The sequence below is a fragment of the Bradyrhizobium sp. 1 genome (assembly GCF_023073315.1).
Taxonomy (GTDB): Bacteria; Pseudomonadota; Alphaproteobacteria; order Rhizobiales; family Xanthobacteraceae; genus Bradyrhizobium.
The window spans coordinates 315944-429234 of record NZ_JADPJH010000022.1 but is presented as its reverse complement, the minus strand read 5'-3'; the positions used below and the strand labels follow the sequence as shown (position 1 = coordinate 429234).

Annotated in this window: 100 protein-coding genes and 3 pseudogenes (1 of these 103 cut by a window edge); 56 read left to right on the top strand and 47 right to left on the bottom strand. The window is 64.4% G+C overall.

Annotated elements, in window-relative coordinates; translation table 11 throughout:
* Nucleotides 1–387: the 5' end (the start) of an N-acetylmuramoyl-L-alanine amidase gene (locus IVB29_RS18710; RefSeq protein WP_247504841.1), read on the bottom strand. Its footprint begins 396 nt before the window's first position; the window shows 387 of its 783 coding nt (coding positions 1–387); its start codon is at nucleotides 385–387; the stop codon falls past the left edge of the window.
* Between the two features lie 512 nt (nucleotides 388–899).
* Between IVB29_RS18710 and rsmH the strand changes: the two genes are divergently transcribed.
* The 20 genes from rsmH (at nucleotide 900) to ligA (ending at nucleotide 27528) form a co-directional block, all read left to right on the top strand.
* Nucleotides 900–1889 (top strand): 16S rRNA (cytosine(1402)-N(4))-methyltransferase RsmH, encoded by a 990-nt coding sequence (gene rsmH, locus IVB29_RS18705; protein ID WP_247504840.1) that lies wholly within the window; start codon nucleotides 900–902, stop codon nucleotides 1887–1889.
* 3 nt (nucleotides 1890–1892) lie between these two features.
* Nucleotides 1893–2285 (top strand): hypothetical protein, encoded by a 393-nt coding sequence (locus IVB29_RS18700; RefSeq protein WP_247504839.1) that lies wholly within the window; start codon nucleotides 1893–1895, stop codon nucleotides 2283–2285.
* A complete protein-coding gene (locus IVB29_RS18695; protein ID WP_247504838.1) occupies nucleotides 2282–4036 on the top strand; it encodes a penicillin-binding protein 2 in 1755 nt (584 codons plus the stop codon). The genes IVB29_RS18700 and IVB29_RS18695 overlap by 4 nt, the downstream gene beginning before the upstream one ends.
* 85 nt (nucleotides 4037–4121) lie before the next feature.
* Nucleotides 4122–5579, top strand: a complete 1458-nt coding sequence (locus IVB29_RS18690; protein WP_247504837.1) for a UDP-N-acetylmuramoyl-L-alanyl-D-glutamate--2,6-diaminopimelate ligase — start codon at nucleotides 4122–4124, stop codon at nucleotides 5577–5579.
* The gene (gene murF / locus IVB29_RS18685; RefSeq protein ID WP_247504836.1) at nucleotides 5576–6955 is read left to right on the top strand and encodes a UDP-N-acetylmuramoyl-tripeptide--D-alanyl-D-alanine ligase; all 1380 of its coding nucleotides are present in this window, start codon (nucleotides 5576–5578) and stop codon (nucleotides 6953–6955) included. The genes IVB29_RS18690 and murF overlap by 4 nt, the downstream gene beginning before the upstream one ends.
* Nucleotides 6956–7050: 95 nt before the next feature.
* Nucleotides 7051–8154, top strand: coding sequence for a phospho-N-acetylmuramoyl-pentapeptide-transferase (mraY, locus tag IVB29_RS18680; protein WP_247504835.1), 1104 nt, complete (start codon nucleotides 7051–7053; stop codon nucleotides 8152–8154).
* Nucleotides 8154–9551: a UDP-N-acetylmuramoyl-L-alanine--D-glutamate ligase gene (gene murD / locus IVB29_RS18675; RefSeq protein ID WP_247504834.1), complete on the top strand. Its 1398-nt coding sequence runs from the start codon at nucleotides 8154–8156 to the stop codon at nucleotides 9549–9551. The genes mraY and murD overlap by 1 nt, the downstream gene beginning before the upstream one ends.
* 2 nt (nucleotides 9552–9553) lie before the next feature.
* Nucleotides 9554–9958 (top strand): hypothetical protein, encoded by a 405-nt coding sequence (locus IVB29_RS18670; protein ID WP_247504833.1) that lies wholly within the window; start codon nucleotides 9554–9556, stop codon nucleotides 9956–9958.
* A gap of 229 nt (nucleotides 9959–10187) precedes the next feature.
* The gene (gene ftsW / locus IVB29_RS18665) at nucleotides 10188–11339 is read left to right on the top strand and encodes a putative lipid II flippase FtsW (protein ID WP_247504832.1); all 1152 of its coding nucleotides are present in this window, start codon (nucleotides 10188–10190) and stop codon (nucleotides 11337–11339) included.
* A gap of 176 nt (nucleotides 11340–11515) precedes the next feature.
* On the top strand, nucleotides 11516–12616 hold the full coding sequence (murG, locus tag IVB29_RS18660) for an undecaprenyldiphospho-muramoylpentapeptide beta-N-acetylglucosaminyltransferase (RefSeq protein WP_247504831.1): 1101 nt from the start codon (nucleotides 11516–11518) through the stop codon (nucleotides 12614–12616).
* A gap of 121 nt (nucleotides 12617–12737) precedes the next feature.
* Nucleotides 12738–14141, top strand: coding sequence for a UDP-N-acetylmuramate--L-alanine ligase (gene murC / locus IVB29_RS18655; RefSeq protein ID WP_247504830.1), 1404 nt, complete (start codon nucleotides 12738–12740; stop codon nucleotides 14139–14141).
* 247 nt (nucleotides 14142–14388) lie between these two features.
* Nucleotides 14389–15309, top strand: coding sequence for a UDP-N-acetylmuramate dehydrogenase (gene murB / locus IVB29_RS18650; RefSeq protein ID WP_247504829.1), 921 nt, complete (start codon nucleotides 14389–14391; stop codon nucleotides 15307–15309).
* 22 nt (nucleotides 15310–15331) lie between these two features.
* The gene (locus tag IVB29_RS18645; protein WP_247504828.1) at nucleotides 15332–16318 is read left to right on the top strand and encodes a D-alanine--D-alanine ligase; all 987 of its coding nucleotides are present in this window, start codon (nucleotides 15332–15334) and stop codon (nucleotides 16316–16318) included.
* A gap of 347 nt (nucleotides 16319–16665) precedes the next feature.
* The gene (locus IVB29_RS18640) at nucleotides 16666–17700 is read left to right on the top strand and encodes a cell division protein FtsQ/DivIB (protein WP_247504827.1); all 1035 of its coding nucleotides are present in this window, start codon (nucleotides 16666–16668) and stop codon (nucleotides 17698–17700) included.
* Nucleotides 17697–19019, top strand: a complete 1323-nt coding sequence (gene ftsA, locus IVB29_RS18635) for a cell division protein FtsA (protein ID WP_247504826.1) — start codon at nucleotides 17697–17699, stop codon at nucleotides 19017–19019. Before IVB29_RS18640 ends, ftsA begins: the two co-directional genes overlap by 4 nt.
* A gap of 87 nt (nucleotides 19020–19106) precedes the next feature.
* Nucleotides 19107–20903 carry a cell division protein FtsZ gene (gene ftsZ, locus IVB29_RS18630; RefSeq protein WP_247504825.1) on the top strand — a complete coding sequence of 599 codons (1797 nt, stop codon included), beginning with the start codon at nucleotides 19107–19109 and terminating at the stop codon, nucleotides 20901–20903.
* Between the two features lie 359 nt (nucleotides 20904–21262).
* Entirely contained in the window at nucleotides 21263–22225 is a 963-nt protein-coding gene (gene lpxC, locus IVB29_RS18625; RefSeq protein WP_247504824.1) for a UDP-3-O-acyl-N-acetylglucosamine deacetylase, read from the top strand.
* A 237-nt stretch (nucleotides 22226–22462) separates the two neighbouring features.
* The gene (locus tag IVB29_RS18620; protein WP_247504823.1) at nucleotides 22463–23350 is read left to right on the top strand and encodes an outer membrane protein assembly factor BamD; all 888 of its coding nucleotides are present in this window, start codon (nucleotides 22463–22465) and stop codon (nucleotides 23348–23350) included.
* A 24-nt stretch (nucleotides 23351–23374) separates the two neighbouring features.
* Nucleotides 23375–25045, top strand: a complete 1671-nt coding sequence (gene recN, locus IVB29_RS18615) for a DNA repair protein RecN (protein WP_247504822.1) — start codon at nucleotides 23375–23377, stop codon at nucleotides 25043–25045.
* Between the two features lie 122 nt (nucleotides 25046–25167).
* Nucleotides 25168–27528 carry an NAD-dependent DNA ligase LigA gene (gene ligA, locus IVB29_RS18610; protein WP_247504821.1) on the top strand — a complete coding sequence of 787 codons (2361 nt, stop codon included), beginning with the start codon at nucleotides 25168–25170 and terminating at the stop codon, nucleotides 27526–27528.
* 51 nt (nucleotides 27529–27579) lie between these two features.
* Here ligA and IVB29_RS18605 read toward each other — a convergent pair whose 3' ends face one another.
* Together IVB29_RS18605 and IVB29_RS18600 are read right to left on the bottom strand one after the other, a co-directional pair.
* Nucleotides 27580–28857: a multidrug effflux MFS transporter gene (locus IVB29_RS18605; RefSeq protein ID WP_247504820.1), complete on the bottom strand. Its 1278-nt coding sequence runs from the start codon at nucleotides 28855–28857 to the stop codon at nucleotides 27580–27582.
* A 263-nt stretch (nucleotides 28858–29120) separates the two neighbouring features.
* Complete coding sequence (locus tag IVB29_RS18600) at nucleotides 29121–30950, bottom strand: aminopeptidase P family protein (protein WP_247504819.1); 1830 nt, start codon at nucleotides 30948–30950, stop codon at nucleotides 29121–29123.
* Nucleotides 30951–31135: 185 nt separating this feature from the next.
* Here IVB29_RS18600 and IVB29_RS18595 point away from each other — a divergent pair, with 185 nt between their 5' ends.
* Nucleotides 31136–31315, top strand: a complete 180-nt coding sequence (locus IVB29_RS18595) for a hypothetical protein (RefSeq protein ID WP_247504818.1) — start codon at nucleotides 31136–31138, stop codon at nucleotides 31313–31315.
* Nucleotides 31316–31454: 139 nt separating this feature from the next.
* Here the strand turns inward: IVB29_RS18595 and IVB29_RS18590 are convergent, their stop codons facing one another.
* Nucleotides 31455–32342 carry a 50S ribosomal protein L11 methyltransferase gene (locus IVB29_RS18590; RefSeq protein WP_247505137.1) on the bottom strand — a complete coding sequence of 296 codons (888 nt, stop codon included), beginning with the start codon at nucleotides 32340–32342 and terminating at the stop codon, nucleotides 31455–31457.
* Between the two features lie 153 nt (nucleotides 32343–32495).
* Between IVB29_RS18590 and IVB29_RS18585 the strand changes: the two genes are divergently transcribed.
* A complete protein-coding gene (locus IVB29_RS18585) occupies nucleotides 32496–32660 on the top strand; it encodes a Flp family type IVb pilin (RefSeq protein WP_247504817.1) in 165 nt (54 codons plus the stop codon).
* 295 nt (nucleotides 32661–32955) lie between these two features.
* Here IVB29_RS18585 and IVB29_RS18580 read toward each other — a convergent pair whose 3' ends face one another.
* Entirely contained in the window at nucleotides 32956–34566 is a 1611-nt protein-coding gene (locus IVB29_RS18580) for an NAD(P)/FAD-dependent oxidoreductase (RefSeq protein ID WP_247505136.1), read from the bottom strand.
* Nucleotides 34567–34742: 176 nt separating this feature from the next.
* Between IVB29_RS18580 and IVB29_RS18575 the strand changes: the two genes are divergently transcribed.
* A complete protein-coding gene (locus tag IVB29_RS18575; RefSeq protein WP_247504816.1) occupies nucleotides 34743–37022 on the top strand; it encodes a fused MFS/spermidine synthase in 2280 nt (759 codons plus the stop codon).
* Between the two features lie 164 nt (nucleotides 37023–37186).
* Here the strand turns inward: IVB29_RS18575 and IVB29_RS18570 are convergent, their stop codons facing one another.
* The gene (locus IVB29_RS18570; protein ID WP_247504815.1) at nucleotides 37187–38044 is read right to left on the bottom strand and encodes an alpha/beta hydrolase; all 858 of its coding nucleotides are present in this window, start codon (nucleotides 38042–38044) and stop codon (nucleotides 37187–37189) included.
* Nucleotides 38045–38292: 248 nt separating this feature from the next.
* Here IVB29_RS18570 and IVB29_RS18565 point away from each other — a divergent pair, with 248 nt between their 5' ends.
* Genes IVB29_RS18565 through IVB29_RS18555 form a run of 3 tightly spaced genes read left to right on the top strand, consistent with a single transcriptional unit; the run spans nucleotide 38293 to nucleotide 41669 of the window.
* Entirely contained in the window at nucleotides 38293–39252 is a 960-nt protein-coding gene (locus IVB29_RS18565) for a fatty acid desaturase (protein ID WP_247504814.1), read from the top strand.
* Between the two features lie 46 nt (nucleotides 39253–39298).
* Nucleotides 39299–40681 (top strand): MBOAT family O-acyltransferase, encoded by a 1383-nt coding sequence (locus tag IVB29_RS18560; protein WP_247504813.1) that lies wholly within the window; start codon nucleotides 39299–39301, stop codon nucleotides 40679–40681.
* Complete coding sequence (locus tag IVB29_RS18555) at nucleotides 40656–41669, top strand: hypothetical protein (RefSeq protein ID WP_247504812.1); 1014 nt, start codon at nucleotides 40656–40658, stop codon at nucleotides 41667–41669. Before IVB29_RS18560 ends, IVB29_RS18555 begins: the two co-directional genes overlap by 26 nt.
* Before the next feature lie 3 nt (nucleotides 41670–41672).
* Here IVB29_RS18555 and IVB29_RS18550 read toward each other — a convergent pair whose 3' ends face one another.
* On the bottom strand, nucleotides 41673–43370 hold the full coding sequence (locus IVB29_RS18550; RefSeq protein WP_247504811.1) for a fatty acyl-AMP ligase: 1698 nt from the start codon (nucleotides 43368–43370) through the stop codon (nucleotides 41673–41675).
* 25 nt (nucleotides 43371–43395) lie between these two features.
* Entirely contained in the window at nucleotides 43396–43650 is a 255-nt protein-coding gene (locus tag IVB29_RS18545; RefSeq protein ID WP_247504810.1) for an acyl carrier protein, read from the bottom strand.
* A 239-nt stretch (nucleotides 43651–43889) separates the two neighbouring features.
* Here IVB29_RS18545 and IVB29_RS18540 point away from each other — a divergent pair, with 239 nt between their 5' ends.
* Nucleotides 43890–45152: a hypothetical protein gene (locus IVB29_RS18540; protein WP_247504809.1), complete on the top strand. Its 1263-nt coding sequence runs from the start codon at nucleotides 43890–43892 to the stop codon at nucleotides 45150–45152.
* Between the two features lie 59 nt (nucleotides 45153–45211).
* Here IVB29_RS18540 and IVB29_RS18535 read toward each other — a convergent pair whose 3' ends face one another.
* Complete coding sequence (locus IVB29_RS18535) at nucleotides 45212–45997, bottom strand: L,D-transpeptidase (protein ID WP_247504808.1); 786 nt, start codon at nucleotides 45995–45997, stop codon at nucleotides 45212–45214.
* Between the two features lie 338 nt (nucleotides 45998–46335).
* On the opposite strand from IVB29_RS18535, the gene IVB29_RS18530 reads away from it, so the two are divergent.
* Nucleotides 46336–46659: a hypothetical protein gene (locus IVB29_RS18530; protein ID WP_247504807.1), complete on the top strand. Its 324-nt coding sequence runs from the start codon at nucleotides 46336–46338 to the stop codon at nucleotides 46657–46659.
* A gap of 51 nt (nucleotides 46660–46710) precedes the next feature.
* Here the strand turns inward: IVB29_RS18530 and IVB29_RS18525 are convergent, their stop codons facing one another.
* A complete protein-coding gene (locus IVB29_RS18525) occupies nucleotides 46711–47472 on the bottom strand; it encodes an ABC transporter permease (RefSeq protein ID WP_247504806.1) in 762 nt (253 codons plus the stop codon).
* Nucleotides 47469–48392, bottom strand: a complete 924-nt coding sequence (locus tag IVB29_RS18520; protein ID WP_247504805.1) for an ABC transporter ATP-binding protein — start codon at nucleotides 48390–48392, stop codon at nucleotides 47469–47471. Before IVB29_RS18520 ends, IVB29_RS18525 begins: the two co-directional genes overlap by 4 nt.
* Nucleotides 48393–48678: 286 nt before the next feature.
* Between IVB29_RS18520 and IVB29_RS18515 the strand changes: the two genes are divergently transcribed.
* Together IVB29_RS18515 and IVB29_RS18510 are read left to right on the top strand one after the other, a co-directional pair.
* Nucleotides 48679–49398, top strand: coding sequence for a hypothetical protein (locus tag IVB29_RS18515; RefSeq protein ID WP_247504804.1), 720 nt, complete (start codon nucleotides 48679–48681; stop codon nucleotides 49396–49398).
* Between the two features lie 446 nt (nucleotides 49399–49844).
* Nucleotides 49845–50897 carry a putative zinc-binding metallopeptidase gene (locus IVB29_RS18510; protein WP_247504803.1) on the top strand — a complete coding sequence of 351 codons (1053 nt, stop codon included), beginning with the start codon at nucleotides 49845–49847 and terminating at the stop codon, nucleotides 50895–50897.
* Here IVB29_RS18510 and IVB29_RS18505 read toward each other — a convergent pair.
* The 3 genes from IVB29_RS18505 to IVB29_RS18495 form a co-directional block, all read right to left on the bottom strand.
* Nucleotides 50860–51489 (bottom strand): TMEM175 family protein, encoded by a 630-nt coding sequence (locus tag IVB29_RS18505; RefSeq protein WP_247504802.1) that lies wholly within the window; start codon nucleotides 51487–51489, stop codon nucleotides 50860–50862. The two genes, IVB29_RS18510 and IVB29_RS18505, sit on opposite strands and share 38 nt — an antisense overlap.
* Before the next feature lie 84 nt (nucleotides 51490–51573).
* Complete coding sequence (locus tag IVB29_RS18500) at nucleotides 51574–52425, bottom strand: alpha/beta hydrolase (RefSeq protein ID WP_247504801.1); 852 nt, start codon at nucleotides 52423–52425, stop codon at nucleotides 51574–51576.
* Nucleotides 52426–52486: 61 nt separating this feature from the next.
* On the bottom strand, nucleotides 52487–53182 hold the full coding sequence (locus IVB29_RS18495; RefSeq protein WP_247504800.1) for an alpha/beta hydrolase: 696 nt from the start codon (nucleotides 53180–53182) through the stop codon (nucleotides 52487–52489).
* 138 nt (nucleotides 53183–53320) lie between these two features.
* On the opposite strand from IVB29_RS18495, the gene IVB29_RS18490 reads away from it, so the two are divergent.
* The gene (locus IVB29_RS18490) at nucleotides 53321–53923 is read left to right on the top strand and encodes an ABATE domain-containing protein (RefSeq protein ID WP_247505135.1); all 603 of its coding nucleotides are present in this window, start codon (nucleotides 53321–53323) and stop codon (nucleotides 53921–53923) included.
* A 15-nt stretch (nucleotides 53924–53938) separates the two neighbouring features.
* On the opposite strand, the gene IVB29_RS18485 is transcribed toward IVB29_RS18490, so the two are convergent.
* Together IVB29_RS18485 and IVB29_RS18480 are read right to left on the bottom strand one after the other, a co-directional pair.
* Nucleotides 53939–54190 carry a hypothetical protein gene (locus IVB29_RS18485; RefSeq protein ID WP_247504799.1) on the bottom strand — a complete coding sequence of 84 codons (252 nt, stop codon included), beginning with the start codon at nucleotides 54188–54190 and terminating at the stop codon, nucleotides 53939–53941.
* Nucleotides 54191–54416: 226 nt separating this feature from the next.
* Nucleotides 54417–55076, bottom strand: coding sequence for a TetR/AcrR family transcriptional regulator (locus IVB29_RS18480; protein WP_247505134.1), 660 nt, complete (start codon nucleotides 55074–55076; stop codon nucleotides 54417–54419).
* 163 nt (nucleotides 55077–55239) lie between these two features.
* Here IVB29_RS18480 and IVB29_RS18475 point away from each other — a divergent pair, with 163 nt between their 5' ends.
* The 4 genes from IVB29_RS18475 to IVB29_RS18460 all read left to right on the top strand — a co-directional run bounded on the left by IVB29_RS18475 (nucleotide 55240) and on the right by IVB29_RS18460 (nucleotide 58002).
* On the top strand, nucleotides 55240–56115 hold the full coding sequence (locus tag IVB29_RS18475) for a DUF3313 domain-containing protein (RefSeq protein WP_247504798.1): 876 nt from the start codon (nucleotides 55240–55242) through the stop codon (nucleotides 56113–56115).
* A 74-nt stretch (nucleotides 56116–56189) separates the two neighbouring features.
* Complete coding sequence (locus IVB29_RS18470) at nucleotides 56190–56444, top strand: hypothetical protein (RefSeq protein WP_247504797.1); 255 nt, start codon at nucleotides 56190–56192, stop codon at nucleotides 56442–56444.
* A gap of 35 nt (nucleotides 56445–56479) precedes the next feature.
* A complete protein-coding gene (locus IVB29_RS18465; protein ID WP_247504796.1) occupies nucleotides 56480–56881 on the top strand; it encodes a hypothetical protein in 402 nt (133 codons plus the stop codon).
* A gap of 176 nt (nucleotides 56882–57057) precedes the next feature.
* Entirely contained in the window at nucleotides 57058–58002 is a 945-nt protein-coding gene (locus IVB29_RS18460) for a LysM peptidoglycan-binding domain-containing protein (RefSeq protein ID WP_247504795.1), read from the top strand.
* A gap of 336 nt (nucleotides 58003–58338) precedes the next feature.
* Here IVB29_RS18460 and IVB29_RS18455 read toward each other — a convergent pair whose 3' ends face one another.
* The 5 genes from IVB29_RS18455 to IVB29_RS18435 form a co-directional block, all read right to left on the bottom strand.
* On the bottom strand, nucleotides 58339–58575 hold the full coding sequence (locus tag IVB29_RS18455; protein ID WP_247504794.1) for a hypothetical protein: 237 nt from the start codon (nucleotides 58573–58575) through the stop codon (nucleotides 58339–58341).
* Nucleotides 58576–58603: 28 nt separating this feature from the next.
* Entirely contained in the window at nucleotides 58604–58921 is a 318-nt protein-coding gene (locus IVB29_RS18450) for a hypothetical protein (protein ID WP_247504793.1), read from the bottom strand.
* A gap of 119 nt (nucleotides 58922–59040) precedes the next feature.
* The gene (locus tag IVB29_RS18445) at nucleotides 59041–59496 is read right to left on the bottom strand and encodes an Hsp20 family protein (protein WP_247504792.1); all 456 of its coding nucleotides are present in this window, start codon (nucleotides 59494–59496) and stop codon (nucleotides 59041–59043) included.
* A 245-nt stretch (nucleotides 59497–59741) separates the two neighbouring features.
* Nucleotides 59742–60815 carry a tartrate dehydrogenase gene (locus tag IVB29_RS18440; protein WP_247504791.1) on the bottom strand — a complete coding sequence of 358 codons (1074 nt, stop codon included), beginning with the start codon at nucleotides 60813–60815 and terminating at the stop codon, nucleotides 59742–59744.
* Between the two features lie 21 nt (nucleotides 60816–60836).
* Nucleotides 60837–62135: an MFS transporter gene (locus IVB29_RS18435; RefSeq protein WP_247504790.1), complete on the bottom strand. Its 1299-nt coding sequence runs from the start codon at nucleotides 62133–62135 to the stop codon at nucleotides 60837–60839.
* 132 nt (nucleotides 62136–62267) lie between these two features.
* Between IVB29_RS18435 and IVB29_RS18430 the strand changes: the two genes are divergently transcribed.
* Both IVB29_RS18430 and IVB29_RS18425 read left to right on the top strand, forming a co-directional pair.
* Nucleotides 62268–63185 carry a LysR family transcriptional regulator gene (locus tag IVB29_RS18430; protein WP_247504789.1) on the top strand — a complete coding sequence of 306 codons (918 nt, stop codon included), beginning with the start codon at nucleotides 62268–62270 and terminating at the stop codon, nucleotides 63183–63185.
* Between the two features lie 38 nt (nucleotides 63186–63223).
* Nucleotides 63224–64048, top strand: coding sequence for an aspartate dehydrogenase (locus tag IVB29_RS18425; protein WP_247504788.1), 825 nt, complete (start codon nucleotides 63224–63226; stop codon nucleotides 64046–64048).
* A gap of 3 nt (nucleotides 64049–64051) precedes the next feature.
* Here IVB29_RS18425 and IVB29_RS18420 read toward each other — a convergent pair whose 3' ends face one another.
* The 9 genes from IVB29_RS18420 to IVB29_RS18380 all read right to left on the bottom strand — a co-directional run bounded on the left by IVB29_RS18420 (nucleotide 64052) and on the right by IVB29_RS18380 (nucleotide 72361).
* Complete coding sequence (locus IVB29_RS18420; RefSeq protein WP_247504787.1) at nucleotides 64052–65356, bottom strand: sorbosone dehydrogenase family protein; 1305 nt, start codon at nucleotides 65354–65356, stop codon at nucleotides 64052–64054.
* Nucleotides 65357–65593: 237 nt separating this feature from the next.
* Nucleotides 65594–65803 (bottom strand): hypothetical protein, encoded by a 210-nt coding sequence (locus tag IVB29_RS18415; protein WP_247504786.1) that lies wholly within the window; start codon nucleotides 65801–65803, stop codon nucleotides 65594–65596.
* A gap of 82 nt (nucleotides 65804–65885) precedes the next feature.
* The gene (locus IVB29_RS18410; RefSeq protein ID WP_247504785.1) at nucleotides 65886–66512 is read right to left on the bottom strand and encodes an isoprenylcysteine carboxylmethyltransferase family protein; all 627 of its coding nucleotides are present in this window, start codon (nucleotides 66510–66512) and stop codon (nucleotides 65886–65888) included.
* 27 nt (nucleotides 66513–66539) lie between these two features.
* Entirely contained in the window at nucleotides 66540–67571 is a 1032-nt protein-coding gene (locus tag IVB29_RS18405) for an NAD-dependent epimerase/dehydratase family protein (protein WP_247504784.1), read from the bottom strand.
* A gap of 29 nt (nucleotides 67572–67600) precedes the next feature.
* A complete protein-coding gene (locus tag IVB29_RS18400) occupies nucleotides 67601–68137 on the bottom strand; it encodes an Mpo1-like protein (RefSeq protein ID WP_346731292.1) in 537 nt (178 codons plus the stop codon).
* 154 nt (nucleotides 68138–68291) lie between these two features.
* Nucleotides 68292–68948, bottom strand: a complete 657-nt coding sequence (locus IVB29_RS18395) for an OmpA family protein (protein WP_247504782.1) — start codon at nucleotides 68946–68948, stop codon at nucleotides 68292–68294.
* A complete protein-coding gene (locus IVB29_RS18390; protein ID WP_247504781.1) occupies nucleotides 68948–69364 on the bottom strand; it encodes a hypothetical protein in 417 nt (138 codons plus the stop codon). Before IVB29_RS18390 ends, IVB29_RS18395 begins: the two co-directional genes overlap by 1 nt.
* A gap of 88 nt (nucleotides 69365–69452) precedes the next feature.
* On the bottom strand, nucleotides 69453–69743 hold the full coding sequence (locus IVB29_RS18385) for a type II toxin-antitoxin system HicB family antitoxin (protein WP_247504780.1): 291 nt from the start codon (nucleotides 69741–69743) through the stop codon (nucleotides 69453–69455).
* 8 nt (nucleotides 69744–69751) lie between these two features.
* A complete protein-coding gene (locus IVB29_RS18380; protein ID WP_247504779.1) occupies nucleotides 69752–72361 on the bottom strand; it encodes a UvrD-helicase domain-containing protein in 2610 nt (869 codons plus the stop codon).
* Nucleotides 72362–72601: 240 nt separating this feature from the next.
* Between IVB29_RS18380 and IVB29_RS18375 the strand changes: the two genes are divergently transcribed.
* Nucleotides 72602–72772, top strand: a complete 171-nt coding sequence (locus tag IVB29_RS18375; protein ID WP_247504778.1) for a DUF1328 domain-containing protein — start codon at nucleotides 72602–72604, stop codon at nucleotides 72770–72772.
* Between the two features lie 56 nt (nucleotides 72773–72828).
* Here the strand turns inward: IVB29_RS18375 and IVB29_RS18370 are convergent, their stop codons facing one another.
* Nucleotides 72829–73338, bottom strand: coding sequence for a thioesterase family protein (locus tag IVB29_RS18370; protein WP_247504777.1), 510 nt, complete (start codon nucleotides 73336–73338; stop codon nucleotides 72829–72831).
* 86 nt (nucleotides 73339–73424) lie between these two features.
* On the opposite strand from IVB29_RS18370, the gene IVB29_RS18365 reads away from it, so the two are divergent.
* The gene (locus IVB29_RS18365) at nucleotides 73425–74849 is read left to right on the top strand and encodes an FAD-linked oxidase C-terminal domain-containing protein (protein ID WP_247504776.1); all 1425 of its coding nucleotides are present in this window, start codon (nucleotides 73425–73427) and stop codon (nucleotides 74847–74849) included.
* Nucleotides 74850–74898: 49 nt separating this feature from the next.
* A complete protein-coding gene (locus tag IVB29_RS18360) occupies nucleotides 74899–75255 on the top strand; it encodes a hypothetical protein (protein ID WP_247504775.1) in 357 nt (118 codons plus the stop codon).
* A gap of 90 nt (nucleotides 75256–75345) precedes the next feature.
* On the opposite strand, the gene IVB29_RS18355 is transcribed toward IVB29_RS18360, so the two are convergent.
* The 3 genes from IVB29_RS18355 to IVB29_RS18345 all read right to left on the bottom strand — a co-directional run bounded on the left by IVB29_RS18355 (nucleotide 75346) and on the right by IVB29_RS18345 (nucleotide 79826).
* Nucleotides 75346–77019 (bottom strand): SulP family inorganic anion transporter, encoded by a 1674-nt coding sequence (locus IVB29_RS18355; protein ID WP_247504774.1) that lies wholly within the window; start codon nucleotides 77017–77019, stop codon nucleotides 75346–75348.
* Between the two features lie 246 nt (nucleotides 77020–77265).
* A complete protein-coding gene (locus IVB29_RS18350; protein WP_247504773.1) occupies nucleotides 77266–78759 on the bottom strand; it encodes a caspase family protein in 1494 nt (497 codons plus the stop codon).
* A 146-nt stretch (nucleotides 78760–78905) separates the two neighbouring features.
* The gene (locus IVB29_RS18345) at nucleotides 78906–79826 is read right to left on the bottom strand and encodes a LysR family transcriptional regulator (RefSeq protein ID WP_247504772.1); all 921 of its coding nucleotides are present in this window, start codon (nucleotides 79824–79826) and stop codon (nucleotides 78906–78908) included.
* Nucleotides 79827–79922: 96 nt separating this feature from the next.
* Here IVB29_RS18345 and IVB29_RS18340 point away from each other — a divergent pair, with 96 nt between their 5' ends.
* From IVB29_RS18340 to IVB29_RS18325, 4 genes are all read left to right on the top strand, one after another.
* Nucleotides 79923–80366 (top strand): DoxX family protein, encoded by a 444-nt coding sequence (locus IVB29_RS18340; RefSeq protein ID WP_247504771.1) that lies wholly within the window; start codon nucleotides 79923–79925, stop codon nucleotides 80364–80366.
* Nucleotides 80367–80706: 340 nt separating this feature from the next.
* Nucleotides 80707–81738 (top strand): TRAP transporter substrate-binding protein, encoded by a 1032-nt coding sequence (locus tag IVB29_RS18335; RefSeq protein ID WP_247504770.1) that lies wholly within the window; start codon nucleotides 80707–80709, stop codon nucleotides 81736–81738.
* A 1-nt stretch (nucleotide 81739) separates the two neighbouring features.
* A complete protein-coding gene (locus IVB29_RS18330; RefSeq protein ID WP_247504769.1) occupies nucleotides 81740–83599 on the top strand; it encodes a TRAP transporter large permease subunit in 1860 nt (619 codons plus the stop codon).
* Nucleotides 83600–83611: 12 nt separating this feature from the next.
* A complete protein-coding gene (locus IVB29_RS18325) occupies nucleotides 83612–84589 on the top strand; it encodes a hydroxyacid dehydrogenase (RefSeq protein WP_247504768.1) in 978 nt (325 codons plus the stop codon).
* Here IVB29_RS18325 and IVB29_RS18320 read toward each other — a convergent pair.
* Nucleotides 84586–85752: an ABC transporter substrate-binding protein gene (locus IVB29_RS18320; RefSeq protein ID WP_247504767.1), complete on the bottom strand. Its 1167-nt coding sequence runs from the start codon at nucleotides 85750–85752 to the stop codon at nucleotides 84586–84588. The genes IVB29_RS18325 and IVB29_RS18320 overlap by 4 nt on opposite strands.
* A gap of 280 nt (nucleotides 85753–86032) precedes the next feature.
* Between IVB29_RS18320 and IVB29_RS18315 the strand changes: the two genes are divergently transcribed.
* The 3 genes from IVB29_RS18315 (at nucleotide 86033) to IVB29_RS18305 (ending at nucleotide 92772) form a co-directional block, all read left to right on the top strand.
* A complete protein-coding gene (locus IVB29_RS18315; RefSeq protein ID WP_247505133.1) occupies nucleotides 86033–88462 on the top strand; it encodes an EAL domain-containing protein in 2430 nt (809 codons plus the stop codon).
* A gap of 265 nt (nucleotides 88463–88727) precedes the next feature.
* Entirely contained in the window at nucleotides 88728–90029 is a 1302-nt protein-coding gene (locus IVB29_RS18310; RefSeq protein WP_247504766.1) for an MFS transporter, read from the top strand.
* Nucleotides 90030–90186: 157 nt separating this feature from the next.
* Nucleotides 90187–92772, top strand: a complete 2586-nt coding sequence (locus IVB29_RS18305) for an EAL domain-containing protein (protein ID WP_247504765.1) — start codon at nucleotides 90187–90189, stop codon at nucleotides 92770–92772.
* A 40-nt stretch (nucleotides 92773–92812) separates the two neighbouring features.
* Here the strand turns inward: IVB29_RS18305 and IVB29_RS18300 are convergent, their stop codons facing one another.
* From IVB29_RS18300 to IVB29_RS18285, 5 genes are all read right to left on the bottom strand, one after another.
* Nucleotides 92813–93022, bottom strand: a complete 210-nt coding sequence (locus tag IVB29_RS18300) for a hypothetical protein (protein ID WP_247504764.1) — start codon at nucleotides 93020–93022, stop codon at nucleotides 92813–92815.
* A gap of 58 nt (nucleotides 93023–93080) precedes the next feature.
* A complete protein-coding gene (locus IVB29_RS38410; RefSeq protein ID WP_256466893.1) occupies nucleotides 93081–93206 on the bottom strand; it encodes a hypothetical protein in 126 nt (41 codons plus the stop codon).
* Nucleotides 93207–93271: 65 nt separating this feature from the next.
* Entirely contained in the window at nucleotides 93272–93883 is a 612-nt protein-coding gene (locus IVB29_RS18295) for a molecular chaperone TorD family protein (RefSeq protein WP_247504763.1), read from the bottom strand.
* Between the two features lie 36 nt (nucleotides 93884–93919).
* Nucleotides 93920–94552 (bottom strand): DUF3306 domain-containing protein, encoded by a 633-nt coding sequence (locus tag IVB29_RS18290; protein ID WP_247504762.1) that lies wholly within the window; start codon nucleotides 94550–94552, stop codon nucleotides 93920–93922.
* A gap of 20 nt (nucleotides 94553–94572) precedes the next feature.
* Nucleotides 94573–95034: a DUF3305 domain-containing protein gene (locus IVB29_RS18285; RefSeq protein WP_247504761.1), complete on the bottom strand. Its 462-nt coding sequence runs from the start codon at nucleotides 95032–95034 to the stop codon at nucleotides 94573–94575.
* Between the two features lie 178 nt (nucleotides 95035–95212).
* Here IVB29_RS18285 and IVB29_RS18280 point away from each other — a divergent pair, with 178 nt between their 5' ends.
* Nucleotides 95213–97198, top strand: a complete 1986-nt coding sequence (locus tag IVB29_RS18280; RefSeq protein ID WP_247504760.1) for a 4Fe-4S binding protein — start codon at nucleotides 95213–95215, stop codon at nucleotides 97196–97198.
* Nucleotides 97199–97234: 36 nt separating this feature from the next.
* Here the strand turns inward: IVB29_RS18280 and IVB29_RS18275 are convergent, their stop codons facing one another.
* The 4 genes from IVB29_RS18275 to IVB29_RS18260 form a co-directional block, all read right to left on the bottom strand.
* The gene (locus IVB29_RS18275; RefSeq protein ID WP_247504759.1) at nucleotides 97235–98233 is read right to left on the bottom strand and encodes a formate dehydrogenase subunit gamma; all 999 of its coding nucleotides are present in this window, start codon (nucleotides 98231–98233) and stop codon (nucleotides 97235–97237) included.
* 62 nt (nucleotides 98234–98295) lie between these two features.
* Nucleotides 98296–98898, bottom strand: a complete 603-nt coding sequence (fdh3B, locus tag IVB29_RS18270; RefSeq protein ID WP_247504758.1) for a formate dehydrogenase FDH3 subunit beta — start codon at nucleotides 98896–98898, stop codon at nucleotides 98296–98298.
* A 12-nt stretch (nucleotides 98899–98910) separates the two neighbouring features.
* Complete coding sequence (locus IVB29_RS18265) at nucleotides 98911–101865, bottom strand: formate dehydrogenase subunit alpha (protein WP_247504757.1); 2955 nt, start codon at nucleotides 101863–101865, stop codon at nucleotides 98911–98913.
* Nucleotides 101866–102277: 412 nt separating this feature from the next.
* Entirely contained in the window at nucleotides 102278–102889 is a 612-nt protein-coding gene (locus IVB29_RS18260; protein ID WP_247504756.1) for a TetR/AcrR family transcriptional regulator, read from the bottom strand.
* A gap of 130 nt (nucleotides 102890–103019) precedes the next feature.
* On the opposite strand from IVB29_RS18260, the gene IVB29_RS18255 reads away from it, so the two are divergent.
* The 4 genes from IVB29_RS18255 to IVB29_RS18240 all read left to right on the top strand — a co-directional run bounded on the left by IVB29_RS18255 (nucleotide 103020) and on the right by IVB29_RS18240 (nucleotide 109697).
* On the top strand, nucleotides 103020–104267 hold the full coding sequence (locus tag IVB29_RS18255; protein ID WP_247504755.1) for a cytochrome P450: 1248 nt from the start codon (nucleotides 103020–103022) through the stop codon (nucleotides 104265–104267).
* Nucleotides 104268–104398: 131 nt separating this feature from the next.
* A complete protein-coding gene (locus IVB29_RS18250) occupies nucleotides 104399–108046 on the top strand; it encodes an AsmA-like C-terminal region-containing protein (RefSeq protein ID WP_247504754.1) in 3648 nt (1215 codons plus the stop codon).
* A gap of 259 nt (nucleotides 108047–108305) precedes the next feature.
* Entirely contained in the window at nucleotides 108306–109430 is a 1125-nt protein-coding gene (locus tag IVB29_RS18245) for a DUF2336 domain-containing protein (RefSeq protein WP_247504753.1), read from the top strand.
* A gap of 33 nt (nucleotides 109431–109463) precedes the next feature.
* Nucleotides 109464–109697, top strand: a complete 234-nt coding sequence (locus tag IVB29_RS18240; protein WP_247504752.1) for a hypothetical protein — start codon at nucleotides 109464–109466, stop codon at nucleotides 109695–109697.
* A 141-nt stretch (nucleotides 109698–109838) separates the two neighbouring features.
* On the opposite strand, the pseudogene IVB29_RS18235 reads toward IVB29_RS18240, so the two are convergent.
* Nucleotides 109839–110036 (bottom strand): annotated as a pseudogene (locus IVB29_RS18235) (SDR family oxidoreductase); the annotation flags it as partial.
* Between IVB29_RS18235 and IVB29_RS18230 the strand changes: the two are divergent.
* Both IVB29_RS18230 and IVB29_RS18225 read left to right on the top strand, forming a co-directional pair.
* Nucleotides 109960–110253 (top strand): hypothetical protein, encoded by a 294-nt coding sequence (locus IVB29_RS18230; RefSeq protein ID WP_247505151.1) that lies wholly within the window; start codon nucleotides 109960–109962, stop codon nucleotides 110251–110253. The pseudogene IVB29_RS18235 and the gene IVB29_RS18230 overlap by 77 nt on opposite strands.
* Before the next feature lie 167 nt (nucleotides 110254–110420).
* A complete protein-coding gene (locus tag IVB29_RS18225) occupies nucleotides 110421–110906 on the top strand; it encodes a DUF417 family protein (protein WP_247505132.1) in 486 nt (161 codons plus the stop codon).
* A 38-nt stretch (nucleotides 110907–110944) separates the two neighbouring features.
* Here IVB29_RS18225 and IVB29_RS18220 read toward each other — a convergent pair whose 3' ends face one another.
* Both IVB29_RS18220 and IVB29_RS18215 read right to left on the bottom strand, forming a co-directional pair.
* Nucleotides 110945–112093 carry a hypothetical protein gene (locus IVB29_RS18220; protein ID WP_247504751.1) on the bottom strand — a complete coding sequence of 383 codons (1149 nt, stop codon included), beginning with the start codon at nucleotides 112091–112093 and terminating at the stop codon, nucleotides 110945–110947.
* A gap of 303 nt (nucleotides 112094–112396) precedes the next feature.
* Nucleotides 112397–112501: pseudogene (locus IVB29_RS18215) on the bottom strand (N-acetyltransferase); the annotation flags it as partial.
* A 98-nt stretch (nucleotides 112502–112599) separates the two neighbouring features.
* On the opposite strand from IVB29_RS18215, the gene IVB29_RS18210 reads away from it, so the two are divergent.
* Together IVB29_RS18210 and IVB29_RS18205 are read left to right on the top strand one after the other, a co-directional pair.
* Complete coding sequence (locus IVB29_RS18210; protein WP_247504750.1) at nucleotides 112600–112863, top strand: hypothetical protein; 264 nt, start codon at nucleotides 112600–112602, stop codon at nucleotides 112861–112863.
* A gap of 158 nt (nucleotides 112864–113021) precedes the next feature.
* Nucleotides 113022–113291: pseudogene (locus IVB29_RS18205) on the top strand (hypothetical protein); the annotation flags it as partial.

The following is a 113291-nucleotide window of genomic DNA, read 5'->3' as shown; positions in this document are numbered from 1 at the left end:
CATGATGCCGCGGCACAGCGCGATCACGGCCGCGATCTGGCGCAGCGGATATTCCGGATAACCCCAGTCGTGGCCGCGATTGACGATCTCGATGCCGATCGAACAGGAATTGATGTCGTCCTCGCCGGCCCAGGCCGAAACGCCGGCATGCCAGGCGCGCCTCGCCTCGGGCACGCTCTGCACGATGCGGCCGTCCTCCAGCACGATGTAGTGCGCCGACACTTCGGTGCCCGCCGTGCACAGCCGCGCCAGCGCGCCCTCGACGTCGGGCATGCCGGTGTAGTGCAGCACGATCATGTCCGGCTGTCGTGTCTTGGCGCGCTCACCATGGTTCGGCGAAGGGATGATGTCGGAGACGGTCGAGGAATCCGGTTCGAACGTCCGCATGCTCGCCGCGGCCTTGGGAACCGGGAGAACGCGCTGACGTTTCGAATCAGTTCCAGGTGGTGTGGACGAACCGGACGACATAAACAGCTCAAGTCGGACAGGAGAGTGGGCCAAGCCCTTCTCTTTACTATTCCTTTACCCTCCGCTCCGCGCAATCGAGCGGTTTGGTTAACGGGCGCATTTTGGCGCATGTGTGTGGATGACGCATCACCGCGGAACGACCTTTTCGACTTGTAACAAGCCGGTCAACGCTTTCTTAACGCTAAGGGCCGTTACTGAGAGATGAAGAGCCGACCCGCGTCCGGAGGCGGCCAAAGCGTATTTTGGCTCGAAATCCCATGGCTGCCCGACAAATTCCAAGGGGAATACTGGGTTGGCGGCCCGGGACGACCGGGCGCGGTAACCATGATGGGCAAGGGTTGGGTCGTGGAACCGGCGCGAGGCGGAATTATTCGAGGCGTTATGGGCTCGCTCGTCTCCGATCTCGCATGCGCGTTCGGCAGGCGTTACCCATGAGTTCGGCTCCGCACATCCCCGTTCTCGGTCGCGAGGCTGTCGACCATCTCGCGCCGCGCGAGAGCGGTATTTATGTCGATGCCACCTTCGGTGCGGGCGGCTACAGTCGCGCCATCCTCGATGTTCCGGGAACCCGGCTGATTGCGATCGATCGCGACCGCACGGCCATCGCAGGCGGCGCCGAGCTGGTCGAACGCTCCGCCGGCCGGCTGACACTGGTCGAGGACCGCTTCTCCAATCTCGCCGAGGTCTGCGCGGCGCAAGGCGTCGATGGCGTCGACGGCGTCGTGATGGACGTCGGCGTGTCCTCGATGCAGCTCGACCAGGCCGGCCGTGGCTTTTCGTTCCGTCTCGACGGCCCGCTCGACATGCGGATGGGGCAGACGGGACCGACCGTGGCCGACGTGGTCGCGCGTGCCTCGGAAGGCGATCTCGCCGACATCATCTATCTCCTCGGCGAGGAACGGCATTCGCGCCGCATCGCCCGCGCCGTCGTCGCGGACCGCGGGGAGACGCCGTTCACGACCACGCGCCCGCTCGCCGATCTCGTCGGCAGGGTGGTTCGCTCCAAGCCCGGCGATATTCATCCGGCGACACGGACGTTCCAGGCCCTGCGCATCTTCGTCAACGAAGAGCTTGACGAGCTTCAGACCGCGCTGGCGGCGGCCGAGCGCGTGCTCAAGCCCGGCGGCCGGCTCGTGGTGGTCTCGTTCCATTCGCTGGAAGACCGCATCGTCAAGAATTTCCTCGCTGAGCGTTCGAAGACCGGCGGCGGCTCGCGGCATCTGCCGGAAGTGGCGCAAACCGCTCCGAGCTTCCAGCTGCTGACGCGGCGGCCTGTCATCGCCGGCGAAGAAGAAGTCGCAAACAATCCGCGCGCGCGGTCTGCAAAGCTGCGTGCTGCCGAACGCACCGACGCGCCCGCGCATCGCGATGACGAGCAATCGCCCTGGCCAAAACTCTCCGACGTGATGAGGGGAGGCTAGCGCATGCGCTTCATCCACCTCCTCGTCATCGGCGCGCTGATCTTCGCGGCGGCCTATGTCTACCGGATCAAGATGGACTCCACGGCGCGCACCGAGAAGGTGCTGCGGCTGCATGCGGAGATCCGCGAGCAGCGCGATGCGATCGCCTCGCTGCGCTCCGAATGGGCCAAGCTCGATGCGCCCTTGCGCCTTCAAGGCCTGTCCGAGCGGCATCTGCCGCTCAAGCCGGTCAACGGCACGCAATATGACCAGCTGAAGAATTTGCCGGAACGTCCGCCGCGGATGTTCAGGCCCGGTGAGCCAGATCCGATCGGGGCCATGCTCAACACCATCGAAGCCGCAAGCGATCCAGATACCGTGACAGGCTCCGTGCCTCAGCCCGAGGGCAAGCAATGAGCGCTGCGACTCCGGCCAGACCTGGTGAGAAGCCGACTGAGCCCTGGCGGCAGCGGCTGATCCGCAGTCTGCTTTATGGGCGCAATGTCGATCGCGCCGCGAAGGCGCGCGCGCGCGTTGGCCTCGCAATGCTGGCGTTCGCCTCGGTCTACGCGCTGATCGGCGGCCGGCTCGTGATGTTTGCGATCGGCGCCGACGCCCACAGTGCGCGCCGTGCGGCGTCGCAAGAGGTGGTTGCGACCGCGCGCCCCGACATCGTCGACCGCAACGGCGCCATCCTTGCGACCGACGTCAAGGCGGCCAGCCTGTTCGGCGAGCCGCGCCGCATCATCGACAAGGACGAGGCGATCGAGCTTCTGACCGCCACGGTGCCCGACCTCGACGAGGTCGAGGTGCGTGAGCGTCTGTCGGGGCGAAAGGGTTTCGTGTGGCTCAAGCGCGAGATCACGGCGAAGCAGCAACAGGACATCCACAAGCTCGGCATTCCCGGCATCGGTTTCCTGCGCGAGAACAAGCGCGTCTATCCGACCGGCAACGAGGTCGCCCACCTCATCGGTCTGGTCAATATCGACAACCAGGGCATCGCCGGCATGGAGAAGTGGCTCGATAATCAGGGCCTCGCCGATCTCCACCGCGCCGGCTTTGCCACCGACCGGCTGCAAAAGCCGATCGAGCTCTCGGTCGATTTGCGCGTCGAGCATGCGCTGCGCGACGAATTGCTCAAGGCCAAGGAGAAGTACCACACCAAGGCGGCGTCCGGCATCGTCTCCAACGTCAAGACCGGCGAGATCGTGGCAATGGTTTCGCTTCCGGACTTCGATCCCAACAATCCAAAGGAAGCGCACGACCCCGACCGCATCAACCGCCTGACCACCGGCGTCTACGAGATGGGCTCGACCTTCAAGGCGTTCACGCTGGCGATGGCGCTCGACTCCGGCAAGATCAATCTGAACTCGTCGTGGGACGCGCGCGGAAACCTGCACTACGGCAAGTTCACCATCCACGACAGCCACTCGCTGGGACGCTTCATCAACACCAAGGAAGTGTTCACCTACTCGTCCAACATCGGCGCCGCGCGGATCGCGCTCGGCCAGGGCGTCGAGGCGCACAAGGCGTTCCTCGCCAAGATGGGCCAGCTGACGCGGCTGCGCACCGAGCTGCCGGAGAGCGCGGCTCCGCTGATCCCGCGCCGCTGGGGTGAGCTGAACACGGTCACCATCGCGTTCGGCCAGGGTCTGTCGGTGGCGCCGCTCCAGGCGGTGATGGGGATTAACGCACTCGTGAACGGCGGCTATCTAATTCCGCCGACCTTCATGAAACGCAGCGAGTCCGAAGCGGCAGCGTTGGCCAAGCGCGTGGTCAAGACGGAGACCAGCGACAAGATGCGGTTCCTGATGCGGCTCAATGCCGAGATCGGCACCGCCAAGACCGCCAACGTCAACGGCTACTATGTCGGCGGCAAGACCGGCACGTCCGAAAAGGTCATCAACGGACGCTACGCCAAGAAGCGCGTGCTCAATTCCTTTACCGCGATCATGCCCTGCGACGATCCGAAATATCAGATCCTGATCATGCTGGACGAGCCGCAGCCGCTGAAGGAGACCTACGGCTTCATCACGTCCGGCTTTAATGCCGTGCCGACCGGCGGCAAGGTGATTGAGCGGATCGCGCCGCTGCTCGGCATCGAGCCCCGCTTCGACCTGCCGCCTGCGGACCGCCTTATTCTTGCAGCATCCAGGACAACCCAGTAATCAACTGGGGTGGCCATCGCCGGTGCTGAGTCGGGGCTTTTTCCGAAGATTCGGCTTTCCGGCACGGCATGTCGACTGGAAGACCATGAAGCTGCGTGACCTCCTAGGCAATGATGCCGCAATCGAGCCCGCTGTCGCGGCGCTCGATGTGAGCGGGGTTGCGCTTGACAGCCGCGTGGTCAGGCCGGGCGATCTCTTCTTTGCGCTCGCAGGCAGCAAAACGGACGGCGCGCGCTTCATCGATGCTGCGATCGCGGCCGGCGCGGTGGCTGTGGTTGGCGACCATGCATCTGATGGCCGCAAGGTGCCGTTCATCACGGTGGCCAATCCGCGCCGCGCGCTGGCGCTGGCTGCAGCAAAATTCTTCCCCGCGCAGCCCGCGACGATCGCCGCGGTAACCGGCACCAGCGGCAAGACCTCGGTTGCCGCGTTCACGCGCCAGATCTGGGAGCGGCTGGGGCATGCCTCCGCCAGCATCGGCACCATCGGCCTCGTCTCGCCCAAGCGCACCGTCTATGGCTCGCTGACGACGCCGGATCCGATCGCGCTGCACCGGCAGCTCGACGAGATCGCACGCGAGGGCGTGACGCATCTTGCGTTCGAGGCGTCCTCGCACGGGCTCGACCAATATCGCCTCGACGGCGTACGCGTCTCGGCCGGGGGCTTCACAAACCTCTCGCGCGACCACATGGATTATCATCCGACCGTCGCACATTATCTCGGAGCGAAACTCAGGCTGTTCCGCGAGCTGGTCGCACCCGGCGGCGCGGCGGTGATCTCGGCCGATCATGATTGCTCGGCGGAAGCGATCGAGGCGGCGAAATCGCGCGGCCTGCGCGTGATGGCGGTTGGCCGTAACGGCGACGGGGCAGGCGAGGGCATTCGTCTCACTGAGGCCGTGGTCGAGGGGTTCTCGCAAAAGCTTGCGCTCGAACATCGCGGCAAGAGCTATTCCATCCGGTTGCCGCTGGTCGGTGAATTCCAGATCGAGAACGCGCTGGTATCGGCGGGCCTGGCGATCGGCACCGGCAGCGATGCGGCAAAAGTCTTTGCAAGCCTGGAGCATCTCGAAGGCGCCAAGGGCCGCCTGGAGCGCGTCGGTGAGCGCAACGGTGCGCCGATCTTCGTCGACTACGCGCACAAGCCCGATGCATTGGCCAAAGCGTTGCAGGCGCTGCGTCCCTACGCCAGGCGCAGGCTGGTCGTCGTGTTCGGCGCCGGCGGCGACCGCGACGCCGGCAAGCGCCCGATCATGGGCGAGATCGCGGCCGACAACGCCGACGGAATCATCATCACCGACGACAATCCGCGCAGCGAGAAGCCGGAAGCGATCCGCGCCGCGATCCTCGCCACCGCAAAGGGCGCCCGCGAGATCGGCGACCGCGCGGCAGCGATCCGCACCGCGATCGAGGAGTTGCAGGAGGGCGATGCGCTGCTCGTCGCCGGCAAGGGCCACGAGACCGGGCAGATCGTAGGCCACGAGGTGCTGCCCTTCAGTGATCACGAGGCGGTCGCCGCCGCATTGACGTCGGGGGTTGCATGAGCGCGCCGATATGGACGGTGGCCGAAGTGGCACGCGCGCTGGGCGCTGCCGGATCGTTCCCGGACACGCCGATCGATTTCGTCACCCAGGACAGCCGGCTGGTGAAGCCGGGCAGCCTGTTCGTCGCGCTGAGCGGCACGCCGAGCGGCGGCTTCATCTCGGCCTTCGCCAGCGCGCGCGACGGCTGGGAGTTCGCGGACAAGGCGGAGGCTTCGGGCGCGGTCGCGATGATCGTGCCGCACGAGATCGCGGGGATCCGCATTCCCCAGATCGTTGTGAAGGACACGCTGATCGACGGCCTCTGGGGTCTCGCGCGCGCCGCCCGCGCGCGCTTCAACGGCCCGGTGATCGGGCTCACCGGCAGCGCCGGCAAGACCAGCACGAAAGAGTTTTTGGCCGCTTATCCCAACGCCTATGCCAGTCCGTCGAGCTTCAACAATTTCTGGGGCGTGCCGCTGACGCTGTGCAATGCCAGGCCCGATGCCAGCCTCTGGGTCGTCGAGATGGGCATGAACCAGACTGGCGAGATCGCGCGGCTCAGCGAATTGACGCGGCCGACGGTCGCGCTCGTCGTCAACGTCCAGCCGGTGCATCTGGAAAAGCTCGGCTCGCTCGAAGCCATCCGCCGCGAGAAGGTGTCGATTGCGCTCGGCCTGCCCGAGGGCGGCGTGCTGGTTCTGCCGGCCGGGATCAAGGCGTCCGAATGGAAAGGCAAGGTGGTGCGCTTCGGCGAGCGTGCCGAGGTGCACGAGGTCAAGCACGCGCCGCATGGCGAGAGCTGGCAGGTCGTGGCCATGATCGGCAAGAAAGAGATCGCTTTCAGCCTGACGCCGGGCGCGCCGCACCGCGTGCAGAATGCGCTCGCCGCGCTGGCGTCGATCCGCGCCGCGAACCTCGATGCGGCGACCCTCGCGATCAAGCTCGACCGGGTCGGCATCATGACCGGCCGCGGCGTCGAGCAGGCGGCCGGCGGCGTCACCGTGATCGACGACAGTTTTAACGGCAATCCGGCCAGCGTGGCTGCTGCGCTGCAAAGCCTCCAGGCCCGCAATGTCAGCGGTGGCCGCCGCATTGCGGTGCTCGGCGACATGCTGGAGCTGGGCGATGACGCGCCCGGCTATCACACCGGTCTCGCCAAGCATCTCGACGGCATCGACGGCATCTACTGCGTCGGCCTCCTGATGCGCCATCTCTACGACGTATTGCCATCGGGCAAGGGCCTCGGCTGGCACGACGATCCCGCCACGCTTAAAGCCAGCGAGGTCGCAAATCTCCTGAAGGCAGGCGATGTCGTGGTTGTCAAGGGCAGCAAGAAGATGTTCTGGGTCAACAAGTTTGTGCCGGGCCTAGTGGCCGCCTTGCAGGCAAAGGCGTAAACTGCTTGGAACGCGCTGCTCCCGAATTCCACCCCAGGATTAAGGCCAAGATTGAGGCCAAGACCGTGTACCAACGGCGCCATAGGACCGTCTGAATGTTTTACTGGCTGATCGAGCTCTCCAACACATTTCCGGGCTTCGGTGCCGTTCGCACCGCCCTCAACGTCTTCCGCTACATCACCTTCCGCACCGGCGGCGCCGTCGTCACCGGCGCGCTGTTCGTGTTCCTGTTCGGCCCCTGGATCATCGACCACTTACGCATCCGCCAGGGCAAGGGGCAGCCGATCCGGGCCGACGGTCCGCAGTCGCATCTCGCCAAGAAGGGCACGCCCACCATGGGCGGGCTGATGATCCTGTCCGGCCTCACGGTCGGCACGGTGCTGTGGGCCAATCCGCTCAACCCCTACGTCTGGATCGTGCTGGCGGTGACGCTCGGCTTCGGCTTCGTCGGTTTCTATGACGATTATCTCAAGGTGACCAAGCAGACCACGACCGGGTTCGGCAGCAAGCTTCGCCTGCTCATCGAAGCCGCGATCGCGCTGGTCGCCTGTTACGCGCTGGTGCGGCTCAATCGCGATCCCGCATCGACCGCGCTGACGATTCCTTTCCTGAAGGACACCGTGCTGCATTTCGGCTGGTTCTTCGTCATCTTTGGCGCCTTCGTCATCGTCGGCTCCGGCAACGCGGTGAACCTCACCGACGGCCTCGACGGCCTCGCCATCGTGCCCGTGATGATCGCGACCGCGAGCTTTGCCATGATCGCCTATCTCGCCGGTAACGCCGTGTTCGCCGACTATCTCCAGATCAAATATGTCGCGGGCACCGGCGAGCTGGCCGTGCTCTGCGGCGCGCTGCTCGGCGCCGGCCTCGGGTTCCTCTGGTTCAACGCGCCGCCGGCCTCGATCTTCATGGGCGACACCGGCTCGCTCGCGCTCGGCGGCATGCTGGGCGCGATCGCGGTCGCGGTGAAGCACGAGATCGTGCTCGCGGTGATCGGCGGCCTGTTCGTGCTGGAGGCGGTCTCCGTCATCGTGCAGGTGGTGTCGTTCAAGATGACCGGAAAACGCATCTTCCGGATGGCGCCGATCCATCACCATTTCGAGCAGCTGGGCTGGACCGAGCCGCAGATCGTGATCCGTTTCTGGATCATCTCGGTGATGCTGGCGCTCGCCGGTCTCTCCACCCTGAAGCTGCGCTGATGATCCCGGTCACCTCCTTCGCCGGCAAGACGGTCGCGGTGTTCGGCCTCGGCGGCTCGGGGCTCGCCTCCTGCCACGCGCTGAAAGCGGGCGGTGCCGAGGTGATCGCGGCGGACGACAATGCCGAGAACGTCGCCAAGGCCGCGCAGGCCGGCTTCATCACCGCGGATTTGCGCAACGTCTCCTGGGCCAATTTTGCGGCCCTCGTGCTCGCTCCCGGCGTGCCGCTGACCCATCCGGTGCCGCATTGGAGCGTGCTGAAGGCGCGCGAGGCCGGTGTCGAGGTGATCGGCGACATCGAGCTGTTCTGCCGCGAGCGGCGGCGGCATGCGCCGAACGCGCCGTTCGTCGCGATCACCGGCACCAACGGCAAATCCACCACGACGGCTTTGATCGCGCATCTGACGAAGGTCGCCGGCTATGACACCCAGATGGGCGGCAATATCGGCACCGCGATCCTGTCGCTGGAGCCGCCGCGCATGGGCCGCGTCCACGTCGTCGAGATGTCGTCCTACCAGATCGACCTCACGCCTTCGCTCGATCCCTCCGTCGGCATTTTGCTCAATGTCAGCGAGGACCATATCGATCGCCACGGCACCCTCGCGCATTACGCCGCGGTGAAGGAGCGCCTCGTTGCCGGCGTGCAGGCCGGCGGCACCTCGATCGTCGGCGTCGACGACGGTTTTTGCCGCGACATCGCCGACCGGCTCGACCGCGGCGGCAAGAATGTGGTGCGCATCTCCGTCAGGAATCCGCTGGCGAGCGGCATCCACGTCGAGCACGGCACCATCGTGCGCACCTCGGGCGGTGCGCGTAGCGAGGTCGCAAAACTCGGCGGCATCGGCTCGCTACGCGGCCAGCACAATGCGCAGAACGCGGCCTGTGCGGCCGCTGCCGCGCTTGCGATGGGCATCAGCCTCGACGTGCTCCAGAACGGCCTGCGCAGCTTTCCCGGCCTCGCGCATCGCATGGAGCAGGTCGGCCGCCGCGGTAACGTGCTGTTCGTCAACGATTCCAAAGGCACCAATGCCGACGCCACCGCGCATGCGCTGTCGTCCTTCGCCGACATCTTCTGGATCGCCGGCGGCAAGCCTAAGGCGGGCGGCATCACGAGCCTGACCGGCTATTTCCCGCGCATTCGAAAAGCCTATCTGATCGGCGAGGCCGCACAGGAGTTTTCGGGAACGCTGGGCACAGGCGCACACGAGATCAGCCAGACGCTGGACGTCGCCGTCGAGCATGCCGCGCGCGATGCGGAAGCCTCAGGTCTCGCCGACGCGGTCGTGCTGCTCTCGCCCGCCTGCGCCTCGTTCGATCAGTACCGCAACTTCGAAATCCGCGGCACCAAGTTCCGCGAGCTGGTGCAAGCGCTGCCGGGTGTGAAGCCGGTGGTGTGAGGATGTCGCGGCGACGCTGGATCGGGCTGATCGCCGCCGGGCTTGCTGTTCCGGTCATTGCGGGTTTCGTCTTTGTTGTCGTCGTTGACAACGTCATGAGCAGGCTCGGCGCGTGCCGCGTCGTTCGCCAGAAAGCATTCGCCTCCCCAAGCGGCAGCAAGTTGGTTGTCGTCGTCTGGAAGGAGTGCGGAGCGACGGTGCCCGATAGCACGCAAGCCAGTATCGTGGCTCGCGGCCGGACGTTCTCGCCAGAGAGCACGCCGACTTTCCTCAGCGTGCGCGGGCATCTCGATGTGCTCGTTGCCTGGAATAGCGAGCAGGCCGTCAGGATTGGGCGCATTCCCGGGGCAGACCAGATCTACAAGCGCGATCAGCGCGCCGGGGATGTCGCGATCAATTACGAATAGGGCTCTCGTGTCCCGGACGCGGTGCGGCACGAAGTGACGCTCCGCAGAGCCGGGACCCAGAAGATGCACGGGAGGTATCGGAGAGATGGGCCCCGGCTCTGCAGCGCACCGCAAGAGCGCTGCGCCGCGTCCGGGGCACGAGACTTCCCACAACTTCATCAATTCCTTAACCCCCCGGTAACCAACCTCGGCGACCAATGGACTGACCTCTGTCCGAAAGCGGCCGCCCATGCTCTCCCGTGAAGAACGCACCCCCTTTTCCGAGTGGTGGTGGACCGTCGACAAGCTGCTGCTCGGCGCAATCCTGGTGCTGATGCTGACCGGCGTCATCCTGTCGCTGGCGGCAAGCCCGCCGGTCGCGACCCGCATCGGGCTCGATCCCTTCCACTTCTTCAGCCGCCATGTGATGTTCCTGGCGCCATCCTTCATGGTGCTGCTCGGGGTCTCCTTCCTGTCGCCGCGCGCGATCCGCCGCAGCGCGCTGATCATCTTCGCGGCCAGCATCATCCTGATCGTGCTGACGCTCGCGATCGGTCCTGAGGTGAAGGGTTCGCGGCGCTGGATCACGCTGCTCGGCGTCAATATTCAGGCCTCGGAAGTCGCAAAGCCATCCTTCGTCGTGATCGCCGCCTGGCTGTTCGCGGAATCGACCAAGCGGCCGGAGATGCCGGCGACCTCGATGGCGCTGGTGCTGCTGCTGATGCTGGTGTCGCTGCTGGTGATGGAGCCGGATTTCGGCCAGACCATGCTGATCCTGATGGTGTGGGGCTCGCTGTTCTTCATCGCGGGCATGCGCATGATCTGGGTGTTTGGGCTTGCGGGCGCTGCCGCCGCCGGCCTGTTCAGCGCCTATCTCTTTGTTCCTCACGTGGCTGGACGCATCAAGCGCTTCATGAATCCGGCCTCAGGCGATACGTTCCAGGTCGATACCGCGATGGAGGCCTTCTACAACGGCGGCTGGTTTGGCCTCGGACCGGGCGAGGGCATCGCCAAGCGCAGCCTGCCGGACAGCCACACCGACTTCGTGTTCGCGGTCGCCGCCGAAGAGTTCGGCATCATCCTGTGCCTCGCCATGCTGGCGCTGTTCGCCTTTGTCGTCATCCGCACGCTGTCGCGCGCCTATGCCAATGAGGACATGTTCTCGCGCTTTGCAGCGTCTGGTCTCGCGATCCTGTTCGGCGTGCAGGCGGCGATCAACATGTCGGTGAACCTCCAGCTCATTCCCGCCAAGGGCATGACGCTGCCGTTCATCTCCTACGGCGGTTCCTCGATCGTGTCGCTGGCCTATGGCGTCGGCATGATGCTGGCCCTGACGCGCCTGCGCCCGCGCACCGAGGTCGAGGCAACCGGCCACGCCGACGCGATGCGCAGCTACGCGTAACAGGTCTCGTGTCCCGGACAAGCGCAGCGCAGATCCGGGATCCAGAACTGTCGCAACCATGGGCCCCGGTTCAGCAGCGCACCACGCCGAAGGGTGGCCCGCTGCCCCGCGACCGGGGCACGCGCGTCGTGTAGCCGGCTCGCAATGGCGAAAAACTCCCTGTAAAACGTCCCTCCATGGACACTTCCCCCCTGATTCTTCTCGCCGCGGGCGGCACCGGCGGTCATCTGTTTCCGGCCGAGGCGCTCGGCGTCGAGCTGATCCGGCGCGGTTTTCGCGTTCGCCTCGTCACGGACGATCGGGCGCTGCGCTATAGCGGTCTGTTCAGCAAAGACATGATCGACGTCGTCGCAAGCGAGACCGCCCGCGGCCGCAATCCGTTGCAGCTCGCTTACGCCGGCCTCACGCTCGCCACCGGTACGCTGTCGGCTTACAGCCTGATCAAGCGATTGAAGCCCGTCGCTGTTGTCGGCTTCGGTGGCTATCCGACATTGCCGCCGCTGGTCGCGGCGAAGTTCGCCGGCGTGCCCAGCATCATCCACGACGCCAATGCCGTGCTCGGCCGCGCCAACCGGTTTCTGTCGAGGCGCGTCCGCGCCATCGCGACGTCGCTGCCCGGCGTGCTCGACCGCGATCCGGCGCTATCGGGCAAGACCACGACGGTCGGTACGCCAATGCGGCCGGCGGTCCTCGCCGCGGCCGCTGTGCAATATGCCGCGCCTGAGGTGAATGATCCGCTGCGCCTGCTTGTCGTTGGTGGCAGCCAGGGCGCGCGCATCATGGCCGACATCGTGCCGGGTGCGATCGAGCGGCTCGAGCCTGTGCTGTGGAGCCGGCTGGTCCTCACCCAGCAGGTCCGCGACGAGGACATGAGCCGCGTGCGCGCGGTCTACGACAAGCTCAAGATCAATGCCGAACTCGCGCCGTTCTTCACCGATTTGCCGGCGCGGCTTGCTTCCAACCACCTGATCGTGTCGCGCTCCGGCGCGGGTACCGTCGCCGAACTCGCGGCGATCGGGCGGCCCTCGATCCTGGTGCCGCTGCCGGGCTCGATCGACCAGGACCAGTTCGCCAATGCCGGCGTGCTGGCCAAGGTCGACGGCGCCATCCGCATCCCGCAGACCGAGTTCACCTCCAACCGGCTGGCGTCCGAGATCTCCGCCTTCGCCGCCGAGCCTGCGCGCCTCGCCGCCATGGCCACGGCCGCCCGCAGTGCCGGCCGGCTCGACGCGGCCGAGCGGCTGGCTGATCTGGTGGTCAAGGTCGCGGGAATCTGACGCGAAAAAGCCCTTGTCTTCGCCTTCTAAAGCGGGGCATCCAGTAAGAACGGCGCGGCTGATTTGGCCGTGACCTTCGCCAGTTGCCGCCGTTTTGGGCGGCGAGGTCAGGGAACAGAGCATGAGACTGCCGCGCGAGATCGGACCCATCCACTTCGTCGGGATCGGCGGGATCGGCATGAGCGGCATCGCCGAGGTGCTGGTCAATCTCGGCTATGCCGTGCAGGGCTCGGATGCCTCCGACAATTACAATCTCGACCGTCTGCGCAAGGCGGGCGCGAAGGTTTCGGTCGGCCACAAGGCCGACAACGTCGACGGCGCCGAGGTTGTCGTCGTCTCCACTGCGATCAAGCGCGACAATCCGGAATTGATGGCGGCGCGCGAGCGCCGCATTCCCGTGGTGCGCCGCGCCGAGATGCTGGCCGAGCTGATGCGGCTGAAGAGCTGCGTCGCCATCGCCGGTACCCACGGCAAGACCACGACGACCACGATGGTCGCGACGCTGCTCGATGCCGGCGGCCTCGATCCCACCGTCATCAACGGCGGCATCATCAACGCCTACGGCTCCAACGCGCGGCTCGGCGCCGGCGACTGGATGGTGGTGGAAGCCGACGAGAGCGACGGCACGTTCCTGAAGTTGCCGACCGATGTCGCTATCGTCACCAATGTCGACCCCGAGCATCTCGACCACTTCAAAACGTTCGAGGCGGTGCAGGACGCGTTCCGAAACTTCGTCGAGAACCTGCCGTTCTACGGCTTTGCCGTGATGTGCATCGATCACCCCGTCGTGCAGAGCCTGGTCGGCAAGATCGAGGATCGCCGCATCATCACTTACGGCGAGAATCCGCAGGCCGATGTGCGGTTCGTCGATCTCACCCCGATGGGCGGTGGCTCCAAGTTCAAGGTCGCCTTCCGGGATCGCAAGACCGGCGCCGTGCACGAGATCCCGGATTTGATGCTGCCGATGCCGGGCCGCCACAACGCCTCCAACGCGACGGCTGCGATTGCAGTCGCGCGCGAGCTCGGCGTCTCCGACGATGCCATTCGCAAGGCCATCGCCGGCTTCGGCGGCGTCAAGCGCCGCTTCACCAAGACCGGCCAATGGAACGGCATCACCGTGATCGACGATTACGGCCATCACCCGGTCGAGATTTCGGCCGTGCTGAAGGCGGCACGCGAATCCAGCAACGGCAAGATCATCGCCGTGGTGCAGCCGCACCGCTACACCCGCCTGCAATCGCTGTTCGAGGAATTCTGCACCTGCTTCAACGATGCGGATGCGGTGATCGTTGCAGATGTCTATGCCGCCGGCGAAGCCCCGATCGACGGCATCGACCGCGATCATTTCGTTGCCGGCCTGCGTGCCCACGGCCACCGCGAGGTGGTCCCGCTGCGGGGGGCATCGGAACTCGCGGGCATTGTGAAGGGACTGGCGAAGTCCGGCGATCTCGTCGTGTGCCTCGGTGCAGGCAACATCACGCAATGGGCCTATGCGCTGCCCGGTGAGTTGAAGGCGCAAGAATGAGGGTGCTCTGGCTGCAGGTACGAGACGCTGCCAGCGGCTTCGGCATTACCGCTAGGGATTGGCAAGATGCGATGTGTCTTCTGGCCCAAGCGAGGAGAGTTCTAAACGGCCGAGCAATCGAAGAGTCTATGATCGAGAGCTGGACAGACGTGCGAAGCATCGACGAACTTGATCAAAACCATGTTGTTCCAAATATGGGCATAATGCTTCATCGTGGTGTCTGGTTTCCAAACCTTCCGTACATCCAATGAGCTTCCCCGACATCACGCCCACCCTCAAAGCCGCGATGCCCGATCTGCGCGGCCGGTTGCTCGCCAACCAGTCGCTGGCCGAGCTCACCTGGTTTCGCGTTGGCGGTCCGGCGCAGGTGCTGTTCACGCCCGCGGACGAGGACGATCTCGCTTATTTCCTCGCGCATCTCGCCAGCGACATTCCCGTCTATGTCGTCGGCGTCGGCTCCAACCTGATCGTGCGCGACGGCGGCATCGCGGGCGTCGTGATCCGGCTTGCGCCGCGTGCCTTTGGCGAGGCAGTCGCGAGCGGCGACGTCGTCACAGCGGGCGCCGCGGCGCTGGACAAGCGCGTCGCGGAAGTTGCCGCTGCAGCCGACATCAGCGGGCTCGAATTCTACTTCGGCATTCCCGGCACCATCGGCGGCGCGCTGCGCATGAATGCGGGAGCCAATGGCGGCGAGACCAAGGACGTGCTGATCGAGGCGCGTGGCGTCGCGCGCGACGGCACGAAGCACAGCTTCTCGAACGCCGACATGAAATTCGTCTACCGCAACAGCGGCGTCGATCCCTCCATCATCTTCACCTCCGCGCGGTTTCGCGGCGAGATCAGGGATATTGATGCGATTCGCGCGCGCATGGCGGAAGTGCAGAGCCACCGCGAGACCGCGCAGCCGATCCGCGAGAAAACCGGCGGCTCGACCTTCAAGAATCCGCCCGGACATTCAGCCTGGAAGCTGGTCGATGCCGCCGGCTGCCGCGGCCTGCGCGTCGGCGGCGCGCAGGTGTCGGAGATGCACTGCAATTTCCTGATCAACACGGGCGACGCCACCGCGCGTGACATCGAGACGCTGGGCGAGACCGTGCGCGAACGCGTGAAGGCGAATTCCGGAATCGAGCTGCACTGGGAAATCAAGCGGATCGGGATTTCCGGCTAATTTGGACAAGCGACGAGAGAACATGCGCATCACCATCCTCTTCGGCGGCTCCAACCGCGAACGTCTGGTTTCGGTCGCCTCGGCTCAGGCGCTGCATGAGGCGCTGCCCGAGGCCGATCTCTGGTGGTGGGACGTCGAGGACAAGGTACATGTGGTGCAGTCCAAGCAGCTGCTCGAACATGCCCGCCCGTTCGAGGACGAGTTCAAGCCGGGCACGCGTGGCATCCCGCTGGCGCAGGCGCTCGACCAGGCCAAGGCTGAAGGCCGCGTGCTGGTGCTCGGCCTGCATGGCGGGCGGGCGGAAAACGGCGAATTGCAGGTGATGTGCGAGGCGCGCGGCGTGCCGTTCACCGGATCGGGCTCGGCCTCCTCGCATCTCGCCTTCGACAAGATCGCGGCCAAGCATTTTGCCGCGCTCGGTGGCGTGACGCCGCCGGCCAGCATTGCGCTTGAAAACACCGACGAGGCCTTCGCAGAATATGGAAGGCTGATCGCGAAGCCGGCGCGCGACGGGTCGAGCTACGGCCTGATCTTCGTCAACGCGAAGCAGGACCTTGTCGCCGTTCGCAATGCCGCCAAGCACGAGGAATACGTGATCGAGCCCTACATCGCCGGTGTCGAGGCCACCTGCGCCGTGCTGGAGCGCACCGACGGTTCGATCATCTCGCTGCCGCCGATCGAGATCATTCCGGGCGAGGGCAGTTTCGACTACGCCGCAAAATATCTTTTGAAGTCGACCCAGGAGATCTGCCCCGGCCGTTTCTCACCCGAGATCACAGCTGCGCTCAAGGTGCAGGCGATGCTGGCGCACCGGGCGATGTCCTGCACCGGCTATTCGCGCTCGGACTTCATCGTCTCGGCCAAGGGCCTCGTCTATCTCGAAACCAACACGCTGCCCGGGCTGACCAAGTCGTCGCTCTACCCCAAGGCGCTGAAGGCCGAGGGCATCGACTTCGTCGACTTCCTGCGCGGCCTGGTCGAGCTCGCCGGACGGGGCGTGCGGAAATAATTAGGATTGGTTAACGGCCGAAGGGGCGAAACGGCCGGTTTTGGAACCCAAAACCGGTAAAATGCCGGACATCGCGGCATAAATGCCTCACATGCCTGGGCAAAACGCATTCCGCGTTAACGAACTTTACCTTTTGTTTACCAGGACATCCGAAGGTTAACGCTGGCGGCGCATATGGCGTTTTGGCTGCCGGTGCGTGAGCTGTTTTGGGTGATGTCCTGCAGTGAACGCTCTGATGGGGAGAGGCTTCTTCTGCTGAAGACCAGTACCCGGCCCGGCAAGACCGAGACGTCATGTTCGCCAGGACCCGCGCGGTGTCGCGGGCAAACTGTTGACGAGCTCGTGCAATGGATCGTGCAGGAAGCCTCACCCGATCGGTTTTGAGATCGCTGAGGCCCCAAGCTGACCTGAAGGCGGCCGCTATCGGAGCGGTCGTGCTTCTGCGCGAGTGGGTGCAAGAGAAGCGCGAGCACAAGCGCGCTGCCGCTCAGGACAAGATCAGGTCCAGGACCAAGTTGAAAGCCAAGTCCGTCATCGAGCGGGAGCCGCCGCCGCGCGTGGTCGCGCTGGTCGAGCGCTATGCGCCCCGCCGGGTCGGGATCACCATGACCGTGCTGCTGCTGATCGGAAGCTGCGGCTTCGGTATCGTCAAGGGCGGCCACCTCCAGGATTTCATCACCGCGGTCAGCGATGCCCGCAACGCGATGGCCAATTCCGCCGGATTCCGCATCACCTCCGTCGCGATCAACGGCCGCAAGCAGCTCAGCCAGGATGAGATTCTGGCGATCGGCGGCGTCAGCGGCCGCTCCTCGCTGCTGTTCCTCGACGCCGATATCGTGCGCGAGAAGCTCAAGGCCAATCCCTGGATCGCAGACGCGACCGTGCTGAAGCTCTATCCGGGCCGGCTCATGATCGACATCACCGAGCGGCAGGCGTTCGCGCTGTGGCAGGAGGCCGGCCGGCTCTCCGTCATCGCCGATGACGGCGCTGTGCTCGAGCCCTATGTCTCGCGCCGGTTCCTGTCGCTGCCGCTCGTGGTCGGCAAGGGCGCCGACACGCAGGCGCGCGATTTCCTGGCGCTGCTGGCGCGCTATCCGCAGGTCAATACCCTGACCAGGGCCGCGGTCTATGTCGGCGAGCGGCGCTGGAACCTGCGGCTCAAGGACGGCCTCGACATCCGCCTGCCCGAGCAGGACGTCGGCAACGCGCTGGCGATGCTGTCCAGGCTCGACAAGGAGGACAGGTTGTTCTCCCGCGACATCGTCGCCGTCGACATGCGCCTGCCCGATCGCCTGGTGGTGCAGCTGTCCGACGACGCTGCCAAGGCGCGCGAAGACTTGTTCAAGGACAAGAAGAAAAAGAAGGCCGGGGACGCCGCATGACCGGTCTTGATCGCACGCAGACGCCGAAGACGCGCCAGATGCCGCACAAGCGCGGCGGCCTCGTCGCCTGCCTTGACATCGGCACCAGCAAGATCGCCTGCATGATCGCGCGGCTGAAGCCGTCGGCGCCGAGCGAAGCCCTGCGCGACCGCACCCATGCGGTGGAATTGATCGGCTACAGCCAGATCCAGTCGCGCGGCATGAAGGCCGGCGCGGTGGTCGATCTCGGCGAATGCGAGCAGGCGGTGCGTCAGGCCGTCGGGCTTGCCGAGAAAATGGCCAAAGTGCGGGTTGATTCCGTGCTGCTGTCGGTCTCCGGCGGCCGGCTCTCCGGCCAGCTGGTCGAGGCTGCCGCCGACATCCGCGGTGGCGCCGTGACGCAGGCCGACGTCAGCCGCGTCACCTCAACCGGCATGCGCCACGCCACCGGCGAAGGCCGTACCGTGCTGCACGCGCTGCCGGTCGGCTACACGCTCGACGGCGTCAAGGGCATCCGCGATCCCCGCGGCATGGTCGCCCATCAGTTCGGTGTCGACATGAACGTCGTCACCTGCGACGCCACCGTGGCGCGGAACCTGATGCTGGCGGTGGAACGCTGCCACATCAACGTCGAAGCCATGGCGGCGAGCCCCTATGTGGCCGGCCTGTCGGTGCTGACCGACGACGAGGCCGATCTCGGCGCCGCCGTCGTCGAGATGGGCGCGGGCACCACCACGATCGCGGTCTATGCCGGCGGACGCTTCGTGCATGCGGCGGGTTTTGCGGTCGGCGGGCAACACATCACGATGGATCTTGCACGCGGACTCTCCGCGACCATTGCCGATGCCGAGCGAATCAAGACGTTATACGGGACCGTCATCACCGGCGGATCGGACTCGCGTGAGCTGATGTCTGTACCGACAGCCGGTGACGAGCAGGATCTGCCGCAGATCGTCTCCCGCGCCACCATCGCCAACATCGTCAAGCACCGTGCCGAGGAAGTCTTCGAAATGGTTCGGGACAAGCTGAAGGATTCGCCCTTCGCCTCAGAGCCGAACGGCCGCGTCGTGCTCTCCGGCGGCGCCTCGCAGCTGACCGGTCTCGTCGAACTCGGCACCCAGATTCTCGGCCGGCCCGTTCGGGTCGGTCGTCCGCTCGGCTTCGGCCGGCTGCCCAACGAGGCGAAGAACGCCGCGTTCGCGGTGCCGGCCGGCCTCCTCGTCTACCCGCAATATGTTCACCAGGAACATGTCGAACCGCGGCATACGCGGCAGCAGGTCAGGACAGGAACCGGCGGATATTTCGGAAAGGTCGGACGATGGCTACGCGAGGGCTTCTGATGACCGCTTTCCGCAATCTTCGATTTTCACCAACTCCCGCGGCCGACGGCCGGGGCGAACCCACGCGCACGTGATCGAGAGGCAAACATGACCATCAGCATCAACGCTCCTGATATTCACGAGTTGAAGCCCCGCATCACCGTGTTCGGCGTCGGCGGCGCCGGCGGCAACGCCGTCAACAACATGATCACGGCGGGCCTCCAGGGCGTCGACTTCGTGGTCGCCAACACCGACGCGCAGGCGCTGACGATGTCGAAGGCGCAGCGCATCGTGCAGATGGGCACGGCCGCCACGCAAGGCCTCGGCGCCGGCTCGCAGCCGGTCGTCGGCGCGGCCGCGGCCGAAGAGGTGATGGACGAACTCCGCGACCATCTCTCGGGCGCCAACATGGTGTTCGTCACCGCCGGCATGGGCGGCGGCACCGGCACCGGTGCTGCTCCCGTCATCGCCAAGATCGCGCGCGAGATGGGCATCCTCACCGTCGGCGTCGTGACCAAGCCGTTCCACTTCGAGGGCGGCCGCCGCATGCGCACCGCCGAGGCCGGCATCAACGAACTGCACAAGGTCGTCGATACGCTGCTGATCATCCCGAACCAGAACCTGTTCCGGGTCGCCAACGAGAAGACCACCTTCGCCGACGCCTTCGCGATGGCCGACCAGGTGCTCTACTCCGGCGTTGCCTGCATCACCGATTTGATGGTCAAGGAAGGCCTGATCAACCTCGACTTCGCCGACGTCCGCGCCGTCATGCGTGAGATGGGCAAGGCGATGATGGGCACGGGCGAAGCGTCCGGCGACAAGCGCGCGCTGACCGCCGCCGAGGCCGCGATCGCCAACCCGCTGATCGATGACTCCTCGATGAAGGGCGCCAAGGGCCTCCTCATCTCCATCACCGGCGGCAAGGACCTCACCCTGTTCGAGGTCGACGAAGCCGCGACCCGCATCCGCGAGGAAGTCGATCAGGATGCCAACATCATCGTCGGCGCCACCTTCGACGAAGCGCTCGATGGTCTGATCCGCGTTTCGGTCGTTGCCACCGGCATCGAGCAGGACGCGATCGCCCGCAGCAGCAAGGGCACCAGCGCTCCGATCGCGAATGCGGCGCCGCAGCAGGTGCAGCAGGTGCAGCAGGCTCCCGCTGCTCCGGCCGCTGCCGCCGAAAGCCGTCTCGCCGACCTGACCGCGCGCCTGCGGGCTGACAACCAGCGCCTGGCCGAACGTGCCCAGAAGCTGGAAGCGCAGGTCCCGGCTGCCGCGCCTGTCGCGCCGCGTCCCAATGTCGAGCGCGCTGCGCTCGCCGCCATCGCCGCTGCCGTTGCCGAAGTCCCGCACGCGCCCGCGCCGATGCAGACCTATGGCGACGTCACCGTGCGTCCGATCGCGCAGAAGCCCACGCTGTTCCCGGAGCCTGAGCAGGCGCCGATAAACATGCATGAGCCGATGACGCCGGAAACCTTCATCCCGCCGCAGGCCGAGCGTGGGCCTATGCGTGCGCCGCGGATGCCGCGTATCGAGGAACTGCCGATGCCGGCCCAGGCCGAGATTCGTCAGGCCCGCGGTGAGCTCGAGGAAGAAACTCCGCAGAAGAGCCGCCTGTCGCTGCTCCAGCGCCTCGCCAATGTCGGCCTCGGCCGCCGCGACGAGGAGAGCGAGGCGCCGATCGCCGCCCGCACCGCCGGTCCCGCGATGCCGCCGCTGCCGGATCGCCGCCCGCAGAAGTCCGTGGCGCAGCAGATCGCAGCCAGTGAGCCGGTATCGGAGTACGCCCGCCGTCCCGCGCCGCAGGGCTTGGACATGCATGGCCGCCCGGCGCCTGTTGCGCCGGCGCCACAGGGCGACGACCATCTTGATATCCCGGCCTTCCTGCGGCGTCAGGCGACCTGAGGATCGTTACAATAAGGCAGACGAAAAAAGGTCCCGGCGAGCAGCTCGCCGGGACCTTTCCTTATCGCCCCGTGCATATCCGGATTGCGCGACCAAGCAACTGATTTTAAATCATTAATTACGTATTCAATGGTTCAGTAAAACTGCCGGAAGCGGCTCCAAAACTCGGCGCAATTTGGTTAAGCCTTGGCGCGAATACGGCAGGTTTGGGGTAACAATCGGTAAAAAAGCGTGAGTTGGCGCTGTTTGAGGCAGCAACTATGGTTTGCCGTGACTTGGGGATACGGATTCGGACGACGGCCTTGGTCGATCGATCGAGTTTAGTATAAGTCGCAGTGGTCGTAGTGGGGCGGTTCCTGATGAAATTTAGCCGGCAAACAACGCTTCGTGCGCAAGCCACCGTGGCAGGCGTGGGCGTTCACTCCGGTCTTCCCGTCACTCTCACGCTTGGGCCTGCACCTGTTGACGCAGGTTTTATTTTTGTCCGCACCGGCCTTGAGGGAAGTGACCGCGAAGTTCAGGCGACCGCCGATCAGGTGATCGCGACCGACTTCGCCACCGTCCTCGGTGATCGCAACGGCCCGCTGGTCTCCACCGCCGAGCATGTGCTTGCTGCGCTGCGGGGCATGGGCGTCGACAACGCCACCATCGAGATCGACGGTCCGGAAGTGCCGATCATGGACGGCAGCGCCGCGGCCTTCATTGCGGCGATCGACCAGGCTGGCATCGTCACTCAGCCGGCGCAGCGTCGCTTCATTCAGGTTTTGAAGCCGATCTCGGTCAAGATCGGCGACTCCTTCGGCGAAATCCGGCCCTACGCCAACGGTTTCCGCGCCGAGGTCGAGATCGACTTCACCAATCCCGTCATCGGCCAGCAGAGCTACGGCTTCGACCTCAACCCGGAACGTTTCCGCCGCGAAGTCGGCCGGGCCCGGACCTTCGGCCTGATGAGCGACGTTGCCCGGCTCTGGAGCGCGGGCTACGCGCTCGGTGCCTCCTTCGACAATACCGTCGTGTTCGACGAAGAACGGCTGCTCAACACCGAGGGCCTGCGCTACGCCGACGAATGTGCCCGCCACAAGGTGCTGGACGTGATCGGCGACCTCGCGCTGGCCGGCCTGCCGCTGCTTGGCGCTTACCGTTCGGTGCGTGGCGGCCACAAGCTCAACCACGCCGTCCTGACCGCGCTGCTCGCCGACCGTACCGCCTGGCGTGTGGTCGAGGGCGAGGCGGTCCGCCGCACCACGCGTCCCGTGGGCGAAGTCGGCCGCGGTATCGTCGGTGGCCGGATCGCTGCGGCCTACGGGCCGGACGTGTCCTGACCTGCCGCAGGCGATTGGCCGGACTTTCTCCGGGAAACTCCTGGTAACGATGATCGGCTAGGATTGCGGCGCATTCGCCTTAATCCGGGCGGAATGCCTGCCTATCCGGTTGGTTCAAGATCGCTTTTCGGTTACACCGGCGTGGTCGCATGGCAGGCGCCACGGCTACATTTCGCGCCCATGATGGGGTTCATCGGCTGGCGGGCACCGCATCACAGGGCGTCAGGGCTTAAACTCATGTCGGCACAGCGTATGACGCGCGGATATCTCCAGGTCTCGTCCCGAGTCCGCGGGCTGCTTCACGCCGCGACCTTCGTCATGCTCGCGCTGCCGCTGGCCGGCTGCGGCACCGGCGCGCTCTGGGACAAGTTCACCGCCAAGGACGACACCTTCACCGAGGAGCCCGCCGACAAGATCTACAATGAGGGCCTGTACCTCATGAACGAGAAGAAGGACATGAAGGCGGCGAACAAGAAGTTCGAAGAGGTCGACCGCCAGCATCCTTATTCCGACTGGGCCCGCAAATCGCTGCTGATGTCCGCTTACGCCTCCTACCAGGGCGGCGACTATGACGGCTGCATCGGCGCCGCCACCCGCTATGTCACGCTGCATCCCGGCAGCCCGGACGCGGCCTATGCGCAATACCTGATTGCCGCCTCGCATTACGACCAGATCCCGGACATCAGCCGCGACCAGAGCCGCACCGAGAAGGCGATCGCCTCCCTGGAAGAGGTGGTGCGCAAATATCCGACCTCCGAATATGCGACCTCCGCCAAGGCCAAGATCGAAGGTGCGCGCGACCAGCTCGCCGGCAAGGAAATGAACGTCGGCCGCTATTACGCGCAGAAGCGCGACTACACGGCGGCGATCAACCGCTACAAGACCGTCGTCACCCAGTACCAGACCACGCGCCATGTCGAAGAGGCACTCTACCGGCTGACCGAGTCCTATATGGCGATCGGCATCGTCGGCGAGGCCCAGACCGCGGCCGCCGTGCTTGGCCACAATTTTCCTGACAGCCGCTGGTACAAAGACGCCTATAATCTTGTAAAATCCGGTGGTCTCGAACCGAGCGAGAATCAGGGTTCCTGGATGAGCAGGGCCTTCAAGAAGATAGGCCTCTAGGTCTCGGCTAGGAAATTTGGTTCCATGCTGGCGCGTCTGTCGATCCGTGACATCGTCCTGATCGAACGGCTCGATATCGAATTCGCAACCGGCCTCGCGGTTTTGACCGGCGAGACCGGTGCGGGCAAATCCATTCTGCTCGATGCCTTTGCACTGGCGCTTGGCGGCCGCGGCGACGCGGGTCTCGTGCGCCACGGTGCGGAGCAGGGGCAGGTGACTGCCGTCTTCGATATCCCCAAAAATCACCCCGCAGCGAAAATCCTCGCCGAGAACGGCCTGGAGGATACCGGCGAGATGATTCTCCGCCGGGTGCAGCTCGCCGACGGCCGCACCCGCGCCTTCATCAACGACCAGTCGATCAGCGTGCAGACGCTGAAGGCGGTCGGCGCCGCCCTGGTCGAAATCCACGGCCAGCATGACGAGCGCGCGCTGGTCGATGCCGCCACCCATCGCCGCCTGCTCGATGCCTTTGCCGGCATCGAAAAGGACGTCACGGCGGTCGAAGCGCTCTGGGATGCCCGCCGCACCGCCAACACCGCGCTGGAAGAACATCGCGCCGGCATGGAGCGCGCCGCGCGCGAGGCCGACTATCTGCGCCACGCCTCCGATGAGCTGAAGCAGCTCGCGCCCAAGGAGGGCGAGGAGACTTTGCTGGCCAACCGCCGTACCACCATGATGCAGGGCGAGAAAATCGCCTCCGATCTGCGCGAGGCGCAAGAGGCGGTCGGCGGCCACCATTCGCCGGTCGCAACACTCGCCGCCGCGGTTCGCCGACTGGAGCGCCGCGGCGTCAATTCGCCGGCGCTGGTCGAGCCTGCCGTGAAGGCGATCGACATCGCGATCAACGCGCTGGAGGAAGCCGACCAGCATCTCCTGGCAGCACTTGCCGCAACCGATTTCGACCCGGCCGAGCTCGAACGCATCGAGGAGCGGCTGTTCGCCCTGCGCGCCGCCTCGCGCAAATATTCGACGCCCGTAGATCAGCTCGCCGCACTCGCCGCCCAATACGCCGCCGACGTCGTGCTGATCGACGCCGGCGCCTCGCGCTTGAAGAAGCTGGAGCAGGCCGCGATCGAGGCCGATGCGCGCTATGCAGCTGCGGCGAAGAAGCTGTCGCTGGTGCGGCAGAAATCGGCGGAGAAGCTCAACAAGGCCGTCAATGCCGAGCTTGCGCCGCTCAAGCTCGAACGCGCCAAATTCATGACCCAGGTCGCGACCGATGAGGCAGCTCCAGGGCCGCAAGGGTTCGACCGCGTCGAGTTCTGGGTGCAGACCAATCCGGGCACCAAGCCGGGGCCGATGATGAAGGTCGCCTCCGGCGGCGAGCTGTCGCGCTTCCTGCTGGCGCTCAAGGTCGTGCTGTCCGACCGCGGCTCGGCGCCGACACTCGTGTTCGACGAGATCGATACCGGCGTCGGCGGCGCGGTGGCGGATGCCATCGGCGGGCGGCTGGCGCGGCTTGCCGGCAAGGTCCAGGTGATGGCCGTGACCCACGCCCCGCAGGTCGCCGCCCGCGCCGACCAGCATCTGCTGATCTCCAAGGACGCGCTGGACAAGGGCAAGCGCGTCGCCACCCGCGTCAACACGCTCGCCGCCGACCACCGCCGCGAGGAAATCGCGCGCATGCTCGCGGGTGCCGAGATCACGGCCGAGGCGAGGGCGGCCGCGGACCGGCTGCTCAAGGCGGCGAGTTAGGCTGAGACAGCCCTCACCGTAGGCGAAATGCTAGCGAGATGTTCTAGGTCCGTCTGCTTGAAACCGCACATTGGAATACGGGCGCGTCTTTCAATTTGTAACTTCGGTGCTATTTTCGCTGGATGAAGAAAAGCAAGCGATCTCAGCCTGACGAGAGCCTACTCTTTGAAGACGGTTCTGCCCTGCCAAACGACAAGGCAATTGAGGCAGATCAACTGGCTCGTGATTTTTCAAGATTCATCAAGCAGTTCAAGCGGGAAACTCTGAAGAAGGCTTTGTCAAAGCTTCCGAAGGGGACCCTAGATAATCTGTACGTCTCATTTCACGATCAAATTGCTAATAGCGTTACTTCGGAGGCTCCCGAACGATGGCGCGAGCAACTATCAACTGCGCCGATTGCAGGTCTTCACAATGCCTATGAGGGCCTTCTGTCTTTCAAAGGCATTTTGGACAGTCAGTATAACACCACGCTGGGAACTGACTATAAGGATGCAGAATACGACGCTCTGAAAGCGATAGCGCAGCTTCTTCTGCGGATGCGCCCCGATTTACAAGTATCCCCCGTGACCGTTGGCTCAAGGCCTTCACGAGCTTTCGGAAAAGTGCGCCACACGGTTCCGATGCTTTCTCTCGATAATGCATTCGTCGAGGAAGATGTTCGTGACTTCGTAGGACGCATTGTTCGCTTTTTGAGGCTCAATGATGATCATTTAGATTTTAGTGCGGAGCCGAAGATCGATGGACTGTCAATGTCGCTGCGCTACGAAGGTGGGGAATTGGTCAAGGCTGCGACCCGCGGAGATGGTTCCGAAGGCGAAGATGTTACGGCAAATGTTCGAACGCTCAAGGACGTGCCAGAGAAGCTGGAGGGACGAAACGTTCCGGATGTTTGTGAGGTGCGTGGCGAAGTCTATATGACGAAGAAGGCTTTCCTAAAGCTAAATGAGCGACAGAAGTCAGCTGGTGAAGCCGTATTCGCCAATCCGCGGAATTCTGCAGCTGGTTCTCTCAGGCAAAAAGATCCCTCGATTACTGCTTCAAGGCCATTGGGCTTCTTTGCGTACGCTTGGGGGGCTATGACTAATGTGCCGGAAAGTACGCAAGTCGGAATGCTGCATTGGTTCGAACGATGCGGCTTCAAAATCAATCCGCTTACAAAACGCTGTCATTCAATCAGCGATTTGTTGAAGTTCTATCACAACATTGAAGAACGGCGCGCAAAGCTCGACTACGATATTGACGGAGTGGTTTACAAGGTCGACCGCTTGGCTTGGCAAGAGCGTCTAGGTTCTGTTTCCGACGCGCCGCGCTGGGCAATCGCGCACAAGTTCCCCGCTGAGCAGGCCATGACTGTATTGCGCGACATCGAGATCCAGGTCGGCCGCACCGGTTCGTTCACGCCGGTCGGTAAGCTCGAACCGGTCGGGGTCGGCGGCGTGATCGTACAGAACGTCACTCTGCACAATGAGGACTACATCAAAGGCATCGGCAACAAGGGCGAGGTGCTGCGCGAGGGCCGCGACATCAGGATCGGCGACACCGTCGTGATCCAGCGCGCCGGCGACGTGATCCCGCAGGTCGTCGACGTTGTCCTCGAAAAGCGACCGAAGAGCGCTAAGGAATACCAATTTCCGAAGAAGTGCCCGTGCCCGCTGCACACCGACGTCGTGCGCGGGGAGACGGCCGCCGGCGAAGAGGAATCACGCGCCCGCTGCACCGGCGAGTTCGCCTGCCCCTATCAGAAGATCGAGCACTTGAAACTGTTCGTGTCGCGGCGGGCCTTCGATATCGACGGTCTCGGCGAGAAGCAGCTCCAGTATTTCTTCGACGAAGGTTTTGTGAAGGAGCCCGCCGACATCTTCACGCTAGAGAAGCGCAACTCGAAACTTAAGCTCGAGGAGATCGAGGGCTACGGCGAGACCTCGGTGCGCAATCTGTTCGGTGCCATCGAGAGCCGGCGCAAAATCGCGCTGGAGCGTTTCGTCTACGCGCTCGGCATGCGCCATGTCGGGGAGACCACGGCGCTGGCGTTGGCCCGCGGTTACGGCTCCTGGGATGTCTTCCACGATGCCTGCCTGAAGGTCGCCAGGGGCAACGAGGAGGCGATCGCCGAGATGGATGCTCTCGACCAGATCGGCGACACCGTGATCAAGAGCATCGCCGATTATTTCGGAGAGAGCCACAACCGCCGCATCGTCGAACGGTTGACTGGGGAAGTCGAGATCGTCGACGCCGAGAAGCCGAAGAGCAATTCGGCTGTCGCGGGCAAGACCGTGGTGTTCACGGGCTCGCTGGAGAAGATGACGCGCGACGAGGCCAAGGCGACGGCCGAACGGCTGGGAGCGAAGGTGTCGGGCTCGGTATCGAAGAAGACCGATCTCGTCGTCGCCGGCCCCGGCGCCGGCTCGAAGCTCGCCGAAGCCAACAAGCACGGCGTCCATGTGCTGACCGAAGACGAGTGGCTGAAGCTGATCGGGGAGTGAACGGATTCTTCCCTTCTTCCACAAGGGAGAAGGAAGAAAGCGAGCCGCCCCTCACATCATCCCGCTCTCTTCCTCTTCGGCCTGCTCGATCAGCGCCTCGCTCACCACCAGTTCGCGGCGGGGGACGACGAAGATCATCATGCAGGCGCAGAGCAGCGAGATCGCGAGCACCGCGGATGTCAGCGGTAGCGTTGTCGCGGAGTGGCCGCCGAGATAGGCGCCGAATTGCGACATCAGCGCGCCGATGCCCTGCTGGAGAAAGCCCATCGCGCCCGAGGCGGTGCCGGCTGCTTCGGGGCGGATGCTGATCGCGCCGGCGGCGGAGTTCGCCATCACGAAGGCATTGCCGACCATCACGATCATCTGCGTGCCGAACAGCCAGCCTGGTGCCTCGTTCCAGCCGCTAAAACTCCAGAGCAGGTTCAGCAGGCTGCCGCACAGTTGCAGGCCAATCCCAAACCAGATCAGCTTCTCCAACGAATGCCTGGGCGCAAAGCGCACGCAGAGCAGATTGCCCACGAGATATGCAAAGCCGGTCGTTGCGAACCACGCGCCGTATTCGGCGCTGGTCCGGCCCATTTGCGTCACGACGATGTAAGGACCGCCGCCGGCGAAGGTGAAGATGATTTGCGAGGCCAGCACCTGGCACATCACATAGCCGATGAAGGCCCGGCTCTTGATCAGGGTGCCGACGTCACCGCGAAAGCCGCCGCTGCCGGCTGCGCGGCTGCGACGCGTCTCCGGCAACGCGATCGCGATGCCGACTGCAACCGCAAGCGCGCCGATCGTGACGGCGTAGAAAATGGCCCGCCAGCCGAATGCGGTCTCGATCAAGCCGCCGGTGAGAGGCGACACCATCTGCCCGATCATCAGGGCTGCGATCACGAGGCTGATCATCGAGGCGACGCGTTCGCGCGGATAGATGTCGCGAATGATGGCGCGGCTCACGACCATGCCGGATGCGCCGCCGAGCGCCTGGAAGAAGCGCGCGGCGATCAGTTGCGGCAGGGTCTCCGCGAAGATGCAGGCGATGCTCGCGGCGACCATCAGTGCGAGGCCGGAAAGCAGCACCGGGCGTCGGCCGAATTTGTCCGACAGCGGCCCCATGATGATCTGCGACAGCGCGATGCCGACCATGTAGAGCGACACCGTCATCTGCGCGATCGAGATGTCGCTGCCGAATGTCGTGGCCAGCACCGGCAGCGCCGGAACCAGGATGTAGAGCGAGATCGGCGCGATCCCGGTCATGACGACCAGCAGCAGCAACACCACCCGCGAGGTCGCGAGGTTGGTGGCCGCTCCCGGCGGCTTGCTGATCATGCCGTGCATAATTGTCCGTCTCGTCGAAATTCGAATCCGACTGTAGCGTGCTCGCGCAAGACGGATATCGGTGTTTCGGAATGCGGCTATACCGATTCCGGGACGGTTATAATAGCAGCGCGATGGCGACCGATTGGGCGCGCAGGGGACGCGATATTCGCGCCGCAAACTCGCCGTCATCACCCGCGAGAGCGGGTGATGACCCGCCTTCGCGTGGCATGACAGCTAAGGTGGGGAAAGAGCCTTGCGCAAATCGCGTGGCGCTATGCGCACTACGCCTTCAGCTCTGCCGTCGCCTGATCGAGCCAGGCCTTCGTCGCCTCATCCAGCGCCGGCCCGACCTCGGCCCTCACGCGCGCGTGGTAGGCGTTGAGCCAGTCGAGTTCGTCCTTGCCCAGCATCGCGACGTCGATCAGCCGGCGATCGATCGGCGCCAGGGTCAGCGTCTCGAACGCGTTCATCGGCTTCTCGGCGCCCTTGATGTCGGCGGCGACCACCAGCTCGAGGTTCTCGATGCGGATGCCGAAGCCGTCGGTCTTGTAATAGCCGGGCTCGTTGGAGAGGATCATGCCGCGCTTCAGCGGCGTGGTGCCGAGTTTCGAGATCCGCGCCGGTCCCTCATGCACACTGAGATAACTGCCGACGCCGTGGCCGGTGCCGTGCTCGAAATCGACGCCGGCGGCCCAGAGATATTGCCGTGCCAGCGTGTCGAGCTGCGCGCCATTGGCGCCGTCGGGGAACACCGCGCGCGCGATCGCGATATGGCCGCGCAGCACGCGGGTGAAGCGGTCGCGCATCTCGGCCGTCGGCTCGCCGATAGCCATCGTCCGCGTGACGTCGGTGGTGCCGTCTTCATACTGCGCGCCGGAATCGATCAGCAGGAGATCGCCGGGCGCGATGCGCCGGTTGCTCTTGCGGGTGACGCGGTAGTGCACGATGGCGCCGTTCGGGCCGGTGCCGGAGATCGTCGGGAACGAGACGTCCTTCAGCGCGCCGGTGTCGCGGCGGAATGTTTCGAGCGCCTCGACCGCGTCGATCTCGGTCAGCTTGCCGCTCGGCGCCTCGCGATCGATCCATGCGAGGAAGCGCGCCAGCGCCACGGCATCGCGGCGATGCGCCGTCTGCGTGCCCTTGATCTCGGTCGCGTTCTTGACCGCCTTGAGCAGCGCAATCGGATCGCTGCCGCGCACCGGCTTGCCGCCGGCGCCCGCGATCAGCCGGCTGAGCGCGTCGGCCGCGGTGGCATTGTCGAGCGCGATCGCCGCGCCGCTCTTGGCGAGCGCCATCAGCGTCGGCGCCATCGCATCGGGCTCGCGCACGTCGGCGGACTGCTCGAGATGGTCGCGCGAGAGGTTGGAGAGTTTGCGGTGGTCGATGAAAACGGTCGGACGTCCCTCCTTCGGCACCAGCGCATAGGACAGCGGCAGCGGCGTATGTGCGACGTCGGCGCCGCGGATGTTGAAGGTCCAGGCCACGGCGTGGCTATCGGACAAGACCAGCGCGTCGACCCCGAGCTTGCCGATCTCGCTCTTGATCTGCGTCAGCTTCTCGGCCTCGGCGACGCCGGCATTTTGCAGGCTGTGCACGGCGACCGGGGCGAGCGGCGGCTGCGGCCGGTCCTGCCAGGTGACGTCGACCGGATTGCTGTCGACCGCGACCAGCTCGGCGCCAACCTTGTTGCAGGCGGCGGCGAGGCGCTCGGCTGCTGAAGAAGTGTGCAGCCACGGATCAAATCCGAGGCGGTCGCCGGCTTTCAGGTGCGCCGAGACCCAGCTTTCCGGCGGCGGATCGATCAGCGATTCCACCGTCCAGGCCTTGGCGTCGACCTGCTTGGCCGCCTGGATCGTGTAGCGGCCGTCGACGAAGACCGCGGCTTCATGCGTCAGCACCACAGCCAATCCCGCCGAGCCGGTAAAGCCGGTCAGCCAGGCGAGCCGCTCCTCCGACGGGGGGACATATTCATTCTGCTGCTGGTCGGCGCGGGGAACAACGAAGCCGGTCAGCTTGCGGCGGGCGAGTTCTTCACGGAGCGCGGCAAGGCGGGCCGTCAACGCGACGCCGGCCTCGGGCTCCTCGAATGTCTGGAAGTGTGCTTCGAACATGGCTCAGTTTAGGATCATGAGGATCAGTCCGCAATGTAGACGCATTTGAGGTCGCAACTGGCATGGACTGTGCTTGAAAAAGCTCCATCCGAATTGAGTGGAGTACAGGATGCAGCAGTTGCGCTTCGTCCGGATAACAGGGAAATTCGAGCAAGTGGTTCATCTCAACGGCGAGGGGACACACGATGCCAGCGTTCACGTTTGAGAAGATTTCGCCGCCGGCGCGCCGCGCCCCGGCCGCGGCGCTACCCAAGAAGCCGCGCGGCCTCATCAGCCAGGTGATCGACCGTTTCGCCGAGCGCCGCGCGAGGCGCGCATTGCAAAGCGAGCCCGCGACGCGCCGGGACGAGAAGCCGGCGGAGTAAGGCGGCAATGGCGGTGTCGTAGGGTGGGTTAGCGTAGCGGCGGCGCGGAGCGCAGTCCGCTGGGCGTAACCCACCACTTCTGTCACCGTGGAAACTAAAGAGGTGGGTTACGCTGACGCTAACCCACCCCAACGGCACCTTACCCAACCTTCCGCAGCAACAAACTGCTCCACCCCTCGATCCGCTGATGCCGCAGCGGCACCAGGCCGCGCGCGCGGTAGGCGGCGATCACAGCGGGGGCCTGGTGCGTCAGTAGGCCGGAGATGATGACGCGCCCGCCCGGCGCGAGATGCCGCGTCATCGGGCCCGCCAACTGCCGTAACGGATTGGCAAGGATGTTGGCCAGCACCAGATCGAACGGGCCACACCTCGCAAAATCCGGCGCGGCGAAGCCGGTGGCGCGGATCACCCGAACATGGTGACCTGTTTCATTCAGCGCCGCGTTCTCGGCCGCCACGCGCACCGAGAGCGGATCGATGTCGGAGGCCAGCACCGCGCGATGCAGCGCCTTTGCCGCCGCGATCCCCAGTACGCCGGTCCCGGTGCCCAAGTCGAGCAGGTTCCTCGGGCGGGAACTCTTCAGGACATGGTCAAGCAACAGTAAACAACCGCGGGTGGTGCCGTGATGCCCGGTGCCGAAGGCGAGCGCCGCCTCGATCTCGATCTTGAGCTTGTTCGGCGCGATGCGGTCGCGGTCGTGGCTGCCATGCACGACGAAACGTCCGGCGGGGACCGGGACGAGATCTTCCAGGCTGGCCTTGACCCAGTCCTTGGCCTCGACCGTGTCGAAGGCAAGCGTTCCGGCGACCTCATTTCCTGCTGAAGTTGCAACAAGTTCGCGCAGCAATTCCTGGTCCGGCGCCTCAGCAAAATGCAGCGCGACGTCCCATTGTCCGTCCTGCCGCTCGAATGCGACGACTGCCGCATCGTCCTCGAAAAAGACTTCCGAGAGGACGTCGACGACACGCTTGGCGGCCGCCTCGGTCCCGATCGAACAGCTGGCGCGATGGGTGAGAGAAGGCTGCATCATGGTTCCATTACGTTCAATTTTGGGAACTTTTGTTCCCATTTTTTCGTATAACTTGCAGTTCCAGGATTAACCCGACCATAGGTTGTATCACGTAGATATACGGATGTTGGAACCAACCAACACACCTTGGAATGGAAATGGAGGCGAGTCTTGAAGCGCATGGTTTTGAAGTTCTGGTCCGACGAATCAGGTGCGACGGCGATCGAATACGGCCTGATCGCAGCCGGTATCGCGTTGGCGATCATCACCGTGGTGAACAGCCTGGGCACCACGTTGAACGACAAGTTCGGTTCGATTAGCACCTCTTTGAAGTAATTTCCGCGTCCCTTTTCCCAGCGGGGCTGATTTCTTCATAGGCTGCTGTTACCTGACGATCGCCCGCACGGGGAATTGCCCCCTGGCGGGCGAAGTCGTTTTTGATGTGCGGTTCTCAGTCGCAATCCACAGGTTGTCCGCCCTTTTGCAAAGGGCATTATCCACCGACTTTCTCCGCTCCTTGCCCTGCTGTTTTCCACCGGTTCTCCCCAGCCTGTGCCGATCAGTTTTGCGCAGATGTCGTCTGCCTGACCACAGGCCTTTCAACAGGCCTGTCCACAGCCCGTCCACAGACCTATCCACGGCTTCCGAACAGCGAGCGGTGATCCCGCAAGATCGCCTGCGCGGCGTTGTGGCCGGGGGCGCCGGTGACGCCGCCGCCGGGGTGGGCGCCGGAGCCGCAATGATAGAGGCCCTTCAGGGGGCCGCGATAATCGGCATGGCCCAGCATCGGCCGCGCCGAGAACAGCTGGTTCAAGCTCAGCGCGCCGTGAAAAATGTCGCCCCCTAACAGGCCGAACTGCCGTTCGAGATCAAGCGGGGAGAGGATCTGGCGGCCGAGCACGCTCGCCGCAAAACCTGGTGCGTATTTGTCCACCATCGCGATCATGAGATCGGCGACCTCGTCGCGATGGTCGTCCCAGGATTTTCCATCAGGAAGCTCGGGCGCGACATGCTGGCAGAACAGGCTCGCGACGTGCTTGCCTTCCGGCGCCAGCGTGTCGTCGAGCGTCGAGGGAATCAGCATTTCCACGACGGGCTCTCGGCTCCAGCCCTGCGCGCGCGCATCGAGATACGCGCGGTCCATGTAGCCGAGGCTCGGCGCCAAAATGATGCCGGAGGAGAGATGATCGCCGTCGCCTGGCAGCGCCGTGAAGGAGGGCAGGCGGTCCAGCGCCACGTTCATGCGGAACGTGCCGGAGCCGTTCTTCCAGTGCCGGATGCGGGCGAGGAAGTTCTGCGGCAGGGCGTCGGCCGCGATGAGCCGCGTATAGAGCAGTTTTGGATTGACGTTGGCCGCGACATACTTTGCGCGGATGATCTCGCCGTTCTCCAGCACGACGCCGACCGCGCGATCGCGCTCGACGATGACGTCGCGCACGCCCGCATCGGTGTCGATCGCAACGCCCTTGTCGCACGCGGCGCGCGCCATGGCTTGCGTGATCGCGCCCATGCCGCCGATGGCGTGGCCCCAGACGCCCTTCTTGCCGTTCACCTCGCCGAAGGCGTGGTGCAGCATCACATAGGCCGACCCCGCCGCGTAGGGGCTCGCATAGTTGCCGACGATGGCATCGAAGCCGAACAGCGCCTTGACCAGATCGTGCTCGAACCGCTCGTCCAGCATCTCGCCGGCCGAGCGGGTGAAGAGATCGAGCAGGCTGCGGCTTTGCTCCAGCGTCAGGCCGCGCAGAATGTTGGCGCTCTGCAATGCGTTGACGGCCTCGCGGATCGCGTTCGTGCCAAAACCGTCGAGCAGGTTCGGCGGCGCGCGCAGCACGAATTGCCTGAGCACGTCGGCGATGTCTTCCAACTCGCGCGAGAAGCTGTCGAGCGCCTCGGCATCATGCGCGCTGAGCCGCGCGACTGACGCTTGCGTCCGCCCCTCGCCGGTGAGGAGATAGCTGCCATCCGGCGCGGGCAGGAAGTTCTGGGCGCGCCGTTCGACGACACGCAGGCCCTGTTCAGCGAGCTTGAGGTCACGGATCACCTGCGGATTGAGCAGGCTCACCGTATAGGCTGCGACCGAATTCCTGAACCCGGGATGAAACTCCTCTGTGACCGCGGCACCGCCGACCACCTTGCGGCGCTCGACCACGCGCACGCGCAGGCCCGCCATCGCGAGATAGGCCGCGCAGGTGAGGCCGTTATGGCCAGCGCCGATGATGACGACGTCGGTTTCGGTCATGACGAGTTCGAGTTGCTCCGCTGCCATTCCGGGATGGTCCGAAGGAGCGGACCAGAATGACATCTGTATATCAGGCATTTCTCGCTGCAACATCACGAGCCCCTTTATTGCCCGTTCAGGCGCCTTGTGCTCCATTGCGCCCGTCCGGCGCCCGCCGGGGTTTTGCTGGAGCTTCCATGGATTCGATCGTGCAACCCCCCGCCACGGAGCAGCCGTCGTCGTCGCGCAACCGGCTGCTGCTGACGGTCTACACCGCTGCGATCTTCGTCAGCGCGCTGCTGCTGTTCTCGGTGCAGCCGCTGTTCACGAAGATGGTGCTGCCGCGGCTCGGCGGCTCGCCGGCGGTGTGGTCGGTGGCGATGGTGTTCTTCCAGTCGCTGTTGCTGGCCGGCTACGCCTACGCGCACCTGCTGATGCAGGTCAAAAGCCGAATCGTTCCGGTGGCGGTGCATCTGGTGCTGTTGATCGTGGCCTTCGCCACGCTGCCGCTTGGCGTCGCCGTCGCCTATGGCGAGCCGCCGGCGTCGGGCTATGCGTTCTGGCTGCTCGGCCTGTTCGTGGTCTCGATCGGGCTGCCGTTCTTCGCGCTCGCCGCCAACAATCCGCTGCTCCAGGCCTGGTTCGTCCGCACCGGCCATCCCGCCGGCCATGATCCCTATTTCCTTTATGCGTCCTCCAACATCGGCAGCTTTCTCGCGCTGTTGTCCTATCCGTTCCTGCTGGAGCCGATGTTCACGCTGCACACGCAGAACCGGTTCTGGACCGGCGGTTATGGTCTGCTGATTCTCCTGATCGCCGCCTGCGGCGTGCTGCTGTTGCGCTCGCCGAAGCTCGCAATAGTCGATGCGCAAACCGAGGAGATCAATGCGCCGGCGCCCGGCCTCGTGACGCGGCTGCGCTGGATCTTCCTGGCCGCAGTGCCGTCGGGCCTGCTCATCGCCGTTACTGCGCACATCTCGACCGACGTCGCGGCAGCACCGCTGCTGTGGGTGCTGCCGCTGTCGCTGTATCTCTTGACCTGGGTGGTGGTGTTTCAGTCGCGTCCGCTGCTGCCGCACAAATGGATGCTGATGCTCCAGCCGGTCGCGATCGCGGGCGTGGTCGTCCTGCTGGCCTTCGGCGGCGAGCAGAACCTGCTGCTGACGCTCGGCGGTCATCAATTGTGCTTCTTCGTCATCGCCATGGCCTGCCACGGCGAACTGGCGCGGACCCGCCCCGCAGCCAAATATCTCACCGGCTTCTATGTCGCGCTGTCGTTCGGCGGCATGGTCGGCGGCCTCTTTGCTGGCCTGCTCGCGCCCTTCACCTTCTCGTGGATCGCCGAATACCCGATCCTGGTCGCGCTCGCCGCGCTGTGCCGTCCGTCCGCGGACGAGCGCCTGGCCGGCATCGTCAAATGGTACTGGCTGGCGCTTGCTGCGCTCGCGTTAGCGCTCGTCGTGCCGTCCTACAGCACCGGCAGCCTCTCGACCTGGTTCGAGGATCACCGCGTCTGGGTCGCCGGCTCCGTCGGCGTGCTGGCCGCTCTGCTGACACTCGCGCTCAATGTCGGCCGCTGGAAGATTTTTGCCACCGTCGCGCTGGCGCTGGCATTGATCCGAATCTATCCGGCGGACGAGGGGCGCGTCACCACCGTGCGCAGCTTCTTCGGCGTGCACAAGATCGTGGAGACCCCCGGCGGTTATTTCCACGTGCTGATGCACGGCACCACGATCCACGGCGCCGAGCGCTTCCGCAACAATGACGGCACGCCGGTCACAGGCCGGCCCGAGCCGATCACCTACTACCACAAGGATGGCGGCATCGGTCAGGCCATCACAGCGATCCGCGCGCGCAAGGGCGCGCCGCTGAAGGTCGCGGCAATCGGCGTCGGCTCCGGCACGCTCACCTGCGCCGCCGAGCCCGGCGAAAACTGGACCTTCTTCGAGATCGACCAGTCCATGGTCGACGCCGCGAGCGACCCGAAGAATTTCCGCTACATCTCGAGCTGCATGCCGGGCCTGAAGCCGGTGATCGGCGACGCGCGCCTCACCTTCGCGAAAGAGCCCGACGGCGTCTATGATCTCATCATTGTCGACGCCTATTCGTCGGATGCGATCCCGATTCATCTCGCCACCGAAGAGGCGATGAAGATCTACAAGGACAAGCTTGCGCCCCACGGCGCCGTGGTGATGCACGTCTCCAACCGGCATCTCGATCTCGAGACCGTCGTGGTCGGAATTGCCGACGCCAACGATATGAAGAGCTGGGTCTTCAACGAGGATTCCGGGCGCGATGGGGACTACATCTTCTCGACCGACGTCGTCATCTCCGCGCGCGAGGAGGAAGATGTCGGCAAGCTCGCCTCCTCAAAGGCGTGGGAGCTGACCGAAGCCGACGACAGGGTGCGGGTCTGGACCGACGATTACTCCAACATCCTTGGCGCACTGTACCGGCGTTTGCGGGACGGGGAGTAGGCTCCGCACCACGCAAATGATCTCGTACCCCGGACGCAGTGCGACGCTTCTTCAGCGGTGCGCTGCAGAGCCGGGGCTCATGGTGCGGCTTTCTGGGTCCCGGCTCCGCGGAGCGGCACTTCGCGCCGCACCGCGTCCGGGACACGAGAGGTTCGCGTAGCCCCTCAACGCTCGGGGACGGCGGCCGCCAGCTGGTCGATGGTGGGACGAGACTTTGTGAGGCGCGGCATATTCAACGGGCTGTCCTCCTCGCCGAGCTCGTTGAGGAAGTCGCGGACCGCGCCTTCGATGAAGCCCTTGACCTGGTCCGAGCCGCGGTCGCTGAGATCGTTGTGCTGGAATTCGGTCTTGACCACCTGGATGCCGGCCCTGGCGCAGGTCTCGTCGTCGGGAACGACCCCGGGATCGGCTTTGAACTGCGGATCCTTCGAGCGGAAGGACAGGATCCTGACCTTGCCGTCGGTGACGAAGGGCACGCGCAGATTGTCGAGCGTGACGACCTTCTTCACCAGTTCCGGATGGAGCCTGGCGAAATACATCGAGATGTCGCCGCCGTTCGAATGCCCCACAAGGGTCAGGTGGTGGTAGTCCGCATTGGGGTAAATCTGCTTCAGCCGTTCAATCGTGAACAGGATGTTGGCGATGCCGCGGTTGTATTGCGAGCGGCGGCCGACATATTCCTCGCCGGCCTTCGTGGCCATGGGATCGTCGGTCGACAGATCGTGCTGGATGCTGACGACCAGATAGCCGCGGGCGGCGAATGTGTTGGTGAGGAACGAGTACTCGGTGTGCTTGACTGTGTTGCCGTGGCTCAGGATCACGACCGGCAGGTCGATCATTTCGGCCATCGACTGAATCTCGCGGTCGCGGCGGACGGAGATATCCAGGGTCACATCGCGGTCGCCGCGCAGGATGTCGGCCATCTCGACGGTCTTGTGGTGGATCACCCATTTTCCGGCAACGAAATAGAAGAAGCCCATCAGCGCCGCGGCTGAGGCGAAAACGGCAATGCCTCGCTTCATGACAGTCTCCGCACCCGGTGATTGGACCCGGACGGTATTGGCGGGTTTTTACAGCCAGATGACCAGCCATCTTCCAGCGTTGCCGCAGGACGGGATTCTCTCGCAAAAGTGAGGGAATTGCCCGCTTTCGGGTCCTGTCATGCCCCGGCGGTCCAATGGGCAAGACCTGTTGAAACTTGAGGCGGCAGCTTGGGTTGCACTCGCCTGGCGGGTATGTACTCATACCAGCCGCCTTGGAATCCCCAACCGTGCAACAGAAACGCGATCACCGCATCATTCGCAGCCGGCATTTTCACAAGATGCAGCGGCGGCATTTCATCATCTTCGACATTTTGCCCTTCATGGGCACGCTGGTCGCGCTGGGCCTGTTGTTTGTCCGTCCGATCGGGATGATGGAGTTTTGCCTGTTCGCCGGCTTCTGGCTGATCACCGGGCTCGGCCTCACGGTCGGCTATCACCGCCTGTTCACCCACCGCGCCTTCGCGACATCCACGACGATGAGCGCGATCCTGATCATCATGGGATCGATGGCGGGCCGCGGTCCGATGCTGTCCTGGGCGGCGATGCACCGGCGCCATCACGAATTGTCCGATCACGACGGCGATCTGCACTCGCCGCGGCTGCACGGCGATAGCATGCTCGGCCGGCTGCGCGGTTTCCTGCATGCGCATTTGACCTGGATGATCGAGCACGATTACCCCAACGTCGCGCATTACGTACCCGATCTGATGGCGGACCGCAGGCTGGTTGCCGTCAACAGCTACTATTACAGCTGGGTCGCGCTCGGCCTGGTGCTGCCGGCCGTGATCGGCGGCTTCGTCACCATGACCTTGTGGGGCGCGCTAAGCGGCTTCTTGTGGGGCGGCGTGGTCCGAATGTTCGTGGTCGAGCAGACTTTTTCTGCCATCAACTCGATCATGCACACCTTTGGCGCGCAGCCCTTCGTCACTCGTGACGACAACAGCCGCAATCTCGGTGTGATGGGCTGGCTCGCCTGGGGCGAGGGCTGGCACAACAATCACCACGCTTTTCCGTATTCCGCGGCCTTCGGCCTGCGCTGGTTCGAGTTCGATCCCGGCTTCATCTTCATCCGCGCGCTGGAGGCGCTCGGGCTTGCCTGGGACGTCAAGGTGCCGAGCGAGGACAAGATCGCGCGGCGCATGCTGCGGCAGCCGGGCGATACGGCGCCCGATCTCGAAACGGGCTGAGCATCATCGACCGGCGCAACGCCGGTGATGGCGCGGCTTTGATCCGATGCTCTTCAACGACTATCCATTCCTCCTTGTATTTCTGCCGGCGGCGCTGCTGATCACCCGGCTGGCCGATCCGTATCCGTCCCTGCGCATCGGCGTGCAGGTCGCGCTGTCGCTCGCCTTCTATGCCTGGGGCAGCCCGTTTTTCATCCTGCTCCTGATCGCCTCGATCGCGATCAACTGGCTCGCCTCCGTTATCTATGGGCGGGTGAAATGGCGGATGCTGCTGACGCTTGTCATCGCGCTCGATATCGGCGTGCTGGCGCTGTTCAAATACGCCAACTTCCTTCTTGCCAATCTCGGCCTTGCGCTGGGTACGACGCTTCCGGAGCTCGACATCGGGCTGCCGCTCGGCATCTCGTTCTTCACGTTCCACCACATCATGTATCTCGTCGATCTGAAGCGTGGCCGGGCGCCGCTCTACACGATCGACCGCTACGCGCTCTACATCGCCTTCTTCCCGCAGGCGATCGCAGGCCCGCTGGCGCGCTGGTCGGAGGTGATGCATCAGTTCGGCAAACAGGTCTATGCGCCGGGCTGGCAGCGGCAGTTCTGCATCGCGACCTGCTTCATCGCGCTCGGCCTGTTCGAGAAAATCGTGATCGCCGACAGCATCGCGCACCTGCTCGATCCCATCTACGCGCAGGCGGCAAGCGGGCAGCTTGCGAGCGGCGATGCCTGGCTCGCCTTCTGCTTCTCGTTCCAGATCCTGTTCGACTTCTCCGGCTATTCCGATATCGCGATCGGCCTTGGTCTCCTGTTCGGCGTGCAGCTCCCCTACAATTTCAATGCGCCGCTGCGCTCGACCAACATCCAGGATTTCTGGCAGCGCTGGCACATCACCCTGATGCTGTTCCTGCGCGACTACGTGTTCTATCCGCTGGTCAATTGGCGCCTGCTGACGCGGCGCTTTCTGCCCGTCCAGTTCTTCGGCGCGATGATGGTCACGATGGCGCTGTGCGGCCTGTGGCACGGCGCCAGCTGGACCTTTGTGCTGTGGGGTGTGCTGCACGGCCTCGCGCAGGTCGCCTGCACGCTGTGGCGCCGCTATGGCCCGCATTTCCCTTCATGGCTCGGCTGGGCGCTCACCGTGCTGTTTGTGCTCGCCACCGGCGTGATTTTTCGCGCCGGGTCGGTGGAGGCAGCCTGGCATGTTTTCGCCGGGCTTGCTGAGCCATTGCCGCTGGCGCGAGGCGGGCAATTGTGGCCGCTGGTGGCGGCACCGCTGTTCGCATTCCTGCTGCCGGCGAGCCAGGACATCGTGGCATTCTTCACGCGCCGTCCGAATGTAGTGATGGCCGGCCTGCTCGGCATCGGCATTCTGGCCTTGCTGATTCAGATCGGCGAACGAGGGATTCATGAGTTCGTCTATTTCCAGTTCTGACGTCTCATTCGGATGGGGCCGCTGCCTTGCTGCCTGCTTCGGTGCGCTCGCGCTGGGCGCTGCGTCGATTGCGGTGCTCGTGATCCTTGTCGATCCCTATGACAGCGGCCGGTTTGGTGACGCCTTCGGCATCGTCGGTGTTGGCGACCGCAATCCCTGGACCGCCAATGTCAGCCGAGCCCGCGACCCGCAATTCGACTCCGCCATTCTGGGTAATTCCACCGCGCAGTTGCTCGAACCCGCCAGGCTGGACAAGGCAGCGGGTCTGCGCTTCGTCCAACTCGTCGCGCCCGGCGCCGATCCGCGCGGTGACCTCGCGATCCTCGATTTCTTCGCCAGGCACCACCAGACGATCCGCGCCCTGGTCGTCTCGGTCGATCAGCCCTGGTGCAGCAATGTGCTGTTGCCGCCGCCGCAGGACCCGTTTCCGTACTGGCTCTATCAGGGCGGTACGCTGCGCTATCTCGGCAATCTCTTCACCTGGGCCGCGCTCGATCGCTCTTTCCAGCGCATCGCCATCGCTCGTGGTGCACGCCAGCCGGTCCGCGCCGATGGCTACTGGAATTACGAGGAGCTATGGGCACCCGGCGCGAAGCATCCCGCTGTCGCGGAGCCCGCGGAGGCGGCGCCGTTCACGGGCAAAATCGCGGATCCTTTTCCCTACGCCGTGATGCTGGCTGCCGCGATCGACAAGCTGCCGCGCGATGTGTCCGTCGTGCTGGTGATGCCGCCGACTTTTTACACGATGGTGCCTGTTTCCGGCAGTCGTGACGGCGCGGTTCATGCGGCTTGCAAGGAGGCGTATCGTTCCATCGTCAGCGGGCGCGCGAACAGTAATTTGATCGACTACCGCGTCGATAATGCGCTGACGCGGGATCCCGCCAACTTCGCCGACCTCGTCCACTACCGCGCGGCCATCGCCCGCAAGATCGAGCAGGGTATTGCGGCCAGCCTGCACGCCGGCGAGGCGGCCGAGATCAACTTCTGAAGCCTAGCTGATCTCCTCCAGGCTGCCATCGAGCCAGAGCCTGCGCGCCAGCTTGCGCTGGATCTTTCCGCTGGTGGTCTTCGGCAGCGCGCCGGGCCGGATCAGCGTGATGTGGCGCGCGGAGAGCTCATGGTTGTCGGCAATGGCCTCGCGGATCTGTCCCTTGATCTCATCAGCGTCGATCGTATGGCGCGCGGTGCGCTCGACCTCCTGCACGATGACCAGCGTCTCCTCGCCGCTCTCGTCCGGAACCGAGAACGCCGCGCCACAGTTTTCGCGCAATGCGCCGTCCAGCGACTGCACCGTGCGTTCGATGTCCTGCGGATAATGGTTGATACCGCGGATGATGATGAGGTCCTTGATCCGACCAGTAACGAATAGCTCGCCTGTGACGTCGAGGAAGCCGAGATCGCCGGTGCGCAGCCACGGCCCGTCCTCACCCGCGATCTCCGCGTTGAGCCCCTCACGTGTGGCCTCGTCGTTGCGCCAATAGGCGCGGGCGATATTGGCGCCGCCGACCCAGATCTCGCCGACGCGATCGGCAGGCAGGCGGACGCGGCGCTCCGGCTCGACGATGGCGATCCGCTCGCCGGCCAGCGCGCGACCGCAGCCGACCACGATCTGTCCATCATCGGTGCCGGAAGGCGTTTCCGCCGCATGCGCCTGAAGCGCTGTGCGGCTGATGTTGCGCGTGGCGTGGCCGTCGCCGCGCGTTCCACCGGAGATCAGCAGCGTGGCCTCCGCCATGCCGTAGGCCGGATACATCGCACGCGGATCGAAGCCGTGCGGCGCGAATGTCGCGTTGAACCGATCGATGGTTTCTGCATGCACCGGCTCGGCGCCGTTGAGCGCGATTTTGAGCGAGGAGAGATCGATGCCCTCCATCTGGTCGGCGCGATAGCGGCTGACGCAGAGGTCGAAGCCGAAATTGGGGCCGCACGCGACTTCCGCGCGGTAATGCGAGATCGCACGCAGCCAGCCGAGCGGCCGCTGCATGAACGCATTCGGCGCCATCAGCACGCAGGTTGCGCCGACATAGAACGCCCCAAGTGCGTTCAGGATCAAACCCATGTCGTGATAGAGCGGCACCCAATTGACATGGGTCGACTGCCCAGTGTTGCCGAGCGCAAGCCGGATCATCTCGAGATTGGCCAGCAGATTGGCGTGGCTCACCATCACGCCCTTGGGCTCGGACGTCGAGCCGGAGGTGTATTGCAGAAGGGCGATATCATCCGGCGCCGGCTCCGGCAGATTGGCCGTCGCGCCGTCGCCGGCGAGATCGACCTCGATCCACCGGATGCTCTCCTGCGCAAAGCGCGCCTGCAGATCGCCGCGCAGCGCAAAGGCCGAAGTGGTCAGCGCGAGGGCCGGCGTGCAATTGGCGAGGATCGCGGCGCTGGCATCGCGCGCGCTGTTTCGCCGCGGCATCATCATCGGCACCGCGACGATGCCGGCCATCAGGCAGCCGAACAACGCCACCAGAAATTCGAGGCCGGGCGGAAACACCAGGATGGCGCAATCGCCGGGCCGTGCAGCCAAGGTCAGGCGCGCGGCAAGCGCGCTTGCGGAATCATGCAACTGGCGGAAGGTGAGGGTGGCTTCCTCCGTCCCGCGATCGGAGACGAAGACATAGGCGCGATCACCGGGCTGCTCCGCCGCGCGCCGGGCCAGCACAGCCACGAGCGAGCGGAAGGTGTCCATCGGAGGGTGCCGGGTCTAGCCGCTCTCAGGCGGCGGTGCGGATCGCGCGCTTGTCGGCGAGAAATCGCGACAAGGCCTCGACGGTCGGATGGTCGTAAAAGTCGTCGGTCGACAATTCGATGTCCAGCTTCTCCTCCAGTTCCATCATGAGGTAGACGAGCATCGCCGAATCGAGGCCGAGGCGGTTGAACTTTGTGGTGGTGTCGACCCGATCCCTCGAGATTCGCAGGATGTTGGCCAGGGCGGTCACGCAGAAATCCGAAATCTGCTCGCGAGTCATGTCATTTCCCAGAAACAATCGGAAAGACAATACGGGCGACCCCAAGGTTGTCAATTTGGCCGAAACGCCGCGGCGTTGAAGGTTGGGGACTGTTGCTTTCCTGCGTCGCCGGTCGCTCATTTCACGCGCAGACCGGCGCGATTTCCGCTGTCGACAGCGGCATGCCGGCCGGTGAGGGCAGTTGACGGCCGTCGCGGAAGGGAGAGACTAACCCTCAAAAAAGACAGGGAGCACCTCACATGCGGCCTATCCTCATCGCAGCGATCGTGATTCTCATGGTTGGACAAGCGGCAGCCAAGGATGTGCTTTCGGGAGCGCGTCTCTACGAGGACGTGGCGCGCTATGCCTCCTTCGGCCTGCACCGATTCGGCTCGCCCGGCGATCGCGCGACGGCCGACTGGATCGCCGGCGAGATGAAGCAGGCCGGGTTCGACGTCAGCTTCCAGCCCGTCGTCCTCGGCCGGCAATATGTCGCCGAGCAGGCCAGCGCCGAGGCGGCCGGCACGAGGGTCGAGGCGACACCGTTCTGGTGGCCGCCGGAGGACAAAGCGAGCTTCCACCTCGCCGCGCCGCTGGCGCGCGACGGCGATGTCGCCGGAAAGATCCTGCTGCTCGACCTGCCGTTCGATCGCGGGGCCTATCTCGGCCCAAATCATCGCGCGGCGATCACGGAAGCGGCAGCGAAAAAGCCCGCGGCGATCCTCTTGATGATCGGCAATCCCGCCGACGAGCGCTTCGCCTACAATGTCACGCAGGAGGATGCGCCCTGGCCGGTGCCGGTGCTCGTGGTCGGCGCCAAGTCGCGAGCCTTGTTCGAGCGCGCGCTCGCCGCAGGCACGCCCGTCACCTTCGACGTCAAGGGCCATTACGAGCGCGACGTTGCCGGCCGCAACGTCATCGCCGGGATCGGCGCCGGACGCGGGCCGACCATTGTCGTCTCGACTCCGATGACCGGCTGGTACTCCTGCGTCTGCGAGCGCGGTCCCGGCATCGCCAACTTCCTCGCGCTGGCGCGCACCGTCGCCGCGGAAAAATGGCCGGCGCATTTTGTCTTCATCGCCACCGCCGGCCACGAGATCGGCCATGGCGGCATGGAGCTGTTCCTGAAGAACGGTGCACCGGCGCCGAAGGACACGCTGGCGTGGATCCATTTCGGTTCATCGAACGCCTGCTATACCTTTGCGGAAGGCGCCCGCACCGATCGGCCCGAGGAGGAGCGCTATCTCGTGCTGAGCAAATCCGCGGTCGCTCTGACCGATGAGGCCTTCGCCAGGGTCGACGCAAAACGTCTGGTGACGGAGAAGCAGGCGGTCGGCGAGCTGCGCGACGTGCACGCGGCGGGCTATGCCAATTTCCTCGGCATGGCCGGTCGCCATCGCAGCTTCCACACGCCGTCGGACGATCTCGCCGCGACCGGACCGGAAATCCTCGAGCCGGTCGCCCGTGCCTTCGTCGATGCTGCGCGAAAGATCGTCGAGCGCGGCGACGCCGCGTTCAGATAGAGCATGATCCGGAAGAGTGTGGAGCGGTTTTCCGAAAGGATCATGCTCAGATAGCAGCCTCAGTTCTGATAGTAATAACCGCGCGGCTGATAAACCTGCCGGGGCTGCGGCTGATAATAGGTGCCCTGCTGGCCATTGCCCTGATTGTAGTACTGCTGCGGCTGCTGCTGTTGATAGACCTGCGCGTCATAGAGCGGGCGGCTGCCGCGCGGTGCCGGATAGCGCGCGCCGGTGTCGCTGCCATCGGCTGGATAGATGTAGTTGTCGTCCTGCGGCATGTAGCGGCGGCCGGGCTGTGCCGGCGGCGTGAGGTTCACGGGATCGCCTGATGTGGCGTACTGCTCTTCGGCAGGCTGCTGCGGGGCGCGGGCCACCGCTGTGGTGTTGCGGCCGCGCGGATTGCGCGCCAGCGCCACCTGCGCCGAGCCGGTCAGCGTCACCGTGGTGTTGAGCACGCCCTGCTGCTGCACCAGCGCGTAGAGCGTCGAGGCATTCTGGCGCGACAGCCGCACGCAGCCATGCGATGCGGGCGAGCCGAGACGTCCGACCGAGTCCGTGCCGTGGATGGCGTGGCCGACTTTCGTGAAGAAGATCGCGTGCGGCATCGGCGCGTCGTCGAATTCCTTGGAGTAGTGATCCTCTTCCATGCGGAAGGCGCGGAACGAGCCGCCCGGCGTTTCACGTGAGGGGATGCCTGTCGACACCGGCCAGTGATAGCGCGCGACGCCGTCAACGGCGACGGTCATCTGCTGATTGTCCTTGTCGACGGTGATCTCGACCTTGGCTTGGGCGGTGCCGGCGCTCAAAAGCATCAGGGAGGTGAAAGCGATGAAATATGAACGCATCTGGAAACGCATTTGAGTTCTGGCCTCCGGCCTGTTCGTGCAAGGCGCCGCGGCTCTCCGTCCCCCGGCGTGCACTATGCCTGCAATCCGGCTTTCGTTCCAGCGGCCCGCAAACCTAACCTTATTGCCATCGTTAACGTGATGCCGGGCGTAAGCAAGTCCGCTTTGTGCCGCGTGGCCAGCGGCGATGCTGACATTTTCGCGAGCGGACATCCGTTCACAACGCCGACAATTCGTCACAAAGGCGCAACCATTTGGCCGCCTCGGACGTTGATCATGGCCTACCCAACCAGGCGGCGCCCGCCGCCGGTACCCCCTTATTTTCCTTGGGATCGAAGATGAACAAAGCCCGTATCGCCGCCGCGTCATTGCCGGCCGGTTTGCCCGTCCGCCTGCTGTTCGCAGCCGGTGCCATCCTGCTCGCGCTGTTAGCGCTGCCGCACGCCGGCCATGCCCAAGGAATCGTGCGCGGCGCCCAGGAAGGCTCCTATGAAGGTAACCGGATCGCTGGCCCCGTGGGCGGCGTAGTTGGCGGCGCGGTCGGCGCCGGTGTTGGAGGGGCCGTGGGTGCGGTGGAGGGCGTGTTCGGTATTCCGCATCACCGCCACTACCGCTGCCGCGGCTACTATGACGGCTACCATCGCTTCCACTGCTACAGGTGAGTCCAGTGTCGTCATTCCGGGCTCGCCCTTCGGGCGCCCCGGAATGACAGATCAATTCTTCAGCCGGTACCCCGTGCGGAAAATCCACCAGATCACGGCAAGGCAAATCACCAGGAACGCCGTCGTCATGCAGATGCTGACGGCGACGCTGACGTCGGCGATCTCGTAAAAGCTCCAGCGGAAGCCGGAGATCAAATAGACCACCGGGTTGAGCAGCGCCACCGAGCGCCACGTCGGCGGCAGCATGTCGATGGAATAGAAGCTGCCGCCGAGGAAGGTCAGCGGCGTCACCACCAGCATCGGGATCATCTGCAGCTTTTCGAAGCCGTCGGCCCAGATGCCGATGATGAAACCGAACAGGCTGAACGTCACCGCAGTCAGCACCAGGAAGGTCAGCATCCAGACCGGATGCTGGATGTGCAGCGGTACGAACAGTCCGGCTGTCGCCAAAATGATCAGGCCGAGGATGATCGACTTCGTTGCAGCCGCGCCGACATAGCCGAGCACGATCTCGAAATAGGAAATCGGCGCCGACAGGATCTCGTAGATCGTTCCGGTGAATTTCGGGAAGTAGATGCCAAACGACGCATTGGCGATGCTCTGCGTCAGCACCGAGAGCATGATCAGGCCCGGCACGATGAAGGTGCCGTAGCTGACACCCTCGACCTGGCTGATGCGCGAGCCGATCGCAGCGCCAAACACCACGAAATAGAGCGAGGTCGAAACCACAGGCGAGACGATGCTTTGCAGCAGCGTGCGCCAGGTGCGTGCCATTTCGAACAGATAGATGGCGCGGATGGCGCGATGGTTCATGACGTCCTCACGAGGTCGACGAAGATGTCCTCGAGCGACGATTGGGTCGTGTCGAGATCGTTGAAGCGGATGCCGGCGTCGCGGAGGTCGCTGAGCAGGCTGGTGATGCCGGTGCGCTCGCCCTTGGTGTCATAGTCATAGACCAGCGTCGCGCCGTTGTCGCAGAGGTCGAGCTGATAGTGAGCGAGACTTTCCGGCAGCGAGGTGACCTTGCCCTGCAAATGCAGCGTCAGGCGCTTCTTGCCGAGCTTCGACATCAAGGTCGCCTTGTCCTCGACCAGAACGATCTCGCCCTTGTTGATGACGCCGATGCGGTCGGCCATCTCCTCGGCTTCCTCGATGTAGTGCGTGGTGAGGATGATGGTGACACCGGATTGCTGCAGCGTGCGCACCACTTCCCACATGCCCTTGCGCAGCTCGACGTCGACGCCGGCGGTGGGCTCGTCCAGGAACAGGATCTGCGGCTCGTGCGAGAGTGCTTTCGCGATCATCACGCGGCGCTTCATGCCGCCGGAGAGCGTGATGATCTTGCTGTCCTTCTTATCCCAGAGCGAGAGATCCTTCAGCACCTTCTCGATGTGCGCCGGATTCTTCGGCTTGCCGAACAGGCCGCGGGAGAAACTCACGGTCGCCCACACGCTTTCAAAGGCATCGGTGTGCAATTCCTGCGGCACCAGGCCGATCAGCGAGCGCGCCTTGCGATAGGAGGTCTGGATGTTCTCGCCGCCGACGAGGACCTTGCCCTCGCTCGGATTGGCGATGCCGCAGATGATCGAGATCAGCGTGGTCTTGCCCGCGCCGTTCGGCCCGAGCAGCGCAAAGATCTCGCCGCGCTTGATATCGAGATTGACGTTCTTGAGCGCCTTGAAGCCGGACCCATAGGTCTTCGACAAATTGGCGACGGAAATGATGGAGGACATGATGGCCGCAGGGCTGAGGGGCTAGGACTGGGGAGGGAGGCTGGAACCATCCCGGAGGGAGGTCAGCGGAGCCCTGAGATAGGAATGCCCTTGCCCCGTCGCAATTGCCCGGAGAAAAATGGTCTCAAAACAGGCGCTTCGGTGGCAGGTTTAGGGCAAGTGTTGCGCGATGGTCACGGGCTGCGGCTAACATTTGTCGTTCACGCGCCTCTTTGTTGCGTCTGCGAGCAGGCCGTGGCTACGATTCCAGCCAATCGCAAAGCGTATGTCCCCAGGGAAAAGATCGATGAGACCGAACGGCCGTCACACCGCCGGCGCCAGCCAATTGCCCGCCCTCCGGACGTGGGCGATCTGCCTGCTTCTGCTGTCAGCTATTGCCGTCAGCCCGGCCCCTGCCAACGCAGCGCCGAGCCAGGCTGCGGCCCAGGCCACGCATGTCTACCTGCTTCGCGGCGTGCTCAACATCTTCTCGCTCGGGCTCGACACGATCGGCTCCCGCCTCGAGGCGCAGGGCATCCCGGTGACTGTCGCCAACTTCGTATCCTGGTCCTCGCTCGCCAATGAGGCCGCGACCGCCTACAAGGCCGGCCGCATCAAGACCATCATCCTGGTCGGTCATTCCTCTGGCGCGACCGCGCTGCCGGACATGATCGCCAAGCTCAACCAGCTCGGCGTTCCCGTGAAGCTCGCGATCGGCCTCGATTCCGTGTTCAAGACCAAGCTGTCGACCGGCGCCGAGCGCTACATCAACATCTATATTGGCGACGGCCCCGGCGAGCCGGTGCGGGCCGCGGCCGGTCTGCGCGGCAAGCTCGACAATGTCGACGTGCGCGGCACCGGCGTCGGCCACATCTCGATCGACAAGAACGAGGCGATCCAGCGCCGCGTCATCGGCGAGATTGACGCAGCCATCATGCGCTCGCGCGCGCCGGCTGCTCCCGTTGCCGAACCCGGCGCGCCGCGTCCGGCGCGCTCGGCGGCGGCAACGGCTCCGGCAAGGAATTGATGCGTTAGCCCGAAATAGCTGATCCGATTGCGCCGCCGTCGACTTCATTGTCGGCGGCGGCGTTGTCTTGTCGGCGATGAATGAAGCAGTGTCAGACGTGAGAGGGCTCGCCGCGGTTGCGGCGAGCCCTCTCGACGTGTCGGTATCAACGGCTTTACTTCTTCCCGGGCACCCAGGTCGTGCTCGCCTTGTCGTATTTGAAAGCCGGTGCTCTTCCGGACCCTGAGGAACCCGGCATTCAATCCGGTGTTGTCGAACTATGGCTCAGAAACGCAGTACCGGACCGATGTCAGTTCAGCCTCATCGCATGTGGGCTGCTCTCCCGGTTGGCGAGAATGCGCCCGCGAAGAAGCCACGGTCGCGATCGAGGCTTTTGAACGCGAAGCGCGCCGGCTGGTTAAGGCAGCAGGCCCTTCGGATGCAACGTGCGTTGCTAGCCGGCAAGAATGATCGCAAGAGTTCCTGATAGGCCGATCTTCCGGTGTGCCGTTTGTTTGGGACCAGAAAACGTGAAGCTATTCCAGTGTCCGTCGTGTCGGCATCCCGTCTCGTTCGAGCACACCGCCTGCGCCAACTGTGGCACCCAGTTGGCGTTCGATCCTTCGTGCATCAACCTGACGAAACTCGCCTTCAATCAGGCCTGCCGCAACCGGGAGATCATTGGTTGTAACTGGTGTGTCGATGGCACGGACTGGTACTGCGACTCCTGTCGCCTCACGCGGACCATCCCGCATCTTGGCAGCACCAGGAACGTCATGCTTTGGCGGCGAGTGGAGCAAGCCAAGCGCCGTCTTCTCTACGATCTTCGCCGGCTGGGACTTCCGCTCGAATCCCGTGGTGGTGACCGTGTCGCATTCGATTTTCTCTCCGACGAGATCAATCCGATCCTGACGGGGCATCTGTCGGGCGTGATAACGCTCAATCTCGCAGAAGCCGACGATGTCGAACGCGAGGCCCGTCGTGTGGCGTTCCGGGAGCCGTACCGGACCCTGCTCGGGCACTTCCGGCACGAGATTGGACACTTCTACTGGGACCTGCTCGTCAACGGCACGACATTCCAGGCGCCGTTCAAGCTGATCTTCGGCGACGAGACGCAGGATTATCAGGCCGCGATCAGCGGCTACTACGGACGAACCGAGCGTTCATACGACCAAAGCGGCTTCATCAGCGAATACGCGACCTCCCATCCCTGGGAGGATTGGGCGGAAACATTCGCGCATTTTCTCCACATCCTGTCGACACTCGACTCACCTGCAGGTCTGCCGCTGTCGTTGGACGAGCGCGCACGGCAGACCTTAACGGATCCCTATCTGGAGAGCGACTTCGAGGCGCTGCTGGCATTGTGGACCCCTCTCGCCCGCGGCCTCAACGAGCTCAACCGCTCGCTCGGCATGAGCGACGCCTATCCGTTCGACATTTCGCCGGCGGTGCAAGGCAAACTGCACCTCGTGCACATGGCGATCAGCGCATTTCGCGATCAGCAGAAGCTCGCGGCGTAGAGGGTGTATCTTCGTCGGCACCCGGTGCCTCCGGTTTCAGGTAGCCGAGCAGGCAGCAGCAACACATCACGAGCCCGATGACCGGGAATTTCAAGGCGACCACGGCCGCGAGCGCGAAGATGCCAAGCGTCAGGATTGCACGGATGCGCATGAGCCGGCGCTCTCGCGGCGGCACCTCGCTGACCGGCGCGCGTCCGACCAGATCCCAGATCAGCGCGACATAGGTCGCGTTCACCAGGAAGAACACCGCGGCATAGAACGCGACCGGTTGCGGCGCGAGCTCGCTCACTGCCATCCAGGCGGTGGAGAGCGGCAGCAACGACACCGAGAACAGGTGCGCGAAGTTGAACCACATCAGCCGCGGCGTCGCCTCGCTGGCATAGCGCATCAGATGATGATGGTTGACCCAGACGATCGCGATGAAGACGTAGCTCACGGCGTAAGAGAGCCAGGTCGGCCACAGCGCCAGCAATGCCGCGAAGGTCGGGGTTTCGGGCGGGCGAAGCTCCAGCACCAGCACGGTAATCAGGACGGCGAACACGCCGTCGGAGAATGCGCTGAGCCGTTCCGGAGTCCGCCTCGCATGCGCCATGATGGTCGCCCCCTTGTCATTTGCATCATACCCATCGCGACTGCTGTTGTCCGATAGCGGCCAATTGAGGATGCCACGCGTCCGTTACGTCAGGAACGCCCGAATGCTGGCCGCGATCTCCCGCGCATGCGTCTCCAGCGCGAAATGGCCGGTGTCGAAGAACTGCACCACGGCATTGGGATTGTCGCGCTTGAACGCCTCGGCGCCGGGCGGAATGAAGAACGGATCGTTCTTGCCCCAGGCTGCGAGGAACGGCGGCTTGTGCGTGCGGAAATAGGTCTGGAAGGCGGGATAGAGCGCGACATTGCTCTTGTAGTCGCCGAACAGATCGAGCTGCACATCGTCGGAGCCTGGACGTGCGAGATAATAATTGTCGAGGTTCTGGCCATCCGGCGACACGGTCGTCGGATCGGGGACGCCATGGGTGTACTGCCAGCGCGTCGCATCGGGTGTGAGGAAGGCGCGCAGCGCCTCGCGATTCGCAGGCGAGGGGTCCTGCCAATAGGCCTTGATCGGAGTCCAGCCATCGCTGAGGCCGTCCTCATACGCGTTGCCGTTCTGCGAGATGATGGCGGTGATCCGCTCGGGATGGCTGAGCGCGAGTCGGAAGCCGGTCGGCGCGCCGTAGTCGAAGACGTAGACCGCGAAGCGGTCGAAGCCGATCACCTCGGTGAAGCGCTCGATGACGTGCGCAACATTGTCGAACGTGTAGCGGAAGGTTTCACGCGACGGCATGTCGGACTGGCCGAAGCCGGGAAGGTCCGGCGCCACGATGTGAAATTTGTCAGCCAGCAGCGGGATCAGGTCGCGGAACATGTGGCCCGCGCTCGGGAAGCCGTGCAGCAGCAGCAGCTTCGGTGCGCCGGCAAGGCCGGCCTCGCGATAAAACACCTTGAAGCCGTCGACGTCGGCCGTGCGATATCTTGTGGAGGTCATGACATTCTCCGTTGCTGGTCACTGCTGTGGTTGACTTGACGAGATGAGATCCGGTCGCGCGCTACTTGCCGCTCACGGCATGCAGCGCGTCGCGAATGATGTCGGCAACGGCCTTGGGGGCGGTGACGCTCGGGGTGTGATCGACGGCGAGCGTGCGGATGTTGGCCTTCATGCGCTCCGCCATGAAGCGCTGCGTCTCGGGTGCAATCATGCGGTCCTGCTCGGCAATCAGGAACCAGCTCGGGAGGTCCTTCCAGAGCGGCCGCCCGGCCGGGACGGTGATGCAATTACCGGAGATCGGCCGCTGCACGGCTGCAAGAACGGCACGATCCTCCGTTGAGGCGTTCTGTGCGAACGCCGTTGCGAAAGCGTCCTCAGGCAGCCAGATCAGGCCGTTGTCGTCAGGCGCAAGCTTTGGTGCCTGCCGGTGCGGGGGCAGGCGGTAGAATACGTCCGCAACCTTCTCGCCTTCGTCGGGAGCAAGCGCCGCCACATAGACCAGCGCCTTCACGCGTGCAGGGCGCGCGAGCGCAATGACCGCTCCGGCATAGGCGTGTCCCGCGAGGACGATCGGACCATCGGTACGATCCAGGCTCCGGTTGAGGGCTGCGACATCATCCGCAAGCGAGGTCAGCGGCAGCGGCGCCGCCTTCGCCTTGATCCCCTCGGCCGCAAGCGCCGTGACGACGCGCGCCCAGCTCGACCCGTCTGCCCACGCGCCGTGGGCCAGAATCACCGCGGCATCGCCCTTCGCCATCGTCACCTCCTTCATAACCTATTTGATCGACCTTATAAGGTTACGTCTTGGCGGCGTAACTTGTCAATATGCATTTTACAGGTTACGTAGAGGGCGTTTCCGGCTGGAGAGCCACACGTGCCAAACAGACCGCCTGCCATGTTCATTGCCGACTCGCTCGGTCTCGATTTCCTCAATTCGATCGCCACGCCGGTCGATACCCCGGTCGACTGGATCGACGACGGCGAAGGGCTGATCGATTGGCTGGCACAGGCGAAGTTGGTGCCCACGGAGAAGCTGGATGCGCTGAGCGCGCGCGCGAAGCCGGGTGAGTTGGACGAACTCGCCGATCAGGCGCGGGCCTTGCGCGAGTGGTTCAGGGAATTTGTTCGCAAGCATGCGGGCCGGCCGCTCACCTCGACGGCCCTGCAGGAGCTCGGTCCGCTGAACAGCCTGCTGGAGCAAGACGAGGTGTTCAGCCGGATCGAACCGCGGCACGACGACGGCAATCACGGCCTCGCGCTGCGGACGACGCGGCGCTGGCAATCACCCCATTCCCTGCTGTTGCCCATCGGTGAGGCGATGGCGAAGTTCGTCTGCGAGGAAGATTTTTCCGACGTGAAGGCGTGCGAGGGCCATGGCTGCACGATGCTGTTCGCCGATCACACCCGCCGGCGCGCGCGACGATGGTGCGCCATGGCGATTTGCGGCAATCGCGCCAAGCAGGCGGCGCATCGCAGCAGGCTCAAGAGCAGGCAGTGATCACGATGCGCTTGCCTAGCAGCCGCGGCAGATGCTGTTGAGCTTCTTCAGCACGCGCTCTTCTTCTTCGAGCGCCGCCTTCACGTAGGGGTCCTCGGCTCGCTTGCGGTCGCCGGCAAAGGCGTCGGCGCCGTTCGCGTGCATCCCGTGCCCGCTATGGCCAAATCCGCCGCCACCGAGGCCATGATGGCCGCCGCGTGCCTGCGTTGCTGCGGGCACAAGCATCAGCATGATTGTGGCGAAGACCACGGCGGAAAATCTCTGCACGGCGTATTCCGTCTCGGACATCGGTCGGAATGGCCTAAGATGGAAAGTCGCCAAGCCGCATCACGTCTGCGTAAGTGCGAGACCTTGTCACGGGGCTTTGATCCGGATCAGGTCTTTCTTTGACATCGCGCAATATCGATACGCATTGCGCAACATTGGCGCGCTGGTACGACGCCCCGGCAGGTTGCGGACATGGCGGCTCGGGCTTGACGAGAAGGCGACCGTCTTATCGCTTCCTGACCAGCTTGAGCGGACGACTGGCCTGATTGCGCGGCTTGTTCGCGGTGCCCTGCACTGCGGTCGGGCTCAGGAAGCGCTCCAGCATCGTCCTCAGATGCGCCACGCTCTGCTTGATATCCAGCTTCGGATTGCGGATCGGCATTGCGCGGGATCCGTCGACGAGGGCGATCAGGATGTTCGCCGTCGCCTCCGGGTCCAGTCCCGGATCGACCCGTCCCTGGCTTTGCGCCTGGCGTAGGAAATCGCTCCACATGCGGCGGACGGTCGCGGTGTGCCGTTCAATGACCTTGGCGAATTCCGGATTGCGCGCGGCCTCCGCGAGGCCATCCAGGTTGAGGATCTGGGCGGGACGAAACCGCAGGCTGGTTTCCTCGATGTCGGCGAGCAGCGCCTCGATCACGTCGGTGGCCGCGAGGATCTTTTCAAACCGCAGCGCCGTACGCGCGAGACCCATGTCGATCAACGTCTCGACGATCGCCAACTTGCTCGGGAAGTAGTGATAGAGGTGGCCCGGGCTGATCCCGGCCTCGGCGCAGATGTCCGTCGTGCTGGCGCCGCGGAAGCCGTCCCGGGTGAAGCAGCGTAGCGCGGCGCCGATGATCTCGCCGCGCTTCTGCTCATGCTTGACCGGGTCGACTTTCCTCAAAGCGCGCGTCTCCCATCCCCCTGACGCCTCATTTAGCACGGTCGTTCGCCTCGATAAAATCAAAATTAGAGAGTTCCATCTAATTATGTTGACGGGGTGCAGGGGGTGTGAGAGTGATTACTAGAGTGATCTATCTAACAATTAATCGGGCGTGAGTGGGACCATGCGCTTGCAACGGGCGGCCCTGATGTGCGTCACGTTCGCGCTCGGTGGGTGTGCGACTGCGCCGCTCGAACGAGCCGGTTCGCTCGGGAGCTACGACCGGATGTCGGACGCCAACGGGCTGGTCACCAAGTCCCAGATTCGCGTCAACAAGAAGGATCTGCTGGCGGCAAAGACCGTGCGGATCGCGACAACCGTCTTTCCCGCGCGCGGCGACGTCGCCCTGAATGAAAAGGAGCGCCGCCTGGTCGCGAACGCCATCAGCCGCGAACTGTGTCTCCGCCTGAGCGAACGCTTCCGGATCGTTGCCGCCGAAGACGACGCCGACCTCACGGTTCAGGCCACGGTGACTCATGCGACGCCGACCAGCCCGACCGCCTCGGGCACATCGAGAGCGCTGTCGCTTGCCAAGACCGTTGCCCTCCCCGGCGTGCCGGTGCCCGTGCCGAGGCTTCCGGTCGGGCTCGGCACTCTCTCGGTCGAGGCGGAAGCGCGCGACTTCGCCGGATTTCAGAAGGCCGCGATGCTCTGGGCGCGTGGCGCCAACTCCATCACGAATTCCGCGCGGATCGCGGACGAGGGCGATGCTTACGATCTGGCCGCCGATTTCGGCGCCGACTTCGCCAAGCTGGTGACGACAGGAGAATCTCCGTTCGGCGGCATGCCTGCGCTGCCTCCGATGGACACCATCCCCGTGCGGCTCGGCGGCGCGCCGAAATATGTCGCGTGCGAAGCATTCGGGCGGTTTCCGGGCCTGACCGGCATGGCGGGGCAGGGGCTCGGCCTGCCGCCTGCCTGGACGGATTCCGGTGCGAAGGCCAGTCCGGCACCGGCACCTGCGCCCGCGGTGAATTCAGAGCAGACGCTGACGCAATGAATTGGACGCGTTCCTGACTGCGTTCCTCGTGGCGTCCGTATTCGACATATTCGTAACCGACCAGAGTAGATGACATGCTGACATCCCGAACAATTGGTCTCTCCCAGCGCCCTCTGCGCGAAAGCGCCGCGCGCTCCGAAGCTCGCGCGAGCGCGGGGAGCGCTCCGCTGTTCACCGCCGACGAGACGTGGAGCCGAACCAACGTGGATCGGCGTGTCGCCGGCGAGAAGGATGACCCGATCCTCGAGCCCGGCTTCTGGATGACCGCCCTGATCGCGTTCCTGCCCACGGTCGCGGGCTGCTTCTATCTCTTCCTGACCCAGGGGTGAGGCGCGCGCATCGATCGCGGCGCCGAGGGTAAGCGATGCATTTACGATTTGAGCTGGCGCGAAGGTCGGCCTTCGTCTGCCGCAGACCCCTGCAAGCCTTGTCCGCTGTCTTGATACTCTTGCTGGCGGGGTGTGCGTCGAGCGCGAATCTGCCTCCGGCCTATCAGCCTGCGCGCGCACCGAGCACCAAGGCGGTGCAGGAGGGCGTCACAAAAGGGGCCACCGAGGCCAAGCTGACCGGGGGAATGGAGACAACCGCCGTCCGCCCTACCGACCACGGGCCGGGATCGTATTTCGTCTGCCTGAGGCAGCGCGGCCCTTCAGCCGGCGGACGCCCCGCCTATTCGGTCTTTTTCGACGATGATGCCTACAAGGGTATCCAGAGTTCGGTGATCTTCGATGCCTGCGAAGCCCAACCATGGGTTCCTTTCAATTAAATGGGGTTCCTTTCAATTAAATGGGTTCCGTTCGATTGATGCCGGGCTGCCGGCGGGCAGGCTACGGGGCCCCGATGGGGCGTCGTGGCCGGTTCCGTGCCCCAAAATCCACCCAATCGGTGGTCACTAAGCCCGCGGGGGAGGCGGCGGCCTCCCGTGGTGGGACTGCTGAACTGATGCTTGATCCAAGGCGAGTCGTCGCGCTGGCAGTGGTTGCGCTGCTCGCCCTGGGCACCGGCGTGGCCGTTGCCTCACCTGCCAAGTCGAAGCGCGCGGCGGTGGCGGCCACCGCGCCGCCTCCTGCTCCGCCGGCCGAGCCGCTGCCACCGCCAAAGATCTACCTGTTCCGCGGCGCCATGGGCCCGTTCTTCTCGACCGGCATGGACCGGCTCGAAGAGAAGCTGACGAAGGCCGGGTTCTCGGCCGACGTCAACGAATTCACCATCTGCCGGTGGATCGGCGATCGCGCCATCGCCAGCTACAAGGAAACGCCGGCGCCGATCGTGCTGATCGGCCATTCCATGGGCGGGTTGTGCTCGGTCATCATCTCCGAGATGGCGGCCAAGGAAAACATCCCGATCAGCCTCGTCATCACCATCGACCCCGCGCATGCGACCGACGACGTGCCGCTCAATGTCGAGCGCTTCATCAATATCTTCCTCTCCGACAGCGTGCTCGGTGGGGGCAATGTGGTGGCGTTGCCGGGCTATCGTGGCCACTATGCGAGCTACGATTTGAAGGAGAACTCGCGGGTCTCTCACATCAACATCGAGAAGTCCGACGACATCCATCGCCAGATCATCGAGATGGTGACGCAGCTGCCGCGCATTCAGCCGCAGGCTCAGGGCGACACCGTGCCGCTGCGCTATCTCGTGCCCGGGGATACGCTGGTCGAATTGTGGGATAGCGGCGTGCGGGTGCCGGTACGCCGGGGCGACACTATGGAAAGCATCGCCGCAGCCAATCGCGTGCCGGTCTGGACGCTCGCGCAGAGCAACTCGCTTGCCGAGAACGCGCCGCTCACGCCGGGCCAAACCATCATCGTCCCGCGCCACCTGACGCCGCCGGAGCCTGCCGCGGCGATGGCGACGCCGCCGTCTCCGCCGGCTGGACGGCGGTAAGCGGCCACGACGGGACACCATGGCCGGGACGGGCATCTGATGCCGTCCCGGGCCTGATCTTGTCATTCGCGCATCCGATGCCGGGGCAACCATCTCGATGCAGGTGTCGACAAGTTGGAGCGAGCCATGGCGGAAGCATGGCTCGCCGATCGATAGGGCGCGGTCAGAAGCATTTGAAACAATGCCCTTTCAGCCGCGTATTTGGCGGCGGGTCGACCATTTTCGGACCCGTGCATGACCAGGCGTCCTTCCGTCGTGCAAACACGCCACCGCCATGTCCTTCGGCCGCACCTTTTCAAGAACATTTCGAATGTCGGGAGGTCATCGGACATTCAATTAGCCGTGGCTGCTTGCTGTCAGGGGCGCGGTTGCGTTCTCGCTCGCCCTGTTGGGAGTGTGAAATGCGAGAGGAAACGTGAAGGCCGCGAGCTTCTCGATCGCGGAGCGTTCCTCAGCCAGGCGCCTCTCAATGAACCGCCGCTCGAACTCGGTCAGTTCGGTCTTGAGCAAACGCTGGTAGCGGCTGATGTTATTGCGGTGCGTGCGTAACAAGGCGAGCTCTGTATCAATCATCGTCGTAATCCCGTTGAGCGGTCGTTGCCTAGGCTGCGAGATCGGTCCGCGAGACGGATCTCCTGCGGACCGGCTTGCCACCCGGAGGCCCCTTTGGATGGTGGTCCAGTGTCGCGAGCGCTTCCAGAATTTCGTCGATGGTGATGGGCCTGTCTGAGCCCGGCAGTTCCCTCAGCGCCGGGTTCGAGGCAACGCTGGCTGCGTCCGAAGCCCAGGACGCGAGGATCGCCCGTTTCTCGCCGATCGACAGAGTTGCATCGGCGACGACGTCGCGGGGATGATCGTAGACAGAGCCGGGGTGCAGTATCGCTTTCAGGTCGATGATGTTGTCGGCATGATCGATCATGAGAGGTCCTCCTTCTCCTTTCGCTAAAACCTCTGGCTGCATTCGGGTACACGATCGAAGGCAATGGCCGATCCCGCCCGACGATCGGGCGAGATCACCAGGCCTCCGATAAACGAAATTCAGGCGGCTTTATCCTCGAGTTGATGCACGGTGCCGGACGGCGCGCCGTTGATGGCAATTCGCCGCGGTTTCATCGCTTCAGGGATTTCCCGGATCAGTTCGATCTTGAGCAGACCGTTCTCGAACGCTGCGCTGTGCACCTGAACATAGTCGGCCAGGTTGAACTGCCGCTTGAAGGCCCGCGCGGAAATGCCGTGGTAGAGATATTCGCGTTCGGCTTTGTCCGCCTTGTTTCCTTCGACGATCACCGCGTTCTGCTCGGCAGTCACCGAGATCTCGTCTGGGGAGAAGCCCGCAATCGCAAGCGAAATCCGATAGCGATCGTCGCCGACGCGTTCGATGTTGTAGGGGGGATAACTGTCCTCGCCGGCACGCTGTGCCGCATCCACGAGGTCGAAGAGGCGATCGAAGCCAATGGTCGAACGCCATAGCGGAGAGAAGTCGTAAGTGCGCATAGCCAGATCCTCCAAAGAGCAAAATGGATACGAGCGGCACCGGACACGACCGGTGCCCGTCTCAACCTTTCCCGACCCATCAGGCGTCGGGATTGCCACCTCACGGCGGCAACGGAAAAATAAAAAAAAGCCATTCTGGTTTCAAGAGGGAATCCAAAAAATTTTGGAAACCCCCCTCCGCCTTTCGGGAAGCAAGCGGAAGATCGCCTCCCGATCGTGATCGCAGTGCCGATGCCATCCACCCTCTAGGCGTTCGACCCGTGGATCGCGTCGATCACGGCATCTGTGACTTCCTTGGTCGTCGCCTTACCGCCGACATCAGGCGTCAGCACGCCGGCCGCGCAGACGCGCTCGACCGCCGCCATCAGCCGCAACGCCGCGTCCTTCTCGCCGAGATGCTCCAGCATCTGCGCGCCGGTCCAGAACGTCGCGACCGGATTGGCGATGCCCTTGCCGGTGATGTCGAAGGCCGAGCCGTGGATCGGTTCGAACATCGAGGGAAAGCGGCGCTGCGGATCGATGTTGCCGGTCGGTGCCACGCCGAGACTGCCCGCGAGAGCGCCGGCGAGGTCGGACAGGATGTCGGCATGGAGATTGGTCGCAACGATGGTGTCGAGGCTCTTCGGATGCAGCGTCATGCGCACCGTCATGGCATCGACCAGCATCTTGTCCCAGGTGACATCCGGGAATTCGTCGGCGACCTCGGCTGCGATCTCGTCCCACATCACCATGCCATGGCGCTGCGCGTTCGACTTGGTCACGACGGTGAGGAATTTGCGCGGGCGCGACTGCGCGAGCTGGAACGCATAGCGCATGATGCGGGTGACGCCGACGCGGGTGAACACAGCCACTTCGGTGCCGACTTCTTCCGGCAGGCCCCGGTGCGCGCGGCCGCCCATGCCGGCATATTCGCCTTCCGAGTTCTCGCGTACGATCACCCAGTCGAGATCGCCGATGCCGACATTGCGCAGCGGCGAGGCCACGCCCGGCAGAATCTTGGTCGGCCGCACGTTGGCGTATTGGTCAAAGCCCTGGCAGATCGGCAGACGCAGGCCCCACAGCGTGATGTGGTCGGGCACATCAGGCGCGCCGACCGCGCCGAAATAGATCGCGTCGAACTTCTTCAGCTCCGCGAGGCCATCGGCCGGCATCATCACGCCGTGCTTCTTGTAATAGTCCGAGCCCCAGTCGAACGTCTTGATGTTGAAGGCGAGGTCGCCGCTGCGTTTTGCCAGAGCCTCCAGCACGCGGACACCGGCGGTGATAACCTCGGGGCCGATGCCGTCGGCGGGAATGGCTGCGATCGAATGGGTGCGCATGAAGATGCTCCGTGTGAGATGTCAGTGGGATTGCGGGACGGGTTCGACCGGCGCGGTCTGCGCGCGCGACAATAGCAGGGTCAGGACCGCCGAGAGAACCAGCAGGCCGCTGACGAAGTAGAGCCCGCCGACAAAACTGCCGGTCTGGTCCTTGATCCAGCCGATCATCGCGGGACCGACGAAGCCGCCGAGATTGCCGATCGAGTTGATGGTGGCGATGCCGGCCGCGGCCGCGGGTCCCGACAGGAACAGCGTCGGCATGCTCCAGAGCGGCGGCTTTGCCGAGGAGATGCCGATATTCACGAGCGCCAGCGCGACCAGCACGGCGACGATGCCAGTCGCGAGTCCCGCATAGGCGAGGCCTGCGGCCGCGATCAGGCAGGCCCACACGACGTGCCAGGTGCGTTCGCCGGTACGGTCCGAATGCCGCGCCCACAGGATCATGGCGATCACGGCAGCGGTTGCCGGTAGCGCGTTGAGGAATCCGACCTGCAGCGAGGATAGGCCGAATTGCTTGATGATCTGCGGCGCCCAGACGCCGAGCGTGTAGAGCCCGGCCGAGGTGCCGAAATAGATCAGCGACAGCGCCAGCACGCGCGGATCGGCGAGGCCACGCCAGATGCTGTGGCTCGCGGTCGCGGCCTTGCTGGTGGTTTCCGCATACATGGTCTCGATCAGCCAGCGCCGCTCGTCATCAGCGAGCCATTTCGCCTTCTCCGGGCGGTCGGTCAGGAAGCCCAGCACGACGAAGCCGAGCAGCACGGCAGGCACCGCTTCCAGCACGAACAGCCATTGCCAGCCCTTGAAGCCGAGCAGGCCATCCATCTCCAGCAGCGCACCTGAGATTGGCGAACCCAGCACGGTCGAGAGCGGTGCTGCCGCCATGAACAGGGCGGTCACCGCGGCGCGCTGGCGTGCCGGGAACCAGTAGGAGAGATAGAGGATGATGCCGGGAAAGAAGCCGGCCTCGGCGACGCCGAGCAGGAAGCGCAGGATGTAGAAGCTGGTCGCGCCTTGCACGAACACCATGGCAGCGGACACGATGCCCCAACTGATCATCACCCGCGCGATCCAGATCCGCGCGCCGACCTTGTGCAGGATGATGTTGGAGGGGACCTCAAAGAGGAAATAGCCCCAGAAGAAGATGCCGGCGCCAAAACCGTAGACGGTCGGCGACAGGCCAATGTCCTTGTTCATCGTCAGCGAGGCGAATCCGATGTTGACGCGGTCGATGAAGGCCACGAAGTACAGCAGCATGATGAAGGGCACGATGCGCCAGGTGATCTTGCGCAGCACGCGCGTCTGAATCTCGCTCGCCACCCTGGCCTCCTGAATCCTGGTTTTTCGTTATGCAGCAGTGAGCCTAGGCGGAAGCGGGAGGTTCACTCAATTGGCGCTGGTTTATACAAAAAAATGATATAATCATCGCTGGGCGAGACAAGAGGACCCGGGATGGAATTGCATCAGCTTCGATGCTTCGTGGCGGCGGCCGAGCAGTTGCATTTCGGCCATGCGGCGCAGCAGCTCCAGATGCTGCCCTCCGCGCTCGGCCGGCAGATCAGGCTGCTGGAAGAAGACCTGGGCACGCGGCTGTTCGCACGGACGACGCGCGCGGTCTCGCTTACGGAAGACGGTACGACGCTATTGCGCGATGCCCGCGCGATCCTCGCCAAGGTCGAGGCGGTCGAGAGCAATCTGCGCAACCGCTCGCGCGCGGGCGCCGCGCGGCGGCTCCGGGTCGGCGCCATCGACAGCGCGGCGGCGGGGTTGCTGCCGCCGCTGCTGCGGGATTTTCGGGCAAAGCATCCGGAGATCGCAGTGCAGCTCCTCGAAGACAAGACCGTCCGGCTGCTTCCAAAAATCCTGACCGGCGCGCTCGATCTCGCTTTCGTCCGCCCGCCCGACAGTGCGGACAAGCGGCTCGAATTCCGCGAACTGCTCCAGGAGACCGCCATCGTGGCGTTTCCGCAGCGGCATGCGCTGGCCGAGCGCAAATCGATCGCGCTGGCGCAGATCGCCGACGAGGCGATGCTGGTGCCAGACCGCCGCTCACGGCCACACAGCCACGACCTCACGATCAAGCTGTTCGAGCAGGCCGGGCTGACGCCGCGCATCGTGCAGGTCGCCGACGAGAAGCAGACCATCATCCATCTGGTCGCAACGAAGCTCGGGGTTGCGATCGTGCCGCGCTGGACCACGCGGATGGCGGTGACCGGCGTGCGCTTCGTGCCGCTCCGGCCAAAGCAAAGCGGCCCGGTCGGCCGGCTGCCGCTCGCCGCAGCATGGCTGCGCGGCTCGCGCGATCCGGCCCGCGATGCCATACTGGCGGTGCTGGAGGCGCGCCTGCGCCGCTATGCACGGGAGGCGTGAGAGGTTATGACATTGGCTTGGGTAAAGGGTGCGATGCGATGACGGATCGGAAGGCTCAGAACGAATTGCGAGTGGCCATCGCGGGGCTGGGCTCGATCGGCAGCAAGATCGCAGCCGCGCTCGATCAAGGTATCGAAGGACTGACACTGTCCGCCGTCGCTGTGCGCGATCCCGCAAAACATCAGGCGTTTCTGGGCGGCCTGCGCTGCCCGCCGCAAATCATGCCGATCGATCAGCTCGGCGACGCCGCCGATATCGTGGTCGAATGCGCGCCGAGCAGCCAGCTGCGCGCGATCGTCGAGCCCGCGGTGAGGCGCGGCAGGGCCGCAGTCGTCGTCAGCGTCGGCGGGCTGCTCGACAATTTTGATCTCGTCGATCTCGCCCGCGCCAATGGCGGCCGCATCCTCGTGCCGACCGGCGCACTGATCGGGCTCGATGCCGTGAACGCTGCTGCTGTGGGCACTATTCATTCGGTGAAAATGGTCACGCGCAAGCCGATCGACGGGCTTAAGGGCGCGCCGTTCATCGTCGAGAACAACATCGACATCGACAAGCTGCGCGAGCCGCTGAAATTGTTCGAGGGCACAGCGCGCGAGGCCGCGAAGGGCTTTCCGGCCAATCTGAACGTCGCGGTGGCGTTGTCGCTCGCGGGCATCGGGCCCGACCGCACCATGGTGCAGATCTGGGCCGATCCGACCGTGACGCGCAACGTTCACCGCATCGAGGTCGAGGCGGATTCGGCGCGCTTCGCGATGTCGATCGAGAACATCCCGTCTGAAAATCCCAAGACCGGGTTGATCACGGCGCTATCCGTGATCGCGCTGCTCCGCAAGCAGCGCGCCACGCTGTGCGTCGGGACGTAATTCTTACGCCCCGGTGACGCGCCAAATCACGTTACCGACGTCGTCGGCCATCAGCAGCGACTTCTTGTCCGGGCCGATCACGACGCCGACCGGTCGGCCGTAGGATTCTTTCTCGTCCGGCGCGAGGAAGCCCGACAGGATGTCGCGACCGGGGCCGGAGGGCTTGCCGTTCTCGAACGGGATGAACACCAGCTTGTAGCCTGAGAGCGTGCTGCGATTCCACGAGCCGTGCTGGCCGATCACCATGCCGTCGGGGAAACCGGGCAGGGTCCCTGCGGGCATCCAGCACAGGCCGAGCGAAGCGGTGTGGCCGCCGAGCGCATAGTCCGGTTGAAGCGCCTTCGCGACCATCGCCGGATCCTGCGGCACGCGATCGTCCACCGTCTTGCCCCAGTAGCAATAGGGCCAGCCGTAGAAGCCGCCGTCGCGCACCGAAGTGAGATAGTCCGGCGGCGTCTCGTCGCCGAGCCCGTCGCGCTCGTTGACGACGGTCCAGAGCACGCCGGTCGTCGGCTCCCAGGCAAGGCCAACGGGATTGCGCAGGCCCGCGCCAAAAATACGGTGCGTGCCGGCGGCGAGGTCGAGTTCATACACCGCGGCGCGGCCTTCCTCGACCTCCATGCCCATTTCGGCGATGTTGCTGAGCGAGCCGACACCGGCATAGAGTTTTTTGCCGTCGGGGCTCGCGAGCAGGCTGCGCGTCCAGTGGCCGTTCGGCTTGAAAGTCGTGAGCCGCTTGCCTGGCGCAGTGATGCTGTCGGCATTGGCGACATAGGGGAAAGCCATCACGCCGTCAGTGTTGCCGACATAGAAGGTGTCGCCGATCAGCGCCATGCCGAACGGCTGGCTGAGGTTCTCCATGAAGGCGCCGCGAACTTCGGCAACGCCGTCACCGTCCTTGTCGCGCAGCAGCGTGATGCGGTTGGCGGAAACGCCGAGCGCCGCCGCGCGCCGCATCGTCGCCTGCATCGCGTAGTGAAACACCGACCTCGGCGCGCCCGCGATCTGCGTCGCCTCCGCGATCAGCACGTCGCCATTCGGCAGCACCTCGATCCAGCGCGGATGGTCGAGGCCGGCCGCAAACGCATTGACCTTGAGCCCGGGCGCAGCCGTCGGCTTCTGACCCTCGCTCCAGCCGCGCGCGGTCGGCATCTTCAGGGTGGGAAGGGCCCCTTGCGGCTTGGCTTCGGGAATGGCGGGCGCCTGGCCCCAGGCCGGCGCCGGCGTGGTGCCCGACAGCTTTCGCCATTGCAGCGCGACTCCGCCGACGAGCGCCACGAACTGCGCAAAGATGCTGGAAAAATTCATGAGAAGCCCCTGTTGAACTCGAAGGCACAGTCCAACGCTGGATCGCCCAAAGCCCCGCGCGGGCCAAGGCCTAATTCCTGCCTGATCGTTGACCTCTCCAGATCCACGATGGATGTCGTCATGCCCAGTTGCGCGCGCATCCAACTGGTTAGCGGTCAAAAGGTCAACCGGCTGGGAACTCGACCGACGCCTATTCCCTCGGAATGGCAGCCGATCAAATTTGCATGGGCAGAAATATCAGCGGCCAATCTGCCGCTCGACGCGCCGCGCCGCGCGAAAATCATCGAGATGATGGACGTTCGGCTTCAGCGCGGCCTCCCTGGACAGGAGATGATAGACCCGCGCGACGGTGCGCTGCTTCTGCTTCGGCCGTCCGGGCGGCAGCGCCCGCGCCTTGCGCACGGCGGCGATCGCGTGCTCGCGAAAATAATCGTAGGCGTCCGACATGGCTCGATGCTCTGCGGCGATTGCAGGTGTCGAGACGTTAACGGGCTGGCGCGGGGGCGGTTCCTGGCCGAATGTTCCGCGCTCACCGCGGCGACAGGAACGGGATGATCATCGGCACGCGGCGGCAGTACGCGCCGTAGGCGTCTTCGCCAAGCTCCTTCGACAAGAACACCTCTTCCATCCGGCCCTTCTGCCACATGCCGAGCGAGATCAGGATGGCGCCGAGGATCGTCGTCACCAGGCCGATCGCAACGCCGGTCACCAGCATGCCGAAGATCAGCCCGGTGTAGATCGGGTGGCGCACGATGCCATAGGGGCCGGTGTCGATGACGCGGTGGTCTTCCTTGTGGGTGATGGTGTTGGACCAGAACTTTCCGAGATGCAGCCGGCCCCACCATGCGAAGGCGATGCCGGCGACCGAAAGGACGGCGGCAACGGCGATGCCGGTGTTGCCGAGCACCCAGAGCGGCTTCCAGCCAAAGATCTCCGCAATAAAAGGCGTGTACAGGATGCCGCCGACTAGGATCGGCAGGCGATAGCGCTGCGACTCCAGCGTCATGACCTGCTTCTTGGTCTGCCCCTGCCAGAACGAGGCGCCGACCCAGCTGGCGAGAAAAGCGACCCAGATCAGAGCCAGGAGTTCGGTCGGCCACGTCGTGGTCCAGCCGCCCCAGGCGACAGAGAGAATCTTGCTGAAATCGAAGGACATGAAGGTTCTTTGCGTTGGGCGGCGGCGTCAGCTCGCGCGCGAGGACAGCGCGTGATGCTCGATGGCGCCGGAGGGCCGCTGGCCGTTGCGGGCGAGCAGATGGGTGATGGTCTCGCGCAAGACCGGTTCGATCGGGCGCGGCGAATAGCCGAGTTCGTTACGGGCCTTGCCGATCGAAAGATCGCTCGCGGCGAGCGCAATGCGCACGCCCTCGGCAGTGCCGTTGGGCGGACGGCGCGTGATGCGATCGGAGATGGATTCCAGCATGATTGCGGAGAGCTCGGCGATCCTGCCGGGCACGACGACCGGGAACTGCCGGCGGCCGCTCATCGCCGACATCATCCGCAGGATGTTGCCGAGCGGCACGCAGTCGCCACCGAGGATGTAGCGCTGGCCGAGGCGGCCGCGTTCCATGGTCAGCACCAGCCCCATCGCGACGTCGCGGACATCGACGAGATTGACCAGGAAGTTGAGATGCGGCTGCACCTTCTTCTGGAGGAAGTACCAGAGCATCGCCGTCGGCGGCGTCAGATTGTGGTCGGCGGCACCAATCGGCATGGTCGGCGTACCGATGACCAGAGGGAAGCCCGCGGCCGCGGCCTTCGCCGCAAAATGCTCGGCGAGCGACTTCGACCGCGTATAGGCGCCGGGCATCGCGTCGGCCGGCTGCAGGGCCTCCTCGGCGGCAGCGCCGCCCAGGTCCGAATAGGGGAACAGGATCGATTCCGTCGAGCAGTGCAGGAAGCGCGACACACCGTGCTTCATCGCGGCTCCGAGCACGATTTCGGTGCCGCGGCAATTGACGTCGTGAAAGTCCTGCTTGTTGGCGACCCACATGCCGGGCAGGCCGGCGAGGTGATAGACCTGATCGACGCCGGCAAGCGCGGCCTCGACCGCGGCACCGTCCAGCACCGAGCCGTAGGCATATTCAACGTCGGCATTCGCCGCAGCCGGCGGACGGACATCGAGAACGCGGACCCGCTGCCCGCGGGCGCGGAGCGCTTCTACGAGGTGATGTCCGATGAAACCGCTGCCACCGGTAACCAGTACGAGAGCCATGAAGAAGGTTTACTGTTTCGCTTCTGGAGCTATCGGGTTGAAAGGGAGTTGGCCGGAACAGGCGCCAGAATCGCGGCAAGGTCGCGACGGAAGCCCAGTGCAATGAACAATTTCGCCATGACAAACATCGGTCCAAGCAGGAAATGCGTGGGATGGTCCACCATCGACGGCTGCCGTTCCTCGAAAACCCTGTGACCGACGATCTGCGATGCGACGCCGAACCCGATCAGCACCGCAAAAATGGACCACATCATGACCATCGAGACCTGATTGCCGATCGCGGTTGCGACCGAAAGCAGCACGATCATCGCCGCGAGGATGCCGAGGCCGATCCCGGCGTCGAGCATCAGCCAGTAGACCAGCACCGGCAGGGCCAAAACCACCGCCAGGCTCACCTCGACCCCGAACACGGAGAAATGCACGAGGGTGAGCGGCAGCACGGCGCCGGTGAAGAGCAAGAGAATACCGGCCACGTGCATCGCGCAATTCCAGGGATCGCGATGATATTCGACGTAATCGGCCAGTTGGCGTTGGAAATAGCCAGCCATCTCGGTCTCGTGCAGCATGGGGGCGGGGAAGGACGAATAGAGGCTATAGCACCGGATAGGGCAGTGCACAAACCGGCGCTAGTGTCGCGCGAAACCGTGCTGTCGCGCTGTGAGACAGGTCACAAACGGTCAGAACTTCAAAGGGTTCCGTCAGACGCCGAGGCGTGTTCGCTCAATGCTTCCTGGCGGGCTTTTTCGCCGCGGGCGCGGGTGCCGCAGCCGGATGCGCGGGCGCCTCCTCGGGGACCTTGGCAAAGGTTGCGATTTGCAACTGGCTGTTGACGACCGAAGTCGGCTTCGCGCGGTCGAGAAACTGCTCCTCGCCGAGGCCGATCGGATGTAGCCGCTTGGTCGAAATCTTGAACGTGTTCACCAGCACGTCGCGGATCGCGTCGGCCCGGCGCTGGCTCAGGATCGCGTTGGCCTCACGCGTCTTCGTGTTGGATTCGACATGTCCGACGATCAGGAACGTGTAGGGCAGCAGCGAGGTATGAACCAGCGCGTCCGCGATGCGGCCGACGGTCTGGTAGGACGCCGGCTGGATGATCGGCGTATCGGCATCGAACTGGATCTGCGTGGTGAAGGTTGGCAGATTGGCCAGATCGGGTGCGATCGGCGGACGGTTCACCGGACCGGGATCGTTCTTGATCCTGGCCTTGGCGCGCTCCATCACCTGCGTCTTCAGCGCGGGAAGGTCGAGCTCGGCGGCCTCCTCGAAATGGTTGAGCTTGCCGACGATGTCGTCGCGGGTCGGCGGCGTGGTCTGCGCGCTTGCTGCGCCCGCGAGCAGGACCAGGCCAAGCGTGAAGGCGATTCTGGTCGCGCGCATCAGCGATACCCCGCGTCGTCGACGGCCTTCAGGCAGTTGTTGCTGATGCCCTTGGGCGTCGAGACCAGGCAGGGGATCGACTTGCTGGTCTCCTTGGTCGAGCCGCCGCAGACCTTGACGATCTCGCGCTGACAGGCGTTCGCCACGGTGACGCGCGCGGCGACGCGCTTCTGGATGGCATCGAACGCGCCGAGATAGTCGCTCTGGCACTGCTGGGACAGCACGTCGCGGTTGCGCGACAGGCATTCCTTCAGGCGGGTCGAGTCCGGGTTGACGCCGCGGCAATTGGCGACGATTTCCGCACCGCAGCTCTTGGCCAGCAGCCCGAGCGAATCGCCAAAGCTCATGGTCTCCGCCGCCGCAAGCGACGGCATCCCCAATGCCAGCAAGATCAGTGTGATGGAGCCCCGGACCATGGGGTTATCTGATACGGGGAAGTTCGCGGTGGTCAAGGGCTGTTCGGGCGAGAACTGTCGAAGGTCCGGCCAGTGCGGCGAACAGTCCTCACTCCTCGGCCTCAGTGAAGGGCGGCCATTCGATCAGGGCGACGGTGTATTTCCCCAAGTCGTCGGCAAACTCAGGATCGGCCTTAAGCTGGTCCAACGTTCGCGGCGGGGGAAGCTGCCGGCCGTCCTCGACAAGCTCCTGCGCATAGAGCGTGAGCGCTTCGGGTGCATTTTCCAGAGCCTCGTCGATGTCGTCGCCGCCGGACATGCAGCCGGGAAGGTCCGGAAACCACATGCCAACGGCTTCTTCCGGGCCATTGTCTTCGATGATAGCAACGTATTGGGCCATTTCAGGCCTCACGCCCGCTGCACGAAACTGTCCACGACCTTCTTCTCGCCGGCCTTGTCGAAATGGATGGTGAGCTTGTTGCCGTCGATCCTGGTGACGTGGCCGTAGCCGAATTTCTGGTGGAAGACGCGGTCGGAGAGCGCGAATTCCGAGGTCGTGCCGGTGGATTTGGCGACCAGCTCGCCCTCGATCGTCATCGGCCCGCGGCGGCGCGAGGAGAAGCTGCCGAAATCGGGTCCGGATGAGGATGAGGACGAGAACGTCGACGCCTGTTCCTCGAAGCCGCCGCTTCCGCCGCCATTGCGACCACCGCCCCGGTTGCGGTTGGCTTGCGCGCGCTGCCAGCCCGGCGTCGAATAAGTCGAGCCGAACGCCTCCATGTCGTCGAAGCGCGAGGCGCCGTAGCCGCCGGTGCCGCCCCAGGCCGAGCCGCCCTTGGATTCCGTGATCTCGACATTGGCCGCCGGCAATTCGTCGAGGAAACGCGAGGGGATCGTGGTCGTCCAGGTGCCATGGATGCGCCGGTTGGTCGCGAAATAGATTTTGGCGCGGCGGCGGGCGCGGGTGATGCCGACATGGCCGAGCCGGCGCTCTTCTTCCAGGCCGGCGCGGCCCTGTTCGTCCAGCGTGCGCTGGCTCGGGAACAGGCCTTCCTCCCAGCCGGGCAGGAACACGTTGTCGAATTCGAGACCCTTGGCCGAATGCAGCGTCATCAGCGACACCGCGTCCTCATCGGCGCCGCTGTCGCGGTCCATCACCAGCGAGATGTGCTCCAAAAACCCTTGCAGGTTTTCGAATTCTTCCATCGAGCGCACGAGTTCTTTCAAATTCTCCAGCCGGCCCGCGGCATCAGCCGAACGGTCCTTCTGCCACATCTCGGTGTAGCCGCTCTCGTCGAGCACGATCTGGGCGAGATCCGTGTGCGCGGTGACCTCGCGCTGGGCGCGCCAGCGGTCGAAATTGGCGACGACGTCGCGCAAGCTGCCGCGCGCTTTCGGCTTCAGCTCGTCGGTCTCGACCACGGCACGGGCGGCTTCGAAAAGTGGAATGCGGCGCTTGCGGGCGTGGTCGTGCAGCATCTGCACGGTGGCGTCGCCCAAGCCGCGCTTGGGCGTGTTGACGATGCGCTCGAAGGCGAGATCGTCGGCGGGCGAATTGATCACGCGCAGATACGCCAGCGCGTCGCGGATTTCGGCGCGCTCGTAGAAGCGCGGGCCGCCGATGACGCGATAGGGCAGGCCGAGCGTGACGAAACGGTCTTCGAATTCGCGCATCTGATAGGACGCGCGCACCAGGATCGCGACCTCGTTGAGCTTGTCGCCCTTGCGCTGGATCTGCTCGATCTCCTCGCCGATGCCGCGGGCTTCCTCTTCCGAATCCCACGAGCCCGTCACCGTGACCTTCTCGCCGTCATGGTCCTCGGTGCGCAGCGTCTTGCCGAGTCGGCCTTCATTGTGCGCGATCAGGTGCGAGGCGGCGGCGAGGATGTGGCCGGTCGAGCGGTAGTTGCGTTCGAGGCGGATGACTTTTGCACCGGGGAAATCGTGGTCGAAGCGCAGGATGTTATCGACCTCGGCGCCGCGCCACCCATAGATCGACTGGTCGTCGTCGCCGACGCAGCAGATGTTTTTGACAGGGGCTTTCTGCTCCCGCGCCGCGCTTGCGGGGAGAGGGGCTGTCTCCACGAGCTCAGCTTGTGGAGAGTCCTCCTCACCCGCATCGCTCAGGCGCGCAATTGCGCTGCCGGGCGATGCGACCTCTTCCCGCACGCGGGGCGAGGTGAAGGACGGAGCCGACGGCGCTTGCGACAGCAGCCGCAGCCACAGATACTGCGCGACGTTGGTGTCCTGATATTCGTCCACCAGGATGAATTTGAAGCGCTGCTGGTATTGCCGCAGGATATCCGGATGCTCGCGGAAGATCCGGATGTCTTCGAGCAGCAAATCGCCGAAATCAGCGGCGTTCAAGATCTTCAGCCGCTCCTGGTAGCTCGCATAGAGCTTGCCGCCCTTGCCGTTGGCGAAGACGGCGCCTTCGCCTGATGGCACCTGCGACGGCGTCAGGCCGCGGTTCTTCCAGCCGTCGATCAGGCCCGCCAGCATGCGCGCCGGCCAGCGCTTGTCGTCGATGTTGTCGGCCTGGAGCAACTGCTTGAGCAGACGAACCTGGTCGTCGGTGTCGAGCACGGTGAAGTTCGACTTGAGCTGCGCCAGTTCGGCGTGGGCGCGCAGGATGCGGCCGCCGATGGAGTGGAAGGTGCCGAGCCACGGCATGCCCTCGACCGCATGGCCGAGCATCTGGCCAAGCCGGTGCTTCATCTCGCGCGCGGCCTTGTTGGTGAAGGTCACCGACAGGATTTCGGCGGGCCGGGCGCGGCCCTGGCTCAGGATATGGGCGATGCGCGTGGTCAGCACCCGTGTCTTGCCGGTGCCGGCGCCGGCCAGCACCAGAACCGGGCCGTCCAGCGTCTCCACGGCCTCGCGCTGCTCCGGATTGAGCCCGGCCAGATATTTCGGGCCCACAGAGGCGCGCGCACGCGCGGCGATGCCGCCGGCAGCGGGCTGGTGGTCTGGGACGCTCTGGGACGTGATTTTGCTCGGCTCGGTCATGCGAATCATTGGCCCCACGATGGCACCGCGGGGTGGTGGAAGGGAGCCTTCTTAACAGGGATTGTTGCCTATATGGGGGCGCGATCAGGGGTTTTCCACGTACGCGGACGACCGATTTGTTCCTGATCGATGTGCGAATTTCCGGCGGCCGCGGGCAGGAACCAATGTTCCGCATTGGAGATTGTTTGAACAAGTGAGGCGCGCCAGCCGCGCCGATCGCAGACAGTCATCGAAATAGAGGTTTTGACCATGCTGAGCTGGGTTGCGACGTTTCTGGTTATCGCACTGATCGCCGGTATTCTGGGCTTTGGCGGCCTCGCCGGCGCATCGATCGAAATCGCCAAGATCATCTTCTTCGTCGCGATCGTCCTGTTCCTGGTCTCGGCCGTGGTCGGATTGGCCCGCGGCCGCAGGATCTAGCGGAGTCTATGATCGGTGCATGATCTTACCGGAAAACCGCTTCACACTTTTCCGGATCATGCACGCTTCGAGGGCATCGCCACGTTCCGGCCGATTCCCTCGGGCCGCGTCGCGGCGCTGTGGGCTTTGGTGACCGCAACGATGCGCTCCTGAACATCGGGCGGAAACGGCCCAACGCGCCGGGCCGTCATGTCCATGTGCAGCGACATGTTTTCCGAGGTGGCCGACAGCCAGCCCTCGGTCGCATGCCGCATCTCCTCGAACGTGTGCAGCCGCTTGTCGTCGGCCTCCAGCAGCCACACCAGAATCCGCACGGGATCGCCGAGATGGATTTCGCGCAGATAGCGGACATGGCATTCGGCGGTGAAGGTCGAGCCATGGCGCTCCTTCTTGTAGGCCGGCCCCATGCCGAGCTCGAGCCAGAGTTCGTCGATGGCGCGGTCGAACATCACGTTGTAATAGGCCATGTTGAGATGGCCGTTATAGTCGATCCATTGCGGCTCGATCTGCATGATCGAGGACCGGAACGGCTCGACCTTGGTTGCTGCGGCAGCGGTCTCCGGCATGTTTCATTCCCTGCTATGCGTCCGGTCGCTTGACTTGACCGGTTAGATGTCCTTTGCCACGGTTCATCTCGTCGGGAGGAGTTTCCGTGGGCACCACCATCACCAATAATCCGCCGCGGCCGGCGCCGAAAGCCCTCGCGAGCGCGCTGGAGCAGCTTGCCGCACGCTTCGGCAACCGGCTCATCACCTCGCAGGCCGTCCGCGAGCAGCACGGCCATACCACCACGTGGATCGTCAACCAGCCGCCTGATGGCGTGGTGATGGCGCAGGACACTGCCGACATCCAGGACGTGGTGCGGATCTGCGCCAAGAACGGCGTGCCCGTCATCGCCTTCGGCACCGGCACCTCGCTCGAGGGCCAGGTCAACGCGCCCGCCGGCGGCATCTGCATCGATTTGCGCGACATGAACAAGGTGCTCGCGGTACATGCCGAGGACCTCGACTGCGTGATCCAGTCCGGCGTCACCCGCAAGGCGCTCAACGAGCATCTGCGCGACCAGGGCCTGTTCTTCCCGATCGATCCCGGCGCGGACGCTTCGCTTGGCGGCATGGCCTCGACCCGCGCCTCCGGCACCAACGCGGTCCGCTACGGTACCATGCGCGACAGCGTGATCGCGCTGAAAGTCGTGCGCGGCGACGGCGAGATCATCACCACGGGCACACGCGCCAAGAAATCGTCTGCGGGCTACGACCTGACGCATCTGTTCGTCGGCGCCGAGGGTACGCTTGGCATCATCTCGGAACTGACCATTCGGCTGCGCGGCATCCCCGACACGATCGCGGCCGGCGCGGTGTCGTTCGAGACCGTGCAGGGGGCGTGTCAGGCCGTGATCCTGGCGATCCAGACCGGCATTCCCGTGGCGCGCATCGAGCTGCTCAATGCTGCGCAGGTGAAGGCCTGCAATGCCTATTCGAAGCTGACTCTGCCGGAGACGCCGCTGCTGCTGATGGAATTCCACGGCAGCGAGATCGAGGTCGCCGAACAGTCGAAGGCGTTCGGCGAAATCGCCAAGGAGTACGGCGGCGGCGATTTCTCCTGGACCACCAAGCCGGAGGATCGCACAAAACTGTGGCAGGCGCGGCACGACGCCTATTGGTCCGTCAAGGCGCTGCGCCCCGGCGACAGCATCGGCGTGGTCGCGACCGACGTCTGCGTGCCGATCTCGCGTCTGGCTGATTGCGTCAACGAGACCGAGGAAGACCTCAAGCGTCTCAATCTGTTATCGCCAATCGTCGGCCATGTCGGCGACGGCAATTTCCACTGCTCGCTGGTCTGCGACACCAACGATGCCGACGAGATGGCGCGCGGCGAGGAGTTCATGCATCGCCTGGTCGAGCGCGCCCAGGCGATGGACGGCACCTGCACCGGCGAGCACGGCATCGGCCAGGGCAAGCAGAAATATCTCAAGGCTGAGCTCGGCCCCGAAGCGATCGATGCGATGCGGGCGTTGAAAAAGGCGCTCGATCCGCAAAACATCTTCAATCCCGGCAAGATCGTGCCGGAGGCATAGCGCGCGAGGTCGCCGCCGTTTATGCTCGCTCCATCAGACGGAGCGGGCAATGCGCTGGTTCGCGCGCAAGACGCGACACGACATCTGGGACGAGGCCATCGAAGGACCGCTCGGCGACATCGAAGCCGCCGAGCGCATCCGCGCGATCTGCGAGGCCGCGGCCGCAAGCGCGGCCGCCTGCAATGACAAGCGCGAAAATGAGCGCTACGAGCGCGCGGCAAAAGTCGCGATGGAAATCGCGATGAAGATCTCCGACGCGCTGATGCGCGACGACGCGGTGCGTCGCATCGTCGATCTCTGCATGAAGGCGGACGACCTCAAGACCGCGCAAATCCTGTTCCGCGCGATCCATGCGAGCTGGATCCGCGAGACGATCCAGCGCGATCACCCGACGCTGGCGCAGTGAACGCTGATTGCAACCGCAGTGAAGGTGCGCTCCCTCCCCCCGCTTGCGGGGGAGGTTGCAGCGAGTTCGCGGCTCAGCCGGTGTACCCAACTATTCCACTTTTGCCAGTTTGCGCACGGCCTCATCGACGCTGTGGAAGACGTGCTCCCGGGGCAGCACATCGAACAATTTGAACCGCTCGAACGCGTCCTGCGCGCGGACTGACTCCAGCCGCGCCAGCGCGACGGTGGCGCCCTGTTCGCCGCACGCCTTGAACACGTCGAGCAGGATCTGCGCGGCGGTGAAGTCGATCTCGACCATGCCGCTGGCCTCCAGCACCAGCAGTTGCGGCGTCGACGTCGTGAGCACCTTGGTCACGTCGCTGCGAAAACCCGGCGCGTTGAGGAAGGACAGCGGCGCCTGGAGCCCGATTACGGCGACGCCGGCGATGCGTTCACCGGTGATGTGCGGATGCGCCGGCCACCAGATCGTGGTGCCCGGCACGCGCTCGAACTCGATCAGCTTGGCGCGCGTGGTGCTCCAGATGCCGTGCAGCAGCGACAGCACGATGCCGAGGAATGCGCCCTGCTGGATCGGCAGCACGATGATCAGCGCCGCGGTCGCCGCGATCAGCAGGAACTCGCTGAAGGACTGCTTGTAGATCGTGACGATCTGCTTCAGGCGGATGATGCGCAGCGCCACGAACAGCAGGATGCCGCCGAGGGCGGCGTCCGGAACGTGCTGCAACAGTCCGGTGCCGAATGCGAGCAGCGCCAGCACGATGGCCGCGGCGGCAAGGCCCGCGAGCTGCGATTGTCCGCCGGTCTCGGCAACGATCCCCGTTCGTGGCGGGCTGGCATTGACGGGAAAAGCGCCGAACAGGCCGGCCAACACGCTGCCTGCGCCCGCGCCGAGGAAATCGCGGTCGACATCGGCGGGCTTGTCGGGATCGGACGGGAAGGATCGCGTGGTGGCGGCGGTCTGCACCATCACGACGACGGTGATGACGAAAGCGAGCGGCACCAGGTGCACCCATTGCTCCGGCGCAAGCACGGGGAAGGTCGGCCGCGGCAGCGTGCCCGGCACGCTGCCGACGACGTTGACGCCCTTGCTTTCGAGGCCGAGCGCGATGGTGGCCAGCGTCGCCGCGACCAGCCCGATCAGCGCGCCCGGAATTTTGGGGCTGATCTTCTCGGAGATGAAGACCGCCGCCAGCACGCCGAAGCCGATGCAGAAGGTGAGGGGATTGGTACGGCCGAGTTCGGTTGCGAGCACGCCGATGCGATCGAGCGTCGGGCCGCTCGGTGACGGAAGTCCCAGCACGCCCGGCAATTGCGAGATGATGATGTGGACGGAGATGCCGGCGAGGAGGCCGACCATGACCGGCATCGACAGCAGATTGGCGATGCCGCCGAGACGAAACGCGCCGCCGGCCAGCATCATTGCGCCGACCATCAGCGCCAGCGCGATCGCAAGGCCCTGATAGTCAGGTGAGCCGGCGGCGGCCAACGCGGCGAGCCCGCCGGCAAAGATCGGAGTGATCGTGGAATCGGCGCCGCAGGACAGGAAGCGATTGCCGCCGAGCAGCGCAAAGCCGAGCGAGCCGGCCATGAAGGCAAAGAAGCCGATCTGCGGCGCGAACCCGCCGAGCCGTGCGGTCGCCATCTGCTCGGGGATCGCGATCGCCGCCAGCGTCAGCCCCGCCATGAGATCGCCGGGCACGGAATAGGACGCGAGCGAGCGGAATAGCGGCCAGGCATGCTTGGCGTAAGCGTCGTGCGGCATCGAAGTGGAATCCCTGGCAGGCTGGCGTCAGTCGGTCAGACTACAGCATTTTCCGATTGGAAGGTGGTGGGCGCGAATATCCGCGACCTTCGTGTCCCGGACGCGCTGCAATGCGCAGCATTGCTGCGCAGAGCCGGGACCCATCGTGCCGCACACTACGTCGCAATGTGGGCCCCGGCTCTGCAGCGCACCGCCGAAGCGGCGCTGCGCTGCGGCCGGGGCACGAGAGGCGAGCGAGCAATGAGTTCAGTACCTGCTGCGATAATTGTCGCCGCGTCCCGGGCCGCCGTAGCCGCCGCGCCCCCCCATGCCCATTCCCATGCCGAGACCGATCCCGATTCCGACACCAACGGCTTCCGGCGGTGGGCCGGGGGGCGGCGCGCGCTCGTAGACCACTTCGTCGGGCGGCGGCCGGCGCGGCTTCGGCGGCGTGTCGACGACCTTGCGCTTCGGCGGGGTGTCGTCGACGCGCTTCTTGATGATCGGCGCGACGGTCGGATTGACCGGCGAGACTGGCGGCGTAGGCGTCGAGCACGGGCAGGTCGGTGCCATCGCGACGGCGATCTGAGCAGGGATCGCAGCAGCCGCAACCGGCAAGGCATAGTTGCGGTTCTGCACGCGGAGCAGCAGCCGGCGCGCGGTTGCGGCGAGGTCGCTGTTGTCCCAGTTGTTGAGATAGGCCTCGAACGAAGCGCGGGTGTTGATCGCGGTCGCACGCTCCCAGGCCAGCATCTGGCGTCGGCGCTCCACGATGGTGCGCAGGCGCGGCGTGCGGGTGTCCTGGGCGTAGAGCTCGATATAGGCCTGATACGCCTCCACGGTGTCGTCGGTGAGCACGAGCTCATAGGCGACCTTCGGGTCCTTGCCCTGCAAATCCTTGCGCCAGTCGGCGACGCTGCGCGTGCCGCCGGCGAGCGCCATCGACGATGCGCCAGGAAGAGGAGGTTGCTGGCTGCTGCTCTCGCCGCCGAAGAATTTGAAGTCGGTCGTCAGCGAGGAGCTTTCCCAGGGAATCTGCCGTCCGTCGGTCGACTGCGCAACCGCGATGCGGATGCGCTTGAACACTTCCTCGATCGGGATGTTCGGTTGCTTGGCGACCGAAAGCGCAGCGGTGGTGTAGGGGCTGTCGGCGCCGGAGCCGTCCTCGGCCTCCGCGCCTGGCGATGTCGAATAGGAGATGAAGGTGCCCTGCGCGCCGGCCTTGGTGTCGACGATCGCAAGCCCGTGGCCGGCGCCGCTGAGCGCGGGGAACGGATTGTTGCGGCAGGCATCGAGCATGAAGATGCGCGCGCGCGTCGGCAGCGCGCCGAGCGTGTTGAGCAGATCGTTCAGCCGCACGCCCTGGAGCGGAATGTCGGCCTCGCGCTTGGGATCGAGATCGACAGGCACGAGATAGTTCTCGCCGTCGATCTGAAGGCCGTGGCCGGCGTAGAATACCAGCGCGACTGTGTCGGCACCGCTGGCGCTGACCTTGCCGGCGAAATCCGAGATCGCCTGACGCATGTCGTTCTGCGACAAATTGGGTGCCGCGGTGACGGTGAAGCCGGCATTGCCGAGCAGCTCCGTCATGCCCTTGGCGTCATTGGCGGCGTTGGGCAGCTCCGGCACCGTGCGATAGGCCGATTGCCCGATCACCAGCGCGAGCCGCGCTTCGGCCGCGGCATCTGTCGGCGTCATCAATTGCGTGAGCGCAAGAAGGCTGGAGGCAAGGAATAAATTGCGAAGGACTGGACGGGGCATGGTGTCTCCTCCATCGGCAATGCGCGCGAGGATGTCACCTTTTCTAGGAGGCCGCCACGATTCTGTCTGTGCGCTATCTCACGCTGCGAGCTGCGGCAAAATGGGGCAGAGGAACTGCCGGAATTGGCGCGCCAGGCCAGCCGGCGTCAGAACAGTCCGCGGTCCCAGGGCGTGACAGGCGCAAAACGCGTGGCGAGAAAGTCGATGAAGGCGCGCACTTTCGCCGGCGGCCGGCGATCGGGCAGGTAGACGGCATGCACGGCCGAGGTCTGGATTTCCGGCTGGTCGAGCGGAAGCGCGACCAGCGTGCCGGCGCGCAGATCGTCGGCGATGATGAAGGTCGGCTGCCGCGCCAGCCCCAGGCCGGCCAGCGTCGCCGCGCGCAACGCATCGCCATTGTTGGCGCGCAAGGTGCCGCTGATTTGGACGCGGATCTCGCCATCCGTGCCAAACAGCCATTCCGCCGCGCTCGCCTGCTGCGAGAGCGTGTAGCCGAGACAATTATGTCCGGCGAGGTCGGCGACGCTGCGCGGCGTGCCGTGCTTTTCGAGATATGAGGGCGCGGCGCAGACGACCAGGCGGTTCGGTGCGAGCCGCCGCGCGACCATGCTGGAGTCACGCAGCTTGCCGATGCGGATCGCGAGGTCCCAGCCTTCCTCGGCGAGATCGACGAGGCGGTCGTTGAGGCCGAGCTCGACGGTGACCTCGGGATGAGCTGCCGAAAACTCGGCGATCGCAGGCGCGATCTGCCGCGTGCCGAACACGACGGGCATGTTGACCCGCAGCAGCCCGCGCGGCTCGACGCGTTCGCGTGCGACCGCGGAATCGGCGGCCTCCATGTCGGCGAGGATGCGCTCCGAGGATTCCAGATAGCTTCGTCCGGCCTCGGTGATCGATAGCCGCCGCGTGGTGCGGTGGAATAGCCTGGTGCCGAGCCGCGCCTCGAGTGCGGCGACATGCTTGGTCACCATGGTCTGCGACAGGCCCATGGCCCGGGCCGCGCCCGAGAGGCTGCCGATCGCGGCGACCTTGGCGAAGACCTCCAGGCTGGTCAGCCGGTCGAGCATATATCTCACTCTATTGGTGTGAAGTATAATTCCAAAATAGCCGATTATCATTTAAATGGGAATAGATCATAGCGCAGTGCAGCAAAGGAGACCGCCATGATCGATTCCCGTACCGCCCCCTACGCCGCGCTCGTGCTGCGCGTGACGCTGGGCGCACTCTTCCTCGCCCATGCCAGTTTGAAACTGTTCGTGTTCACGCCCGCCGGCACCGCAAAGTTCTTCGGCAGCCTCGGCTTCCCGCCGGAGCTCGCCTATCTCATCATGACCGTGGAAGTGCTGAGCGGGTTCGCCCTGATCCTCGGCGTCTGGACCCGCTACGCGGCGCTGGCCGGCATTCCGATCCTGCTCGGCGCGATCTTCACCGTGCACGGCGCCGCCGGCTTCTTCTTCACCAATCCGAAGGGCGGTTGGGAATTCCCCGCCTTCTGGGCGATCGCGCTCGGGGCGCAGGCCCTGCTCGGCGACGGCGCCTATGCGCTGCGTCCGTCCCGCGACGTCGCGGCGGCGAGCGGGCAGCTCAGCGGTGCACATTCGCGCTGACGTCACCAACTCGTTCGAACATAAGAGCTGCGGGGTACGATCCCGCAGCTCTTTTTGCTGCGTGCCCATCAATCTGCGTTCGGCATTGATCCATGCCAGAATTGGATCGATCTGCGTCAATCTTGCATGGCAGGTATTATCGCTGCCGTGCGGCATGATCGAAAACAGCTTTAAATAGCGGCGTTCCGCTGCGGTCTCTGCCGATGTGCCGGCCGCTCGCGCCATCGCGGCACCCCGGCCGCGTCCCTTGCCTGTGCCGTCGCTTTGGCCATACAGTCCGCGCAACAGGCTGCGGCAACGATCGCGGCCGTAAACAAAAATATCGGAGAGAGACCGCACCATGACCATCGTGCCCGTGAACCGTCGCGCGTTCATCAAGTCATCGGCGGCGGTCACCGCCGGCCTCGTGCTTTCTCCCGCGATCATCGGCCGCGCCGAAGCTGCGACGCTGAAGCTGAAATGCTCCTCCTCGCTGCCGAACGATCCCAAATTCGCCAACGGCCGCGTCTACTACGACAACCTCGTCAAGAATTTGAAGGGCAACGGGCTCGGCGAGCAGGTCGAGGTCGCCTTCTTCCCCGACAACCAGCTCGGCCAGGAGATCGACGTCATCAATTCGGTGAAGCTCGGCGTCATCGACCTCATGGTGTCGGGATCGTCGATATCAGCCAATCTGGTGCCGCTGGTCGGCACCTTCGATCTCGGCTTTCTGTTCTCGAGTTTCCCGCAGCAGACGAAGGCGTTCGATTCCGGCGCCGCCAAGCCGATCGAGGATGCCCTGCTCAAGGGCAGCAACATCCGCATCATCGCCTGGGCCTATAATTTCGGCTCACGCAGCGTGCTGGCGAGGAAGCCGGTGAAGACGCCGGAGGATCTCGCCGGCCTCAAGATCCGCACGCTGCCAAATCCCGTCATCACGGAGTGCCTGCGCCTGATGGGCGCTGCCGCGACGCCGCTGGCCTTCGGCGAAATCTACACGGCGTTGCAGGCCGGCGTGCTCGATGGCCTGGAGCATGATCCGCCGACGATCCTCGCCAGCAAGTTCTTCGAGACGGCGAAATTCTACGCGCTGACGCAGCACAATTTTTCGCCGCTCGCGATCTACTTCAGCGACATGACCTACAACCGCATGGATTCGAAGCTGCGCGACGGCTTTCTCGATGCCGCCAAGAAGGCCGCGGTCGACACCCGTGCCCATGGGCTTGCGGTCGAGAAGGAAGCGCTGGCGGCTTTGACCGAGAAGGGCGTGACGGTCGCCGAATGCGACCGCGAAGCCTTCAAGAAGCGCGTCGCGCCGCAGCACGAGAACTTCATCAAGGCACGGCCGGACTCCAAGGCCGTCATCGACATCATCCGCGCGACGCAAGCTTGAGATGACGATAACAGCCGCCGTGCCGCTCTCGGGCGGCCGCCACGGGAGCATTGCACTGCTGCTACGTTGCAGCGACGTGATCGCGGCCATCCTTCTGGCCGCCGATCTCGCGGTCGTCTGCGGCTCCGTGCTGCTGCGCTTCTGCTTCAATGCGCCGGTCGAATGGTCGGATGACGTCGCGCGCGGCCTGATGGTCGGCTCGGCCTTCTTTGGCGCTGCGAGCGCACTCGCGCGCGGCGAGAATGTCGGCGTGTCGTTCTTCCGCGACCTGTTGCCGCGACGGCTGCGCGCGCTGGTCGATGCCGCCAGCGCCCTGCTGATCGTGCTGATCTCGGGCTATGTCGCCTTTAACGCGATCAAGCTGGGTTCGCTCACGGCCGGCCAGACCACCGGATCCGGCCTGCCGCTGGAGCTGACCTTCTATCCGATGGGCGTCGGTGCGGTGTTCATGACCGTGTTTGCGATCGACCATCTCTGCGCGCGGCCGCTGCCCGACATCGTCAGGGGCCTCGTTGCGATCGTCATCGTCACCGGCCTTTATCTGGCCTGGGACTATCTGTCGCCGTCCACGGTGCCGTCGGCGGGCACGCTGATGCTGATCGGTTTCTTCGCAACGCTGTTCGGCGGATTGCCGATCGGTTTTGCGCTGGCGCTGGCCGCGCTGGTCTTCATCTGGGTCGAGGGCACGCTGCCCGGCGTCATCTTCGCCCAGCAGATGGCGCGCGGCATCGACAATTTCGTGCTGCTCGCGATCCCCTTCTTCATCCTCGTCGGCTACCTCATGGAAGCCAACGGCATGTCGGTGCGTCTGATCGAGCTGTTGCAGCGTGGCGTCGGCCGCATGCGCGGCGGGCTGAACGTCGTGATGGTGGCGTCGATGGTGCTATTCTCGGGCATCTCGGGCTCGAAGATGGCCGACGTTGCCGCAGTCGGCTCCGTGCTGATCCCGGCCGCACGCCGCTCGAAGCAGAATCCGGGTGGCGCGGTGGCATTGCTCGCCGCATCCGCGGTGATGGCGGAAACCATTCCGCCCTGCATCAATTTGATCATTTTGGGCTTCGTCGCGAACCTGTCGATCGGCGGGCTGTTCATGGCAGGGCTGCTGCCGGCGGCGCTGATGGCGCTGGTCCTGATCGCGGTGTCCATCATCTTCGGCAAGCCGCCGGCAGAGGCCGAGGACGTCGAGCCGCAGGCGCCGGTGTCGGGTCTGTGGAGCGGCGCGATCGCCGCGTTCGGCCTGATCTTCATGATCTTCTTCGGCTTCAAGAGCGGCTTTGCCACGGCGACCGAGATATCGGCCTTCGCCGTGGCTTACGCGCTCGTCGTCGGCAGTCTCGTGTTCCGCGAGCTCACCTTCAAATCCGCTGCGGACAGCTTCGTGCAGGGAGCGACGCGCGCGGGGCTCGTTCTGTTCATCGTCGCCGCCGCGCAGTCGCTGGCGTTCACGCTGACCTTGCAGCAGGTGCCGCATGCGGTCGGCGATTTCATGCTCGGATTGTCCAAGACATCAGGCACCTGGCTGTTCATCCTGCTCGCAATCGGCGTGCTGATCGTGATGGGCTCGGTGCTGGAGGGCGCGGCCGCGCTAATCATCTTCGGGCCGCTGCTGCTGCCGGTCGCCGTGCAGCTCGGGATCGATCCTCTGCATTTCGGCGTCGTGCTGGTGATCGCGATGGGCATCGGCCTGTTCGCGCCGCCGCTCGGGCTCGGGCTCTACGGTGCCTGCCTGATCGGCAACGTGCCGATCGAGCAGACGGTGAAGCCGATCATGGGTTATCTTGGCCTGCTGACGCTGTGCCTGCTCGTCATCGCCTTCGTGCCATGGCTCTCGACGGCGCTCCCGCGGGCGTTTGGCTATTGAAGGAGTTTTGCCGTGAAGGTCCTGCTCGCGCACACGCCGGAGATGCGTCGCAATTACTACGGCGATCGCAGCCTCAACGGTCTTCGGGCGACGGCGGAGGTGATCCTGCACGAGAGCGACGATACGCTCGACGCCGCCGGCCTCGTCCGCGCGGCGAAGGATGCCGACATCATCGTCGCCGACCGCATGACCGAGGGGCGCGGCGAGATCTTCGGTCAACTGCCGCGCTTGCGTGCCTTCGTCCGCTGTGCCGTCGACATCCGCAACGTCAATGTGGAAGCGGCCTCGCAAGCCGGCGTGCTGGTGACCCGCGCCGGTCCCGGCTTCGTGCAGGCGGTGGCCGAGCTCGCGGTCGGCTACATGGTCGATCTCTCCCGCGGTGTGTCGCGGACGACCGCTGACTATCACGCCGGCCGCAAGGTCGAAGCGCGAATGGGCCGCCAGCTCGCCGGCAGCAAGGTCGGCATCATCGGTTATGGCAGCATCGGGCGTTACCTCGCCGAGATCGCAAAGGTGATGCGGATGGAGGTGCTGGTCGCAGACCCCTTTGCTGATGTCAGCGACAGTGCCATCCGGCAGGTCAGTCTCGACGAGCTTCTCTCTACCTGTGACTATGTCGTTTGCCTCGCAGTCGCCAACGAGCAGACCGAAAATCTGATCGGCGAGGCGGCGTTGGCGCGCATGCAGACGCACGCCGTCTTCATCAATCTCTCGCGCGGCAATCTCGTCGATGAGGCCGCGCTCGGCAGGGCGCTGCTTGAAGGCCGTATCGCGGGTGCCGCGATGGATGTCGGCCGCGCACCCGACCAGATGCCGGCGCCCGAACTGGCGAGGCTTGCGAACGTCGTCGCCACGCCGCATGTTGGCGGCCTGACGCCGCAGGCGATCGAATACCAGTCGCTGGAAACCGTGCGGCAGGTCGAAGCGATCGTCAAAGGCGAAGCCCCGCAAGGCGCCGTCAACGCCGACCGCTGGACAAGGCGGCCCTAAAGCTTATCCACCGCCCTGAACGTCCCGTCCTTCTGGATCACCGTCAAGAACACTTTTGGCGGTGTGTCGATCGCGCGGATGCCGACGGTGACGATGCTGCCGCTGATGTTGAAACGGCCGACATCGTTGATGGCGCGCAAGAGGCTCGCGCGCGTCGGCTGCGGTCCGGCCTTTTCCAGCGCCGCGGCCGCGAGGCGGCCGGAGAGATAGCCTTCGAGCGACACGAAGTCCGGTGTCAGCGTCGGGTCGAACGCCCTTTGCGCGGCCTGATAGTCGGCGACGAGTTTGAGCGAGCGATCCCAGGGAAACGGCACCACCTGCGAGACGATGACGCCCTCACCGTCGGGACCGAGCTCCTTGGCGAGCGCGTTGGCGCCGACGAAGGAGATGTTGACGAAGGTCGGATAGGCGCCGCTGCGGTGCGCGAGCTTGATGAACTCGGCGCAGGGCCCGTAGGTCCCGACCATGACGATGGCCTCCGCTTCGGCGCGCTTGATCATCCGCCAGGCCGAGGCGACGGCGCGGGTGTTGCGCTCGAAGGTGCCTTCGGCGGCAAGTTCGAGGCCGCGCTTGGCCAGCGCGCGCTTCACGCCGGCAAGACCGTCGCGGCCGAAGGAATCGTCCTGATAGAAGATGCCGATGCGGGTGAACTTGCGATCCTCGGTGAGGTGCTTGACCCAGGCCTCGGCCTCGGCGCCGTAGCTCGCACGGATGTTGACGACATTGGCGAGCTCGAGGTCGCGCAGGAATTCGGCGCCGCTGAACGGGCCGATGAAGGGAACGTTGCGGACGCTGGTGATCGGGATCGTCGCCATCGCGGTCGGCGTGCCCACCGCGCCGATCAGCGCGAACACCTTGTCCTCCTCGATCAGCCGCAGCGTCTGCGCCACCGAACGATCGGGATCGTAGCCGTCGTCGCGGCTGATGAGCTGGAGCTTGCGGCCGTGGACGCCGCCCTTGTCGTTGATCTCGGTGAACGCCGCGACGATGCCTTGCCGCATCCGCTGCCCGAGTGCGGAGGAGGGACCTTCGAGCACAGCTGCCTGGCCGAACAGGATCGCATCGTCACTGACGCCGGCCTCGTCGCCCCTCGCAGGCAGCAGGCTCGCTGCCAGCAATGCGATGGTCAAGGCGAGGCATGTCGCAGATCGCAATCGTCTCATGAGGATGCTTGCCGGATACAGAACGGGTTCGCGGAAACGATAGTTCTGCGGGCTGAACAGGTCGCTAAGGCGCGCCGCACCAATGGTCCGTAAGATTCCGGGAAAAATCGGCAATCTATTTCCAGATTGGCGCGATTTGCAGGGGCAATCATTAACTAAATCGCGCAATGCGGAACACCCGCGACCTGAAATTGTGCGCTTCTTAACTCCGATCCTGGTCCGATAGCGGTTCCGGTGGCTCAACCAGAAGTGGGCCGACGAGGGGGACGTGCGGATCAAGATGGGCGGTCGCGATCAGAACGATCAGGATCGGGAGCGGAAGACCGGATGGTGGCGCGCCGCGCCGCTGCTCGGGCTGTATCGCCCTGCGCTGGTCGCGATCGGCGTCGGCCTTCTGTTCTCGATCGTGGGCGCCGCTGCGGTCGCGCGATGGGAAGATCGCGTCAACAGGATCGAGTTCGAGAACGCGGCCGAGACCGAAGCGATCGTCATGCAGTACGGCATGGGCGAGTACATCTCCAGGCTGGTCGCACTGCGGACGCTGTTCGAATCGACCAACGAGGAAATCACCCGTAGCGAATTCGAGACCTTCAGCGCCCGCCTGTTCGAGCGCCATCCCGGCATGTTGCGCATCGCCTGGCTGCCGCGCGTGAACCGCAAGGAGCGCGCCGAATACGAGGCCGCCGCGATCACGGACGGCGTATCGGGCTATCGCATCAAGTCGCTTCAGGGCGATGCCTTCGCGGTCGCGCCGCAGGGTGACGAATATTTCCCGGTGTTCTATTCGACCCAGCCGAAGACCTCGTCGGTCTACGGCATGGATTACGCGACCATCCCGGAACGTCGCGCGGCGCTGGAGCGCGCGCGCGACAACGACCGCGTCGCGTCCATTCGCACACGCCTCTACGAACCGAAGGAAGGCGGCCGGCTGCCCGACATCCTCGTCACCATTCCCGTCTATGCCAAGGGGACGTCGCGCGAGACGGTGGCGGACCGGCGCCGCAACCTCGCCGGCTTCGTCGTTGGTGTCTTCGACCTGCCGCTGCTGATCCAGGCCATTCGCGTGACCACCGGGGCAAGCCCCGCGGTCAGTGTGAATGTCTATCCGCCCTTCACGGGGCAGATCGGCAGTCTCGAGGAGATGCTGCCGGATTTTTCGTCGGCAGCCACGGCGCCGCAGTCGATGCGTGACGTTGCCCGGGGCGTGCACTGGTCGGGCGGTCTCAAGATCGGCGACACTGAATGGCAGGTGCGCGCCATTCCGACCGCCGGTGGCGCGCTGGAGACGGCCTACGACCGCGCGGCCGCGGTTCTCATCGTCGGCATGCTGCTCACGCTGTCGCTGTCGATCTATCTGGTGCTCGCAAGCCGCAATTCACGGCGGTTGTCGCTGGCGAACCGCCGGGTGCTCGAGCTCGCCCAGACCGACATCCTGACCGGCTTGCCGAACCGTGCCTTCTTCCTGGCCCGGCTCGACGAGCTCAATGGCCTGCTGGGCGATTCCGGTTCGACCTTCTCGATCCTGATGCTCGACCTCGACCGCTTCAAGAACGTCAACGATTCGCTCGGTCACGGCGCCGGCGACGTGCTGTTGCGCCAGGTGGCGCAGCGGCTGAGATCCGCGCTGCGTGCAAGCGACGTGCTGGCGCGGCTCGGCGGCGACGAGTTCGCCATCATCCAGGAAGCTTGCGAGGACCAGCGCGCCTGCTCGACCGAGCTGGCGGGACGGATCGCCAAGCTCGTAGCCGAGCCGTTCCTGCTGCCCGGACATCGCGTCGAGATCGGCACCAGCATCGGCATCGCGATCGCGCCGGATCATGGCAGCGACCAGGAGCAATTGCTCAAGAAGGCCGACCTCGCGCTCTACCGCTCGAAATCAGCCGGCCGCAACTGCTTCACCATCTACGACGAGGCGATGTCGGCAGAGCTCGAGGCGCGCAGCACGCTCGAAGGCGATCTGCGCGACGCCATCGCGCGCTGCCAGCTCGAGGTCCACTACCAGCCGTTCGTCGATGCCCACGGCAGCGAGCGGCGCGGCTTCGAGGCGCTGGTGCGCTGGCGGCATCCGACGCGCGGATTGATTGCGCCGGACCAGTTCATTCCGCTTGCGGAGGAGACCGGGTTGATCGTTCCGCTCGGCGAGTTCGTGCTGCGGCGCGCCTGCGCGGACGCGGCCGGATGGCCTGCGGGCCTCGCGGTCGCCGTGAACCTGTCGCCGATCCAGTTCAAGGAGGCCGAGCTGTTCCAGATGATCTGCGCGGCGCTCACGGATTCCGGCCTGCCGCCGCAGCGGCTGGAGATCGAGATCACGGAATCGGTGCTGCTGGAGCGCGGGGTCGAGAACCTCGCCTTCATGGAACGGCTGAAGCATCTCGGCATCGAGCTTGCACTCGACGATTTCGGCACCGGCTATTCGTCGCTGAGCTATCTGACCACGTTTCCGTTCGACAAGATCAAGATCGATAAGTCGTTCATCCGCAACCTCACGCATCAGCCGCGCAGCTCCGCCATCATCGCCTCGATCGTGACGCTGGCGCGCGGGCTGGACATGTCGGTCACCGCCGAGGGCGTCGAGACAGCTGAGGAGTTCGAGCGGCTGACGGCGCTCGGCGTCAATTTTGCGCAAGGCTATCTGTTCGGACGCCCGCAGCCGGTCGACCAGATCGCGTTCGACGCGCCCGTTCAGCCGTCGCAGCGCGACGCGGCCTGAGCCCTTAGCCTCGTCCTTCGAGACGATGCGCTTCGCGGTCTCCTCAGGATGAGGCTAAGCGGCATCCGTGCCTGTTGACACTGCTGCCGCGCGCTCCGTCCTCATCCTGAGGAGCCCGCCTAAAGCGGGCGTCTCGAAGGATCGGCGGCAGGAAGACCGCTCCCCATGAGATTGCGCTGCTGCTCAGGGGCCAAACGCGAAAATAGCTTGACCCAGGCATTCCCGGATGGTCGGTAGGACCATCTAGGGATGAAACAAGCACATCATGCGACTTCCGTTCTTCTACGGCTGGGTCGTGGTCGCCGTGACCTTCGTCACCATGGCCATCGGCGTCAACGCCCGCACCGCCTTCTCATTGTTCTTTCCGCCGATCATCTCCGAATTCGGCTGGGAGCGCGGCGTCACCGCGGGTGCGTTCTCGTTCGGTTTCGTGGTGTCGGGCGTGGTCAGTCCGCTGATCGGCCGTCTGATGGATCGCGCCGGTCCCCGCGCGGTGATGGAGCTCGGCGTCGTGCTGATGGGCGGCGGGCTGCTGCTCGCCCCGCTGACCAGCCAACCCTGGCATCTCTACGTCACCATCGGCGTCATGGTTGGCGCCGGCAGCGTCTGTCTCGGCTATTCCGGCCAGTCGCTGTTCCTGCCGAACTGGTTCATCCGCAGCCGTGGCTTCGCCATCGGCATCGCCTTTGCCGGTGTCGGCATCGGCTCGGTGACGCTGCTGCCCTGGGTGCAGCACATGATCGAGCAGACCGGCTGGCGCACCGCCTGCACCGCGATGGGCCTGCTCATCCTGATCGTGCTGGCGCCGATCAATTTGTTCCTGCACAAGCGTCCGGAGGATATCGGCCTTCAGCCGGACGGCGATGCCGCGCCTGCCACTGGTGCCGCAAAATCAGTCTCCAACGTCGTCGATCCCGTCTGGGTCAATACCGACTGGACACTGAAGCGTGCGGTCGCGACTACGCGGTTCTGGTGGATCGCGCTCGGCTATTTCTGCGGCCTGTACATCTGGTACGCCGTACAGGTGCATCAGACAAAATTCCTGCTCGACATCGGCTTCAGTGCGAACGTTGCGGTGTGGGCGCTTGGCACCGTCAGCCTGCTCGGCATTCCCGGCCAGATCCTGCTCGGCCATGTCTCCGACCGGATCGGGCGGGAGTGGGTGTGGGCGATCAGCTGCGCAGGCTTTGCGATCTGCTTTGCGGCGCTGATCGCGCTGAAATTCGAGCCGTCGCCGTGGCTCGTTTACGTCGTGGTGTTCGCGCAAGGCGCGCTCGGCTACGGCCTCACCTCGATCATGGGCGCGGTGGTGTTCGAGATTTTCCAGGGCAAGCATCAGGGCAGCATTTTCGGCATGATCATGCTGGCGGCATTGGCTGGCGGCGCGGCGGGTCCCTGGCTCACCGGCTTCCTCTATGATCGCAGCGGGGATTACACGCTCGCCTTCGCCATCGCCATCGTCGTGAGCGGAGTATCGGCGCTCTCGGTCTGGCAGGCCGCTCCACGCAAGGTGCGGGCCGTGGCCGGCCGGCTGCACATGCTCAATCCTGGAACCGTCGCGAAATAAGTTCCGCACGCACCGGATTACCTTTGCAGCTTTCGCGAGATGTTAAGCATGTCGCGTCTTGGCCAAACGCGGCGGGATTGCAAAAACGTCTTGGACACCATCGGAGCGTTAGCTTCGGGCCGATTGCCTCTTCTTCCCGATGCTGCCGGGTCCAACGATGCCTGTCTCCGATTGCCCAGTGACCGAACTGCCGGACGTGCTGCGCGCCGCGCTCGCATGCGCCGACGATGCGATCGTTATCGTCGATGACGCGCATCGCATCACGCATTTCAATGCCGCCGCGGAGCGGATCTGGAAGCTTGCCCGCGCTGATGTACTCGGCCGCGATGCCGACATTCTCACACTCAGGTTCCTCAAGGCAGGTCCCGTTGCCGACTTCCGCGAGGAGATCAGCCTCGTGCGGCGCGACGGCAGCCGCATCAAGGCGCAGGTCGCGATGTCGTCAGCGACCGTCGGCGGCGCGACCCATCACATCGTGTTCGCGCGCGACGTCACCATCGATGCGGAGCGTCGCGCCAGGATCGGGCTGCTCCACGCCGTTTCCGATCAGACCAACCGCGCGGTCATCATCACCGACATCGAACAGAACATCGTCTATGTCAATTCGGCGTTCACGGCGCTGTTCGGCCATACCAGCGAGGAGGCCGAGGGACGCCACGCCGGCGAGCTCATCGCCGGCTGCCACACCGATCGCAAGGCCATCGCAAAACTCGTCAAGCGCCTGATGACTGGCGGCCGGCGCGGCGAAATCGAGACACTCGTCTACAACAAGGACGGCGAGGAGATCTGGGTGTGCGCCCGGATCGACGCCTTCCGCGACAAGAAGGGCCGGGTCAGGCACATCTTCGCGCTGCTCGAGGACATCACCGAGACCAAGCAGCTGCGCTCGCTCCAGCAGCTGATCATGAGCGCGCTCGCCGACGAAGTCCCGATCACCGACATCGCCGACAGGCTGTGTCGCCGGGTCGAGGAGATCGCACCTGACGTGGTCTGCTCGCTGCTTCACGTCGATGCCGCCGGCCTGATCCATCCGCTCGGCGGCCCGAGCCTGCCCGAGGACTATTCCCGCGCGCTCGACGGCATCGCGATCGGCCCCAACGTGGGCTCCTGCGGCACGGCCGCCTTCTACGGCGAGCCGGTGCTGGCCGAAGATCTCGACACCGATCCGCGCTGGCAGCCCTACAAGGCGATGCCGCTCGAAGTGGGCCTGCGTGCCTGCTGGTCAACGCCGATCAAGTCCAAGGACGGCCGGGTCATCGCCACCTTCGCCTTCTATTTCCGTGAGCCGCGCGCGCCGAGCAATTGGCACCGCCGCATTGTCGAGGCCTGTGTCGGCCTCGGCGCCTTTGCGATCGAGCGCAAGGAAGCGCGCGCCGAGATCGCGCGACTCGCCTATCACGACATCCTCACCGGCCTGCCGAACCGCGCGCAGCTGCGGCACCTGATCACCACCGCGATCGACGCCTGCCCGACCGGCAGCCACGTCGCGCTCGCTTTCCTCGACGTCGATCATTTCAAGGACGTCAACGACACGCTCGGACACGCCGCCGGCGACGAGCTGCTGATCCAGCTCGCGCAGCGCCTGCGCGAACACATCGGTCCCGAGGACATGCTGGGGCGGCTCGGCGGCGACGAATTCGTCATCCTGCTGCCGCAACGCACCGCCGAGGGCGCCGAGCGCGTCGCGGCCGGAATCACGGAGGCGCTGTCCGCGCCGTTGCGGCTCGGATCAAAACTGATGCCGATGTCGGCCAGCATCGGCATCAGCCTCTATCCCGATCACGCCACCGACATCGACACGCTGATGCAGCAGGCCGACTCCGCCATGTACATGGCCAAGCAGGCCGGACGTTCGACCTATCGCCTGTTCAGCGCCGAGATGAACGGGCTCGCCGAGCAGCGGCTGGCGCTGATTGCGGCGCTGCGCAAGGCCATCGCGGAGGGCGCGCTGACGCTGAGCTACCAGCCGCAGGTCCGCAGCTGCGACGGCGCCATTCACGGCGTCGAGGCGCTGGCGCGCTGGCACGATGCCCTGCTCGGCGATGTCTCGCCGGCAAAATTCATTCCGCTCGCCGAAGAGTGCGGCCTGATCGAGCAGATCGGCCTGTGGTCGGTGCGCGAGGCCTGCCGGCAGATGGCCAGCTGGCGCCGCGCCGGGCTCAACATCCCCAGCGTGTCGGTGAATTTGTCGCCGATCAATTTCCGCAATGTCACGCTGGCCGCGCGGCTCAAGGACATCCTTGCCGAATACGAATTGCCGTCGGATGCCCTGATGCTCGAGATCACCGAAGGCGCGTTCATGCAGGACAGCGTCGCCGCGCTCGAGACCATGAACGCGATCCGCGAGCTCGGCGTCGGGCTCTCGGTGGACGATTTCGGCACCGGCTATTCCAGCCTCAGCCGCCTCGCGCATCTGCCGATCCGCGAACTGAAGATCGACCGCAGTTTTATGCGCGATATCGAGAAGGATGCGGGCGCCCTCGCAATCGCCACCGCCGTGGTGCGCGTCGGCCAGGGTCTCGGCATGACCGTCGTCGGCGAAGGCGTCGAGACCGAGGGGCAGCGCAAGGTGCTGTCCGAGCTCGGCTGCGACGTCGTCCAGGGCTTCCTCTACGCCCCCGCGCTGCCGCCGGTCGCCTTCGAGCGCTGGCTGATCGAGCACTGCGCCGAGCAGGCGCGGGCGATGCTGGGTCGGCTGGATCTTGCGGCGGTTGATAAACTTGCGGTTAAGCGCTCGGCGTAGATAAGCGACCGGGCCGGTTACACTGCAACCAATCTGGAGGTCATTGCTTGGTCTTTGCAGGGAAAATCAGCGATTGATCATCAATATCCTGGTCCGGAAGCCGATGCACGCCCGCCATGGTATGCAGCTCGACCAGGGACGGCATCGCCGCAGTGGAGAGTTCGACCGCGCGAGGCTGCCCCCTGAAGATCGTGGCGGCAGCGATGATCAGTGTCAGAACGACGAAAGAAGCGACCAGGAACCGGGTCATGAAAAATCTCCGACTTCGCCTATGTGGAGAACAAAAAGCTTAATAAACAACGCTGCCGCTAAACGCGGGCACTCGGCTCGGCAAACGCCGTAGTAGCGGATTCCTGCACGAAACTCTCAAGGATAGCGGCGGCGCCGAGCCCGACGATGGCGGCGAAGAGACAGGCAATTGTAAAAGCGCGCATGTTGTTGATCCCTGCATCCGCAACGTAGCATCTGATTTTTGCAACTCTCGTACAAAACAACGTGTTCAGGTCGGAAGCGCGAAAGCCTTCACCTCAATATCGATAAGCGTTCGTCCGGCCGCGCCAACGGCCGCATAGAAGTCAGCGGAACCTGCCCGCTCGAGATCAGCGAAAAACCGTCCCATCCAGCGTGAGACATGCTCTTCAAAAAATATCCTCTCGGCGTCCGCTGACGCTGGAATGCTCCCGCCGGCCAAGCCTGACATGATCTCGCAGAGAAATCCCGCGTGATCTTCGGGCTCCGTACGGTCCGGAGCCTTTTGGAGGCCGAGACCCTCCAGAGTTTCCCTCAACCGCGCGAGCGGGCGGCCATACAGGGTTTCCGACAAATAGTGTGACGCATAAGGCAGCAATGCCCCGTTGCCCAATCCTGCAAAGAGGGCGAAGAACTCGCGTGACGCGGCTTGCTCGTTTGTCCGGCGCGCTGCATCCGCCAGCGCAATGTGCGCCATGCCCATTGGGCTCGCATCGCCGCGCAATCCGGAGATGCGGCTCAGCAGATGCGCGTCCGGGCTGCGCGTCAGCAAAGTTGCCAACAGCGCGTATTCCTGCGCCCGGGCGCGGTCGAATTCATCGACAGTACGCACTGAAGCGATCCTCGAGGCTTGATCCATCATCGTTCGATCGCGCAAGACATAAAATCTGGCCGGTTGTTAGCGTGGCAACGCGCTGCCATGACGTCGTGTTCGCCGGGAGGGCGGCACTTCGGCGGCAGGGCCGTCGGGCTGCATGAGCTGATTGCGGTCATGGTCCGGCCGAGCCGTGGCATCATTGGGCAGCGATTGAACCGCCAATGTCGGGTCGGGAATAGACGGTTCCGCATCGGGCCGTCCTTGCGAAATCGGCTCTGCCGGCAACGGCACGTCTGCAAGTGCGTCGCGCACCTGCTCCAGCCCCTTTGACATCTGCGCGAGGAAATCGGCGACGTTGTCTGCCGGATCGAGCGGGCCAAATCCCGGAATTGCGTTGGGATCGTTGAAATCCCACTGGTTCTCCGCGATTCCGATGAAGTCGCGGATCGCAGGATCGGTCGCCCAGGCTCGGCGCAATGCCAGGCGCTTCAATTCGGCCGGAACGCCCGTCTGCAGGAACGCAGCAATGTCGGTCTGAGCGGTGATAGATTCGATCGACGGCAAGCTGGCGAGATCGAATGGCCGGTCAGTCTCGCCGTTCGCTGCGGACGGCTCAGCAGCTTGCTCACCGTCGGTCGGAGCAGGTTCAGCGTCCAGGCTTCTCGAAGCTTGCTTGAGCCGCGCCCAGCGAACGAAGACGTTACTCTCTGACACTGATCTCTCTCATGCCTTTGCTAACGGTTGCGTTGCCGTTTGATGAATGGCCGTTCGACATGGTGCTCGGCAATGAAACGGCTGATGATTTCGGAGATGCCAATCGGCATCGGTACTGCTTCAATCAGGTTACTGCCCGCGTCGGTAAACGCCTCGCCCTCGGCCGGATCGGCCGTGACAGCGAGCAGTTCATAAGGCGGTTCGGAGCCGGTGGGACGCAAATTAACCCATAATTTTGGCGAGCCTGATGTCAGATTTTCGCGATAGTTGATGGTCTCAGTACGGTGCAGCTCGATCACGGCGTCGCCTGCATAGAACAACGTGACGTCGCCTTCGCCGCCAATCGGAGTCCACGGCGTTGCAGACGGTTCTCCCGCAAAGACCGACACGGGGCGCCACAGAAAATCGGCCCACACGCTCTTCGCTTTGCGCCGTTCGACTGCGACACTGACAGCAATGCGTGCAAGACTTGTCGATATCAATTTCCCGTCTCCATCGAAGTGCGGTCTCCGATACAGGTCGCCTTTTGCGGCATGCGGAGTATATACTCTGAGGATAGTCCGGCCAGTAGGTGGCCGCTCTATTTGGGAGCCGCGGGATATCGTGACCGTCGTACCTGAAACCAGCCGGCGCCTCCTGATCTGCTCATGCGAAGGGACGATGCCGCTCGACGCCGGCGCGATCCAGCGCGGCTGCCGCGGCAAAGCGACGGCCGCGACGCAACTCTGCGGTGCGGAGCTTGGTCTGTTCGAGGCTGTCGTGGCCGAAGAGGGGCCGCTCACTGTGGCCTGCACGCAGCAGGCGGCGCTCTTTTCAGAGGTTGCAGCCGAAAATAATCGTGCGAATTCGATACAGTTTGCCAATATTCGCGAGACCGCCGGATGGTCCAGCGACGCCGACCGCGCGGGGCCGAAGATGGCCGCGTTGCTGGCCGCCGCGACTGAAGTCGCCGCACCCGCGCCAATGATCCAGCTGGAGAGCAGCGGAATCATCCTGATCTACGGCCGCGATGAGGCTGTCATTCAGGCTGGCGATTTGCTGAAGGAGCATCTCGACGTCACCGTGCTGATTGCGCCGCCAGCCGCGCTGGCGACGCCGCGCAGCGCCGACTTTCCGATCGCCAAAGGTCGGATAACGAGTGTCAAAGGACATCTGGGCGCGTTCGAATTGGTGGTCGACGAGTTTGCCGAAGCGGCGCCGTCCTCGCGTCGCGCCCTGACGTTTGGCCCATCGCGCAACAACGCTCGATCGACCTGCGACATCGTCCTCGACTTGACCGGCGGGCCTGCGCTGATCCCCGCCGACCTGCGCGACGGTTATCTGCGTGCTGATCCCGGTCATCCCGCAGCTATTCTCCAGGCCGTGCTGAAAGCACGCGATCTCGTCGGGACTTTCGAGAAGCCACGTTACATCACCTTTGATGCCGGGCTTTGCGCCCATTCGCGCTCGAAGCAAACCGGCTGCACTCGCTGCCTCGACTCCTGTCCTGCCGGCGCGATCACGCCCGCGGGCAACCATGTGGCAATCGATGCCGACATCTGCGCGGGCTGCGGTCAATGCGCGACGGCTTGTCCCACGGGTGCGGCGTCCTATGCCCTGCCGCCGGAAGATGCGTTGGTCAGAAAGCTGCGAGCCATGCTGCTCGCATATCGTCAGGCGGGCGGCGAGCGGGCTGTTGTCCTCGTTCATGACGAAAGTCACGGCGCGCCGCTGATCGATGCGCTGGCGCGGTTCGGCGACGGCTTGCCCGCGAACGTGTTGCCGTTTGCCGTCAACGAAGTCACGCAGGTCGGGCTGGAGAGCGTCATTGCAGCTTTTGCGTATGGCGTGTCGGCGGTTTGCTTCCTGCTCCGGGCCAAGCTGCGCCATGACGTCTCCGGGTTGATGCGGACGATCGCGTTGGCCGATCCGATTTTGACCGGCCTTGGCTTCGGCCCGGACCGGCTTTCGGCGATAAAGACCGACGATCCCGACCACCTGATCGAGGCGTTGCGCACGGCGCCCACCGCCGCACCGGCTCCGCGCCCCGCGAGCTTCCGCCCGGTGGGCGGCAAGCGCGATGTGCTTCGTTTTGCGCTGGCCGAACTGCACCGCGCAGCACCTGCACCCGTCGATGTCATTCCGTTGCCGGACGGGGCGCCGTTCGGCGCCGTCGAGGTCGATACCGCGGGCTGCACACTTTGCCTGTCCTGCGTGTCGGTCTGTCCGACGAGTGCCTTGCGCGACGACCCCGAGCGTCCGGCATTGCGTTTTGTCGAAGATTCCTGCGTTCAGTGCGGTCTGTGCCGGACGACGTGTCCGGAGAAGGTCATCACGCTGGTCCCGCAAATCGACTTCCGCGCGAGCCGGGCGCCAACCCGGGTTCTCAAGGAAGAGGAGCCGTTCTGCTGCATCCGCTGCAGCAAGCCGTTCGGCGTCAAGAGCAGCATCGAGCGCGTCGTCGCGAAGCTCGAAGGCCAGCACTGGATGTATTCGGGGTCGGCGCAGAGGCTCGACGCAATCAAGATGTGCGGCGACTGCCGGGTGAGCTTCGTCGCCGAACAAGGTTTTGAATCCTATGGTGCGCCGGGCCCGACCGTCCGCACCACCGACGATTATTTGCGTGACCGGGAGGCGCAACAAGATCCGGACAGCCGCTCCAGCTGAACTATCCGGTTCGGGGGCAGCCTGCGCGGCATCGCTCTACTCTGCCGGTGTCGCCGAGGCTTGCCGGCCTTCCGCTTCGAGCTTTTCGGCAAGCCAGCGGTCGTGATGCTCTCTCGCCCAATTGATGTCGACCTCGCCCGTTCCCATGGCTTCGAACGCGCCTTCCATGCCGAGCGTGCCGATATAGATGTGTCCCAGGATCAATGCGATGAAAAGGATTGCGATCACGGCGTGAGCGACCTGAGCGACCTGCATGTCCGCGATGTCAGTGCCGTAGAAGGGAAACAGCAGCACGAACCCTGATGCGGATACGAGGAGGCCGGCTGCGACCGACAGCCAATAGACCATTTTCTCACCGAGATTGAAGCGTCCTGCCGGCGCATGCTTCGACTTGATGAAGCCGCCGCCCTGCTTGACCCAGTCAATATCGACTCTCTTGAAGAGATTGTCCCTGAAGAAAAGTACCGTGATCAGGACAAGGCCCGCCACGAAGGCGAAGCTCGTAAAATTGTGCACGTACTTCGCGAACTGGGAGATGTCGGAGAACAGATCCGGGCCGACCAGCGGCCGCAGCAGGACCTTGCCGAAGGTAATGTTCAGGCCGGTCAATCCGAGGAGTACAAAAGAGACGGCCGTCAGCCAGTGAGAAAACCGCTCAAAAGCCTTGAAGCGGACGATCGTCTGGCCGGAGCGTCCCGCCTCGATACGAAGCCGGCCCATGATCAGATAGGCGAGCGCGAGCACTGCAAGCATGCCGACGATCACCAGCGCGGCCCCCCAATGCAGCAGCACCTCGTGGAAATAATCCCAGGTCCGTCCCATCGGCTGCATCAACACGCTTGCCTTGACATCGGGGATGTCGATCCGTCCCTGGATGAGCGGCGCTTGCTCCAGCAGCGTCCTCTGATTGGTCACGCTGGCGGTTGGATTGGGTGCCCCATCGGGACCGAGCTTCTGGGCGAGCACCGAGGCTGTCGTGAGACCGAACAGCATCAACAAAAGCGCTGCGAAGCGAATGCGTACGAAAGCCGTCATGACGGATACCCAATCTTCGTCCTTGATCGTCGCGCTTTCATCGACCGCAAGCGCAGGTCCTGTTATTTCTTGACGTCCTCGTGATAGGCCGTCGTCCAGCCCCAGGCTCCGGAACCGTAGCCGCGCGTCTCGACGCGTTCCTCGTAGAGTTGCGCGATGATGTCGCCATCGCCTGCGAGCAGCGACTTGGTGGAGCACATTTCGGCGCACATCGGCAACTTGCCTTCTCCGAAACGATTCGAGCCGTACTTCGCATATTCCTCGGCACTGCCCGGCGCCTCCGATCCGCCACCGCCAGCACAATAGGTGCACTTGTCCATCTTGCCGCGCGAGCCGAAATTCCCGACCTGGGGATATTGCGGCGCTCCGAACGGACAGGCGTAGAAGCAATATCCGCAGCCGATGCACAAATCCTTGTCGTGCAGGACGATGCCGTCCTCGGTCGGATAGATGCATTTGACCGGACACACCGACGCGCAGGGCGCATCGGTACAATGCATGCAGGCCATCGACACCGACCGCTCGCCGGGCTTCCCATCATTGATGGTGACGACGCGACGTCGATTGATGCCCCAGGGCACCTCGTTCTCGTTCTTGCAGGCGGTCACGCAGGCATTGCAGTCGATGCAACGGTCCGCATCACAGAGGAATTTCATGCGTGCCATGGGTCTAACCTCTCATGCGGCTCTGATCTGACAAAGCGTGGCTTTCGGCTCCTGCATGCCGGTGGCAGGATCATAGCCATAGGTCGTCAGCGTATTGACGCTCTCACCGAGCACGATCGGATCGGCACCCGCCGGATATTTCGCCCGGAGATCGGCTCCCTCGTACCAACCGGCGAAATGGAATGGCATCCATGCAACGCCCTTGCCGACGCGTTCGGTCACCTGCGCCTTCATCCTGGCGCGTGAGCCGTTCTCTGCACCTGTCACCCAAACCCAGCCGCCATCGACGACGCCGCGCTCGGCCGCGTCCGCCGGATTGATCTCGACGTACATATGCTGCTTGAGTTCCGCGAGCCATTTATTGGACCGCGTTTCCTCGCCACCGCCTTCGTATTCGACCAAACGGCCCGAACTCAGAATCAGCGGGAATTGCTTGGAGATTGCGCGATCGACTGCGGCCTTCTGCACGGAGAAGCCGATATTGGGCACGCGAAATTGCTTCGCGTCCGGCAAGGTCGGATAGTCGGCGACGAGGTCGGGACGCGGCGTGTAGATCGGCTCGCGATGCACTGGAACCGGGTCGGGCAAATTCCACGCTATCATGCGGGCCTTGGCGTTTCCGTAAGGCGAGCACCCGTGTTCGATCGCGACCCGCTGGATGCCGCCGGAAAGATCGGTCGACCATGACACCTTGTCGGGATCGGCCGGATTGATGCGCGCGATCACTTCGAGCTCTTGCGCAGTGAGATCCTTGTCCCAGCCGAGCTTCTTCAGCACGCCGAGAGTGAACTCGGGATACCCGTCCTTGATCTCCGAACCGACGGAGTACGAGCCCTCGGCAAGAAGATTATCGTGATCTTCCCGCTCCACTTCCTGCCCGTTCTCCGTCACCTTCCGCTTGACGACGCGTTCGACTCCGAACCGCGCGCGAAAGGTGCCCCCGCCCTCTTTCACCGGAAGGTTGGTGTTGTAGAGGATCGGCGTACCCGGATGCTTGAACTCCGGCGTACCCCAGCATGGCCACGGCAGGCCGTAATATTCCCCGCCAACCTCGGGATCGTCCTTCGGCGCCCGCAGTGTCACCAGATCGAACTTGTGCTGGTTCCTCATGTGGGCCTTGAGCCGCTCCGGCGACTGCCCGCAATATCCCGTCGACCATCCGCCGCGGTTGATCTCGCGGAGGATATCCTCCGCCGAAACCGCGCCGTTCTCGACCTTGATGTTCTTGAACATCAGGTCGGCAAATCCAAATTTGTGGGCGAACATGTACATCATGTCGTAGTCGTTCTTCGCCTCGAAGACCGGATCGACGATTTTCTCACCCCATTGCAGTGAGCGATTGGAGTTGGTGCGCGAGCCCTCCATCTCGAAGCTCGTACAGGCCGGGAGCAGGTAGGTGCCGTTCTTGCGCTCCGACAGCACCGACCACGCGGTCGGATAGGGATCGCAGACCACCAGCAGTTCGAGCTTCTCGATGCCCTTCACGGCCTCCGGCATCCGGGTTATGGTATTGACGCCATGTCCCATGATGAACATGGCCTGCACCGGGTTGGGCTGGCTGATCTGGTTCTTTGGCAACAAGGTGGCGTCAAACCAGCGCGTGCTCGGAATGCCCGGCGTTTCCATCAGCTTCTTGTCGGGGAAACGCGACTTCATCCAGTCGTAATCGATTTCCCATACCCGGCACCAATGTCGCCAGGCCTCCTCGGCGAGACCGTAATACAACGGCAGCGAGGTGACATCGAGACCGAGGTCGGTTGCGCCTTGCACGTTGGTGTGGCCGCGGAAGATGTTGGCGCCCGCGCCGGGCTGCCCCATGTTGCCCGTGGCGAGCAGCAACAGGCAGCTGGCGCGGACATTCGCGGTGCCGGTGGTGAACTGGGTTTGTCCCATCGCCCAGATCAGTGTGGCCGGCTTCTGCGTCGCGAACAGCTGAGCGACGTGCTTGACCTGCGCTTCGGGCAAGCCGGTCACGCGCTCGACCTCCTTGGGAGGCCACTTCGCAATTTCCTTTCGGACCTCATCGAGGCCATAGACACGCTGGCTGAGGAATTCCTTGTCTTCCCACCCATTCTCGAAAATGTGCCACAGCATGCCGTAGATCGTGGCGATGTGCGTGCCGGGGCGAACCCGGACGTACTCGGTCGCGTGCGCAGCGGTCCGCGTCATCCGGGGATCGACAACAATCATGTTGGCGCGGTTGAGCTCCTTGCCTTCGAGAATATGCTGCAAGGAAACCGGATGCGCCTCGGCGGGATTGCCGCCCATTAACAAGATGGTCTTGGCGTTGCGGATGTCGTTGTAGCTGTTGGTCATCGCGCCGTAGCCCCAGGTATTGGCTACGCCGGTGACCGTCGTCGAGTGACAGATCCGCGCTTGATGGTCGGAATTGTTGGTGCCCCAGAACGCTGCGAGCTTGCGATTGAGATAAGCGGCTTCGTTCGTGAACTTGGCGGAGCCGAGCCAGTACACCGAGTCGGGGCCGGCCTTCTGACGAATGTCGAGCAGCTTGTCGCCGATCTCGTCGATTGCCTTCTCCCAGGAGATGCGCGTCCATTGTCCGTTGACGAGCTTGACGGGATAGCGCAGGCGCCGCTCGTTCAGCACGTCGTCGCGAACTGCAGCACCCTTACAGCAATGCGAACCACGATTGATCGGGCTGTCGTAGTCGGGCTCCTGTCCGATCCATACCCCGTTGGTGACCTTGGCGATCACCGAGCAGCCGACCGAGCAGTGCGTACAGATGTTCTTCCGGATCGTGACCGGTGCGCCGACCGGCGGTGGTGGACCGGCCTCGGCCTTTCGCACGCCGTGCAGCGCGATTTCACCCACTGCCGCCAATGCGCCTATTGTGATGCCTGAGCGCTTTAGGAAAGTTCGTCGATCCAGACCCGAAGACTGTTGGCCGGCCTCCGCACCGGAAGGCTTGGCACGCTCTGGACGACGCTCGGACTTCCTGATCAGCACGGATGTCTCCTATCGAGCGGCGGGATAGCCGTTGACGCGGTAGAAGTTCCGAACTTCCTGTGAGTCGGCTTGGTAGCGACCCTTGCGCTTTTGATTCAAGTCGACCGGCTTCGCGGAGGCCGGGGAGAGCGGCAACACGCCGGCACTGACTGCGCCGACGCCCGCAATCGTCAGCTTAAGCAGGTCGCGTCGAAGAAGCTTTCGCGGAGGGTCACTCTTCAACGAAGCATACTCCTGTTTCAGGCTAGCCCGTCGATACGTTATCCGAGTTCGGCGCCGGACATCAATCGCAATGCTGTGTTGCTTCACCCGCAGGGCCGCTGACGCTGGCAACTTTCTGGCTGCAGCCTCGTTCAGATCTGAAGATTGTCGTGCGAATTGGAAACGGTGAGGCGACACGTTTCCAGCCACCTTACTCCGCCGCCAACCCCGTCCTCCGCCGCAAATCCGTGATCGCGCGCAAAAAACTGTCCGCCGGCGTCGTCTCCGGATCGATCAGCCGGTGCAGGCGAAAGCCGTCTTCCAGCGCCAGCACAATGGATGCCATCCACGGCGGGTTGAGCCTGTCGTTCCGTCCGTTGCTCTTCAACGTCGCCTCGACGATGTCGGCGACCAGCTTGCGCCGCGCGCGCAGGCGTTTTGCCAGTTCCGGGCGGCGCTTCTCGGCGCGTGCGACGAACAGGATCATCTCCATGTGGAGGAGGGGCGAGCGACCGAGCGGGTCCTGCCTGGTGCGGTCCATTGCCTTCAGCGCGGCGATGAAATCGTCGAGATTGTCGTGCTTCGCCAGGATGTCCATGTTGCGCCGGATCGACTGGTCGACATGGTCCTCCAGCATCGCGATGATCAGCTCGTCCTTGCTCTTGAAGTTGGAATAGAACGCGCCGCGGGTGAAGCCTGCCGCCGCCGCGATCGTCTCGATGCTGGCGCCGCCGATGCCGTCCGCCTCGAACACGCGTGCGGCCGCCTCGAACAGCTTGTCACGCGTATCGTCCCTGGTCGGCCGTGTTCTCACCCTTGACATCCTGGCAAGTTAGGGCAGAATGCAACTCGATACAACAATGTATCGAGTTGATAATTCCAGGGATGGTTACGCCGGGCGTTGGGGCTGCGCTCTGCGTATTCGTGTCATCGGCAACCGGTTTGAGGTCACCATGAACGAGCAAGTGCAACCCACCCAAGTTGAACCCACCGGCGGCGGACCGCTGTTCAACCCGCTGTCGCCGGACTTCATCCGCGATCCCTATCCGCACTACGACCGGCTGCGCGCGATCGATCCGGTCCATGTGACGCCGTTCGGCCAGTTCGTTGCCAGCCGCCATGGCGATGTCAGCCTCGTGATGCGCGACAAGCGCTTCGGCAAGGATTTTGTCGAGCGCTCCAAGCGCCGCTATAGCGACAAGATCATGGACGAGCCGGTGTTCCGCAGCATGAGCCACTGGATGCTGCAGTCCGATCCGCCCGATCACACCCGTTTGCGCGGCCTTGTCGTGAAGGCGTTCACCGCGCGCCGCGTGGAAGACATGCGGCCGCGCATCCAGGAGATCGTCGACCAGACCATCGATGCCGTGATCGAGCGCGGCCACATGGATCTGATCGAGGACTTTGCCTTCCGCCTGCCCGTTACCATCATCTGCGACATGCTCGGTATCCCCGAGGACCATCGCGAGACCTTCTACAAGAGCTCGCGCGACGGCGGCCGGCTGCTCGATCCCGTGCCGCTCACGCCGGAGGAGATCGCCAAGGGAAACGCCGGCAACATGATGGCGCAGATGTATTTTCAGCAGCTGTTCGAGCTGCGCCGCAAAAATCCCGGGGACGATCTCATCACCCAGCTGGTGCAGGCCGAGGAAGACGGCAACAAGCTCACCAACGAGGAATTGACCGCCAACATCATCCTGCTGTTCGGCGCCGGCCACGAGACCACGGTCAATCTGATCGGCAACGGCCTGCTCGCGCTCCATCGCAATCCGGACCAGCTCGCGCTGCTGAAAGCGCGGCCGGAACTGATGGTGGGCGCGATCGAGGAATTCTTGCGCTATGATTCGTCGGTGCAGATGACCGGGCGCGTCGCGCTGGAGGACATCGAGGATCTCGGCGGCAAGAAGATCCCCAAGGGCGAGACCGTGCTCTGCCTGCTCGGCTCGGCCAACCGTGACCCCGCGGTTTATCCCGATCACCCCGAGCGGCTCGACGTCACCCGGCAAAACGTCAGGCCGCTGTCGTTCGGCGGCGGCATTCATTTCTGCCTGGGGGCCCAATTGGCGCGGATCGAGGCCGAGATCGCCATTGCCACGCTGTTGCGCCGCCTGCCTGATCTGAGGATCGACGACGTCGAGAACCCCAAATGGCGGCCGACTTTCGTGCTGCGCGGCCTGACGCAGCTCCCTGCCAGTTGGTAAGGCCACCGGCGTTAACCTCCGCGCGCAACAGTCGCTGTGACTTCGCCACACTTCCCCTTATATAAGGGGAAGTTCCGGCGCGCCTGAGGCCCTCAGGTTTGGCCCGGGCCGGTTTGGCCGAGGGGAGACCCGTGCAGACGACGCTGCTCGGATTGGCGATTGCCTTCATCATTGCGCTTCTGGCCGCGCTGATCGGGCCTTACTTCATCGACTGGAACCAGTTCAGGCCCCAGTTCGAGGCGGAGGCTGGCCGGATCATTGGCGTGCCGGTGCGGGTGGCGGGTGAGCTCGACGCGCGGCTGCTGCCGGCGCCGACCCTGCGGCTGCGTTCGGTCACCTTTGGCGGCAACAATGATCTCGGCCGCCTCCGCGCCGAGAAGCTCGACGTCGAGTTCAGCCTGAGCTCCCTGATGCGCGGCGAATGGCGCGCCACCGAGCTCACGGTCAACGGCATGGCGGTGGATCTCGGCCTCGACGCCAGGGGGCGGGTCGATCTGCCGTCCACTGCCAGCGGCACCTTTAACCTCGCCTCGCTCGCGATCGAGCGGCTGAACCTCACCGGCCGCATCGCCCTGCATGATGCCGCCAGCCGCTCGACGCTGGAGCTCACCGACATCGCCTTCTCCGGCGACGTGCGCTCGCTGGCCGGCTCGGTCCGCGGCGACGGCAGCTTCAAGACCTCCGGGGTGCGCTACCCGTTCCGAATCTCCTCCGGCCCGAGCGCCGACGGCAGCGCCACCCGCCTCCATCTCAACATCGATCCCGGCGAGCGTCCTGTTTTGGCCGATCTCGAAGGTGTGCTCGCCTTCGACAACCGCCTGCCGAAATTCGACGGCGCGCTGACGCTCGCCGTGCCCGCGACGAAGAAGGCGGGCGAGGCGGGGCCGACGCCCTGGAAGCTCACAGCAAAACTCAAGGCCGATCCGGCCGGCGCCAAGCTCGACCAGATCGATGCGAGCTTCGGCGTCGAAGACAATGCGCTGAAGCTCGGCGGCGTCGGCGACCTCAGGTTCGGCGCCTCGCCGCTGCTGCGCGCGGTGCTCTCGGCGCGCCAGATCGATGCCGACAAGCTGGCAGGGAAGGACGATGCCGAGCCGCTGCGTATCCTGCCGGCGTTGCGCGCCGGGCTCGCGGCGATCCCGCAGGCGCCGATCCCGGCGCAGATCGAGTTCAACTCCGACCAGATCATGCTCGGCGCACGGCCGCTCCAGAACATCGCGGCCGAGCTCAGGACGGACGGACGATCCTGGACCTTCCAGCGGCTCGAGCTGCGTGCGCCCGGCATGACGCAGCTCTCGCTCAACGGCTCTGCGCCCGGCGCCGACAGTTTTAGCGGCCGTCTCAGTGTCGAGTCCTCCGATCCCGATACGCTGGTGGCCTGGCTCCAGGGCCGCAGCGAAATCAACCGCCGCAGCACGCGGCCGCTGCGCCTTGCCGGCGACGTCACCATCGCCGCCAACCATCTCGCCATCGACAAGCTGAAAGCCGACATCGAAGGCGGCGCGGTGGAGGGCCGCATCGGCTTCGTGCAGACAGGCGCCAGCAAGGGCTCGCGGATCGACGCCGAGCTCAAGGCCGACCGTCTCGACCTCGACGCCGCCGCGAGCTTTGTGCGCGCGCTTGCCGGGCCGCAAGGCGAATGGCCGGAGGAGGCAAAGCTCTCGCTCGATATCGGCCGCGCCATCTCGGCCGGCCAGGAGCTGCGGCCGTTTGCGGCAAAACTCGGCTACGGCCCGAATGCGTTGTCGCTGGAGCAATTGCGGTTCGGCCAGACCAGCGGCGTGACCACCGAGGCGAGCGGCAGTTTTGATCGCACCAAAGCCACCGGCAAGCTCGCGCTGAAATCTTCGGCGAATTCGCTGCGTGAGCTGATCGCGCTGATCGAGCCGTTTGCGCCCTCGGTGCGCGCACGCTTCGATGCCCTGCCATCACTGCCCGGTGCGACACGCCTGAAGCTCGATCTCAGCCTCGACAAGAACGCCGAGCATGCCGATCGCGGCGACGCCCGTGCGGTGCTCGATCTCGATGCGCCACAGTTGAATGCCACCGCGACGCTGACGGCGCAGACGCCGCTCGCGGCCGTCAACGGCATCGACATCGAGAAATTGCGGAGCAGCGACTTCACGCTGGAGACGAAAGTCGCCACCCCGCAGGCCGGCGCATTGCTGGCACTGCTCGGCCTCGATCGCATGGTGGCCGCAGGCGAGGGCGCCTCGCAATTCGACGGCCGGTTAAGCGGCGCCTGGCGGCGGCCGCTGCAATTGAACGCAAAGCTCAGCGGCGGCGGGCTCGATGCGGACGCGCAAGGCAGTGTCGAACTGTCGGAGCCGAAAGCAAACGTGAATCTGCGCGTGCGCAACGCCAACCTCGCGCCGTTGTTCGGCACTGGCACGGCAGACAAGTCAGCGCAGAGCGTCAGCCTGTCGTCTCGCCTCACGCTCTCCGGCAATCGCCTGACCTTCGACGATCTCGACAGCAACGCGGCTGGCTCACATCTGCGCGGCCATCTCGCGGTCACGCTCGATCAGGAGAAGAGTGTCGACGGCGAAGTGGGCCTCGATACGCTCGACCTTGCGCCCGCGCTGGCGATGGCGATCGGTGCGGCCGGACGCGAGGCAAGCGAGCCGCTGAGCGCAGGGCTGCTCGGTGGCTGGCGCGGCCGCATCGCCTTCCAGGCGTTGCGCGGCACATTGCCGGGCGGGCTCGAGCTGCGTCCCTTCGGCGGCACGATCCGGAGCGACGGCCAATCGCTCGCGCTCGATGCCCTCAAGGGCGGCGTCGGTGGCGGCGAGATGTCGGCGAGTTTCGATGCGCGCAACGGCGCCAATGGCGTCGCGATGAATGCGCGCATCGAGCTTGCCAATGTCGATGCGACCACGCTGCGCTACCGCGATCTTGCGTTGCCCAAGGGACGCGCCTCGATGCAGATGGCGCTGACCAGCCAGGGCCGCAGCGTCGCAGCTCTCACCGGTGCGCTCGCCGGCAACGGTACAGTGACGCTGGACTCCGCCGAGATCGCCGGCCTCAATCCGCGCGCCTTCGAGATCGCCATTCGCGCCAGCGACGGCGGCCAGATTGCCAACGAGGACAGGCTGCGGCAGCTGGTCGAGCCCGCGCTCGCGGCAGGTCCGATCGCGGTCGCTTCGGCGCAGATCCCGTTCACGATCCGCGACGGACGGTTGCGCGTCGGCGCGACGCCGTTGGAGGCCAAGAACGCCCGCGCCATCGTCTCCGGCGGCTACGACATTCCCGCCGACCAGGCCGACATCCGCGCCAGCCTGACGCCGATCATGACCGGGCTCTCGGGCGCGCCGCCGGAGATCCAGCTGTTCGCGGCAGGTCCCCCCGACAGGCTCAACCGCACCGTCGATCTTGCGCCGCTGTCGTCGTGGCTTGCGGTGCGCACGATCGATCGTGAGACGCGCCGGCTGGACGCGATCGAGCGCGGCGAGCCGCCGCCCGCCACCGCCGCGCTGCCGACGCTGGTCTCGCCCGAACCGGCGGCGGAGCCGTCGCTGACCGACGTGCCGATGCCCGGCCGCGATCCCCGCCGCGCGCCGCCGCCCAAGCCCAAGGCCGCACCGACGCCAAAGGCCCCGCAGGCCGCGCCCGCAGCGCCAAGTCCTTCACTCACAAGTCCTCCCCCCACAAGCCCGCCGCTCGCAAGCCAGCAGCTCGCCCCGCTGCCACCGCCGATCGAGGTGAGGCCCGCGCCGGGCCCTGCGCCCGCAAAGCCCAGGCCGAAGCCGCCGCTGGTGCTGACGCCGTCGAATCCGTGAGGCGAAGTTAGTTCGGAGAGATCGAGCCGCGGGCTCCTCTTACCTCTCCCGCAAGCGGGAGAGGGAGCGCACCTTGCTCCTTACCCGCCGGTAAACCCATTCCTTCGCATTTGAACGAATTTTCATCGGCAAAACTGCTGCACCGATTTTACCGGATCTGCGCGTTTGTTCCCTAGTCTCGATCCCAGAGGAATTCGACATCGCGCCAGCACAGGCGGGATGGCTCGCCAAGGAACGACCAAGAACTGGGGTGATCGAGATGAACGGGGCGAATTCGCTTTTACAGGATCTGGACGACGCAATCGCGCGCGGCACCGACGAGAGCCGGGCGAAGGCGTTGTGGCATGCGACCGACATTCTGATCACCGGCCGCTACAGCGACGATGAGATCAGCATGTTCGGCGAGGTCATCGGCAAGCTCGCCGACGAGATCGAGGTCGCCGCGCGGGCGCAGCTCTCGGACGTGATGTCGGCGTGCGATCACGCCCCGTTCAACGTCATCGCAAAACTCGCACTCGACGACGAGATCGCCGTCGCCGGCCCCGTGCTGCGCGACTCCAATCGCATCGACGAGAAGATGCTGGTCGAGAGCGCCATGACCAAGGGCCAGTCGCACCTGCTCGCGATCGCCCAGCGCAAGTCGATCGGCGAAGCCGTCACCGACGTGCTGGTCAAGCGTGGCGACCAGGAGGTCGTGACATCCGTCGCCAAAAACGAGGGCGCGCGCTTCTCCGGTTCGGGCCTGCTGCACATGGTTCGCCGCGCCGAGGGCGACTCGATTCTCGCCGAGCAACTCGGCCTGCGCAAGGACGTGCCGCGCCACGTCTTCCAGCAGCTGATCTCGAAAGCGTCGGAAGACGTCCGCCGCCGGCTCGAGAGCGAGCGCCCCGAGATGATGGCGCAGATCCAGAACTCGGTGAGCGATGTCACCGGCGATCTGCAATCCAAGTTCGGTCCCTCGTCGCGCAGCTATTTCGTCGCCAAGCGCGTGGTGACGACGCAGTACCGCCAGGGCAATCTCAACCAGGACTCGATCTCGAACTACGCGCGCCAGCACCGTCTCGACGAAGTGCAGATCGGCCTGTCGCTGCTGTCGTCGCTGCCGGTCGACGTGATCGAGCGCGCGATGATGGACCGCAACCGCGAGATCCTTCTGGTGCTGTGCAAGGCGCTCGATTTCTCCTGGGACACGACCATGTCGCTGCTGTTCCTCGGCGCCAAGGATCATTTGATCACGGCGCGTGAACTCCACGATAACGAGCGGGATTTCGGCAAGCTCAACACCGAGACCTCACGCAGCGTTCTGAAGTTCTATCAGTCGCGCAAGACCGGCGCGGGTGCCGATTCCACCACGGGCCGTCAGCCCGAGCTCCAGGTGCACTAGGCAGCCGCACTGAGCGAGAGGGGAGTATTTGCCATGTTACCTCAATTCGGTACCGCCGTTCGCAAGAACAAGAGCCTCAACGCCGAGACGAGCGGATCGGCTCCCGAGAAGGCTTCCGTCGACGTCGCCTGGCTCGTGATGGAGGCCGCCAACGATCTCGGCGACCACGCCGCGATCGAAGCCTGCCGCCGCGTCATCGACGCCGAGCTGAACGGCACGGTCGCCGGCAGTGCGGATGTAGACCTGGTGATGGGTTACTTCAGGTAAAAACCGTTACCTTCGTAGCGAAACAAATTTTGCGCTTGCGACGAAGCAATCCAGACTGTCTCCGCGGGAAGAGCCTGGATTGCTTCGCTACGCTCGCAATGACGGAGTCCAGGGCGCCGTCATCGCTCCTTCAGGAATGCATCAGGCATTCGCGCCGCCATCGACGGTCTTTGTCGTGCCGGTGATGTACTTGGCCTTCGGGCTCGCGAGGAACGCCACGGCATTGGCGATGTCGTCGGTCGCGCCATACCGGCCCAGTGCCATGAATTGCTTCAAGGTCTCCGCGGTCTGCCCGCTCGCCGGATTCATGTCGGTGTCGATCGAGCCCGGCTGCACCAAAAAGCTCAGGCTCGACATGTACGGCAGTTTGCGCGCGCGGCTGGAAGCAGCGGTGGCCAATGGCGAACTGTCCGCAGCGACTGACGTCGATGCCCTGAGTCGTTTCTATCTCAGCGTCTTCCAGGGGATGGCCATCCAGGCCAAGGACGGCGCGACGCCGGCGGAGTTGAGAGGCGCGGCCAAGGCGGCGATGGCGGCCTGGCCGGACGAGGGCTAGCCTAGGGCATGCACCAGCTTCGACCAGGACGCGAACACGCGCATCGCACGCAGCTGTGATCCGCGGGACCTGCGGATGCAGGTAACGAGCGAACCTCCTCTTCGTACAGCCTTTAGCGAATGCATTTTTGCGCGCTAATGGATCAGCAATCCGGGAGAGGACGTCGTATGAAAGGGTTCAATATTGCTGAGGACGGTGGCGGTTCTTATCGTCCGCTCGCCATTCTCCGCTGGGTCATGGTGATCATATTCGTATCGTTCGGGATGCAGAAATTCACGTTGCAGTCGGCACAGGGTATCGTCCAGTTCATCATCAACAGCCCGTTCACCTCCTGGCTGTCGGTGTTCGGCTTGCGAGGAGAGGCGTATTTTCTCGGTGTTGCTGAATTCGTGATTGCGGCGCTGCTCGCGGCAGGCAGCGTCAGCCCGGTCCTGTCCGCGCTCGGCTCATTGATGGGCATGGTGACCTTCGCGATCACATGGTCGTTCTTCTTCACGACGCCGGGCGTGGTCACATGGAGTCTTTCAACCGATCCGATGGCGTGGAATCTGACCGGCGAATTCCTGTTCAAGGACATCGTCCTGCTGTGTGTCTGTGCGGTGTTGTTTCTCGCCTCCCTGCCGCAATCGGTCGCGCGGCTGCGCACCGGCTGAGCTATCCCGTGCGGCCGTGCCGCCAGAACATCGGCGGTTTACGGCGGCAAGCTCTGTGCGAGCTCGAACATGATGGCCCGGCGCCTGACGGAATCGTTCGTCTCCGATGCGAGCGCGGCGGCCGACTTGATATCGCCGGATTTCGCCGCTGCGATGGCCAGCGCGCGCTGAAGCGTTCCGCGAATCTTCGGATCGACATTGTCTCCGAGCAAGGGAAGGATCGCGCGTGTTTCGTCGGAGCGACCATGCTCGCCATCCCAGAGCGCGACAGTCATGAGGCTCAACGTCCTGTACGGTTCCGGCCCGGATTTGGCGATCTCGAGTGCGACCGCGGGATTCTCGAGCGACAGTAGAAATCCGACAAGTTGCTGATAGCCGACATTGCGGTTCATCTCGGCTCGATCCGACCTGCCCGACACCGCGGGCAATTCCTTTAACGCTGTCCGGACTCCATCGATATCACCGCGCACGGCCTGTAAAACGATCTGCTTGAAGCGAAGCTCGATGGCGGTGTCGTCCGTAACCGAGTAGACCTTTTTGCCTTCTATGTTGGCTTGCGCACGCGCGTAAAAGCGAGCGGCGGTCTTGCCATCGCCCCGTTTGGCATAGGCGACACCCAGCCACGTCAATGTGTCCTCGTCCGGCAAGCCGGTCGGATGAAGGGCGGTGAGGACAAGAGCCTGCTCGATATTGCCTTGATCAGCCAGGGTCTTGACGGCTGTGTTGAAGACGTGTCGCGGATCGGCCAACACCGGCCTGCCGAAGACGGGGATCTCGTCCGGCTTGCCGGCTTTGATGAGCGCCCGGATCACCTCATCCAGAGCGCTGTTAACCCACCTGGCATCCAGTTCCGACATCAAGTCGTAGGCTTCCTGGATTCGATCTGCGGCGACCAACCCCGTCGTAGCCAGCGAAAAGTACTGCCACGGTAATGCCGGCGAGGAGGCCTGCCGGTCCATGACCTGCTGCTTAGCCTCCTCGATGTCCGCCGGCGCGAGGTATTCCGGATGATTCCGGTAGCCGGTCAGAACCATCACATCGAGACGTTCCTTGCCTGTCAACTGCCCGTCACCGCTGCGCAGAGCCTCGTCGAGCAGGCAAGAGCGCGTCGGCTTGCTCTGGCAACTTGCCCAGTCGGCCCTTGCCGTGGATCCCCAGCCGACCCAGCCAACGACGGCTGCGGCCATGGCCAAGCGAATGCAATTCACCCTCACAGTCTGCTTCCCCCATGTCGGACTCGTGACCACGCGCAACCGCAAGAGCGTTCCGGATGCAAGGTTGCGGCATAGCACGCAAAGCGAGAAAATTCCAAATCTCGGGTTGGCTACGGCCGGCGCGTGGACGCGCGCGGTGTGTCCAGCTTCGCCCGGGCCGCTTGCCGCAAGCAGGTCCGTAGGATGGGGAGAGCGAAGCGAAACCCATCACTGCTTCCGAGCGCGTTGAGACACGATGGATATTGCTTGCGTTCTATCCATCCTACAAATCGAGCGTTAGGTCTCTGACCGTCGGATGCGGTAGATCACGACGTCCTCGCCGTGATGCGTCGTGCTCTTCTCGAGCCGGTCGTTCGCCTTCTCCAGCACGCGGCGCGACGCCGCCCTCATCATCGCGCCGGCTTGATCTGAATCAAGCGCTCGGACGACCGTCACGCCACAACCGCAACTGTTGGGGCTGGTGACATGTTGGGGGCCCAATGATCCCGACCTGGTACGTCACATCTGAAGTTCGAAACCGCGGTGTTTTGCCGAGGTTGCGTAGTCCGCGCGAGACGAAGACGTTTGCGACCGAGGACGAAGCGAAGCTTTTCGCGCGCGCAAAGCTCGACGAGGGCCTCGCCGTCTTTGCGGGCACGATCAACCCCCATCTTCCCAGGCGGCTTATTTCGGGAGCGGATATCCATGCGTGGCTGAGTGATGACGGGGGCGCTCCGCCGCCGGGAGTTTTGAAGACCGAGTAGGCATTCTACCGTGCATAGAGATGGCGCTTGAGTGTTGCCATTTTGTTACGGGCTTGAAGTCTCCTGCCGCATAAACTTCTGGATGTTTGCGGAACTTATGCACGCCAGCCAGCATAAGTTCCCATTTTTGAACGAAGAAGCAAAAAGGGGACGAGACGATGAGAAAGCTTTCAATCGCTGCGATCGGCTTCGCAGCGCTGAGCATGACGGCTCCGGCCATGGCCGCCGATATGGCTGTCAAGGCGGCGCCGCCGCCGGCACCGGTCGTGGCGATCTACAACTGGAGCGGATTCTACATTGGCGCCAATGGAGGCTGGGGGCAGAGCCATGGTTGCGTGGATTTCGTAACGCCCGCAGGGACAGTCGCAGGCGGTTGCGCCGATCGCTCCGGAGGCCTTGCCGGCGGACAGATCGGATACCGCTGGCAG

What these genes read in the sequence shown, in the direction of transcription:
- rsmH (WP_247504840.1), top strand. Translation starts at nt 900, where the DNA reads ATGAGTTCGGCTCCGCACATCCCCGTTCTCGGTCGCGAGGCTGTCGAC.
- IVB29_RS18700 (WP_247504839.1), top strand. Translation starts at nt 1,893, where the DNA reads ATGCGCTTCATCCACCTCCTCGTCATCGGCGCGCTGATCTTCGCGGCG.
- IVB29_RS18695 (WP_247504838.1), top strand. Translation starts at nt 2,282, where the DNA reads ATGAGCGCTGCGACTCCGGCCAGACCTGGTGAGAAGCCGACTGAGCCC.
- IVB29_RS18690 (WP_247504837.1), top strand. Translation starts at nt 4,122, where the DNA reads ATGAAGCTGCGTGACCTCCTAGGCAATGATGCCGCAATCGAGCCCGCT.
- murF (WP_247504836.1), top strand. Translation starts at nt 5,576, where the DNA reads ATGAGCGCGCCGATATGGACGGTGGCCGAAGTGGCACGCGCGCTGGGC.
- mraY (WP_247504835.1), top strand. Translation starts at nt 7,051, where the DNA reads ATGTTTTACTGGCTGATCGAGCTCTCCAACACATTTCCGGGCTTCGGT.
- murD (WP_247504834.1), top strand. Translation starts at nt 8,154, where the DNA reads ATGATCCCGGTCACCTCCTTCGCCGGCAAGACGGTCGCGGTGTTCGGC.
- IVB29_RS18670 (WP_247504833.1), top strand. Translation starts at nt 9,554, where the DNA reads ATGTCGCGGCGACGCTGGATCGGGCTGATCGCCGCCGGGCTTGCTGTT.
- ftsW (WP_247504832.1), top strand. Translation starts at nt 10,188, where the DNA reads ATGCTCTCCCGTGAAGAACGCACCCCCTTTTCCGAGTGGTGGTGGACC.
- murG (WP_247504831.1), top strand. Translation starts at nt 11,516, where the DNA reads ATGGACACTTCCCCCCTGATTCTTCTCGCCGCGGGCGGCACCGGCGGT.
- murC (WP_247504830.1), top strand. Translation starts at nt 12,738, where the DNA reads ATGAGACTGCCGCGCGAGATCGGACCCATCCACTTCGTCGGGATCGGC.
- murB (WP_247504829.1), top strand. Translation starts at nt 14,389, where the DNA reads ATGAGCTTCCCCGACATCACGCCCACCCTCAAAGCCGCGATGCCCGAT.
- IVB29_RS18645 (WP_247504828.1), top strand. Translation starts at nt 15,332, where the DNA reads ATGCGCATCACCATCCTCTTCGGCGGCTCCAACCGCGAACGTCTGGTT.
- IVB29_RS18640 (WP_247504827.1), top strand. Translation starts at nt 16,666, where the DNA reads ATGGATCGTGCAGGAAGCCTCACCCGATCGGTTTTGAGATCGCTGAGG.
- ftsA (WP_247504826.1), top strand. Translation starts at nt 17,697, where the DNA reads ATGACCGGTCTTGATCGCACGCAGACGCCGAAGACGCGCCAGATGCCG.
- ftsZ (WP_247504825.1), top strand. Translation starts at nt 19,107, where the DNA reads ATGACCATCAGCATCAACGCTCCTGATATTCACGAGTTGAAGCCCCGC.
- lpxC (WP_247504824.1), top strand. Translation starts at nt 21,263, where the DNA reads ATGAAATTTAGCCGGCAAACAACGCTTCGTGCGCAAGCCACCGTGGCA.
- IVB29_RS18620 (WP_247504823.1), top strand. Translation starts at nt 22,463, where the DNA reads ATGTCGGCACAGCGTATGACGCGCGGATATCTCCAGGTCTCGTCCCGA.
- recN (WP_247504822.1), top strand. Translation starts at nt 23,375, where the DNA reads ATGCTGGCGCGTCTGTCGATCCGTGACATCGTCCTGATCGAACGGCTC.
- ligA (WP_247504821.1), top strand. Translation starts at nt 25,168, where the DNA reads ATGAAGAAAAGCAAGCGATCTCAGCCTGACGAGAGCCTACTCTTTGAA.
- IVB29_RS18605 (WP_247504820.1), bottom strand. Translation starts at nt 28,857, where the DNA reads ATGCACGGCATGATCAGCAAGCCGCCGGGAGCGGCCACCAACCTCGCG.
- IVB29_RS18600 (WP_247504819.1), bottom strand. Translation starts at nt 30,950, where the DNA reads ATGTTCGAAGCACACTTCCAGACATTCGAGGAGCCCGAGGCCGGCGTC.
- IVB29_RS18595 (WP_247504818.1), top strand. Translation starts at nt 31,136, where the DNA reads ATGCCAGCGTTCACGTTTGAGAAGATTTCGCCGCCGGCGCGCCGCGCC.
- IVB29_RS18590 (WP_247505137.1), bottom strand. Translation starts at nt 32,342, where the DNA reads ATGCAGCCTTCTCTCACCCATCGCGCCAGCTGTTCGATCGGGACCGAG.
- IVB29_RS18580 (WP_247505136.1), bottom strand. Translation starts at nt 34,566, where the DNA reads ATGACCGAAACCGACGTCGTCATCATCGGCGCTGGCCATAACGGCCTC.
- IVB29_RS18575 (WP_247504816.1), top strand. Translation starts at nt 34,743, where the DNA reads ATGGATTCGATCGTGCAACCCCCCGCCACGGAGCAGCCGTCGTCGTCG.
- IVB29_RS18570 (WP_247504815.1), bottom strand. Translation starts at nt 38,044, where the DNA reads ATGAAGCGAGGCATTGCCGTTTTCGCCTCAGCCGCGGCGCTGATGGGC.
- IVB29_RS18560 (WP_247504813.1), top strand. Translation starts at nt 39,299, where the DNA reads ATGCTCTTCAACGACTATCCATTCCTCCTTGTATTTCTGCCGGCGGCG.
- IVB29_RS18555 (WP_247504812.1), top strand. Translation starts at nt 40,656, where the DNA reads ATGAGTTCGTCTATTTCCAGTTCTGACGTCTCATTCGGATGGGGCCGC.
- IVB29_RS18550 (WP_247504811.1), bottom strand. Translation starts at nt 43,370, where the DNA reads ATGGACACCTTCCGCTCGCTCGTGGCTGTGCTGGCCCGGCGCGCGGCG.
- IVB29_RS18545 (WP_247504810.1), bottom strand. Translation starts at nt 43,650, where the DNA reads ATGACTCGCGAGCAGATTTCGGATTTCTGCGTGACCGCCCTGGCCAAC.
- IVB29_RS18540 (WP_247504809.1), top strand. Translation starts at nt 43,890, where the DNA reads ATGCGGCCTATCCTCATCGCAGCGATCGTGATTCTCATGGTTGGACAA.
- IVB29_RS18535 (WP_247504808.1), bottom strand. Translation starts at nt 45,997, where the DNA reads ATGCGTTCATATTTCATCGCTTTCACCTCCCTGATGCTTTTGAGCGCC.
- IVB29_RS18530 (WP_247504807.1), top strand. Translation starts at nt 46,336, where the DNA reads ATGAACAAAGCCCGTATCGCCGCCGCGTCATTGCCGGCCGGTTTGCCC.
- IVB29_RS18525 (WP_247504806.1), bottom strand. Translation starts at nt 47,472, where the DNA reads ATGAACCATCGCGCCATCCGCGCCATCTATCTGTTCGAAATGGCACGC.
- IVB29_RS18520 (WP_247504805.1), bottom strand. Translation starts at nt 48,392, where the DNA reads ATGTCCTCCATCATTTCCGTCGCCAATTTGTCGAAGACCTATGGGTCC.
- IVB29_RS18515 (WP_247504804.1), top strand. Translation starts at nt 48,679, where the DNA reads ATGAGACCGAACGGCCGTCACACCGCCGGCGCCAGCCAATTGCCCGCC.
- IVB29_RS18510 (WP_247504803.1), top strand. Translation starts at nt 49,845, where the DNA reads ATGATCGCAAGAGTTCCTGATAGGCCGATCTTCCGGTGTGCCGTTTGT.
- IVB29_RS18505 (WP_247504802.1), bottom strand. Translation starts at nt 51,489, where the DNA reads ATGGCGCATGCGAGGCGGACTCCGGAACGGCTCAGCGCATTCTCCGAC.
- IVB29_RS18500 (WP_247504801.1), bottom strand. Translation starts at nt 52,425, where the DNA reads ATGACCTCCACAAGATATCGCACGGCCGACGTCGACGGCTTCAAGGTG.
- IVB29_RS18495 (WP_247504800.1), bottom strand. Translation starts at nt 53,182, where the DNA reads ATGGCGAAGGGCGATGCCGCGGTGATTCTGGCCCACGGCGCGTGGGCA.
- IVB29_RS18490 (WP_247505135.1), top strand. Translation starts at nt 53,321, where the DNA reads ATGTTCATTGCCGACTCGCTCGGTCTCGATTTCCTCAATTCGATCGCC.
- IVB29_RS18475 (WP_247504798.1), top strand. Translation starts at nt 55,240, where the DNA reads ATGCGCTTGCAACGGGCGGCCCTGATGTGCGTCACGTTCGCGCTCGGT.
- IVB29_RS18470 (WP_247504797.1), top strand. Translation starts at nt 56,190, where the DNA reads ATGCTGACATCCCGAACAATTGGTCTCTCCCAGCGCCCTCTGCGCGAA.
- IVB29_RS18465 (WP_247504796.1), top strand. Translation starts at nt 56,480, where the DNA reads ATGCATTTACGATTTGAGCTGGCGCGAAGGTCGGCCTTCGTCTGCCGC.
- IVB29_RS18460 (WP_247504795.1), top strand. Translation starts at nt 57,058, where the DNA reads ATGCTTGATCCAAGGCGAGTCGTCGCGCTGGCAGTGGTTGCGCTGCTC.
- IVB29_RS18455 (WP_247504794.1), bottom strand. Translation starts at nt 58,575, where the DNA reads ATGATTGATACAGAGCTCGCCTTGTTACGCACGCACCGCAATAACATC.
- IVB29_RS18450 (WP_247504793.1), bottom strand. Translation starts at nt 58,921, where the DNA reads ATGATCGATCATGCCGACAACATCATCGACCTGAAAGCGATACTGCAC.
- IVB29_RS18445 (WP_247504792.1), bottom strand. Translation starts at nt 59,496, where the DNA reads ATGCGCACTTACGACTTCTCTCCGCTATGGCGTTCGACCATTGGCTTC.
- IVB29_RS18440 (WP_247504791.1), bottom strand. Translation starts at nt 60,815, where the DNA reads ATGCGCACCCATTCGATCGCAGCCATTCCCGCCGACGGCATCGGCCCC.
- IVB29_RS18430 (WP_247504789.1), top strand. Translation starts at nt 62,268, where the DNA reads ATGGAATTGCATCAGCTTCGATGCTTCGTGGCGGCGGCCGAGCAGTTG.
- IVB29_RS18425 (WP_247504788.1), top strand. Translation starts at nt 63,224, where the DNA reads ATGACGGATCGGAAGGCTCAGAACGAATTGCGAGTGGCCATCGCGGGG.
- IVB29_RS18420 (WP_247504787.1), bottom strand. Translation starts at nt 65,356, where the DNA reads ATGAATTTTTCCAGCATCTTTGCGCAGTTCGTGGCGCTCGTCGGCGGA.
- IVB29_RS18415 (WP_247504786.1), bottom strand. Translation starts at nt 65,803, where the DNA reads ATGTCGGACGCCTACGATTATTTTCGCGAGCACGCGATCGCCGCCGTG.
- IVB29_RS18410 (WP_247504785.1), bottom strand. Translation starts at nt 66,512, where the DNA reads ATGTCCTTCGATTTCAGCAAGATTCTCTCTGTCGCCTGGGGCGGCTGG.
- IVB29_RS18405 (WP_247504784.1), bottom strand. Translation starts at nt 67,571, where the DNA reads ATGGCTCTCGTACTGGTTACCGGTGGCAGCGGTTTCATCGGACATCAC.
- IVB29_RS18400 (WP_346731292.1), bottom strand. Translation starts at nt 68,137, where the DNA reads ATGCTGCACGAGACCGAGATGGCTGGCTATTTCCAACGCCAACTGGCC.
- IVB29_RS18395 (WP_247504782.1), bottom strand. Translation starts at nt 68,948, where the DNA reads ATGCGCGCGACCAGAATCGCCTTCACGCTTGGCCTGGTCCTGCTCGCG.
- IVB29_RS18390 (WP_247504781.1), bottom strand. Translation starts at nt 69,364, where the DNA reads ATGGTCCGGGGCTCCATCACACTGATCTTGCTGGCATTGGGGATGCCG.
- IVB29_RS18385 (WP_247504780.1), bottom strand. Translation starts at nt 69,743, where the DNA reads ATGGCCCAATACGTTGCTATCATCGAAGACAATGGCCCGGAAGAAGCC.
- IVB29_RS18380 (WP_247504779.1), bottom strand. Translation starts at nt 72,361, where the DNA reads ATGATTCGCATGACCGAGCCGAGCAAAATCACGTCCCAGAGCGTCCCA.
- IVB29_RS18375 (WP_247504778.1), top strand. Translation starts at nt 72,602, where the DNA reads ATGCTGAGCTGGGTTGCGACGTTTCTGGTTATCGCACTGATCGCCGGT.
- IVB29_RS18370 (WP_247504777.1), bottom strand. Translation starts at nt 73,338, where the DNA reads ATGCCGGAGACCGCTGCCGCAGCAACCAAGGTCGAGCCGTTCCGGTCC.
- IVB29_RS18360 (WP_247504775.1), top strand. Translation starts at nt 74,899, where the DNA reads ATGCGCTGGTTCGCGCGCAAGACGCGACACGACATCTGGGACGAGGCC.
- IVB29_RS18355 (WP_247504774.1), bottom strand. Translation starts at nt 77,019, where the DNA reads ATGCCGCACGACGCTTACGCCAAGCATGCCTGGCCGCTATTCCGCTCG.
- IVB29_RS18350 (WP_247504773.1), bottom strand. Translation starts at nt 78,759, where the DNA reads ATGCCCCGTCCAGTCCTTCGCAATTTATTCCTTGCCTCCAGCCTTCTT.
- IVB29_RS18345 (WP_247504772.1), bottom strand. Translation starts at nt 79,826, where the DNA reads ATGCTCGACCGGCTGACCAGCCTGGAGGTCTTCGCCAAGGTCGCCGCG.
- IVB29_RS18340 (WP_247504771.1), top strand. Translation starts at nt 79,923, where the DNA reads ATGATCGATTCCCGTACCGCCCCCTACGCCGCGCTCGTGCTGCGCGTG.
- IVB29_RS18335 (WP_247504770.1), top strand. Translation starts at nt 80,707, where the DNA reads ATGACCATCGTGCCCGTGAACCGTCGCGCGTTCATCAAGTCATCGGCG.
- IVB29_RS18330 (WP_247504769.1), top strand. Translation starts at nt 81,740, where the DNA reads ATGACGATAACAGCCGCCGTGCCGCTCTCGGGCGGCCGCCACGGGAGC.
- IVB29_RS18320 (WP_247504767.1), bottom strand. Translation starts at nt 85,752, where the DNA reads ATGAGACGATTGCGATCTGCGACATGCCTCGCCTTGACCATCGCATTG.
- IVB29_RS18315 (WP_247505133.1), top strand. Translation starts at nt 86,033, where the DNA reads ATGGGCGGTCGCGATCAGAACGATCAGGATCGGGAGCGGAAGACCGGA.
- IVB29_RS18310 (WP_247504766.1), top strand. Translation starts at nt 88,728, where the DNA reads ATGCGACTTCCGTTCTTCTACGGCTGGGTCGTGGTCGCCGTGACCTTC.
- IVB29_RS18305 (WP_247504765.1), top strand. Translation starts at nt 90,187, where the DNA reads ATGCCTGTCTCCGATTGCCCAGTGACCGAACTGCCGGACGTGCTGCGC.
- IVB29_RS18300 (WP_247504764.1), bottom strand. Translation starts at nt 93,022, where the DNA reads ATGACCCGGTTCCTGGTCGCTTCTTTCGTCGTTCTGACACTGATCATC.
- IVB29_RS38410 (WP_256466893.1), bottom strand. Translation starts at nt 93,206, where the DNA reads ATGCGCGCTTTTACAATTGCCTGTCTCTTCGCCGCCATCGTCGGGCTC.
- IVB29_RS18295 (WP_247504763.1), bottom strand. Translation starts at nt 93,883, where the DNA reads ATGATGGATCAAGCCTCGAGGATCGCTTCAGTGCGTACTGTCGATGAA.
- IVB29_RS18280 (WP_247504760.1), top strand. Translation starts at nt 95,213, where the DNA reads ATGCCGCTCGACGCCGGCGCGATCCAGCGCGGCTGCCGCGGCAAAGCG.
- IVB29_RS18275 (WP_247504759.1), bottom strand. Translation starts at nt 98,233, where the DNA reads ATGACGGCTTTCGTACGCATTCGCTTCGCAGCGCTTTTGTTGATGCTG.
- fdh3B (WP_247504758.1), bottom strand. Translation starts at nt 98,898, where the DNA reads ATGGCACGCATGAAATTCCTCTGTGATGCGGACCGTTGCATCGACTGC.
- IVB29_RS18260 (WP_247504756.1), bottom strand. Translation starts at nt 102,889, where the DNA reads ATGTCAAGGGTGAGAACACGGCCGACCAGGGACGATACGCGTGACAAG.
- IVB29_RS18255 (WP_247504755.1), top strand. Translation starts at nt 103,020, where the DNA reads ATGAACGAGCAAGTGCAACCCACCCAAGTTGAACCCACCGGCGGCGGA.
- IVB29_RS18245 (WP_247504753.1), top strand. Translation starts at nt 108,306, where the DNA reads ATGAACGGGGCGAATTCGCTTTTACAGGATCTGGACGACGCAATCGCG.
- IVB29_RS18240 (WP_247504752.1), top strand. Translation starts at nt 109,464, where the DNA reads ATGTTACCTCAATTCGGTACCGCCGTTCGCAAGAACAAGAGCCTCAAC.
- IVB29_RS18230 (WP_247505151.1), top strand. Translation starts at nt 109,960, where the DNA reads ATGAATTGCTTCAAGGTCTCCGCGGTCTGCCCGCTCGCCGGATTCATG.
- IVB29_RS18225 (WP_247505132.1), top strand. Translation starts at nt 110,421, where the DNA reads ATGAAAGGGTTCAATATTGCTGAGGACGGTGGCGGTTCTTATCGTCCG.
- IVB29_RS18220 (WP_247504751.1), bottom strand. Translation starts at nt 112,093, where the DNA reads ATGGCCGCAGCCGTCGTTGGCTGGGTCGGCTGGGGATCCACGGCAAGG.
- IVB29_RS18210 (WP_247504750.1), top strand. Translation starts at nt 112,600, where the DNA reads ATGATCCCGACCTGGTACGTCACATCTGAAGTTCGAAACCGCGGTGTT.